Below are 115343 nucleotides of genomic sequence, written 5' to 3' on the forward strand. Positions count from 1 at the left end.
GTTATTAAAGCGATATCATAATTTTTTACCGGACAGCCGAATCTCAAAAAGACAATCAAAACTTTATCTTTTTGATTCAACCACAATTACTTTGTTTCAGGACATATTAAAGGGGGCTGGTAAATCCAGCGCCGATGGTAAACGGAAAGGAGGCATTAAAGTACATACACTGGTGCGTAGTGATCAGGATGTGCCTTGTATGATTAGATTTAGTAGTGCTGCGGGGGCGGACGTGTCTTTTCTTAAAAAGGTGGTATTGCCACCTGGATCAATAATAGTGTTTGATAAAGGGTATCGGGATTATAGCACTTATAACCTTTTAAATGAAAAGAAAATTACCTGGATTACCCGTAACAGTGATACTTCTATCTACAAGATCATAAAGCACTATCCTATAAATGAATATCAGGTAAAAAAAGGTGTTTTGGCTGACCGCCAGGTAGAGTTAGGTCATAATCATAATAAGAAAGCCATAAAGGTCAATGCCAGAATTATTACTTATAAGGATAAAGAAAGTGGGGCTACTTTTGAGTTTTTAACTAATAATTTGTCTCTGGCTGCAGCTACTATCGCTGATTGTTATCATAAAAGATGGCAGATAGAATTGCTCTTTAAGCGGTTGAAACAAAACTATCAACTTAAATACTTCCTGGGCGATAGCCCTAATGCCATTAAAATACAAATTTGGTGTACCCTCATTGCTGACCTCATTCTTAAGGTTATTGCTAACAATTATAAGTGTAAATGGGCATTTACTAATCTGGTAGGCATGGTCCGGTTGCACATGATGACTTACCTGAATCTAAAATCCTTTATAGCATCCCCTGAAAAAACTTTGCTTCAGAGATTTTATCATTACAAGTTAAAATATATACCGCCGTCTCTTTTTGCTACATAGAGGCTTGGAAATGAGAAAACAATGATTTTTTATCATTGGTGTCCCAATAATCTTACGCTTTAACCAAAGCCTGGATTTTTACCGGACACCAATGATTCGTAATTCGTAATTCGCATTCGTAACATTTGCTCTTATCTTTGCCGCATGAAAGCATTTATTTTTGATCTGAACGGAACCATGATTAACGATATGGAGTATCACCTCGATGGGTGGTATAGTATGTTAAACAGGCTGGGGGCGCGTATGAGCAGGGAAGAAGTGAGAGGGCACATGTATGGAAAAAATGAGGAGCTGCTGGTGCGTATATTCGGTAAGGAGCGGTTTACGCCGGAGCAGATGGAAGAGATCGCGCATGAGAAAGAAACTCTTTACCAGGCAGCTTTCCGTCCGCATCTGCAATTGATCGCGGGGTTGCCGGATTTTCTGCGCCGTAGCGCCGATGCAGGTATTCCCATGGCTATTGGTTCTGCGGCCAATCGTTTTAATATCAATTATGTACTTGACAATCTGCAATTACATCACTATTTTAAAGCCGTTATCAGCGCGGAAGATGTGGCGCACAGCAAACCTGACCCTGAAGTATTCCTGAAGTGTGCCGCCGCACTGGGCGTACCACCGGAAAACTGTATCGTGTTTGAGGACGCCCCGAAAGGTGTTGAAGCCGCCTTCAATGCCGGAATGGAATCTGTAGCACTAACTACCATGCATACACGGGATGAATTTACCGCCGGCCACCGCATACGGGCTTTTGTGGCGGACTATACCGATCCTGTGTTGCAGCAGCTGTTTTGATAGTCAGACAGGCATCCCGCTTAATATTTCCTAATATCAACAGACCGGACTAAATTACCGGACGACTAAATTTTTGTTTATCATGAAACGTTATTCGGGGCAGACGAGAATGCTGGTGGCAACAGATTGTATCATTTTCGGCTTCGATGGCCAGGAGTTAAAACTGTTACTGATCAAAAGAGGATTTGAGCCGGAGAAAAACAAATGGAGCCTGATGGGCGGCTTTGTACGGGAGAATGAAGGCTTTGAAACAGCTGCCGCCAGAATACTCCACTCACTCACCGGCCTGAAGGATGTATATATGGAACAACTCTATGCATTCGGAGAACCTCATCGCGATCCTGTGGAACGTACCGTATCCATCGCTTATTTCACCCTGCTGGATATACACCAGTCCGGCCTGCAGCTGAGCAACGACTTCCATGCTGAATGGATTCCGCTGCGTAAACTGCCTGCCCTGATCTTCGATCACCGCCGTATGGTACAGACAGCCCTGGACAGAATCCGCTATAAGGCCGCTATCCATCCGCTACTTTTCGAACTCCTGCCCCCCAAATTTACCATCCCCCAGTTACAGATACTCTATGAGGCTGTATACGATGTCATCTTCGATAAACGTAACTTCAGCCGCAAAGTATTATCCACCGGCTTACTTATCAAACAAAAAGATAAAGACAAACTATCTTCCCGCCGTGGCGCCTTTTATTATAAACTGGATAAACGCCGGTATAATGCCAAGTTTCATGCATTTTTGAATTTTGTGGCAGACCCCGGGAAGCTGTAGATAATTATGAATTACGAATTACGAATGATGAATTGCGAATGAGGAGCGAAGATTTAAGCAGATAAAGAATTTACTTCTTTGCTTAAATCTTCGCTCCTCATTCGCAATTCATCATTCGTAATTCGTAATTAAAGCCCTAATGCTTTCAGGATTTTCCCAAATATCTCATTGTTTTCATACACGCCACGGAACAGCTGCGAACCGGGGCCGTAGGCGAACACCATTACAGGTATACCGGTATGGTCGTTGGTGGCGAAGTGGCCGCGCAGGAAGCCCTGGGAAATGTTACCGTCCATGAGGGCGAGGCCGCCTGTTTCGTGGTCGGCCGTAACGATGACGGTGGTTTGTTTGTTCTGGTCTGCGAAGCGCAGGGCTTCTCCGACGGCTTCGTCAAAATCGAGCATTTCACGCACCAGGTAGTCCAGATCGTTGAAGTGGCCGCCATGGTCTATGCGGGAGCCTTCTACCATGAGGAAGAAGCCTTTGCCGGAAGCACTGAGTTGCTGCAGCGCCTTTTTCAGTGCGGTTTTGAGGTAGCTGCCGCGGCCTTCCCGCATGGAGTTGACGGCTTTGTTGGAGAGAATAACCAGGGTACGGTTTTTCGTTTGTACGTTCCAGTTATCCAGGTTGTCGTACAGCTGAATGCCTTCTCTGGAAAGGGTTTGACGCAGGTCTTCGCCCAGGTCTTTTTCCAGTTCTTCCCTGCCGCCGCCAACCGCCAGCTGCAGCTTACTTTGCAGTAACTGCCGGTGGAGGGTAGCGGTATTATCCCGGTCGGGAGTATGACCGTAGAATGATGCCGGTGTAGCGCCGGTGATTTCTTCGGTGACAATAACACCGCTCCGGATGCCTTTGGGGGCAAGCACTTCAGGGAGTACAGGTACAGGGATATAGGTATTGTCCATACCGATTTCGCGGTTGTTGGTTTTCACGCCGGTGCCCATGGCGGAACCTCCTGCGGCGGAGTCGGTATGGTAATTATCGGTAGAGGATGTTTTGGATAATCCCAGCTGCCGCATGTTGAATATGTTGAGTGCTCCCCTGTTGGCGGTATAGCCGGCATACAGCTGTGCGAGGCCGGTACCGTCGCCGATGAAGAGGATCACGTTTCTGGATTTTACCTGGGTGGCATCGGAGACATAGGTAGGAGTGTAGGTAGTATGTACGGGCATATTGCCGGCTGTAGTGCGGGCAGTGTGCTGTAATACATCATACAGTTCCTCCGGACGGTCAGTGCCTATTACATCTGCGCCGAGGTCCATCAGTTTATAGTAACAGGTTCTGGCGGAAGGCGCTCCCCAGAAACGGAATGGAAATCCCTGCTGATGTACTTTGTTGATGACGCTGGTGACTTTCTCCTGGTCTGCGGGAGTGAAAGTGCCTTTGCCATTCCAGCTGCTGTACCGGTGAAAGTCTGTGCTGACAAGTGCTACACGCTGTTTCAGCTCAGCCGGGTAGATGCTGTCCGGCCGGCCGTCGAAATAAAATAACGGGTCAAATTTTTTCCAGTCGCCGGTAGCGGGAATGTTACCGGAAAGAACAATTTTTACGGCATCAGGATTTGCCTGCGTATCGAAATACTGCCGGTAGGGGAGTAACAGTTCCTGCAGGGCCTGCAGGGTAGGTATGCCGGCAGTTTTAATATCTATCAGCAAATGCAGGGTAGATCCGTTCGTATATGCTTTGCCGTTATTAAGAGAAAACTGCCTGATAACAGGAAGCAGGTATAATTCCTTAAAGGTTCTCTCCGGACGGATATCTTTCTGGTCATGGGCTGCATATAATACGCCATCTTTCAGATGGATGTCAGCCTCTATATACCCGAACTGAAGGGCAGCTGCCTGATAGAAGGGAACGTTGCGTTCATAGTCATTGTGAGAGTGGGCATTGGCGGTCGTATATGTTTTTGTCTGTGCCTGCAGGCCACCTGCAAGCAATACGCCGGATAAGAGAAGGAGATGTTTCAACTCGAACATATTTTAAAATTTACGGATTTTGGAATTTTTTGATTTTGAGATTTATTAAATGCAGCGTATGAACACGCGAAGATCTTTGCTGCATTTAATAAATCCCCAAATCTCAAAATTTCAAAATCCGTCAATTATCAATCAAATCTCAAATAAAAAAATAATAAAATAACCACATGACAGTGTTACCAGCCGCTGTTCTGTTTGTAGGTGCCGCCGCTGGCATCGATTACGCGCTGCGGAACAGGCCATACATGGTGAATGGCAGGATCGAAGTTACGGGCAGGCCATACTACTTTGGTAGGGTCTACGCCGTGTAATGGTCTGGCGTAGGCATTTTTGGCATCGCCCCAGCGTACCAGGTCACGGTGACGGTCAGCCCACTCACCGGCCAGTTCGCATCTTCTTTCATGCTTCAGGTCCGCAAGGGTAGCATTGGTTTTAGGTCCGATGCCGGCACGTTTGCGGACAGCGTTGATTTCGTTGTCTGCATTTTTACCCTGCATGATCCTTGCCTCTGCTTTAATCAGCAATACTTCCGCAAAGCGCATCAGCGGCGGATTCAGCGCAGTGGCAGGATGATCGCCGTTAGGACTCAGGTAAATACCGATGGGGTTGGAGTAACCAAACGGCTCCATGTATTTACGGAACTGATAACCGGAATTACTGTTGGAAGACTGGTAAACGATCGTATCGCCGAAATATTTTACCTTGTCGCCTGGCTTCAGGATAGTGGCTTCTCTGCGTCCATCGCCGGCTTCGTATTCCTCATACAGTTCCCTGGTAGGAGTATAATAGCCCCAGCCATTGTATTTACCCCAGCCGGTGTTCTCCAGCATCACGCCAGGGAGAATGCTTCCCCAGCCGCTTTTACCTGCTGCCGTGCTGTAGGCTGACCAGATATATTCTTTAGACCAGTTGTTGGAGATGGTAAATACATCTGCAAACTGTTTGAGCAACTCATGTTTACCGCTGAGAATAACGGAATCTGCATAGGCCTCTGCGTTGGCATAATCCTTTTTATACAGGTATGTTTTGGCGAGATAGGCAAATGCGGCGGTTTTATGCGCATGACCGTACTGGTCTGTTGTATAGCTGTCAAAATAAGGTAACAGGCGCGCTGCATTTTTCAGGTCTACGATAACGGAGTCGTAGTTCTCTGTTACGTTCTTTGCCCTGGGCACTACCTGACCCTGCGTCGGATTGTATTTGCTGGCAATAGGAATACCGGCACGGTCATCCGCATAGTTATAGGCGAGCTGGAAGTACATCAGACCGCTGAGGAAGTAGGCTTCGCCCAGGTAACGGTTCTTCAGTGCCTGGTCCATCTGGATGGCCGGTGCATTGCGCAGTACGTCGTTGGCTCTTTTGATAACGTTGAAGCGAAGGTCCCACTGGCCTTCTGTATAGCTGCCCCCGATGAAGGAAGGGTTGAAGTTTTTGATGTATTCACCTTCCGCTTTGCTGCGGCCAACTATCATGTCGTCGCTGGCATCAATAAACCAGAAGTAACCGCGGCCGTAGAAGTTTTCATCGTCAAATGGCTGGTAGCAGGCATTGATGCCGGCAATAACATCCTTATCCGTTTTCCAGAAGAATGCCACCGTAGGCGTACCTTCCGGCACTACGTCCAGTTTTTTGTTGCAGGCGCTGGTGAATGCAATACCAGCGGCTATAGAGAGTATTTTGAATATCTTCTTGTTCATAATTGTTGTGATTCAGCGCTTAAAAATTAACGTTCAGACCAACCAGCAGCGTTCTTGCCTGCGGATAACGTCCCAGGTCGATACCATAGGTATCAGTACCCACTTCAGGATCCATACCGGTGTATTTCGTGAAGGTCAGCAGGTTGTTACCGGTAACGTATACACGTAATTTCTGCAGGTGTACACGGCGTGTCAGTACTTCCGGTAAAGTGTAACCCAGCGTTACGTTCTTGATACGCAGGTAAGAGCCGTCTTCCAGGTACCAGTCGGAGTTGGTGCCGAAGTTGGCGTTAGGATCGCCGATAACTACACGGGGGATATTGGTGTTGGTGTTTTCCGGTGTCCAGGCTTTCTTCACATCGGCCAGGAGATTATAACCCTGGCTGGTGATGAGTGGCGCCAGACCAGTGAACTTCATCGCATTGAACAGTTTGTTGCCTTTTACGCCCTGTGCAAAGATGTTGATGTCAAAACCTTTGTAGCTGGCATTGAAGCTGAAGCCGTAAGTAAATTTAGGATAAGACGCTCCGGCATACTGGCGGTCGTTGTTATCGATTTTACCATCGGGTTTGCCGTCAGGACCGCTTACATCCAGGAACTTCAGGTCGCCGGGTTTGGCGTTCGGCTGAATTTTAGAGGTAACACCGTCCTTGTTGGTGTAGGTATAGTTATCAATTTCCTGTTGTGTCTGGAAGATACCGGCTGATTTTACGAGGTAGTAGTAATACAGCGGGTAGCCTTCTTCAATACGTACTGGGGTGAGCGAGCTGCGCACGTTGATGTCGGAGGTAGGATATACCTTGCTGCCAAGACCGAGTTCTATCAGTTTATTGGTAACGCTGGCGATGTTGGCGCTTACACTGTACTGGAAAGCAGCATCGCTTTTGCTGTTGAAGGTAAGGCCCAGTTCAATACCGTGATCGTTTACACGACCCACGTTCTGCCATGTACCCTCCGGTACGCCGTCTGTCATCAGTGCCGGCTTTTTGAGCAGCATTTTTTCTGTTCTCTTAACAAAATAGTCGGCAGTCAGGTTTAACCTGTTCTGGAAGAAACCTGCATCGATACCGGCGTTGAACTGATAAGACTCAGCCCAGGTCAGTTCTGGATTGGCAATTGCTTTTTCTGCATAACCAGGATTGATAGCCGGGTTAAGACCGAAATAGGTCTGTGTTTTCAGCATCAGCGGATTCACACCATCATAGCCAAGGCTACCCAGGTTACCCAGTTTACCGTAGCTGGTACGGAGTTTCAGGAAACTGAGGGTTTTGTCGATAGCCAGATTTCTCATGAACTGCTCATTGGTGAGCACCCAACCTGCGGAAGCAGAGTAATAGTTACGGTAGCGGTTCTGCGGAGATACCAGTGAAGAACCATCACGTCTGCCGATAACGGAAAATAGGTATTTCGCCTTGTAATCGTAGTTCAGACGGGCAAAGAGGGATTGCAGTACTTCGGTATTCTTAAAGCCGAAAGTGCCTTCCGGATCGTACTGGGCGGCATTTTGCGGGTATCTGTATTTCGGACTTTCGTCATTGAAGCCGGTTACTACGGACTGGTCAATGTCGTACTGACGGCGCTGATAGCTGAAACCGCCTACTGCGTTGAAATGATGATCTCTCAGCTGTTTGTCGTAGGACAGGGTTTGTTCTGCCAGTACATCATTGAGGTTATTATGGTATAAGCGCAGACTGTTGAAATCAAAGATTTTTCCGATTTCCAGTACGCGGGAAGTAAATTCTTTCTGTGTTTCAAATACTTTGTTGAAAGACAGGTTGGAGCGGAACAACAGGTTAGCCGGGAGTTTCACTTCTACATACGGGTTGATGAGGAGTGTGCTCTTCGGGGTTTTGTTGTCCAGCCGCTGCAGGTATGCTACCGGGTTGATAACGTCTCCGTAGCCGCCGGCCCAGTCTTTAGGCAGACCGTTAAATCCGCCTTTATCGTTATAGGGCGTTACGCTCGGTGTATAGAAGGACGCAGCAATGATAGCGCCGGTATAGGAGCTGGTGGTGTTGGCGCCGTTACCGTTGGATTGCACATAGGAGATATTTTCTCCGAATTTCAGCCAGGGAGTAATCTGGTGTTCTCCGTTTACGCGGAGGTTATAACGCTCGCTGAAGGTGTTGAGGAGAATACCATCCTGTTTGCGGTATCCCATGCCGATATAGAACTTGGATTTTTCTGTACCGCCGGTGATGTCCAGGTTGTATTCCTGTACTTTGGCAGTGCGGAAAATTTCTTTCATCCAGTCGGTGCGGGTTTCATTTCCATCGGGGTTTTTAGCCGGGTTGTACACATCTTTTCTGGGTTTGCCGCCATTGTCTGCCGCCTGGTTCATCACATTGTTGAACTCTTCAGCATTCAATACTTTCAGTGTTTTCCATGCCTGCTGGAAACCATTTTTAGCGTCCAGGTTAACGGAAATTTTCCCCTCTTTACCTTTTTTGGTGGTAATGAGTACAACGCCTCCGGAAGCCCTGACACCGTAAATGGCGGCAGCGGCATCTTTCAGAACAGAAATCGATTCGATATCTGCCGGATTGATAGGACCGTCATAGATAGAACCGTCTACTACATACAGCGGCGATTCGCCGTTGATACCGCCCATACCGCGGATATATACTTTAGGCGTGGAGGTAGGATCGCCGCCCTGGTTTTGTACCGTAACGCCCGGAGCCTTACCCTGCAATGCTTCTGCTACGTTATTTACAGAGCGGGAGCTGAGTTTGTCCAGTTTTACATCTGTGATGGCGCCGGTAATTTTGGTTTTGCTTTGTGTACCGTAACCTACTACGAGTACCTGGCTCAGCTCTTTGCTGCTGATTTGCAGTACTACGTTCAGTGGTGTGCCGGTATAGGCAATTTCCTGAGTTTTGTAACCGATCATGGATATGGAGAGCACTAATTCTCCGGTATTGGCGGTAGTAAAGGAGAAGTTACCCTTTACGTCGGTAAGGGCGCCTTGCGTGCTGCCTTTCAGTGCTACTACCGCGCCTGGCAAAGGGTCTTTGCCGTCGGTTACGCGGCCGGTGATGCGGCGTTCCTGCTGTACGCTGTTGTTTTTATCAGCAGCAGGATAGATGATGATGGTATTTTGTCTTTCTTCAAATGTAAGCCCGGTGTTGTTGAGCAGATCTGTGAGGATGTTGGATACAGTCTGGTCTTTCCATGCATTTTTTTCTACCTGAACGGAGCCTGTAGCCTGCCGGTCAAAGGAAATTTTTACAGCACCTTTTTGCTGAAGTGTGCTGATAGCGGAAGACAGGCTGCCCTTTTTTACTTCCATACCAGGTACTACATGTTTGAGTGCCTGGCTGAAAGCAGAGTAGCTTTCGGTAAAAGGGAGGGCGGTCAGCATGAGCATGACCAGCGGCTTGATCCTCTTTTTGGGATACCTCAGGTGGTGACGCAAATTTGATTGCATAATTGATATAATTAAAAAAATGAAAAGCGTGAATGGATGGCAGCCGGTAATCGCCGTTCTGCGCAATTAATAAACCTCGTATGTTCCTTTGCCGGTTTCCCTGAAATGTACTTTAGGTGCTACGCTGATGGTAGCGATGATATCCAGTTTGTCCTGTAAAGTCATGTTACTGCTGAAACTCAGGTCCAGCCTGCCCTGCTGCAGGGGGAGCCTGCTGCTGAAAGTTACGCCGTGGTAAGCTTCCAGTTCCCATAATACCTGTTGCAGGGTAGCGCCGCTCAGGAGCTGTTCTCCGCGTATCCAGGCGTTGATGGTGGTGGTATCTGTACTGCTGATAAAAGTTCGTTTATCCGTATAGGTTAGCATGTCCGACGGCCGCAGCGTAGCCAGTACCTGCTGCTGATGGGCCACCTGTACTTTACCGCTGGCAACGGCCACCTTCGCCGGTTGGCCGGGGATGTTGCGTACCAGGAATGAAGTGCCAAGTACGGTGATGCGCAGATCGCCGGAAAGCGCTACAAATGGCTGTTGTGGCTGGTGTTTGATATCCAGGAAAACCTGACCTTTTATACTTACACATCTTTCATGACCGGTGAACTGCGCCGGATATTCGAGGGAGGAAGAGGCGTTGAGTTGTGCCACAGATCCGTCAGGCAGTAGTACGCGCCTGGTTTCTGTGGGGCCTGTGCGGGAAATCAGGCGACTGACAGCGGCCATCTGCGGCGGCTGACGGGAATGTTGTTGCCAGGTAAGCAGGCATATAAAGAAGGGGAGCAGGGTGGCGGCGGCCATCCATAATCCTAAATGCCGGCGTTTCGCTGCCGGCTTTTTGCTGATATGCTGCCAGACGGCGTCCTGTACAGATTGAGCAGCTTCGGACGATAGCCCTGCTTCCGGGGTGGCTGCAGCCGTTTTGTCCAGCCAGGCAAACAGCAGCGTTACTTCTGCCGCAGTGCATTTGCCTGCCTTGTATTTCTCCAGCAATAATTGTAAATCCTGTTGCTTCACAAATGACATTTTAAACAGCGGTTGTAACTGTTTTCAGTATAATGTCACACGTCGTAAAGTGTTTAACTATTGCAGGGGGGTAATTAACAATTCGGTAATATAGGGGATGCAGGATAGCGGGAAAACATCAAAGGAGGAAAGTAAGAAAAGATGATCTGAGCTGCAGTTTGAGCCGTTTGTTGGCGGTATTCAGCTGGTTGCGGATGGTTTGTTCAGATGCGCCCAGCATGGAAGATATCTCTGCAATGCTTTTATGCTCGAGGCGGCTCAGCTGAAATACCTGCTTTACCTTAGGCGGCAGCAGGTCCAGGTGCTGACGCAGTTGCGCATATATTTCCTTGGTGTACAACTGATCGGTGGTGCTGGTGGTATGTTCATGCAGCAATGCCGCAAAGTTATGTTCATGACGGGCGCGTATATCCTCGCTCCGTATGGCGTTCAGTATGCGCAGTTTCAGCAGGAAAACCAGGAAGGCGGCTGTTTCGCGCGGTACCGGCAGGGAGGCGCGCTTCTCCCATAGTTCAATAAAAAAGTTCTGCAACACATCTTTTGCCAACGCTTCATCATCGATAAGGCTGCAGGTATAATGCATCAGCTTATCCCAATGTGCGTGGAAGATATTCCCAAAGGCAGTGGTGTCGCCGCTTTGAAAAGCTTCCCATAATGTACTGTCTGACATAAAATTCACTTTCCACAGTTAATAAAAGAATAAGCGAGGCCAAAGGTAGGAGCAAAGAAAGGAATCAGCCCGTCCTGTTGTTTATGTTTATGTTAATTATCAGTTTCATATACGCAGAAAATCGATTTAGTTTTGGTTGACAGTATACCGGAATGTTCCGTGATGATCATACAATAAAGTGGAATATTATTCAGGGCGTAGGCCAGTTATGCACCAGCTCTTTCAGCAGCTGCTGACCTTCCGGCCAGTCGCCCAACCCGGATGTTGCATTGATATGGCCTTTGGCGCCCACGTTTACAAACCGGCTGCCCCAGTAATGTGCAAACAGGGCGGATCTTTCAATAGTGGCATATTCATCATTGGTGCTGGCTACTACAATACTTTTAAACGGAAGATGTACCTGCGGGATAGGGGAGAAGCCTTTCGCTTCCTGCGGAAAACCCGGCCGCTCACTGTCTGCCGGCGCTACCAGCAACGCACCCTGCACAGGCAAACGGGTCTGCCGTGCCCAGAACGCCAGCGCAATACACGCCAGGCTATGGGCTGCTATTACTACGTGTGGCCCTGCCTGTGATACCGCCTTCTCTATAGTGGCTACCCATGCAGCGCATACCGGCTCGTTCCAGTCCCGCTGCTCTATACGCTTCGCGCCCGGAACAGCTTGTTCCCAGAGGGTCTGCCAATGTAAAGGACCGGAACTACCCAGACCGGGAGCAGTCAATACTTTAATATCCATGACAAAACTTGGTGTTAATGCTGGGTATTAAGATAATAAAATAAAAAAAGAAAGGTCGAAAGAATTCGACCTTTATTGCTAAAATTCCACGTTATGGCACTCAGGTCCATAAAAAGTTAAAATATGTTGAGATTGTATACAATCACATAGCCGGATGGAAAGGTGCATAGAAAGATACCACTGATGTTGCCTGAAATAGATCAAAATTGGGGTTTCAGACATAAAAACTGACATACTCTTTCTGCACGTATACAAAAGTAGGATATGCTAAACCTATTGTCAAGTATTTAGCAAAGATTATTTTAAAAAAAATTAAGATCGCCTGATACTATTGATGCACATGATAATTTATTTGTAACATATTTTATAAGTTATCCGGTTTAATGCCTATTTTTTGGCTAATCACTATCATATGTACCGCATTATCCTGTCCGCCTTACTCTGCTGCGCTACAGCTGCAGCCGTCCGCGCCCAGCAGCCGGGAAAAGGACTCACCGCCACGCTGGACTGCTACTATAACTATGAACATAAAAAGGATAAGGAAGGAAAACTGATCCGCTGGCACTACATCTGGGATGAACAGGATAGCGGCGGCCTCTCTGTCTGGGGCCATATCCTGGACTCCCTCGGCGTTCAGCGAGATACGCTGCACCATGCCCCGGATGCTGCCAGTCTGCAGCACACCGATATCTATATTATTATTGACCCGGATAATGAAAAGGATGCCGCTGCTCCCAATTACATGACAGCTGCCGATGCTGCTGCCATCTACAACTGGGTGAAAGCCGGTGGTATACTGGTCATACTACAGAACGACGGCCCCAACGCAGAATATGAACGCTTTAACCTGCTGACGGAAAAATTCGGGATACATTTTAACGGCGATCTGCGCAATACCGTGCAGGGACGCAACTGGGAACAGGGCGCCCTGCGGATCCCGCCAAAACATGAAATATTCCCGAATGTGCAAAAGGTGTATATCAAGGAAATCTCTACCATGACGCTGAAAGCTCCGGCCCGCGCGGTTTACACTGATGGGAAAGACGTACTTATGGCTGTGGCGAAGATAGGCAGAGGAACCGTTTTCGCCGTAGGCGACCCCTGGTTCTATAATGAATATGTGGATGGTAAAAGACTACCCCCGGAATATCAGAACTACGCCGCGGCCGCTGACCTCAGCGCATGGCTGATCCGGCAGGCTGCCCGTAAAAAATAACTGTCAGCTGCGGAGAAACTGCAGGTTCCTCCGTATTCCCGCATACTTGCTGCGTTTCATGGGAGAGTGACGGAATATTTCCTTGAAAGCCTCTTCTGTCATCTCCTCCCAGTCACGGGTACTGAAATTCAGAATAGCCGGCACCGGCGTGAACGCGGCCTCTTCATGCGCCCGCGCAAAGCGGTTCCACGGACAAACATCCTGGCACGTGTCACACCCGAACATCCAGTTGTCAAACTGACCCTGCATGCGATCCGGTATCAGCAGCTCCTTCAGCTCAATGGTGAAATAGGAAATACAACGGCTGCCGTCTACCACGCCGGGAGCCACCAGCGCACCGGTAGGACATGCATCCAGGCAACGGGTGCAGGTGCCGCAGTAATCACCTACCGGACTGTCATAATCCAGCGGTATATCTGTAATAAGCGTAGCAATAAAGAAAAAGGAACCCGACTGCTTGTGTATCAGGTTGCCGTTCTTGCCTATCCAGCCCAGCCCGCTCCGCTGCGCCCAGCTGCGTTCCAGCACCGGCGCAGAATCTACAAAGCCCCTGCCCTGAACCGGACCTATATGTTCCTGCATACGCAGCAACATCGTCTTCAACCTCGCCCGGATTACCTCATGATAATCTTGGCCATACGCATATTTGGAAACTTTGGGAGCATCTTCCCGCTGTTTTTCTCCCGGAAAATAATTAAACAATAACGTAATCACCGACTTTGCTCCGTCCACCAGTTTACGGGGATCTATCCGCTTGTCAAAATGATTTTCCATATACTGCATATTGCCGTGCATCCCTTTGCTGAGCCATGTTTCCAGCCTTCTGGCATCGTCGTCCAGCTGCACCGCCTTGGCAATGCCGCAATGATCAAATCCCAGTTCACGGGCCAGTTGTTTTATATATGCAGTATGATTCATTACCGCAAAATTACAAACTAACCCATGGATTAACGAATTAATGACCGGAGTCTGCAATTCAGGAATGTTATATACCTTCGCCCCCATTCATCCCATTTTTATGAAATATAGACCTGTACTATTGAAAGTGCTGCTGATGGCACTGGTACCCCTTGTTACATTTGCCCAGGACGGCAGCAAAATCAAATTTGGTAAAATCTCTAAAGAAGACTTTAAAGTACAACTGCCTGAAAAGGATTCCGGCGCCCATGCCCTCGTGATCGCGGAAATAGGGTCCTCTGAATTTGAAACAGACGCTGATGGCTTCCGCCTGGTGTATAAAGTTCATCGCCGCATTAAAATTCTGGATAAAAACGCCTATGACCTGGCAACCATCCGCATCGGACTTTATAAGGAAGGATCCGACGAAGAACGCATCCAGGGCCTGAAAGGAATTTCCTACAACCTGGAAAACGGAGAAGTGGTGGAAACAAAAATGGAAACCAGCAACATTTTTACGGATAAACAGGATAAGAATCATGTTTACAAAAAATTTGCACTCCCGGCGGTAAAGGAAGGCACCATCATTGAATATACCTTTTCCATTTTATCTCCCTACTACAGAAACCTGCGCTCATGGGACTTCCAGGGTACCTACCCCCGCCTGTGGAGCGAATACAAAGTGAGCGTACCCGAATACTTCGATTATGTGCAGATTCCGCAGGGCTACGGAAAATTCTTTATCGAAGAGAAAAAAGTGGGCCGTACCAACATGACCTTCCTCTCCCGCAACGGCGCAGGCCCTTCGCAGATGGGCACGGCTACGCCAACAGTTTATAACTGGAGATGGGTCATGAAAGATGTACCAGCCCTGAAAGAAGAGGATTTTATTACTACACTGGATAATTATGTGAGAAGAATCGAGTTCCAGCTGTCAGCCATCAACTATCCCAACGAACCCAGCAAACCTATCCGTACCACCTGGAATGCTTTAATGACAGCGCTGCAGAAAGATGAAAATTTCAGCGAAGCCATTAATAATAACAACGGCTTCCTGGCAGACGTAACCGATAACCTGGTTAAGAATGCTAAAACAGATACGGAGAAAGCTATGGCCATCTACCGCTGGGTAAGGGATAACTACACCTGTAACGAACATGGCTCCATGTGGGCTTCCCATAGCCTGAAAAGTGTTTTCAATACCAAAAACGGCAATGTCGCAGAAATCAACCTGCTCCTGATCGCCATGCTGAAACGCGCTAAACTGGAGGCTTACCCGGTTATTCTCAGTACCCGCGATAACGGTCTTGTATATCCGTACTACCCGCTGCTGACACGCTTTAACTATACCCTCGCCAGCGTGGTGCTGGACAGCGCCATCACCAGCCTTGATGCCTCCGACCCGCTGCTGGGATTCGGTAAACTGCACCCCGGCTGCTATAACGGCGACGGACGCATGGTTAATGCAGATGCCTACATCATTCCCTATGCGGCAGATTCCCTGCGGGAACAGAAATTCACCAGCGTCAGCCTCGGTAAACTGGAAAAAGGCGAGTGGAAAGGGAGCTTTCAGCAAAGACCTACCTACTTTGAATCGTATGGCATCCGGGAGAAAGTGAAGGAAAAAGGCCCGAAAGAATTCTTCAAAAATTATCAGCAGAAATTTTCTGCCTGGGATATGGAGATGCAGAACGAAAATATCAATGATCTGAAAGAACTGGAATCTCCGGTGATGGTGCAGTTTGAATTCACCCTGAAACCCGGTGAGGAAGATGTACTCTACCTGAACCCCCTCTTCAGTGAAATTACCAAACAGAACATCTTCAAATCCGCAGAACGCAATTTCCCGGTAGAAATGCCGGCGGTATTCGATGAAGTGTATTCTTTCAATATGGAGGTGCCTGATGGTTATGAAGTAGACGAAATACCTAAATCCGGTATCGTTAAGTTCAATGAAGATGAAGGCGTATTCGAATACCTGATCCAGCACAGCGGTAATATGATCCAGATGCGTTGCCGGGTAAGGCTGACCAAAGCCACCTTCGCACCGGAAGATTATACGGATCTGCGCAGCTTCTTCGATATAGTGGTAAATAAACAGGCAGAACAGATTGTATTAAAAAAGAAAAAGTAATTGATGAAATTCCTGCAATTAACCGTCGCCCTGATCCTGACAGCAGCCCGTATCCCTGTATTGGCGGGCGATCCCGTGTATCCTGTGAGCGCCATACCCGACTCTTTGAAAAAAGAAGCGCACCTGGTAAAAAGACTGGACGAACGGACGCTCCAGGTGACCAGCCTGAAGGAAATGCGTATGGTCAGCCACATCTTTATCACCGTACTGGATGAAGAAGGTGCTGCTGCAGCCGGAATGGTGGAACGCTACGATAAACAGACAGAGATTAAATCCATCAGCGGAGCGCTCTATGATGCAGACGGCAAACTGATCAAACGCCTGAAACAATCAGATCTCAGGGATGTCAGCCAGCAGGGCGATGGTAGCCTGATGACGGACAGCCGCTATAAAATCCATCGCTTTTACCATAACGTATATCCGTATACGGTAGAGTATGAGGTAGAGGTGAAACTGAACAACTCCTTTCTGTTTCCCCGCTGGACACCACGCGACGAGAAGCATTGCACTGTACAGGAAGCGCGGCTGACGGTAAACACGCCGGCAGATTTCAAATTCCGTTATCATACCTTCTGCTATCCCGGTCAGCCGGTTGTACGGGAAGACAAAGGACAGAAATCCTATAGCTGGGAAGTACGAAACCTGCCCGTATACAAGGAAGAATACTATTCCCTGGAAGGATATAAACTCACGCCTACCGTATGGCTGGCCCCGGATGCATTCCGGCTGGATGACTATGAAGGTAATATGAACACCTGGAAAGGACTGAGCCTCTTCGCCTATACGCTGAATGCCGGCCGGGATGAGCTGCCCGATAATATTAAACAGAAAGTACATCAGCTGACAGATAACCTGCCCGGCAACGATGCTAAAATTGCCGCGCTGTATAAATACCTGCAGCAGAATTACCGCTACATCAGTATCCAGCTGGGTATCGGCGGGTTACAGACTTTTGATGCCAGAACCACCGCTGCCAAAGGTTATGGCGATTGTAAAGCCCTCTCCAATTTTATGATGGCTATGCTGAAAGAAGCCGGCATCCCTTCCAGCTGCGCCTGGGTGAAATCAGGAGAAGGACAGACCGATGTGCAGGAGGATTTTCCGGTAGACAGATTTGATCACGTGATACTCTGCATCCCCGGTGCGAAGGATACCACCTGGCTGGAATGTACCAGCAATACGCTGCCATCAGGCTACCTGAGCGGATTTACAGCCGGCCGCCAGGTGCTGCTCCTCGACGAAAAGGGGAGCGGGCTGGTACGCACTCCCGTTTATGGTATGGCCAGTAATCAGCAACACCGCACCATCAGCGCCACCCTGGACGAAAACGGCAACATGAAGGCAGATGCGCTGACGGTCCGCACCGGCATGGAACAGGACGACCTTCACGAAGTACTGCATGCCCTGAACAAGGAAAAACAGCTGGAACGCATGCGTTCCGAACTGGATATTGCCAGCTACGACATCGTTTCCTATGATTGCGAAGAAACACTTTCCAGAAATCCTTCCATAGCAGAACACATCGTTCTCAACTGTAAAGGCTATGCCACGGTAACGGGTAAACGTATTTTTGTAACGCCTAATGTACTGAACAGGTCCATACCCAAACTAACCAATGATTCCGCCCGTATTTCCCCGCTGCGCTTCCGGTATGAATTCCTGCACAGCGATACGGTAAAGATCACCATTCCGGATGGATACAAGCTGGAATCCCTGCCTGCCGCCACGGAACTGACAACTAAATTTGGCAGCTATTCCGCTTCCACTACCCTCAGCGGAAATACGGTAACGTACATACGAAGAATGGAGCGTAAAGCCGGCACCTTTCCGGTGGCCGCATACGAGGACCTGGTAAAATTCTACAGCGCCATCAACAAATCAGACCGGGCCCGCCTCGTCATGCTGAAAATGTAATCATTTTATTATTTGATTATTTGAGATTTTGTATCCAATAAAAAAGCCCTCCGGACTATCCGGAGGGCTTTTTTATTGGATACAAAATCTCAAATAATCAAATAATAAAATAACTCCTATTTCTCTCTTACACTGACAGAAATATGTCTGTCTTTTTTGCGTTCCTCGTCAGGAGCGGTGGCCGCAGCTTTGGCGAATTGAGAGCCGTAGCCTTCTGCGCCCAGCAGCTGAGCCATATCGGTGTTCAGTTTTTTCAGTTCAGTAACTACTGCTTCCGCACGCTGACCGGAGAGTTTCACATTCTGGGTGCTGTCGCCGGTACGGTCGGTGTATCCGCCTATCTTGATTTTTGTTTTAGGGAATGCTTTCAGGATAGCGGCGATGTTGCCGATCTGTTTATTGCTTTCATCGGTGAGCTGTGCGCTGCCGGTTTTGAAATTGAGGTTGTCAAAGTCAAACCACACGTCTTTGCCGGCAGATTTGGAGCCGTCTTTCAGGAAGGTGACCAGCTGGTCTTCAATGCCGCCCTTATAAGCGTCCAGAATGGTGCCGTCAGGCAGCGTCACCTTGATGCTTTCGCGTGTTTCCGTAACAGGAGTGGTTTCCGTAACGTTGATGGATGCCGAATCTGCCAGCTGGCTGGTGGTGATACTGTCGGTTACCACAGTGCCGTCATGTTTACCGCCGCCGCAGCCTTTCATCAGGTACCACAGCAGGATGATAGCCACCAGGATCAGGAGTAACGGCCATATCCAGCGGCCGCCGCTGGCCTGTTTAACGGTGTTGATAGTGGTATTGGCAGCATTGGCAGCGCCGCTGCCGATACCGGAAGCGAGGTTGCCCAACTTTTTACTGAGATCTCCCAGGCTGGCCAGACCCAATACCCCGGCGAGATTCAGCCCTCCGGGCACAGCGCCCAGTATTTTATCTTTCTGTGTATTCAGGAAGGAGAGGAAAGAGTTAGGCGTAAGGTTATTCTGTACCGCATACTGGCCGGCTACTCCCAGCGTGGCCGGAGCAGCTGTTTGCAGTAAGGTGTTGGCAGACGATTCTTTAATGCCCGCGAAAGAAGCCAGCATACCGGTAATACTGCTTACTTTGTCTCCGAAAAGACTCCTCAGCAGATCGCCTCCCTTGGCCAGCAGCCCGCCGCCTCCCAGCGCTCCTGCTATGGCAGATGAATTGGCGTCCCCGGCTACGCTCTTGATCATGTTGAATATCCCTCCTGCATCACCATCAGATCCTGCCTTGTTCAGCAAACCGGTAAAAATGGTCGGGATAATGCCGCTCAATGCCTTCTGTATGCCCCCCTCGCTTTCTCCCAACTGTGAGGATGCCTGACTAACAACGCTGCTGTTGAAAATATTTTTTGCACTTTCTAGTAAGTCAAATGACATAATTGTAGGGTTTAATGATGAAGAATGAAGATTTGAAACACACCTGTGGCTTCAGATTTTTTATAACAACAAGGGAGGGCGGGTTGTTTGATTGCCCGGCAAGATTAACAGAAAACATTACATATATATGTTTAACCATCTTTTTAATTCGCTATTTGTTCATATAATTAATTGATTTGTAGATAGATAATTATTTATTTTTCCTTAAAGCTTGGCGCCTCTGCCATTTTTTTGTATCTTTGCCGTGCTTAACGCATTTTCCGGCTGTTAAATGTGCCTTCCGAGCACAGTGCATTGCGCTACTACAGCCAATATTTATTGGTAATTGATCATTTGTCGGGCCGCATCGCGCCCGGTTTTCCTTCCCCGCTTCTGTTTTATGCAGTGGCTCCGCTCATAGGTACTCCTATGTCGCCTGGGAACAGATCAGCTTAAACATATTAAATAATTAATGTCTATGATTAAAACATCATTGCATTGGTTGTTGCTATGCTTACTGCTCCTCTTGCCTGGTATGCTCGTGGTTGCACAGGATAGTACCCTGACCAAAAAAGACAAACCCACCTTCCGCATTGGTGGAGCACTGCGCTTTAACTACAACCTTTCCTCCTGGAAGAAAGAACAGGTGAAGCGCGGCGGTGACTTCGGGTTCGACATGTTCCGCATCAACGCGGACGCCGCCTGGAAAAATTTATCCCTGCATGCGGAATACCGCTTCTATTCAAAAGATTTCGGCGGAGGGATGCTCAAGGAAGGATATGTGCGCTATCGCTTCAATGACAGCACACACGTAGATATAGGCCTGACGCAGGTGCCCTTCGGTAACCTGACCTACAATTCCCACAGTTGGTTCTTTAACCTGCCATATTACACCGGTAAGGAAGATGATTATGATATGGGCATCAAATTCGAACGCCGCAGCAATAAATGGAACTATCAGCTGGCTTTCTTCAAGAATGCAGAAGAACTGAATTTCGGAGATAAATCAGCCACAGATCCCGGCCGCTATTCCTACGACGTGGCCGGCCGTAATAAGGAAGTCAATCAGGGTAATGCCCGCGCGGAATATATGTTCCTCCCGCAGCAAAGTATAGGCGCTTCCGTTATGCTCGGCGGATTATACAATATCCCGTCCGGCAATATGGGCAGCCACTGGGCCGCAGCCCTGCACAGCAACCTGAATGCCGGCAAATGGAATCTTAAACTGGCATCCATGTATTACCGCTATAACCCGGCCGACTCCGCGCAGTTCTCCGGATACGTGGACATGGCCGCCTATGGCGCCTCCTACCAGGTAGCCGCAGAAGCCTTTATGCATACCGCTTCCCTGTCGTTTACCCAGCCGGTGAAATGGGGGCCCGTCAGCGCCCTCACCTTCTACAATGACTATTCCTATATGCGCAAACCAGCTACAGATTTTCACGACACGCAGATGAACGTGCTGGGATGTATGGTTACCGCAGGCCATATCTATACCTATATAGACTGGGCCTCCGGGAAAAACCATCCCTGGCTTGGTCCTGTCTGGAATGAAGCCCTCGCCGCCGGAACGCCCGGAGCAGGCTGGCACAGCAGATTTAACATCAACATCGGATACTATTTCTGATCATCTCTTCACCCTTAAAAACTAACGGATATGCCTAAACTAAAAATAGAAGACCTCACCCTGATTTTCGGCCGCGATCAGCATACCGCACTGCAGCTGCTGAAACAGGGAAAGAGCAAAGCCGACATCCTCGACGCTACCGGCTGTACGGTAGCGGTAAAGAATGCCTCTTTCGAAATAGGAAAAGGCGAATTTTTTGTCATCATGGGCCTCTCTGGCAGCGGTAAGTCAAGCCTGCTGCGCTGCCTGAACCGGCTCATTGAACCCAGCGCAGGAAATGTGATCCTTAACGGCACCAACATCACCGCTATGAACGATCAGCAGCTGCAACAGGTACGCCGCAGGGAAATCTCCATGGTATTCCAGAAATTCGGACTGCTGCCGCACCGCTCCGTACTGGAGAATGTAGCCTTCGGCCTGGAGCTGCAACGTATTCCTGAAAAGGAAAGAACGGAAAAAGCACAGGCAGTCATTGAGCTGGTAGGACTCAAAGGCTACGAGAATATGCTGCCGGCAGAACTTTCCGGCGGTATGCAGCAAAGAGTAGGACTGGCCCGCGCACTCGCCAACGACCCGGAAGTATTGCTGATGGATGAAGCCTTCTCCGCACTCGATCCCCTCATCCGCACCCAGATGCAGGATGAACTGCTCGACCTCCAGGAGAAAATGCATAAAACCATCGTCTTCATTACCCACGATCTCGATGAGGCCATCCGCCTCGGAGATCGTATCGCCATTATGAAAGACGGAGAAGTGATACAGATAGGTACCCCGGAAGAAATTCTCACCGCACCCGCCAATGATTACGTATCCTCTTTCGTGGAAAAAGTAGACCGTAAAGCCATTATCACCGCCTCTTCCATGATGGATACAAAACCTACCGTCGCCGTATTCCGTAAAGACGGCCCGGAAGGAAGCCTGCGTAAAATGCGCGCTACCGGCCTGGATATATTGCCGGCAGTTACGGTAGACAAACACTTCCTCGGCTTTGTATACCTCCGCGAGATACTGGAATGCAAACAACGCGGCGATAAAACCATTGAAGCCGTTATTCACCGCGACGTACCGGTAGCATACGCCGATACTACCGTAGAACAGATGCTTCCGTTCATCGCGGAAACAGATAAACCAGTGGCCGTTGTAAATCCGGAGAATAATAAACTGCTGGGATTGATTTCCCAGACCGCACTGGTCATTGAAACTACCGGCAGACAGCCCGTCGCGGCTAACCTGACCGCCTAAACGAAAATGAACTTATGATTAAAATTGGAAAGTATATAGAACAATTCATTAACTGGCTCACCCACAATTTTCACCCTTTCTTTAAAACTATTAAGAGTGGTGTGGAAACGATGGTGGACGGTGTATTATGGCTCTTTACCTGCATGCCCTTCTATGTGGTGATAGCTGCATTGGCGCTCATCGCCTGGAGAAGAGCCGGCTGGGGCGTAGGCCTTATCACGGCGCTCGGCCTCTCGCTCATCTATGGTATGGGATACTGGATGCCCACCATGGAAACACTTTCACTGATCCTGGTATCTGCATTTATTGCCCTGATGATCGGTATTCCCCTGGGTATATGGGCCGCCAGAAGCACTATGGTAGGCAAAGTTATGCGACCATTGCTGGACTTCATGCAGACCATGCCGGCTTTCGTGTACCTGATTCCGGCCGTATTATTTTTTGGCCTGGGAAAAGTGCCGGGTGTCTTCGCCACCATTATATTTGCAATGCCGCCGGCTGTTCGTTTAACCACCCTGGGTATCAGCCAGGTGCCGGCTGATATGGTGGAAGCTACCCGTTCTTTCGGAGCTACCCGCCGGCAACTACTGTTTAAAGTGGAACTGCCCCTGGCTTTACCCACCATTCTGGCCGGTGTCAACCAAACGATTATGATGTCGTTATCTATGGTAGTGGTATCTGCCATGATCGCCGCAGGCGGACTGGGAGAAATAGTACTGAAGGGAATTACCCAACTGAAGATAGGACTTGGCTTTGAAGGAGGTATTGCAGTAGTGATCCTGGCCGTCATCCTGGACCGTATCACACAATCTTTCGGAAAGAAAAAAACTACACGCTAAAAATAAAACATAAGCACATGAAAAAGATATTGACCCTCGCGATGGTTGCTGCTGTTACCATTTTTACAGCATGTAACCAGGAAACAAAACCGGCTGATAAAAAAATTACCATCGGCTATGTCAACTGGGCTGAAGGCGTAGCCATGACACAACTGGCTAAAGTGATGCTGGAAGAAAAAGGCTATAAAGTCATCCTGAAAAATGCCGATGTAGCGCCGGTATTCGCCGCTGTTGCCGGCGGTGATGCAGACGTATTCATGGACGCCTGGATGCCGGTTACCCATAAAACCTATATGGAAACTTTCGGTGATAAACTCACCGTCCTGAATACCAGCTTCGACGGCGCCCGTATCGGCCTCGTCGTTCCTGACTATGTAACCACTCGTACAATCGAAGAACTGAGCAGTGATAAAGCTAAATTCGGCGGCAACGTGGTAGGCATCGATGCCGGCGCCGGCATCATGACCAAGGCAGAAGACGCTATCCGGGAATACGGCCTGGACTACCAGCTGCAGTCATCCAGCGAAGCAGCCATGATGGCCACCCTTAAAAAGAATATTGATGAAAAACTTCCGGTTGTAGTGACTGGCTGGTCCCCGCACTTTATGTTCTCCCGCTACAAACTGCGCTTCCTCGAAGATCCCAGAAAACTCTTCGGCGAAACAGAAAAAATCCAGATCGTAGCCAACAGCGAATTCTCTGTCCGCGATACCATCGCCGTTAACTTCTTCCGCAACTTCAAACTGAACAGCGACCAGCTCGGCTCCCTCATGGGGGCTATGGCCGAAGCAGACGGAAAAGAAACAGCGGTTATTAAACAATGGATAAAGGAGAATGGGGAAGTGGTGAAGAATTGGTAACCATTATTGGGATAATTACGAATTACGAATTGCGAATTACGAATGAGGAGCGAAGATATGAGCGGATAAAGAATTTACTTCTCCGCTCATATCTTCGCTCCTCATTCGTAATTCGCAATTCGTAATTCGTAATTTACAATTCGTAATTATCATTCAAGCACAATCCCCACCTGGTTCCTCAGCACCTTCACTTTACCTGTTTTATCCGTTGCTGAGGCCTTTATCAGATCGGCAACATTGTTAATGGGTTTGTTGCCAAGCTGCAGGATGATATCACCGGATTGGATACCATGACGCAATCCCGGCGGTGCGGATATTACATATACGCCGTTGTTGCTGGTAAGACCTGCAGCGGAACGTTCTCCGAGTGTTTCGATGTTTTTTATCTGCGCGCCTTCCCAGTTAGTGAGGGTAGCGGCGGCGCCGGTCTGACGTTGCAGGACAGGCAGCGGCGCTTTTTTGGCGATGCGTTGCAGGGCGGGTGATACTACGCCGAAATCATGCATGGAAAAGTTACGGAAACCGGTTGTGAGTGCCGCCGAGGCTGTTTTTACCTGGTAGTTGCCTCTCTCCGGATTTGTGAACATAGGATCACCTGCCAGCGAGTGTTTGTCGGTAGGCGGATGAATGGCGCTCATCTCCGGGAAAAAATTATAATCTATCTCATCTCCCCAGTACTTAATACCGATAGGTTTATAGGTAGCCGTGACAATATTATGCCGGAAGATATCGTGACTGTTGGCGAACCATACATGCGGATGAAAGGAGTTGTTCAGTATGATATTGTTTTCCACCGTGCGGTAAAATCCTTCTCTTAATTTAAGTCCCCCGTTAAGGCATACGTTATTATAGATGTGGTAGTTGCTGCTGCCGTCATCCAGGTCTATATCCCATCCGTGGTCGCAGCGGAAGCGGTTGTTACGGAGCACATTGGTTTTGATGGCATCCAGTCTGATCAGCCAGGGATGGGCAGCTACGAGGCTATCCATATGGCGGCGGTCGGGGTGCCAGTAACGGTCACGACCCCACGAATTGAAGGCGCCGTGGTCGCCGGTTTCCAGAACCGTGTTGAATACGTCGTTATACGCAATGAGGTGGCCGCCCCAGGTACCTTCACTTATGTTGATGCCGGCCCGTGGTACGTCATAAATAGTATTATGGGAAACGGTGATCTCCATGGCCATGGAGATCTGTACGCCGGCGGTCTGCTTTTCTATACTGCCGGTGCGGTAGATGAGGTTGTTATAGGCAATACAGGAATCCGGATAATGGCTGGTTGCAGGCCCGGGAACAGTGTCGATGGCGGCCAGCGGCTGCGATTCATTATACTCAAAAAGCGGGGAGCGTACGGCATCCGGATTACCAACGAAGCTGATGCCACTGCCGCCGGCATGGTGAATATGGCATCCGCTGATGACAGCGCCGCGGTTGTAATTGCTTACAAATACAGCATTGCCGCCATTATAGGAAAAGGTACAACCCTCTATCTTACAATCCCTGGTACCGTCCAGCAGCACGGCGCCACCGCGGTATATGGTCCAGTCGCTGCGCAGCAGCGGTTCGCGGGTATCCATAAACGTAGGGGCGGTATGCGCAAAACGTATATCCCTGACCGTGATATGCTGTACCGGATTATCTGCGCTGCCTTTCAGCTCAATAATGCCCGGCAGATGCGCCGCTACTACCGTGGCTTTTTTCAGCTGAAGAGTAGAAGAAGGCTTATAATACAGGGTTTTGCCGGCACGGTCATAATACCATTCCTTCGCTGCATCCAGTTCTTCCAGTATATTTTCCACAAAACGATGGGTATCGTGCATGCCCATCTGCCGGTTGTTCTGATAACCACCTTCCAGCTGCAGGCTGTAATCCGGATTAACGCCGGTGATACGGTAATGGTAGCCGCCCCATTCGCCGGAATGCAGGGCATGCACATACCCGCCCTGCGGGTGTTTCCAGGTCTTTACGCGGGCCGGACTGATGGCATCCGCAGCACTGCCGTTGTAATGCCGCGCGCTGCTGTCATAGTTCGGATAGCGTGCTCTTATCTGCTGCTCGTCATTGATATATAAAAGATCAAAATCATACGGCAGATCCAGCGCTGCCTTATAGATACCATCTTTCCACGGTTCCCATACCAGCTGCAGCGGCTGCCCTCCGCTGAGTGTAACTGTTTCCGCAGCATCCAGCGGCCGGAAAATAGTATGTCCCTTACCGTTAGTATGCTCCGGTGTCAGCACCAAAGGCTGCTGCAGGTAATAGGTACCTCCCCGGAAATAAACGGTAATGTCTTTATCAGGGTATTTTTTACGGAGAGTTTTCAGCGCCTCCGGCAGCTGCTCAGGTGCATAATGCAGCGGCAGCGCCTTTTGCTTTACGTGCTGCCTGCTTACATAAACGGACAGGGTTTTATCATTCTTCTTCTTTTGTGCATGTCCCGGCCGGGCGGATAATAATAACCCCGTCAGCAGGCTTAGCAGGTATACAGTTCTCATGGCAGCTAAAATACAATCCTCCTGCTAACGGGCTAATGAAAAATTAGCAGTTACTAAGCTAAAATTCTGCTAAAAATGCAGGTGCTTTTGCATTTATATGCCAGAATTTCCGAATGTGCAACATTGGATCAGGGTTTGTTGTTAGAAATGCACGTTTGGAAACACAAAAAGGAGAAAAAAAGTAACTTATGAATTTAAATAATTTCACAATAAAATCGCAGGAGATCCTGCAACAGGCACAACAGCTGGCGTTTAATAACCAGAACCAGGCTATTGAAACGGGACATCTCCTGAAAGCCTTGCTGGACGATAACGATAGCCCGGTGGAATACCTGCTGAAGAAGAATGCGGTAAACACCTCATTGCTCAGCAGCAAACTCAATGATCTATTACAGAAATATCCGAAAATATCAGGCGGCGAAGCCGGACAGGTATTGAGCAGAGATGCCAATAACGTTATGCTCCGCGCCGGCGCTTCCATCAAGGAATTTAAAGACGAGTTTGTAAGCGTGGAGCATCTTCTGCTGGCTATTCTGACCGGCAGCGATGATACCGCCAAATTACTCAAGGATGCCGGGTTGACTGAAAAAGGTCTGAAAGCGGTTATTAAGGAACTCCGCAAAGGGGAAACCGTTAACTCACAGAGCGGCGGCACCCAGTTCAATACCTTACAGAAATATGCCAAAAACCTGAATGAGCTGGCCCGCGAAGGCAAGCTGGATCCGGTGATCGGCCGTGATGAGGAAATCCGCAGAACACTGCATATCCTTTCCCGCCGTTCTAAAAACAACCCCATCCTGGTAGGGGAACCAGGGGTGGGTAAAACAGCTATCGTGGAAGGACTGGCACACCGGATCCTCAATGGCGACGTGCCGGAGAACCTCAAATCCAAAATAATATATGGTCTCGATATGGGGGCACTCATGGCAGGTGCCAAATACCGCGGTGAATTTGAAGAAAGATTGAAAGGTGTGGTAAAAGAAGTAGCGGAAAGCGATGGACAAATCATCCTCTTCATCGATGAAATTCATACCCTCATCGGTGCCGGCGCTATGGAAGGCGCCATGGATGCGGCCAACATCCTGAAACCGGCCCTGGCCCGCGGTGAACTCCGTGCTATCGGCGCTACCACGCTCAATGAATACCAGAAGTATTTCGAGAAAGATAAGGCCCTGGAACGCCGTTTCCAGAAGGTACTGGTGGATGAACCCAGCGTGGAAGATGCTATCTCTATCCTCCGCGGACTGAAGGAAAAATATGAAAGCCATCACCATGTGCTGATAAAAGATGAAGCCATCATTGCGGCGGTAGAATTATCGCACCGCTATATCACCGATCGATTCCTGCCCGACAAGGCCATTGACCTGATCGATGAAAGTGCAGCCAAACTGAGACTGGAAATGAATTCCATGCCGGAGCAGCTGGATGAACTGGAAAGAAGAATCCGTCAGCTGGAAATCGAAAGAGAAGCGATCAAAAGAGAAAATGATGCAGATAAACTGAGAGAACTGGGAGAAGAAATCGCCCGCCTGAGTGAAGAACGTAATACGTTCAAAGCCAAATGGCAGGCAGAGAAGGAAGTAGTAGACAAGATACAGAATGCCAAAGCAGCGATCGAAAACCTGAAACTCGAAGCCGAACAGGCAGAACGTAACGGCGATTTCGGACGGGTAGCGGAAATCCGCTATGGTAAGGTGAAAGAGCAGGAAAAGATCGTAACTGACCTGACGGAAGAACTGAGTAAAATATCTGAAAACAATAAACGTCTTCTTAAAGAGGAAGTTGATGCGGAAGATATCGCAGAGAACGTAGCGAAAGCTACCGGTATCCCGGTATCCCGGATGATGCAGAGCGAAAAGGACAAACTGCTGCACCTGGAAGAAGAACTGCATAAAAGAGTGGTAGGCCAGGAAGAAGCCATCATTGCGGTATCCGATGCTATCCGCCGCAGCCGTGCCGGACTGCAGGATCCCCGCAGACCTATCGGCTCATTCATCTTCCTCGGTACTACCGGTGTCGGTAAAACAGAGCTGGCGAAAGCCCTGGCAGAATATCTCTTCGATGACGATCAGATGATGACCCGTATCGATATGAGCGAATACCAGGAGAAGCATTCCGTGAGCCGCCTGGTGGGCGCGCCTCCGGGATATGTAGGATATGATGAAGGCGGTCAGCTGACCGAAGCCGTACGCCGTAAGCCTTATTCCGTCGTACTCCTGGATGAAATCGAAAAAGCGCACCCCGATACCTTTAACATCCTGTTGCAGGTACTGGACGATGGCCGTCTTACAGACAACAAAGGCCGCGTGGTGAACTTTAAGAACACCATCATCATCATGACCAGCAACATGGGCAGCCATATTATCCAGGAAAACTTCGAAAATATCAATGAGACTAACCGCGAGGAAATAGTAGATAAAACGAAGGAAGAAGTGATGGAATTGTTAAAAACCACCATCCGTCCGGAGTTCCTGAACAGGGTAGATGAAGTCATCATGTTCCAGCCTTTGATGAGAGCAGAAATTAAGGGAATAATTAACATTCAGTTACAGCAACTGAAGGACATGGTAGCGAAAAATGGCATGATATTGGAATTTTCTGATTATGCGCTGGAGTATCTTTCTGTACAGGGTTATGACCCGCAGTTCGGCGCCAGACCACTGAAAAGATTAATCCAGAAGGAGATTATCAATTTACTGAGTAAGAAGATTCTGGCAGGCGATATTGATAAATCCAAACCCGTACTGATCGATGTGTTCGACGGTGTGGTAGTAATAAGAAACAAGTAATTCTAAATACGACGATACATAGTTACAATAAACTCCGCGATTCCTCGCGGGGTTTTTTTATGTCTTTTCGGTAAATTTGATAGAACCAATATGCAGTACGATGCCAGGAGAAAGAGAGCAGAAATTCATGCAATATGCCGTGGAACTTTCCCGCAAAGGTATGGAAAGCGGCGACGGCGGACCATTCGGCGCCATTGTGGTAAAGGGGGATGAAATTATAGGAGAGGGCTGGAATCAGGTACTCACCCATACTGATCCTACGGCGCATGCCGAAGTAGTAGCCATCCGGGAAGCCTGTAGGAAGCTGGCCTCCTTCCAGCTGACAGACTGCGAAATATATACCTCCTGTGAACCCTGCCCCATGTGCCTGGGGGCTATCTACTGGGCCAGGCCGCTGCGGGTGTATTTCGCCAATACCAAAGAAGATGCAGCCGCCATCGATTTCGACGACTCCTTCATCTACCGCGAAATAAATGTACCCCACAACGAAAAAAGAATTCCGCTTATCCCCCTGCACAATCCCAACGCCTGGAAGGTTTTCAGCGAATGGAAAGAAAGCGGAAACAGGAACCTTTATTAACGGACACTTTTATGCAGAGAGATTTTATTATTTGATTATTTGAGATTTGTTTCGTCTTAATGATGCCTGCTGCATTTCAGCGGTATACCATTCAGACGAACGAAATCTCAAATAATCAAATAATCAAATAATCAAATGGCAGTACTATTTGTGGGTGGCAAAGTGGTAGCCCCAGAACAGTGCCAGGAGCAGAAAGATGATACAGATAATGATAACGGTAAGGGGTATATGATTTTCTGATTTTCTACGGGTACGGGTACGTTTGCGCAGTTTCCTCATCAGGTCCCATCTCATCTCTGAAATCCAGCCGGGGATTTTTTCCTTCTCCTTTATTGCAGACAGTCCTTCTACGGCCTCACTGCAAAGTTCACAGTCAGTCAGGTGCATTTCTACCTCATGTCGTTCTTCCGGAGACAATCTGCCCTGTACATAGTCCAGCAGCTGTTGTTGGGTAGGACAACCGGTTGTTACAAAAATATCGTTGAAATGCTCGTTCATATCACTCATTGATGCAAATTAACGCTTGTTTGCGCGTTGTTGTTTTTCCAGTAAAAGTTTGAGATTACGTTTGCCGTTCTGAATATAGCTTTTCACCTGCAGTAAGCTGTAACCTGTTTGGTCAGCTATCTCCTGATAGGATTTTTTCTGTAGATAGAACAGTTGTACACAGGTGCGTTGCTCCGGATTGAGTAGGTTCATGGCCTGCTCCATATTTTCCAGCAGCAGGTCTTTCTGCTGATGCAGTTGCTGGTCTTCCTGTTCAGCTTCCAGGGCGCCGGCATTTTTGTCTGTAATCTCTTCCTTGTATTTCATGTGCTGCTGCCGCAGTTGCATGAGGCAGTAGTTTTTGGCTACCTGGTAAATCCAGGCCCGGAAAAACTGTATCTCATGTCTGTTGATGTCGGATAATACTTTAAGGAAGATTTGCTGCACCGCATCCCGGGCATCCTCTTCATTCTTCAGGTATTTCATACACATACCGAGCAACAGCACGGCATAGCGGTCAAAGAGCACACCTATCCATTCACTGTTATTATCAGCTTTGAACCGTTGTAGTAACTCCTGGTCAGTCAGTTGTTGTATCTCAGAATTATTCACAGGCTAAAAAAATCGAACACAGATAAGATGTGTTTAATGCAAAAATCCATAAAATAAGTTAATTACGAATTACGAATTGCGAATTACGAATGCAGAAGCGAAGATTAAAACGAAGATTTAAGGTGATATTTAATACTTATCCTCTTTCATCTTCGTTTTAATCTTCGCTTCTGCATTCGTAATTCGCAATTCGTAATTCGTAATTGACCATCAAAACCAGCCAACCACAGCCGCAACTTCTCCTACATGCTATCCAGCGCTTGCTGGGCGCTGTTTTTCAGGGAGCCGTCCATACGGATGACTTCCCGGAACATGCGGCGGGCTTTGCCCATCTGGCCTTTGCTGCGGTAGCAGATGGCGAGCTGGTAGCGGGCCATTTCCACGTATTTGCCGGAGCTGACGGATTCGATACGCCGGTATCGGTCGATGGCTTCGCTGAGGTTGCCCTGTTGCTGGTATACCATGGCGGCTTTATAGAGGTATTCGTCGCTGTTGGTAGGTTCCGGGGCCGGTGTTTCTTTTTTGGGCGGATCCGGTTTTTTTTCTTCCTGTTTAGGTTCGGGTTTGGGTTCCGGTGGCTTTTGTTCTGTTTTTTTCTGTTCCGCTTTTTTGTCTTCCGCTTCCTTGGCTTTCCGCAGGGAGTCCTGTTTTTGCAGGGCTGCTGCTTTATGCAGGCTATCCGCGGTGGCTTTTCGTTGCTGGGCTTTCAGGGCTGCTGCTTTAGCCCTGGCGATGGAGTCGGCAGGGGAGAGCGGTGGCCGTGGCACAGCGGGTGTTGCAGTAGTAGCGGTAGCGGGTTTGGTGGTAACAGCCGTATGGTGCGGGGTAGTCTCTGCATCAGACGGGGTTACAATAGGCTGCTGGTCCGCTGGTATATCGGCGGAGTCTTTTTTGTCGGGCAGTGCAGCGGCTGCTATCTTGTTCGGAGCAGGAGGGGGCTGGTTGCGCATGCGGCCGCGCAGCACATACACGCTGCTGACGCCTATGGCAATGAAAGCAAATAACCAGAAGTAGGTCAGCATGCTTTCTTTGGTCTTTTCCTTTTTGGTGTATTGCGCCATTTTCTGCACATGCGAAACCGGTTCTATACTTTCCAGTATATAACGCTGCAGTTTTCCCGTGAGGTCCTGGTATTTTTCCTGACCGGGTTCCTGTTCCAGTGCCTGTAGGGCCTCATAGCACAGGTCGCAGTCAGTCAGGTGCTGTTCCACCAGATGTTTCTCAATGTCGGTCAGTCTGCCATCCAGATAGCGGGGAAGCTGATCTTTATTCAGACAACGGATACCGGAAAAAACCTTTAATAACTTTTCATTGCTTGGTTTGCTACTAAACATATCCCTGATTCATATATAGCTTGGCTAGTTTTCCCTTGGCTGCTTTTAACTGGCTTCTCAGTTTCTCTCTTGTAATACCTTTGGCAGTTGTTATATCAGCGAAAGTTTTATTTTCCAGGTAAAACTGTGTAATCAGATCGCGATCGTCTGCATTCATCCGTTGCAAAGCCTGTTCCAGTCTTACGGCAAGGTCCTGCCGGTCAATAATATTGGTGGCGGCCTTGTCTACCTTGTTTTCGATGTGAAGCAGGTCTCTTCCGTTGCGGGAAGGGTAGAAGGGGGTATCTTTTCCGGATTTGCCCAGGTATCCTTTCTGTACATGCAGGATCCATTCGTTGACTTTATAGATGGTCTGTGTTTTAAGGCTGGCGCTGAGCCGCTGCAGCAGGGTAGGGAATATGATATTGGGGTCCGGCGGAGGGGTTGTATGCAGATAGGGAAGGGTGATGGCTACGAGCAGGTGACTGTATCTGTCCATTAACACACCTTCTGCCTCCCGGTCTTTTTGCTTCCTGGCCCGGGATATTAACTCCTTATCTGATAAATTGGTTAACTGTTGGTGCATAAACTTATTACTATATATTTACGTATAAAAGCGGAAAAAGTTCATTTGGACGCGAGAATATTGAATAATAAAACGGATTTATACAATTTATATGCCATACGCCATTGTTGTTGTGCCAGTTGCGCCTTTGCGGGCAACGGCTGCACACAAAAGTGAAATGATTTCGCAACTGCTGTGGGGAGAATGCCTGGAGATAATAGCAACAACAGCAGACGGATGGGTTCAGATAAAGAACCAGTACGACGACTACACCGGCTGGGCCAGTGCCTCCCACCTGGAGCCCATTGATGAAAAGCTGTTTCATACCTCCGCCACGCATTATCTGCCGGGTTGGGTTAACCGTGTTACTATGAATGGCGTGCCGATGATGGTACCTTACGGCTGTCTGGTGAAAGGATACCACCAATTGTCCGCACAATGGGGAAATATACATGTTTCCCTGGCAGATGCTCCTGCAAATATAACTACCCCCGAAGCGGCCGGAATACAGCTGAAGGATAATGCGTTGCAATTCCTGAATACCGCTTATCTGTGGGGTGGGCGCAGTGTCTTCGGCGCAGATTGTTCCGGTTTTACCCAGCATGTATTCAGGTTATCCGGTATTTCACTGTTGCGGGATGCTTATCAGCAGGCTACACAGGGTGTTACGGTGGATTTTCTGCAGGAAGCGCGGCTGGGGGATCTGGCTTTTTTTGATAATGAAGAAGGACGAATTACGCACGTGGGTATCCTGCTGAACGATCATGAGATCATCCATGCCTCCGGTAAGGTGCGCATTGATCCGATCGATAATCAGGGGATTACCAATGCAGATACGCACCTGAGAACGCATAAGCTGCGTATCATCAGGCGTTATTACTGATATAAAAAAGGGAAAGGATTTTACAGTTGATGAGTGTATAAAATACGCTCAAAAAAATGTAAAATCCTTTCCCCTGTAATGAATTGCCGGCGTGGCTGCTTACTGCTGCTTGAAGATTTTTCTGTAGTCTTCAAAGCTCTGGGTAATGATGGCTTCAGCTTTTGCCTTATTCTGGAATTCTTCTACCACAACGGTTTTCCTTTCCAGTTTTTTATATTCTTCGAAGAAATGTCTCATCTCATCAATAAAGTGAGGAGGCAATTCTGAAATGTCGTTGATATGGTTAACGCTCATATCGTTGGCAGCTACGGCGATGATTTTATCATCTGCTTCTCCGCCGTCTATCATCTGCATTACACCGATTACTTTCGCTTCGATGATACACATGGGAACGCATTCGATTTGTGACAGTACCAGGATATCCAGTGGATCATGGTCGTCGCAGTATGATTGAGGTATGAAACCGTAGTTGGCAGGGTAGTAAACAGAAGAATATAAAACCCTGTCCAGCTTCAGCAATCCGCTTTCTTTGTCCAGCTCATATTTGGCACGGCATCCCTTTGGAATCTCTATAATTGCATTTACAACATTTGGCACTTCAGAGCCGTGGCTCACACTGTGCCAGGGATTTGTCATCATAATTAATCTACTTTTCTTTAAAATTATTGGTTCAATATTGCTTAACGTTGAAAAATGGGCTTCCACCTCACTTTTCATGAAGATATGGTCCGGTTTCCGTCGTTGTGTACGGGAAATCATTCACATACGCCATCCATTATGCGTGGCAAAATTAAGGGAACTCGCGGTTAATAGCTAAAAATTATCCTTTCTTCCTGAAAAACAGGGAAGCAGGAGTGAATTATTTAACAGCGGGGACTGCCATGTTGCTGCCGGTTGTGGTATCGGGAGACAGCACAGCGGTGGAGTCCATGCCTGTACCCGTGTTGGCTGGCGGAATGTAGTTAGGAATAATGCTTTCAAATGTCAGGGAAATTTTCCACTGGCCTCTTTCCTTTACCAGCAGGAGGATTTCTTTCTGGTGGGCCGATGAATTCAGTACTGTTACAGATGCTTTGTCTCCGTTTTCCTCAATGCCAACCACTTCTATTCTGGCATTTTTGATTTTTTCCCGCTCCGCATCGCTGCGGCGGCCATCGAAAATGGAATAGATCTGTATTACCTGCTGGGACTCTTTAGTGGCATAATCCCTTGCCTGGTCGAAGTTCGAATCCTGTATTGCATGCATAAACGCCAGTGCCACTTCCTGAGGGGTAGCCCGTTTTTTACAGCTGCTCAACAGTAATACTCCCATTACTGCCAGTGTCAGAATTCGACGATAATTGGTCATGCGGTCGGTAAATTAATATATCACAACAAAAATAGGGTTAAACATTCAAATCTGCAAAGACACGATCACCGCCATACCGATACACTGGCTTCCGTTCTGAATTATCCCTTCGAAAAAACAGGTGAACTTACTGCAAAGACCGTTAACAAAGCGTTAATATTTGAGATTTTTCTATTTGATTATTTAATTATTTGAATGCAGCCTAACAATACGCGATCATCTTCGCTGCATTTTAAATAATTAAATAACCAAATAAAAAAATCTCAGATACCTGTTATTCCTTGTCTGCGTCGTAGGCCCTGATAATGGCTTTTACGAGCCTGTGCCTTACCACGTCTTCTTCATCCAGCTCTACATAACCGATGCCGTCTATATTCCGGAGGATACGGGTGGCTTTTTCCAGCCCGGACTTCTGGTTTTTAGGCAGGTCAATCTGTGTCAGATCACCGGTAATAATAGCTTTGGCGGATGCGCCGATACGTGTCAGGAACATTTTAAGCTGAAGGTCGGTCGCATTCTGCGCCTCATCGAGGATGATGAATGAATTATCCAGGGTACGGCCGCGCATATACGCCAGGGGGGCAATTTCTATCACCCGGTTGGTCATGTAATAGCTAAGCTTTTCGGCAGGGATCATATCATCCAGTGCATCGTACAACGGCCGCAGATACGGATCAATCTTCTCTTTCAGGTCGCCGGGCAGGAAACCGAGGCTTTCGCCTGCTTCCACCGCCGGACGCGTCAGGATGATCTTTTTTACAGCTTTATTCTTCAATGCCCGTACAGCCAGGGCTACTGCAGTATAGGTTTTACCCGTACCGGCAGGGCCAATGGCAAATACGATGTCATTTTTGTCCGCCAGCGCTACCATCTTTTTCTGATTGGCAGTGCGGGCTCTTACAGTACGGGCATTCGGTCCGAATACCAGTACTTCATTGGGGTTACGATCGCTGAAAACATCAATCTTCGTCCCTTCTTCATCACCCAGAATCTGCTCAAAGTAATTCTCTGTCAGATTACCGTTGCGTTCCAGGTACTTTACGATTTGACTGATTTTTTCCTCCGCTGTAGCCACTTCTTCCGGCGACCCACTCAATTTTAACTGGGTACCCCTGGACAGGATCTTTAACAGTGGGAATTTCTTTTTCAGCAAATCCAGTTTTCCGTTATTAACACCGAAAAACTCAATGGGATTAATACTATCTAAGTTAATAATGGATTCAGTCAATGATTCAATGATTTAAGTTCCAGGAAATGATCGGGTTTTTCAATCCGAATATATGAATTATACGACAACCTGGAGAGCAGTAATGTTAAGCAATCACTAAATTCTATAACCATTTTGTTTGAATGCTTCCACTTTGGCAGCAATCTCCTTGTTGCCCAGCGCCAGGATTCTGGCAGCCAGCACAGCCGCGTTACGCGCGCCTGCCTTACCTACAGCCAGTGTACCTACCGGTAAGCCTGCCGGCATCTGAACGATAGAATACAGTGCGTCAATACCACCCGGTAAACCACCATCCAAAGGAACACCCAGAACAGGTAAAGAGGTATAGGCTGATACTACGCCAGGTAATGCAGCCGCCATACCAGCCGCAGCAATAATTACGCCGAAACCTTTCTCCTGCGCGGTGATGCACAGCTCTCTTACTTTGTCAGGATTACGGTGGGCAGAAGCAACAATCATTTCGTTGTCAATTCCAAAATACTGCAGGTGTTTCTGGGATTCTTCCATTACAGGTTTGTCACTCTCAGAACCCATGATAATCAAAACTTTCATTTATTACGGTTTTTTTATGTGAAAATTTGTTTATTTGTATGTCAGGAAAAAAAGAAAGCTAAATTCACGCTGCGAAGATATTGATCGTTTAACAAAAACAGAAAACTGAAAATCCACAACAGGTGGATAAATGCAGCCGGCCTGCCTCTTTTACAGCCGGTTTGCCGGACACTACCCTGAAGAGATGCTATAAACATAATGAGAGGAATTACTATCTTTTATCACTGCGATAGCTTTTTTTTATTATATATTGCCTATTTTGGGGGTTTGCGACACAACGATCTAGATCCCGCTATAAATTAAATGAATGTAGTTATGCAGGAGGAGCAGCATTACCGGCAACTGCAGCACCTGGAGGCTGCCATTAATGCCTGCGCATTATCCATGAATATCGATGCCGCGGAATGCATTATGTCCCTCAATGGTCAGATGGCGGCGGCTCTGCAGCTGTCCGCCGCTGTTGTCAGCGGGAAAAATATTCACGATACCTTACATCCGGCGGACCCGTCCCAATGGGAACGCATCTGGCAGGACCTCCGAAACGGCATCTCCGTCAAGGAACAGTTATGCTTCCTCACCGACATCACCACCCTCGTTTGGCTGGAAGCCGCTATCAGCCCGGTAACGGATGCCTCCGGCACTATTGAACAATATATACTGTTCGGCCTCGACATCACCGCACGTAAAATTTCTGAACTGCGCGTGATGGAAGATGAACAATACTTCCGGCAGATCCTGGAAAACCTGCCCATCGGACTGCAACAGTTCTCCCCGGAAGGCATCAGCGTGGAAATGAACAGCCGCCAGCGCAAAATATGGGGCGCCGAACATGCCTTCCTCACCCGCCCCGATTATAACTGGCTCAATGATCCCTTCTACCGCCTCAACGGTCTTGCCAAAATGTTTGAGGATGTAAGACTGACGGGCAAAACACTCAAACGCGAAATTCTGCTCAACTACGCGGAAAAACATTACGGCGATATTTCCCGCCTGTTCCCCGTATACTATGAGGCTACCGTATTCCCGGTAACAGACCGGCAAAGCCGTATGTCCAACTTCTTCCTGATCCTCGATGACATCACGGAAAAGAAAGTGGCGGAAATAAGCCTCCAGAAAAGCGAAAGACTACTCGATAATATCATCGAAAACCTGCCGATAGGCTATATACAATTCGATAATTTCGGCTTTATACGCCGGATCAATCAGACACAGCGTTTCTTTTTCAATTCCCCGCATCCGGCTGCCAGAAGGCATTTCAACGTTATGAACGATGAACTTGCCACCATGTTTGAACTGGATCAGCTATTCCTGCAGGCACTTGATCAGAACAGGGCGCTGCGCGTGGAGAAAAAAATTGACTTCAGCCGGGATGAACGCTGGACGACCGTCGGCAGGGAGGTATACCTCGACCTGACCGTCTTCCCCGTAGTAGAACCGGTGGATAAGGAGATGATTGTTGTAGCACTTGTCAATGATATTACCGACAAGAAACTACAGGAACTGGAAAACCGGAAGAACCAGCAGTTCCTGTTGCAGACCGGTGAAATAGGTAAGATCGGCGGCTGGGAACTGGATATTGATACCAGGCAGGTACGCTGGTCTATTGAAACCTATAAGATACACGACTGTGAACCGGAGGGCCATATAGATTTTGAACAGGCAATGTCCTTCTTCACCGGCGAACCCCGGCAGCAGCTGGAAATGATGGTGGAACAATGTATTCTCTCCGGTAAATCCTTTGATGCACAGCTGCCGATAATAACCCGCAGCGGCAGTGCTAAAAAAATCCGTACCATCGGGCAGCCGGGCTATACCAACGGTAAGCTGGTACGTATCTTCGGCGTAGTGCAGGACGTAACGGAACAACTGGAAATCAGGGAAGCGCTGACCCGTAACACAGAGCTGATGCGGCTCTTCTTTGATACCGTGGATATGGGGTATGCTGCTATGGAAAAGGATGGCAAACTCAACTTCCTCAATCAGAAAGCGGAAAAGATGATCGGAGAAAAGGTGGAAATGGGCAGCAATATCTTCGAAGTGTTTCCGCGTTTATCCGGCACCGTATTCTACGCGCGCCTGCAGGAATGTATACAGCAGCACGTCTCGCAATCGTTCGGTATCTATTTTCCCAAGCCGGACAAATGGTATGATTTCCTGCTCACCCCTATGCAGGACGGCGGTATCTCTGTATTCATGCGGGATATCACGGAAAGCCGCAAAATGCAGAAGGATCTGCGTAAAGCCAATGATCAGCTTTCCAATCTTAATAAGAACCTGATTAACCAGAATAAGCAGCTGGAAGAATTTGCACATATCACGTCGCATAACCTCCGCGCTCCTATCGCCAATCTGCGTGCGCTGATGCAGATGCATAACGAAGCTACGTCCATCCAGGAGAAAGACCTGTACCTGGGCATGTTGCATGAGGTTATCAAAAAAATTGATGAAACGCTCAACGACCTGGTGGAAGTAGTGCAGATCCGCAAAGACCTGAACGTGGAAAAGGAAAAGCTGCTTTTCGCTGACCGGCTGCAGAAAGTCAGGGATATTCTGCTGGTAGATATAGAAACGAGCAGCATCCGCATTACCTATGATTTTGAACAGGCGCCCGCAATTGAGTACCCACGGGTATATCTCGACAGTATCCTGCAGAACTTTATTACCAATGCCATCCGTTACAGATCGCCGGAAAAGACCCCTGAGTTGCATTTACATTCATGGCGGCAGAATGGTAACATTATTCTGACAGTGGAAGACAATGGTATCGGAATTGACATGGAACGCTTTGGTAACAAGCTTTTCGGCTTCCGTAAAACATTTCACCGGAATAAAGATGCCAAGGGAATAGGGCTCTTTATTACCAAAACACAGGTAGAAGCAATGGGTGGAAGTATAAAGGCAGAGAGCCGGCTTGGCGAGGGAACCAAATTTATTATTACATTTAGGCCCGAATAATCCATTTTCCCCTTTATGATCAATATGATTTTTATTGTTGACGACGATCCTATTCATCAGCAGATCGCAAGGATTATGATAGAGCGGCAGGGGATAAGCGCCAATATCCGGGTGTTTTCAGATGCCCAGGATGTACTGGATCATATCCGCCAGCATGCGGATAACGCTGAAGCCCTGCCTGACCTGATTTTGCTGGACCTCAACATGCCCATTATGGATGGATGGGAGTTCCTGGATGCATACAGCGATTTTCATACAGAACTGCCCAAACAGATCCGGATTTTTGTACTGACATCTTCTATTGACGAGAAAGACAAAGAAAGGGTGAGAAATTACAGTGTTGTGAATGGTTATCTCACCAAGCCGCTATCCAGGGAAATTATCGCCCACCTCTCTTAATTGCAGCGATTGTTTTTTCAGGTTCGGGAGAAGAGAAAACCGCACTACCGGCTACCAGCACGTTAGCGCCTGCCTGGATGAGGTTTGCTGCATTATCAGGACTGATACCTCCGTCAACTTCTATTAACGCATGGGCATTCGTGTCCTTTATTAACTGGCTCAGCTGTCTTATTTTATGATAGGACTGCCCGATGAAGGTTTGTCCGCCAAAACCGGGATTCACGCTCATAATCAGCACTACGTCAATATCCCGGATCACATTTTCCAGCACCACCACGGGCGTATGCGGATTGAGGGCCACACCGGCTTTCATGCCCAGTCCTTTTATCTGCTGTATATTTCTGTGCAGGTGAATGCAGGCTTCGGCGTGTACCGTCAAAATATCTGCGCCTGCCTGTTGGAAGTCTGCCGCATACTTTTCCGGTTCTTCAATCATCAGGTGTACATCGCATGGTTTGCGTGCGGCCTTTTTTATCTGGGCTATCACCGGTAAGCCGAAACTGATGTTAGGTACGAAACGGCCATCCATCACGTCGAGATGAAACCAGTCAGCTTCGCTGCGGTTCACCATGTCAATATCTTTCCCCAGGTCGAGGAAATTAGCTGCCAGCAATGATGGCGCCACTAAAACAGGAGATCTTTCCACGGGCAGTATTTTTAACTAAGGTAATTTTTTTTGGAAGAAGATGAAATACAGGATGCCTAATGATGCAACCTTTCCATCGCCTCCCTTGCTTCTTTAAAGTCTTTTCTGAAAGAAGCGGCTTTTGCATAATCTTCCAGCGCAGCTGCTTTCATGCCCAGCTGTTCTTCGCAGCGCGCCCGCTGATAATAGGCCCAGGCGTCTGTAGGCGCAGACTTCACCGCGAGTTTGTAATAAACGAGCGCATTATTCCAGTCTTTCCGGTCGCTGTAAATCTTGCCCAGCGCCATACAGGCGGGAGAGTAGCCGGGGTCGAGTACGATGCATCTGCGGTATGTGGCTATTGCCTGATCGGTATGTCCGAGTACTTCGTGCAGTTGCGCGGCATCGTACAGCGGTGCGGCATTCAGTGTGTCGAGCTGCCAGGCCAGTGTGTAATATTCAATAGCAGCCGGCGCTTTGCGGGCACGCAGCAGATCGCCCAGTTCCATGACGGCTTCAAATTCAGGATGGTCGCCTGCGGCCTTTACCGCTGCTGTAAGATGAGTGATGGCGGCGGCAGTATCGTTTTTATCTTCTGCCATGCGGGCCTTGAGATAGAAGGCTTTGTCGCGGGCATCTTTCGTTTGTGCGAGTACGTTAGCGAGGCTGTCTGCCTCTCCGTATTGCCTATTTTCTATCAGGGCTGTTGCCAGCCGGTATTGCAGATACGTATAGCCGGGAGCGTTAGCCAGCGCTTTGGAGAAACTGGCAGCGGCGGCGGGATATTTATTCTCTACCAGTGCGGCTTCGCCGGCGCCGGCCCAGTATTCCGGATTGGCAGGATCCAGTTGTGCGGCCTTTTCGAAATCCGCCTGCGCCAGTGCCGGATTGGTATTAAAAAGCAGCAGGGCGCGGCGGTAGTACAGGGCATGCTGATCCGGGAATTGCCGGATAGAATCTGTCACCGGCCGGATAATATCGCTGTAAAGCGCGGAATCCTTGGCCGGTGACTGGTTCGGTTGCGCGCCATTACAGGCAGCTAAGCCTATGGCAGCAAACAGGACAGGAAAATAATTCTTCATACATCGCCAAAACTAAGAAATCCTTAGCGCATTAACCAGTTTTTGAATGCGGTATAATCAGCAGGCAGTATGGTGGAAACCTTTTCCTTGTTATATAAAGATAGTATCCTGGCAGGTGCGTGGATATCTTCCCGGATAGCTGGCGGTGCAGTGTCCTCAAACTTTACCGGGTGGGCCGTTTCCAGGAAAATGCCTGTCAGGTCCGGCGCTGTTTCCAGGTACTGCTGCAGCCCCAGGTAGCCCACAGCTCCGTGCGGATCCAGCATGTAGTGATATTCTTTCCATACCTGCTCCATGGTACGGGCAGTGTCCTGGTCGTTGAAACTGATGGCGGTGAATTTTTCCTGCAGGGCAGGCAGGCTGTTGCCGAATAACTGTAACACCCGTACGAAGTTGCTGGGATCTGCCACGTCCATGGCATTGGATAGTGTTGCTACCGCTTTGCCGGGAGTATACTGGCCGGTGGTCATAAACCGGGGTACGGTATCGTTGACATTGGTGGCAGCCACAAAGTGGGATACGGGAAGTCCCATAGCGGCGGCCATCATGCCGGCGCAGATGTTGCCGAAATTGCCGCTGGGTACGGCGAATACCAGTTTGTGATGCGCTGCTTTCATTTGTTTGAATGCCAGGAAATAATAGAACATCTGCGGCAGCCAGCGCGCCACGTTAATGGAATTGGCAGAAGTGAGCTGGCGGCGGCGTTGCAGCTCTTCATCCAGGAAGGCAGTCTTCACCAGCTGCTGACAATCGTCGAACGTACCCTGGATTTCCAGCGCACGTATATTATTACCAAGTGTGGTCAGTTGTTTTTCCTGCAGCGTGCTTACTTTCCCGGAAGGGTAGAGGATCACCACATCTACGCCGGGAACGTTGTAGAAGCCGCTGGCCACGGCGCCGCCGGTGTCGCCGGAAGTGGCTACCAGTACGGTTACCGGCTTGTCGGCATTTCTGCGGAAGTAGCCCAGGCAGCCGGCCATAAACCGTGCGCCTACATCTTTAAATGCGAGGGTAGGACCATGAAATAATTCCAGTGCGTAGGTACGTCCGGATACCTTCTGTACAGGAAACGGGAAGTGCAGGGTATCTTTTACAATCTGCTTCAGGGCTTCTGCAGGAATCTCATCGCCTGCAAAAGCGCGTATTACTTCATATCCGATTTCATGATCCGTATAGTCGTGCAGGTTAGCAATGAAGTTGTCGGGGAGAACAGGAATCTGTTCCGGAAAATATAATCCTTTATCCGGAGCCAGCCCCTGTACAACGGCTGTTTCGAAAGATACGCTGTGTGCCGGATTCTGTAGGCTGAAATATTGCATGGTTCTCTGATTAATGTGTTAGTCAATTATTTTTACACCGGCAGTGTTGATACGGGAAACATAAATTTTATAGTCTACTCCCAGCGGTGCATATATGTTGTTCATCATTTCCGCTACATTGCGCGCGTTGGCTTCTCCTTTACTGAGCATAAATACAGAAGGGCCGGAGCCGGAGATGCCGCCGCCGAGTGCGCCGGCTTCCCTGCATTTCAGCTTCAGCTCATGAAAGGCAGGAATGAGGATGGACCTTACCGGTTCTACGATCACGTCTTCCAGCGAACGGCTGATGAGGTCATAGTCTTCCTGGTATAAAGCGGCAACCAATGCACCTACATTACCCCACTGACGGATGGCATCTGTCATCAGTACTTTTTGTTTCAGTATTTCTCTGGCATCGGATGTTTTTACTTCTATCTGCGGATGGATTACGGTAACCCATAGTTCTTCCGGTGTATGAATAGTCGTGATATCCAGCGGGCGGTAACTTCTCACGAGTGTAAAACCTCCCAGGATAGCCGGCGCCACATTGTCTGCATGCGCGGAGCCGCAGGCAAGCCTTTCGCCTTCCATGGCAAAGCGCACCAGTTGTTTTTTGGTAAAGGGCTCGCCGAGCAGGTGGTTCACGCCTACTACCGCGCCTGCGCTGCTGGCGGCGCTGGAGCCAATGCCGCTGCCGGGATGAATATGTTTGAAGATCTCTATTTCGATGCCGGTATCCGGCTGATTGTGCTTCTGCAGCAACGCCTGAATAGCCACGCCGGCTACGTTCTTAGCCGGGTCCAGCGGCAGGTCTGCGCCATGAATGGCAGTGATACGGATACCGGGCTCACTGCTGCGGCGCAGTATCATTTCGTCGCCGGGGGCATCCATCGCCAGTCCTATTACATCGAAGCCGCAGGCTACGTTGGCCACTGTGCCGGGAGCAAAAACTTTTATACATTCCATAAAGGTGGGTTCAATAGTTTAATGTAGATATTACTTTGTATGCAAACAATGCTGTGATACATTATTAATAATGAGATAACCCGGTGTTACAACCTGGCTGACCGGATAATATCCGCGAAAATACCGGAAGCGGTAACATCAGCGCCGGCGCCGGCTCCTTTCACAATCAGGGGTTGCTCCTGGTACCGGTTGGTGGTATACAGCACAATGTTGTCTTTCCCTTCCAGCTTGTAAAACGGATGATCGGGCGCAACGCTCTGCAGGCCTACGGATGCTTTGCCGTCTTCATAGCTGGCTACAAACTTCAGGCGCTTACCGGCTGCTGCAGCATTTTCATACAGCTGCCTGAAATGTGCGGCATGTACGTCCAGCTCCTGATAGAAATCGGCTACAGACGGTGCGTACAGGCACTCTTCCGGCAGGAAGGAATGATTGGTGATATCATCTATTTCCATGGCAACACCTGTTTCCCGTGCCAGGATGAGGATTTTACGCATCACATCCCTGCCGCTGAGATCAATGCGCGGATCAGGTTCGGTGTAACCTTCGTCCTGTGCGGCCTGCACTACATCGCGGAAGCTGGCGCCGTTGACAAAATGGTTGAATACAAAGTTGAGGCTGCCGGATAAGACAGCTTCTATCCGTTGTACCTTATCACCGCTGCGCACCAGGTCATTGAGAGTGTTGATTACCGGAAGACCTGCGCCCACATTGGTTTCAAAGAGGAAGGATGCATTGTATTTACGTGCCAGGTCCTTCAGCTTTTTATAATATTCATAGTCGGAAGAGCAGGCAATTTTATTGCAGGTAACAACGGAAATACCGTGTTGCAGGAATTCGTGATAGGTGGCGGCGACTTCACTGCTGGCAGTATTATCAACAAAAACGCTGTTACGCAGGTTCATGGATTTCACCTGTTCTGTGAAGCTGGCAATATCCAGCTGATCGCCCTGTGCGAGCTGATTTTTCCAGTCGTTCAGTCCGATGCCGTAGTTGCTGAACAGGGCATTTCTGCTGTTAGCCAGACCAGCCACCCGGATCTGCAGTCCCAGTTCTTCCTGCAGGTAGTGTTGCTGTTGCTGCAGTTGTTCCAGCAGTTTGCTGCCAACGTTGCCTACGCCGGCGATGAAGAGGTTGACCTGTTTCAGCGGCGCTTCAAAGAAGGCTTCGTGGATAAGGTTCAGCGCTTTTTTAATGTCTGATTTATTAATAACCGCTGAGATGTTTTTCTCGGTAGATCCCTGTGCGATGGCTCTCACGTTCACGCCGTTCCGGCCGAGGGTGCCGAACAGCTTGCCGCTGGTACCGTGGTGGTTCTTCATTTTGTCGCCTACTACGGCTACAATGCACAGATCTTTTTCTACGAGCAGCGGTTCGATGCGTTTTTCCAGTATCTCCTGCGCAAACTCGCTGTCCACCGCTGTTTTGGCCTTGAGCATATCTGTTTCGTGAATGCCTACGGTGATAGAGTGTTCAGAAGAACTCTGGGTAATGAAGATAACGTTGATGCGTTCCCGCAGGAGCGATTCAAATAATCTTTTGGAGAAACCGGGTATGCCCACCATGCCGCTGCCTTCCAGGGTAAGCAGGGCTATATGCTGAATGCCGGAGATGCCCGTAACCGGGAAAGTCCGTTCAGCGCTGTCTTTGATGAGTGTACCGTAATCTTCCGGTGCAAAGGTATTTTTGATCCAGATAGGAATACGTTTATCCATTACCGGCTGGATGGTAGGAGGGTAGATGACTTTAGCCCCGAAGTGCGACAGCTCCATGGCTTCTTCATAGGAGATATGCGCGATGGGGATGGCCTGCGATACGAGACGGGGGTCGGCAGTCATCATACCGCTGACGTCTGTCCAGATGTCCAGCACTTCTGCATGAACAGCGGCGGCAACAATGGCGGCAGTATAATCGGAGCCGCCCCGGCCGAGGGTGGTGGTTTCGCCATCCGGGGTAGCGGCAACAAAGCCCGGCAGTACTACGTAGTCGGCAGGTTGCTGGGCAAAGTATTCCTGTATATGGTGATTGGTAAGCTGGAAATTAACGGTAGCATGACCGAAGCTGTTGTCGGTCACAATAAGTTGGCGGCTGTCTTTGCAGGTGGCAGAAAAACCTTGTTGTTTGAGTTTTTCAGCGACAATAACACAGGAGATCAGTTCTCCGTAGCTCATGATTTTGTCGAGGGAACGGGGGCTGAGTTCTCCGACCTGGAAGATGCCGTCACATAGGTTTTCAAGGGCGTTGAGTTTCTTTTTAAGCTGGCTGATCATACCGCTTTGCGCAGTGATGGGGAATAATTCACGGATGGTGTCGAGGTGCCTGTTTTCAATCTCCTGCAGCACGCTTTTGTATTGTTCCTGTCCTTCTCCTGCGAGTTGTCCGCAACGTATAAGCTTGTCCGTAGTACCTCCGAGGGCAGATACAATGATGGCAAATTTCCCGCCGGGCTTATGATTTTTTAGGATGTTACAAACCTGTTCAATGGCTTTGGCGCTTCCTACTGAGGTGCCGCCAAATTTTAATACTTGCATAATGGATAAAGTTTATACGAAGAGATATTCCGGGTCCTTTCCGGTTGGGTACCACCTGGGTGGTCGTTGGATGATATGTGAAAACTAACCCCGCAGTGGGGTTGTAATAGTGGATGTAATAATAGTGCTCAGGCACACCCTTTGGGAGAAGGGAGCGAAGAGAATCTGATATGTGGTTATCGGTCGCACTATTGTTTTATGACGATTATGTAACAAAAGTCTATATTTTCATTGGTAAATAAAAGGAGTGTGTCTATATTTTGAAATATTTTAAAAAAGGCGTTGTTTGTTAATTTTTGGCTAATGAAATAGGGTTATTTTGATTTTGTGACAGCATGTCTTCTATTTTTGTGCATTTTAGTGAAAGTTGCAATATGTATAACTTCACTGAAATGATACTTCGTCAGACATTTTTGTGACAAACAAAGCAAAAATATAAAGAATAAGCGAATAAATAATTTTACTTGGATGCAATTAAAATATCCTTAACTTTAGACGTCTAAAACATAATTGCCACTTGTCCGTTTCACTGAAATATACAAGCAATAGTCAACTGAACTACTACTTCCTCATGGCTACTCTGGCCATGGATTCGGCTATGGCATAACTTCTCCGAAACAGCCGCTGCCGGCCGTTCTTCCTGTTAATAAGGCGTAACTTTGTAATGACGGAATGTTCCGTTCTCATTACTGCACATGCGTACAATTTTTACCGGTTGTAATACCTTAACACAAACAGCATCTGCTGCGTTATAGTATTTAAGCAATCGTTCGTTTATCAGGGCTAATCATACACCAATAATTTCAATCATACACCAGCACAATTCCTGTAATAATATACACACCAAAGCAAATACCCAGTTATGCCACATTATTATAAACTAGGACAGATACCGCACAAGCGTCACACCCAGTTCCGGAAACCGGACGGCGCGCTGTATTCGGAGCAGTTGTTTTCAACAGAAGGGTTTTCTTCCAACTCCAGTTTATTGTATCACTGTCATCCGCCTACGGAGATTGTAAAAGTAGATGAGCCTTATTCCGTTGCGCCTAAAGTGGCAGAAGAGAAAATGCTGAAACACCGCAGCTTTCAGGGGTTTGATATCAAGGCAGCAGACGATTTTCTGGAAAGCCGCAAGGCCGTACTGGTGAACAGTGACCTGCATATTGTACTGGCAGCGCCGCGTAAAAGCATGACGGATTACTTCTATAAAAATGCAGACGGTGATGAAATGATCTTTGTACATGAAGGCAGCGGCGTACTGAAAACACAGTACGGACAACTGGAATTCGGCTACGGAGATTATCTCGTGATTCCCCGCGGAACGATCTATCAGATCACTTTTGCAACGGAGAACAACCGCCTGTTCATTGTAGAATCGTTTAGCCCGCTGCGTTACCCGAAACGTTATCTGAGTAAATACGGGCAGCTGCTGGAACATGCGCCTTTCTGTGAAAGGGATATCAGACAGCCGCAGCACCTGGAAACATTTGATGAGGAAGGTGATTTCCTGATCCGCATCAAAAAGAAAGGTGTGATCTACCCGATTCATTACAAACATCATCCGTTTGATGTGATCGGATGGGATGGCTGCGAATACCCGTTTGCGTTTTCCATTCATGATTTCGAGCCGATCACCGGCCGGGTACATCAGCCGCCTCCGGTACACCAGACATTCGAGGGCAACAACTTCGTGGTGTGCTCCTTCTGTCCGCGTCTGTTCGATTATCATCCCCAGGCCGTTCCTGCACCATACAACCATAGCAACATCGACAGCGATGAGGTATTGTATTATGTAGACGGCGATTTTATGAGCCGTAAGCATGTGACACGCGGTATGATTACGCTGCATCCGGCAGGTATTCCGCATGGCCCGCATCCGGGCGCGGTGGAAAAAAGCCTGGGCGCAAAGGAAACAAAAGAACTGGCAGTGATGGTAGATACCTTCCATCCCCTGCAGATCACAGAAGCAGCCCTGGGTATAGAAGACGACAGTTATGTGATGAGCTGGGCCGAATAAGTTACAACAACAAACACCAAAACAATAACGAAACAACAAAGTCTAAAAAACAGAATTATGGAAACCGCAGTAGTAAATAATTCCAATGCAACAGGTCAGCAGGATTTCCTGCCGCTGAACGGTACTGATTACGTAGAATTTTATGTAGGTAACGCCAAACAGGCGGCACACTTTTATAAAACAGCTTTCGGCTTTCAGTCAGTTGCCTATTCAGGTCCGGAAACCGGTGTGAGAGACAGGGTTTCCTATGTGCTGGTACAAAACAAAATCCGTTTTGTACTGACCACCTCCCTGTTGCCGGATAGTGAAATCACCCGTCATGTGAGCAAGCACGGCGACGGTGTGAAAGTGCTGGCGCTGTGGGTAGACGATGCGCGTTCTGCATTTGAAGAAACCGTGAAACGCGGTGCAGAACCCTATCTGGAGCCGGTAGTGGAAAAAGATGAATTCGGTGAAGTAGTGCGCAGCGGTATTAAAACCTATGGTGAAACAGTACACCTGTTCATCGAACGTAAAAATTACAATGGTCCTTTCCTGCCTGGTTTCAAAGCATGGAAAACCGTATACAACCCGGCTGATACAGGTCTGCAGTACGTTGACCACTGCGTGGGCAATGTAGGCTGGAACGAAATGAATACCTGGGTAGAATTCTACGAGCGTACCATGGGCTTCAGAAACCTGCTGTCCTTTGATGACAAGGATATTTCTACCGAATATTCTGCCCTGATGAGTAAGGTGATGAGTAACGGTAACGGCCGTGTGAAATTTCCGATCAATGAACCGGCAGAAGGTAAAAAGAAGTCACAGATTGAAGAATACCTGGATTTCTACGGTGGCCCTGGCGTACAGCACGTTGCTATCGCTACCAACGACATCGTGAAAACAGTAACTGAGCTGCAGGCCCGCGGGGTGGAATTCCTGACCGTGCCTGATTCCTATTATGAAACACTGCTGGAAAGAGTAGGGAAGATTGACGAGGAAGTGGAGCCGCTGCGTAAACTGGGTATCCTGGTAGACCGCGATGATGAAGGCTACCTGTTACAGATCTTCACCAAGCCTATCCAGGACAGGCCGACGGTATTTTTTGAGATTATTCAGCGCAAAGGGGCGCAGTCTTTCGGGAAGGGCAACTTTAAAGCGTTGTTCGAATCTATTGAAAGAGAACAGGCCCTGCGCGGCAACTTATAAAGAATGTACAGCGCCTCCGCATGCGGAGGCGCCTGTTGTTTGTTACTTGCTCCTATAGAAAGCCCGGTGACACGATCACCCAAAAAGGCTACAACATTTCAAAACTGCTGTCCGCCCCGTTCGCCGGGGCGGATTTTTTTTCTCCATTTTGTTATATTTAATATTTAAAATATATTTATATATCTAATATTAAGTATTTGTTACTGCTAAATCCATTTTTCATTTCTGTCCGTACATGTATGTCGTTGAGTCTGTTATTGTGAACATGTATCTAACCATAATAGCCAGTCTTTAGTAGTATATCATAAAATTAAAATTTGTAACCTATGCTCAACAAGTATCTCGCCCAGGGGGCGACCTTTGTTATGTTAATGGCCACTGCAGCCTTAACATCCTCCTTCCGTGCCCATACCGGTAAAGACAATCCCGGCGGCACCTATCTGCACAAAATATCTTCTCCGGCAGGGCAGACGACCGTGGAATACAATGCGGACAAGACCATCCGGAAAATTGTACAGCAGCGTAAAACAGAAAATGCTGCCTACAACGATGTACAGTTACCTGTATACGAAAACGGCCGCCTGGTGAAAACACTTTTTGCCGATGACGCGCAGGCCGCCACCGGTGACCTGAATGCCGCATTTACCTATGAAGGAGACAGAATCAGCAGCATCAGCTACTACCGCAACAATGCTGTGTATGCCTGCGACTCACTGGTTTACAATGATGCCGGAAAGCTGGCTGTCCGCCGCCAGTTCACGCAGAATGCAGCCGGCCTGCTGGTCAGCAGCGGCTATCAGCAATACACCTGGGACCAGGAAGGTAATGTTACCCAAATGGATAACTACGGCAAACAGCCCGGCTACAGCAGGTTTGTGGTAACTTCTTCCATCAGCTATACCTACGATAAAAGGCAGAATCCGCAGCAACTGCTGCCCGAACTTGCATATATCCTGGACCCTAATCCGGCGAATATGTCGGCTCACAACGTACTCACAGAATCCCTGAGCAGTCCGCATTCTTCGCGTGTAATCACCAGCACCTATACCTATGCCTACAATGCGGATAAGTTCCCGGTGCGCGCCACCTTTACCTCCGGACTGGATGCCGGCACCGTAAAACTTGAGTGGGTGAAGCTCTAAAACCGGCAGAAACACGTAACTTTACAGATAATAAAATATCAATAGTTCCGTTTTCTATGAGTACACAAACGCTGTTCGGCGTATTATTTTTATTGGGTGGGATTTTTCAGTTATTTACGGCTGCACTCATCTATCAGGGCCACAAGCATTATATTTTGAGGATAGCGAATAAGAAGGTAAGTATTATTATTTATTTTATTTTCGCGTTATTGTTGTTTTATCTTGCTTATATAAATCTGGTGTAAAAAGTTAAAATTTTTGTGATTAAGATATGAAGCGACTAGTAGTAGCAGCCTTGATGTTGTTGACAGCCGGCACAGTATCTGCCCAGCAGTCTTTCCTCGATAACCAGAAAATGTTTCCCAAAGTAGGGGAGGCATACCGGGAAAAAGAAGAAATGCTGAAAAAGGAGTTTGAGAAGAAAGGGCTGACATATCCCGCTAAATATATTTTCGTACGTTCATTCAAACTGGACAGCGAGATGGAGATCTGGGTGAAAAATTCCCCGGCAGATACCTTCCGTCTGTTCAAGTCCTACAGGGTTTGTACCCTGTCAGGAAAAATGGGTCCGAAACGCAGGGAAGGCGACCGCCAGGTACCGGAAGGGTTTTATTATATCAATGATTTTAACCCGAACAGTAACTATCACCTGTCGCTGGGCATTAACTACCCTAACTTCTCAGACCGTATCCTGAGCGATCCGAAAAGGCCGGGCGGCGAAATTTATATTCACGGCAACTGCATCACCGTAGGATGTATCCCGTTAACGGATGCCTTCATCGATGAAGTGTACATACTGGCAGTAAACGCTAAAAACGCCGGCCAGGACTTCATCCCGGTGCATGTGTTCCCGGTAAAGTTCGGTAACATCCGCTCTATGGACTACCTCGGTAATTTCTCCCTGACAGACAACACCTCCCAGCAGTTCTGGGTGGAACTTAAAACCGCCTACGACTATTTCGAGAAGCATCACCGCCTCCCGGTAGTGCTGGTGGATGACAAGGGGAAATATATCATGTAAAAAAAACGGCTGCCCCGCAGCTTCTCACAAAATATTCAATGGCCTTTAGCCGTTAGCTTTCAGTCACCACTGACAGCCGACCCGCTAAAGGCTATTTCTTTTTTAAAATACAGCCAGAAATCCTGTTCGCCTGAATCTCTGCTGCATTTTAAATAACCAAATCTCAAATAACCAAATCTCAAATAACCAAATCTCAGATATTTAGCGGCTTTATTTGTTTTTTAGAATTTTTTTTTGAAACTTGTCCGAAGGTCAAATCAATTTACTAGTTATGCACAGAAGAGACGCAATCAGGAATGTGGCGATTTTGTTGGGTACTGCCATTTCCGCTTCCACGTTATCAGCCTTAGAAAGCTGCACAGGTTCCGCTCCGAAAAATTATGAATTAAACAAACCGGCCACCAAAGCACTCCTGGCCGAAATTGCGGAAACTATTATTCCCACCACTTCCACTCCCGGCGCAAAAGCCGCGAAGGTGGACGAGTTCATCGTTACCATGATGAACGACTGTTACAAGAAAGAAGATCAGCAGAACTTCCTGGAGGGGCTGAAAAAAATTGATGCCGCCAGCGAAAAGAAGTTCAAGAAAGACTTCATGCAGCTCACGCCTGAACAACGTACAGAACTGCTGACGGAGATAGATAAGGAACGTGTGGAATACAACCAGCGTAAAGATAAAAAGGAAGGCGATCCTACGCATTATTTCCAGTACCTGAAAGAGCTGACGCTGCTTGGCTACTTTACTTCCAAGGAAGGAGCCACACAGGCGCTTCGCTACGTGCCGGTACCGGGTAAATATGAAGGCTGCATTCCTTACAAAAAAGGAGATAAAGCCTGGGCGATATAAGGTCCGTTACTTCCGTTTGTTAGCCTCAGCGTATAGCTGAGCGCTATTCTTTTATCTTAAACGTAATATCTCATGAACCTGAACATAAAAGCACAGGCGCAAAATACTTACGATGCTATCGTTATTGGCTCCGGTGTAAGTGGCGGCTGGGCTGCCAAAGAACTCACCGAAAAGGGGCTGAAAGTATTAATGCTGGATCGCGGTAAACAACTGGAACACGTAAAAGATTACGATACCGCTACCAAAGATCCCTGGGAATTTAAACACCGCGGCCGTATCACCGTAGATCAGCGGGAAACCCATCCTAAACTGAGCCGCGACTACCCTTACAGCGAGCACAACGAAAAATTCTGGATCAACGATTCCGAAAGTCCATATAACGAAGTAAAAAGATTCGACTGGTATCGCCCGGATATCGTAGGCGGTAAATCCATTATGTGGGGCCGTCAGTCATACCGTCTCAGCGATATTGATTTTGAAGCCAACCTGAAAGATGGTATTGCCGTTGACTGGCCTATCCGTTACAGAGATATTGCACCCTGGTATGATTACGTGGAGAAGTTCGCCGGTATCAGCGGTACCCGCGAAGGTCTGCCTCAGCTGCCCGATGGTCAGTTTATGCCCGCTATGGCAATGAACTGTGTAGAGAAGGACGTAAAGAAAAGGGTAGAAGAGAAATTCAAGGGCCGTATCATCACCATGGGCCGTGTTGCTAACATCACACAACCACTGCCTGGCCGCGGCAGCTGCCAGTTCCGTAACCTGTGCAGCCGCGGTTGCCCGTTCGGCGCCTACTTCAGCACGCAGTCGTCTACCCTGCCCGCAGCAATGGCTACCGGCAACCTCACCCTGCGTCCGGATTCCATCGTTAACGCTGTTATCTACGACGAAAAGCAGGGTAAAGCTACCGGCGTAAGAGTGATCGATAAACACTCCAAAGAGGTAATTGAATACTACGCGAAAATCATCTTCATCAACGGTTCCACATTGGGTTCCACCTTTGTGATGCTCAACTCCAAATCTTCCCGCTTTCCGAACGGACTGGGCAACGACAGCGGCGTACTGGGCAAATACCTGATGGATCACCATTTTCGTACAGGCGCCTCCGGTACCGCCGAAGGCTTCGATGAAAATTATTATTTCGGCCGCCGTGCAAACGGTATCTATATTCCCCGTTACCGTAATATCGGCAGCGACAAACGCGACTACCTCCGTGGCTTCGGTTACCAGGGCGGCGCAGGTCGCGGCGGCTGGGGCCGCGGTATCGCAGAAATGGGCGTGGGTAAAGACTTCAAGGAAATGCTCACCGAACCGGGTAAATGGAGCATGGGGCTGGGCGGCTTTGGCGAATGCCTGCCTTACGAAGACAACCAGGTAACCCTGGACAACTCCGTAAAAGACGCATGGGGCCAGCCGGTACTGAAGTTCGATGCCGAATTCAAAGAGAATGAAAAGAAAATGCGCATAGACATGATGAACGATGCAGCAGAAATGCTGGAAGCTGCCGGTCTGAAAAATGTCAAAACATACGACAACGGCTCCTGGCCTGGTATGGCTATCCATGAAATGGGTACCGCACGTATGGGCCGCGATCCGAAAACATCTGTGCTCAACGGATTCAACCAGATGCACGCCGTGAAGAACGTATTCGTCACCGATGGTTCTGCCATGACATCTGCCGCCTGCGTAAATCCGTCACTCACCTACATGGCACTCACAGCCCGCGCTGCAGACTACGCGGTGAAAGAACTGAAAAAAGGCAACTTGTAATTCATTTAGTTATTTGGTTATTTGAGATTTAATCAGAGCGGAGATCTTAGCGGTCTCCGCTCTGATTAAATCTCAAATAACCAAATAACCAAATAATCAAATCCTAAAAGTTTTTATGAATCTTAATATAAAAGCGGATCAACAGAATACCTATGACGCTATTGTGGTGGGGTCAGGTATCAGCGGAGGATGGGCGGCGAAAGAGTTGTGTGAGAAAGGACTGAAAACGCTGGTGCTGGAAAGAGGCCGTAATGTGGAACATGTGAAGGACTACAAAACGGCTATGATGGCTCCCTGGGAGTTTAAACACCATCTCAGTACCTCCAACGAAATGCGGGAGAACCATCCTATTCAGAGCCGCTGCTATGCTTTTGATGAGGCTACGCAGCAATTCTGGGTGAATGATAAAGAGAACCCCTACAATGAAATCAAGCCTTTCAACTGGCTGCGCGGATATCATGTAGGCGGCCGCTCCCTCATGTGGGGCCGGCAGGTGTATCGCTGGAGCGATCTGGACTTTGAAGCCAACCTGAAAGATGGCCACGGCGTAGACTGGCCTATCCGTTATAAAGACATAGCTCCCTGGTACGAATATGTGGAAAGATATATCGGCGTAAGCGGCCAGGCAGAAGGACTGCCGCAACTGCCCGACGGCGTATTCCTGCCACCCATGGAAATGAACTGCCTGGAGAAACATGTGGCGGCACGTATCAAGGAAAAATTCAACGACCGCCTCATGACTATCGGAAGGGTAGCACACCTTACCAAAGGGTTGAAAGACCGCGGTCCGTGTCAGTACAGGAATCTCTGTGCACGCGGTTGTCCGTTTACCGGATACTTCAGCAGCAACGGCGTAACGCTCCCTGCAGCCGCAGCTACCGGCAACCTCACCCTGCGCCCGGATTCCATTGTGCTGGAAGTATTATATGATAAGGATAAGAAGAAAGCTACGGGCGTAAGAGTAATGGACTCCCATACCTTACAGACCGTAGAATACTACGCTAATATCGTTTTCCTGAATGCCTCCACCCTGGGCACCTCCTGGATTATGCTCAACTCCGTATCAGACCGTTTCCCGAATGGTTTCGGCAACGACAGCGGACAACTGGGACATAACCTGATGGATCACCACTTCGGTGTGGGCGCCGGCGGCGAATTCGAAGGCTTCGAAGATCAGTACTATAATAGTGGCCGCCGCCCCAATGGTATCTATATTCCACGCTTCCGTAACGTAAACGAACACACGAAACAGAAAGATTATGTACGTGGATTCGGTTATCAGGGAGGCGCCGGAAGAGAGCGTGGTACCAGCTTTGAAGGTATCGGCGTACAGCTCAAGGAAGCGCAGACTGAACCCGGAAAATGGGGAATGGGCATCGGCTCCTGGGGCGAACACCTGCCGTACTTCGAAAACAAAGTAACACTGAACAAAGACAAAAAAGATAAGTACGGACTGGCCACACTGGACATCGACTGTGAATTCAAAGAGAATGAACTGGCTATGCGTAAAGACATGAAAGAAAGCGCCATCGCCATGCTCGAAGCAGCCGGACTGAAAAACGTTTACGGCTACGACAGCGCTCCGCCTCCCGGTCACTGTATCCATGAAATGGGTACCGCACGCATGGGCCGCGATCCGAAAACTTCCGTGCTCAATGGTTTTAACCAGGTGCATGAAGCAAAGAACGTATTCATCACTGATGGCTCCTGCATGGCTTCCTCCTCGTGCGTAAACCCGTCTATTACGTATATGGCTATCACCGCAAGAGCATGCGACCATGCAGTGAATGAACTGAAAAAAGGAAACTTGTAATAAATAATTACGAATTACAAATTACAAATTGCGAATGAAGAGCGGAGACCGGTTTATTTTTTTATTTAGTTATTTGAGATTTATATAAAAGCGAAGAACAGAGGGATTTTTAACGTATAATCGCTCTGTTCTTCGCTTTTATATAAATCTCAAATAACTAAATAAAAAAATAAACCGGTCTCCGCTCTTCATTCGCAATTTGTAATTCGTCCTCTTCAAATTTTTGTATGAAAAAAATTCTTCTTCTCGCTGTTATATCTGTTGCTTTTCAGGTGCAGGCGCAGCAACGGCAGCGTCATTCTTTTGCGTTGGGAAAATCTGATTTTCTGCTGGATGGAAAGCCTTACCAGATGATTAGCGGGGAAATGCATCCGGCGAGAATTCCACATGAATACTGGCGTCATCGTATTCAGATGGCGAAGGCGATGGGATGTAATACAATAGCGGCTTATGTTTTCTGGAACTATCATGAGCCGGTAAAGGGGCAGTTTGATTTTTCTTCCGGTAATCACAATATAAAAGAGTTTATCAGGATAGTACAGGAAGAAGGGATGTGGGTAGTATTGCGTCCGGGTCCTTATGTATGTGCAGAGTGGGAGTTTGGCGGATTGCCGCCTTATCTGCTGCAGATTCCGGATATTAAAGTGAGATGTATGGACCCCCGGTACATGCAGGCAGTTAACACTTATGTGGAGCGGCTGGCAGCAGAGGTGAAGCCATTGCTCGTAACCAGCGGCGGACCTGTGGTGATGATGCAGATAGAGAATGAATATGGCAGTTATGGTAATGATAGGAACTACCTGGAAACGCTGAAAAATTTATGGATAAATAACGGAATAGACATTCCGTTTTATACAGCGGATGGTCCTACTGCTTATATGCTGGAAGCGGGCAGTGTGCCGGGCGCCGCCATAGGACTGGATTCTGGAGGCTCTGAAGCTGATTTTGCCGCTGCAAAAAAACAAAATCCGGAGGTGCCGGCATTCAGCAGTGAATCTTATCCCGGTTGGCTGACACACTGGGGAGAAGCCTGGCAGCGCCCCGGCGCAGACGGTATTGTCAGGGAGGTGAAGTTCCTGATGGATACCAGACGATCTTTTAATTTATATGTCATTCACGGCGGTACCAATTTCGGCTATACGGCTGGTGCCAATTCCGGTGGTAAAGGTTATGAGCCGGACGTTACCAGTTACGACTATGATGCGCCCATCAATGAACAGGGAGGAGCAACGCCCAAGTACCACGCTTTACGGCAGCTGCTGGCATCCTATCTGCCCAAAGACAGGAAGCTGCCTCCTGTTCCGGCGCCCGTTCCTGCTATCAGTTTTCCTGCCGTCACACTTACACCGTTTACTTCAGTATGGGAGCACCTGCCGCAGCCGGTGCATTCCGTACAGCCGCAACCGTTTGAAGCCTATGGGCAGGACTACGGCTTCATGTTGTATAAGACTATCCTGACCGGACATAAAAGCGGCAGGCTGGCTATCCGCGATCTGCATGACTACGCTACCATATTCCTGAATGGTAAATATATAGGCAAAATAGACAGAAGGCTGGGAGAGCAATCCATTGACCTGCCGAAGAGCGATGTGCCCAACCCTGTGCTGGAAATCCTCGTAGAAGGTATGGGGCGCATTAATTTCGCAGAGTTTATAATAGACCGTAAAGGTATCACAGACCGTGTAGTCCTCAACGGTATGACGCTGATGAACTGGGATGTATACGGTTTACCGATGACGGAGCCGGATATCAGCCGCATATCGGCTACTGCAGCTACTGCAGCTACTGAGCGCCCGGGACGTTTTTTTAAAGGTTCCTTTACCCTCGGCAACACCGGTGATACCTATATTGATATGTCTGCCTTCAAAAAAGGCATCGTCTGGGTAAACGGCCATAACCTGGGCCGTTACTGGGAAATAGGCCCGCAGAAGCGTCTTTACTGCCCGGCACCCTGGCTGAAAGCAGGCAGCAATGAAATAATTGTATTCGACCTCCACCAGGTAGATGGGGCGGGAGTAATGGGTACGACCAGTCTGGAGTAATTACGAATTACGAATTGCGAATTACGAATGAGGAGCGAAGACCTAAGCGGATAAAGAATTTGGTATAACCGTTCTGTTCTTCGCTCCTCATTCGTAATTCGCAATTCGCAATTCGTAATTATACATAGTGTATATATTACGCAAAGTGCATATTTTTTATCATTTTATTTCCTTAACTTAGGTAAGTTGGTTTTTCATATTTATTAACTTTCTAAAACAGGCTTGCCATGGGAAAAGTACGTAATATCCTGCAGGCCAAGGGTCATGCAGTTTACTCTATCCGTCCGGATAATACCGTTTTTGAAGCCCTGCAGATGCTCGTTGACCGAAATGTAGGAGCCCTCACCGTAGTAGACGAAAATGACAAATTCCTTGGGATCTTTTCAGAAAGAGATTATGCCCGCAGAGTCATTTTAAAAGGACGCGCTTCCAAAGAAACACTGATCAGTGAAATCATGACGGAACGTCCTATCACCGTTACTGAAGAAGATTCAATAGAAGACTGTATGGTAAAGATGACGGATAAACGTATTCGTCACCTGCCCGTTACGGATGAGCAGAACAGGCTGGTAGGCCTGATCTCTATCGGAGACGTGGTGAAATTTATTATAGATGATCAGCGCTATATTATTACCAGTCTGGAGTGTTACATTAGCGGAACACATACCTGATAATCGCAAAATCATTTTTGTTTTTTACGGGGATTGTTTGTAAATTCAGTTATCATATAGCCTATGCCGTTATGAGGTGCTATATTCTATCGTTATGAATTTTCCCTGCCCCAAACGGTTTGAATGAAGACTCGGTTCACTTTTGATTTAAAGACACAGTTCATTTAGAAAGCAGACTCAAAAGATTGGTAATAACGGAACTTTTAAAGTAAATCGTCCTGGAGGGACGAACACCTTGCAAAGCGCTGTTGAAAATACCATCCCTGTTTGGCCGTTCGTTGTATACGGCGGTATTGTACTGATACTGGTAAGTCTCATACTGGGATTATCGTATGTACTCGGGCAACGTCATAAAGACCGCGCCACCGGAGAAGCATATGAATCCGGAATTGTTTCCACCGGCTCTGCACGACTTCGTTTTCCTTCTCAGTTTTATCTTATCGCCATGCTGTTCGTTATCTTCGATATTGAAACAGTATTGATTATTTCCTGGGCCATCGCCTACCAGGAAGTAGGATGGGCGGGCTTCGCCGGCGTATCTGTCTTTATTGTGATCCTATTGGCTGTACTTATTTATGAATGGCGCAACGGCGCCCTGGACTTCGGGCCTGACGGCAGGAAAATACTGCGCGCATACAAAAAACGGCGAAAAAACAGCGCAGCTAACTTACACGACTACACGGACATTCAACAGCAACAAGCGGTATTGTAACACCAGAATGGTTGATTTTATTTTTTCAACTTCAACGTTCTACGCATGAAATGGTGGTTAACAAAAGCCAATGACGTTTCGGGTAAAGTATCCGGCAATACTTCTATGGAAGAAGTTATTCAGCAGAGCGTGATGCTTACCAGCGTGGAACGCCTGCTGGGATGGGGGCGGCAGAATTCCATGTGGCCCTTTCACTTTGGTCTTTCCTGTTGTTTTGTGGAGATGGCTACTGCCATGACACCCAAATACGATGTGGCCCGCTTCGGTGCTGAAGTAATCCGCGGCACTCCCCGTGAAGCAGATGTAATGATTATTGCCGGTACCGTATTCATTAAAATGGCCCCCGTTATCAAACGATTGTATGAACAGATGATGGAGCCCCGGTGGGTGATCTCTATGGGCTCCTGTGCCAATTCCGGCGGTATGTACGATATATACAGCGTAGTGCAGGGCGTGGATAAATTTTTACCGGTAGATGTATATGTACCGGGCTGTCCTCCGCGCCCCGACGCTTTTATGCAGGGACTCATTCTCCTGCGCGACAGCGTTGGTAAGGAAAAACGTCCCCTCAGCTGGGTCATCGGCGATCAGGGCGTGATACGGCCGGAGAAAACATCGCAGCGCGAACTTAACCACGATCGCCGGCAACAGATGACACAGTTTAAAACACCTGACGAAATATAAAAATGACGTACTAACAGTAACGGATATATGAAAAAATGACCTGATTCAGTAAAACAATATTTACTCCACAGTCTAAACTTAATACGCTATGCCAGAGAGCATTGCAGCGGAATTAAGCTCCCGTTTCGGTGAAGACACCGTTAAAGCCCAGGTTACGCGGGATGAGACGCCCACCTTCCGGACGCCACAGGAGAAGATTGTGGCTATACTCCAATACCTGAAAAACGAAATCAAAATGCCCTATCGCATGCTCTATGACCTCACGGCCATCGATGAGCGTGCGTATAAAAGGGAGCAGAACGGCCATAAACCCTATGATTTCACCCTGGTATACACCCTCTTCTCCTTTGACAGAAATGAATTCCTCCGCCTGAAAGTTGGCCTCTACGGCGATTTCCCGTCCTCCGATACCATCACTCACCTCTGGCCGGCCGCCAACTGGTATGAACGTGAAGTATTTGATATGTTTGGTATCCGCTTCAACGGGCATCCCCTGCTGAAAAGAATCCTGATGCCCCCCACCTGGGAAGGTCATCCGCTCCGTAAGGAACATCCGGCACGCGCTACTGAAATGGGCCCTTTTAAGCTCTTTGATGAGAAAGTTGACAGGGAGCAGAGCGCCCTGCTGTTTAGCCCGGAAGAATGGGGCTTAAAACGCCACAGCGACGATGCCGATTATATGTTCCTCAATATCGGACCGCAACACCCGGGCACACACGGCGTTTTACGCATCATCCTGCAACTGGAAGGAGAAAACATTGTGGACGCTGTGCCCGACATCGGTTTCCACCATCGTGGCGCAGAGAAAATGGCGGAAAGGCAGTCGTGGCACACCTACATTCCCTATACGGACCGTATCGACTATCTCGGCGGCGTAAACAATAATCTCGCCTACCTGCTCGCCGTGGAGAAGCTTGGCGGCATTGACGTGCCGCTGCGAGCCCAGGTGATCCGTGTCATGCTATGTGAACTTTTCCGCATCGCCAGCCACGTGGTATGGTACGGCACATTTGCACAGGACCTCGGCCAGCTATCCCCCGTATTCTACATGTTCACCGACAGGGAACGCATCTTCGAAATCATTGAGGCCATCTGCGGCGGCCGCATGCATCCCAACTGGTTCCGTATCGGCGGCGTTGCACAGGACCTGCCCAAAGGCTGGGATACCCTGGTGAAAAACTTCGTGCAGTACTTCCCGGCAAAACTCCGCGAGTACGACAAAATGGTCATGCAGAATTATCTCTTTAAAGCCCGTACCAAAGGTATCGGCATCTATACCCTGGAAGAAGCCATTGAGTGGGGCGTAACAGGCCCCGGGCTGCGTGCCTGCGGCCTGGAATGGGATATGCGCAAGAAAAGGCCATATGGAGGCTATGAAAACTTTGCTTTCGAGGTCCCGGTCGCTGACAACGGAGATTGTTACGACCGCGCGGTAGTACGGGTGGAAGAAATGCGGCAAAGTCTGCGCATCATCCAGCAGTGCCTGGAATATATGCCGGAAGGAGATTTTAAGTCGCACCACCCGCTTGCTACCCCGCCTGTGAAACAAAATACCATGCAGGATATCGAAACACTCATACACCATTTCCTGAACGTAAGCTGGGGCCCCGTTATCCCCGCCGGCGAAGCCATGAGCTGCACAGAAGCCACCAAAGGCTGGAACAGCTACTACCTCGTCAGCGATGGCAACACCGCCGCTTACCGCACACGCATCCGTACCCCGTCATTCCCCCACATGCAGATGATACCGCTGATCAGCCGCGGATACACCGTGGCAGATCTGCTCTCCATACTGGGTGGCATGGACTACGTACTGGCAGATATTGACCGATAATCATTACATATGTTATCAGCTATCGAAATAGAAAAAATTACGCATGAACTGCAGCACGTCCCGGTTAAAAAGGCCGCCTGCATTGAAGCATTGAAAATAGTTCAGCAGCAGCGCCGGTGGGTATCTGACGAAAGTGTGGCAGACATTGCGCAGATACTGGAGATGAGCGCTGCAGAAGTGGACAGCGTGGCCACCTTCTACAACCTCATCTTCCGGCGCCCTGTTGGCAGACATGTCATCCTCCTGTGCGACAGCATCAGCTGTTACGTCATGGGCTATACGAAAATACTGGACAGGCTGACCTCCCTGCTTAACATCCGCTACGGACAAACCACACCAGACGAACGTTTCACCCTGCTGCCCAACGCCTGCCTCGGTACCTGCGACCATGCACCCGCCCTGATGATCGACGAAGACCTCTACCGCGACATCACGGAACAGGACGTGGAGTCCATTCTGGACAGGTACCCCTGAATTATTTGATTATTTGAGATTTTACAGGAGCGAAGACAAAAGCGCAGACAGCAGCGAGACGAGATGTAAGCGTAAGTTCTCAGATAATAAAATGAAAAAATCTTGAATGAATTTTTTTTATAGCAGAGATAATTATAAAAATCCGGCACCGGTAAAATCTCAAATAACAAAATAATAAAATAAAAAAATATAAGATGAAGGAGCGCCCGCTTACACAATACATTCCTGATTCCGGAACATTGCATCTCCGGGAATATGAGGCCGTGGGTGGGTATGCGGCCCTGCGTAAGGTGTTACGGGAAATGACGCCGGCAGAAGTGACAGCACTGGTAAAAGACGCTAACTTAAAAGGACGCGGAGGCGCAGGCTTCAGTACAGGAATGAAATGGAGTTTTGTGCCGATGGATGTGCCTGGACCCAGATACCTCGTAGCGAATGCTGATGAAATGGAACCTGGAACATTCAAGGACCGCTGGCTGCTGGAAGGGAATCCGCATCAGCTGCTGGAAGGAATGATTATTTCAGCCTATGCCATTCAGGCTACAGAGGCTTTCGTGTTCCTGCGATGGGCATATAAATATGCGGCGCATGAAATGCGCAGGGCTATTGCAGATGCCTACATGGCTGGTTATCTCGGTAAAAATATTTTAGGAAAGGATTTTAATCTGGAGATGCAGCTGCACACTGGTGTAGGAAGATATATGTGCGGAGAAGAAACAGCCCTCCTGAATTCACTGGAAGGCAAACGCGCGACCCCCCGCGCCAAACCGCCGTTCCCACAGGTGAGCGGTCTCTTTGGCAGACCCACCATCGTGAATAATGTGGAAACCCTCAGCTGGATGCCGCATATCGTTAATAACGGTCCGGAGTGGTTCAAATCCCTGAGCTATACCGGTGACGGGGGTACGAAAATCTATGGTGTCAGTGGTAAAGTAAATAAACCCGGCGCCTGGGAACTGCCCATGGGCGTTACCATGCGCGAGCTGCTGGAAGAACATGCCGGTGGTATGAAAAACGGCTACCGCTTTCGCGGCGCACTGCCAGGCGGCGCATCTACCGATTTTTTAACAGATGCCCACCTGGATGTAAAAATGGATTTCGCCGGCGTAGCTGCTGCCGGCAGCAGGCTGGGAACAGGCACGATGGTCGTGCTGGACGATCACACCTGCCCCGTAGGTTTCGTACATAACCTGGAACATTTTTTTGCACAGGAGTCCTGCGGCTTCTGCACTCCCTGCAGGGAAGGTCTTCCCTGGACAGAAAAGATTTTATTGTCGCTGGAAAAAGGTACCGGCACCATGGCGGATATAGAACAGCTGGATATGCATACCCGCCTGCTGGGACCCGGTAATACCTTCTGCGCGCTGGCGCCGGGAGCTATGGAACCCTTGCAGAGTGCACTGAAATATTTCAGAGACGATTTTGAACAACATGTCAAAGAAAAAAAATGCCCTTATGCCCATCATTCACATTGATAATAAACCATACGAAGTAAAGGACGGCAAAAACCTGCTGGAAGCGGTGCTGTCCCTGGGCTTTAACCTGCCCTACTTCTGCTGGCATCCGGCCCTGGGGTCGGTGGGGGCCTGCCGCCAGTGCGCTGTAAAAGCCTTCCGGGATGAGCAGGATACGAAAGGCAGGCTGGTCATGGCCTGTATGGAACCGGTACGGGATAATATGCGTATATCCATTGCCGATAGTGATGCCGCCGGATTCAGGAAACATGTTATCGGATGGCTCATGACCAATCACCCGCATGACTGCGCCGTTTGCGATGAAGGCGGATCCTGCCACCTGCAGGACATGACGGTGATGACGGGGCATAACTACCGGGATTATCATTTTACCAAACGCACCTATAACAATCAATACCTCGGGCCGTTTCTCAACCATGAAATGAACCGCTGTATCCAATGCTACCGCTGTGTGCGATTTTATAAGGATTTTGCAGGAGGGAAGGACCTGGATGTTTTCGCTGCCCATAACCATGTGTACTTCGGCCGGCAGCAGGATGGCACGCTGGAAAGTGAGTTCAGCGGCAACCTCGCAGAGATCTGCCCTACCGGCGTTTTCACCGATAAAACCCTGAAACAGCACTATACCCGCAAATGGGATCTCACCACCGCGCCCTCCATCTGTCAGGGCTGCGGACTGGGATGTAATATCATCGCCGGTGAACGCTATGGCTCGCTGAGACAGATTACCAACCGCTACAACGGTGATGTAAACGGCTACTTCCTGTGCGACCGCGGCCGGTACGGGTATGAATTTGTGAATAGTAAAGAACGTATTACGGAACCGCTGGTACGGCATTATCCGGGTGATGCCGCCAACGGGCAACCGGTGTTGCATCACGTACGCAACCGCATGAAGGCCGGAAAAGTAATCGGCATCGGTTCCCCACGCGCTTCGCTGGAATCCAACTACGCCCTGAAAGAGCTGGTAGGAGCGGAGCATTTCTATCTCGGTATCTCAGAGAATGATCATGAACTGGTATCTCTCATGCTGAAGATATTACAGCAGGGACCCGTTAGGGCAGCTACCATGCAGGAGGCCGCTGCGGCTGATGCCGTGCTGATTCTGGGGGAAGACCTGACCAATACCGCACCCATGCTGGCTTTGTCTGTACGGCAGGCAGTACGCCGCATCCCGGTGCAGGAAGTTGTCAGCAGTATTCATATGCCCGCCTGGCAGGATGCTGCCGTGCGGGAGGCTGTACAGGAAAGCAAAGGTCCGTTGTTTATTCTCAATGTGCTGGAAACAAAACTGGATGAACTGGCTGCCGGCGCCTATCATACTGCACCGGACAACATAGCGCGTATAGGCTTCGCCGTTAGTCATCTGCTGAGTGGCCAGGTGCCGGAAGTAACAGGAATGTCGGACGAAGGAAAAGCGGCTGCGCAAAAAATTGCAGCAGCGCTGAAAGCGGCGAAGAACCCGCTGATTATCGCCGGTTACAGCAGCTGCAATGAAGCCGTGATAAAGGCTGCCGCCAACGTCGCCTGGGCGCTGAAGGAACAGGGCATCGATGCTATGCTGTCTTTCACCGTACCAGAATGCAACAGCATGGGCCTTGAAATGCTGGGAGGCCACCGGCTGGATTCTGCGATCGACGAAGTCATGAATGGCAACGCTGCTACGGTCATCATCCTCGAAAATGATCTGTACAGAAGAATGGATCAGCATACGGCCAATCATTTTTTTGATCGCTGTAAAGATGTTATCCTGCTGGATCATCTGTTTAATGCTACCGCGGAAAGAGCTAATATATTACTTCCGGCTGCCACATTCGCGGAAGCGGATGGTACGCTGGTCAGCAACGAAGGCCGCGCACAACGCTTCCTGCAGGTATTTACAGCCGCCGGCAGTATGCAGGAGAGCTGGCGCTGGCTGCTGCAGATAGCCACGCTGAATGGCCACCCTGTGTTGCAACATCTCGCTCATCTGGATGATATAGTAGTTGCTATACAGCAACGTTACCCGGTATTTACTGGCATTGAGTCGCTGACGCCGCCGGCGGATTTCAGGATGGCCGGACAAAAGATCCCCCGCGAAACCCACCGCTACAGCGGCCGTACAGCTATGCAGGCCAACCTGCATGTAAGCGAGCCTAAGCCTCCGGAGGATGAAGATACCGCCCTGTCTTTCACCATGGAGGGCTACCGCGGAGAACCGCCATCTTCTGTCATCCCCTTCTTCTGGGCGCCGGGGTGGAACTCTGTGCAGTCTGTCAACAAATACCAGGTGGAAACGGGCGGCCCGCTGCATGGCGGTAACCCGGGTAAACGACTGATTGAACCTAAAGTAAACGCACAAACGAAATTCTATATGGAGGCGCCGCAACCCTTCCTGCCGCTCAGCGGCCACCTGCTGCTGGTGCCCGTGTATCATATCTTCGGATCAGAAGAACTGAGCGTGCATACCCCCGGTATTGCGGAACGTATGCCCGCGCCATATATTATGCTGCACAGCGAAGATGCCAGACGATTCCAGGTGACGGAAGGGCATCTGCTGTACTTTACGGACAAAGGACATCAGTACGCGCTGCCGGTGATTATCAATGATAAACTGCAGAAAGGCGCGGCAGGTATTCCTGTCGGACTACCACACATGCAGGTTGCAGAAGCGCCGCAGCTGGTTAAAATATAAGTATCATGACAAACCCATGGTGGATTATAGGAGGAGTACTCTTTGTACTGCTGAATGCCGCAGCTGGACTGATCTGGCTGGAACGCAGGATGCTGGCCCTGTGGCAGGACCGGTACGGTCCTAACAGGGCAGGCCCGTTCGGCATCCTCATCGTTCTCGCGGATACGCTGAAACTCTTCTTCAAGGAAGACTGGATACCTCCGTTTGCCGATAAGGTAGTATTTGTATTCGCTCCGGCTGTAGTGGCGGCGAGCGTGCTGATGAGCTTTGTGATAGTGCCTTTTGCACCAGGCATCGTTGTCAGCGATATGAACATCGGTATCCTGTTCTTTCTGGCTATGTCTTCCCTGGGCGTATACAGCATTGTGCTGGGCGGCTGGGCTTCCAACAATAAGTATGCGTTGCTGGGCGCAATGCGCGGCGCTTCGCAGATGATAAGCTATGAAGTATTTATGGGGCTGGCGCTGATGGGCGTAGTGGTCATGAGTGGTTCTTTCAACCTGAGCGTTATTGTGGAAGCGCAGAAAAATGTATGGTTTATATTTCCGCAACTCATCGGATTTGTGATATTCCTGATTGCCGGTATTGCAGAAACACACCGTCTGCCGTTTGATATACCGGAAGCGGAAAGCGAGCTGGTGGCGGGCTTTCACTCGGAATATTCGGGGATGAAATTCGGTATGTTCTTCATCGGCGAATATCTGGGCATCACCCTGATATCAGCTATGGTGGTGGTACTTTATTTCGGCGGATGGCTAGGGCCATCCTTCCTGCCACCGGTGATCTGGTTCGTCATCAAAACATTCGCCTTCATTATGCTGTTCATCCTGCTGCGTGCTTCCATGCCACGCCCGCGCTATGATCAGCTGATGGAGTACGGCTGGAAGGTACTCTTCCCTTTATCGCTGCTGAACCTGATGGTAACAGCTGCTATTAAACTATGGCTCAGCACTCACTAAGTAGTCAAATAAATAATAAATAACTAAATCTCAATTATATGTTTAGTCTGTTGCGCAGTATGTGGCTTATTTTCCTGCACATGTTCCACAAGCGGGATACGTACCAGTATCCGGAGCAGAAAGCACCGCTGCCGGCCCGCTGGCGTGGCCGTATTGCCCTTACCCGTGATCCTGACGGAGAAGAACGTTGTGTAGGTTGTTATCTCTGCGCTGCTGCCTGTCCGGTAGACTGTATCTCGCTGCAGGCTACGGAAGACGAGCACGGACGCAGGTATCCTGAATTCTTCCGGATCAACTTCTCCCGCTGTATCTTCTGCGGATTCTGTGAAGAAGCCTGTCCTACCTACGCGATTCAGTTATTGCCGGACTTCGAAATGGCGGAGTACAACCGCCAGAACCTGGTGTATGAAAAGCATGACCTGCTCATCAACAGCCAGGGAAAATATCCGGGATACAATTATTACAAAATAGCTGGTCTGGCCATCCATAACAAAGACAAAGGCGATGCGCAGCACGAAGAGCCACCGGTAGATATTAAAAGTCTGTTACCATAAAATAAAGATCATGGATGCCACATTTTTCATTGCCGCCGGAATAGCCGTTCTCGCTACATTGCGTGTAATCACCAGTTACAATATCATGCATGCCTTGCTGTACCTGGTAGTATCGCTGCTGGCGGTGGCGGTCGTGATTTATGTTTATGGTGCGCCATTTATGGCCGTGCTGGAGATTATTATCTATGCCGGCGCTATTATGGTACTGATTATATTTTTTGTAATGATGCTCAACCTCGGGCTGGAAACATCAGAGCATGAGAAGGCATGGCTGCGCCCGCGGATCTGGATTATTCCGGGCATTCTGTGTTTAATACTGCTGGGAGAAATGTTATTCCTGATTATACAGAACAGGCAACCGGCCGGAAATATTCAGGTGGTGGAGCCGAAAGCCGTGGGTATGGCGCTTTTCGGGCCGTACATCATCGCGGTGGAACTCACCGGCATATTGCTGATGGCAGGTATCGTAGGCGCTTATCACCTGGGCCGTCAGCAGAAAAAGATATCGCATCGTTTTCTTGAAAATTTTGAGTTATGAACATGCATCCGACAACCGCAGGCTTATTGCTGGCCGGCATCTTATTCGTGCTGGGGTTAATCAGTGTGCTCATCCGGCGCAATATCATCTTCATGTTGCTGTCCGTTGAAATCATGCTGAACGCCGCCGGGCTGGCATTTGTGGTGGCTTCCTCTCACTGGGGTACTGCCGACGGGCAGGTGATGTTCATGTTCATCCTGGCGATGGCTGCGGCGGAAGTCTCGGTGGGCCTGGCGCTCATTCTGCAATTATATCACCAGCTGAGAACACTGGACAGTGATGAAGCGAATCGTATGCATGGATAATATACAGCAAACCTGATCACTCATTAATACATCTGAAATGAATTCCGCGCTGATACCGGCCATTCCATTTTTAAGTGCATGTATACTCATGCTGGGCTGGAAACGTATAAATCGTACAGCCGTTTCCGTTATCGCCTGCGGAAGCCTGGCGTTGTCGGCACTGATAGCTGTGGTTGCTGCAGTTCAGGTGGCGCAGCATAATGGCGCGCCGCAGATGCTGCAGGTATGGAACTGGATGCAGGTAGCCGGATTCCGGGCGGGGATAGACTTCCGGCTGGATGCATTATCGGTTGTATTTGTACTGGTGATTACCATCGTAGGCTTTTTAATACACGTATACGCTACCGCGTATATGCATGATGATGAGGACTACAGCCGCTTCTTTGCCTGTATGAACCTGTTTGTAGGCGCCATGCTGGTGCTGGTGATGGCGGATAACCTGGTATTACTGTACCTGGGCTGGGAGGGAGTAGGCTTATGCAGTTACCTGCTCATCGGCTTCTGGTATAAAGACCCTGCCAACGGCTATGCTGCCCGCAAAGCCTTTATTGTAACGCGTGTAGGCGATACTGCGATGGCTTTTGCCCTGTTCCTGTTGTATCAGCATACCGGCACCCTCCATATTCAGGGAGTATTGCAGGCAGGCGCACAGCTGTGGGCCAAAGGAGATCCTGCCGTTACAATGATTGCCCTGCTGCTGCTGGGCGGAGCGGTGGGCAAATCCGCACAGCTGCCGTTACAAACGTGGCTGCCGGATGCCATGGCTGGCCCTACACCGGTAAGCGCGCTGATACATGCTGCTACCATGGTAACAGCAGGAGTGTATCTGATTGCACGTACGCATACCTTATTTGAACTGGCGCCTGCGGCGCAGACAGCCACCGCTGTTATCGGTGGTATGACGCTGGTGATAGCCGGCGTCAGCGCGCTGGTACAGACGGATATAAAACGGGTACTGGCCTATTCTACCGTCAGTCAGATCGGATACATGTTCCTGGCGCTGGGCTGCGGGGCATGGTCTGCCGCTATCTTCCATTTCGTCACACATGCTTTCTTCAAGGCATTGTTGTTCATGAGTGCAGGCGCTGTTATTGTTGCCTTGCATCATGAACAGGATATGTTTAAGATGGGCGGATTGAAGAAATTGTTACCCGGTGTTTTCTGGGTATTCCTGATAGGTTCTGCCTCGCTGGCAGCGCTGCCGTTTGTAACGGCAGGCTTCTACAGCAAGGACCAGATCATATGGCTGGCCTGGTCTGCTGCCGGCGGTGGTACCGGCTATTGGATTACGGCCTTGCTGGGAGCATTGCTCACCGGCATGTATACTTTCCGGATGTTCTTTCTGGTTTTTTACGGAGAAGCCCGCACACATGTTCATCACCGGCCCGGCGCACGTATGATGGTACCGCTGTATATACTCGCGGTGCTGTCTACGGTGGCTGGCTTTGTGGAGCTGCCGCATACGCTGGGACATGTTACGCTTTTCAGTCACTGGCTGCTGCCGGTATTGCCTGCCGTGCAGGTGGTAACGGAATCTGCTGCGCTGGAATGGACTTCCCAGGCGGTATCTGCGCTGTTGTCATTTGCAGGTATCGGTATGGCGTATATGTGGGTGATGAAGCATCCGCAGGGGATGCGCGAGTTCCTGGAAATGCCCGCCATTGTATGGCTGCGCGGCTGCTGGCAACGGGGCTGGGATTTCGATGAAATCTACGATGCATTGCTGGTACGGCCCTTCGTTTTCCTCAGTCAGATAAACAGTAAGGACCTGGTAGATAAGATATATACAGGACTGGCCCGCGCCATGGAATGGTGCCACAACATGATGGCGCGCACGCAAAGCGGTATTCTGCGGTGGTATATTATGGGAGTGGTACTGGGTGCAGTAGCTATCCTGTCTGTCTTAATCTGGCGGCTATACGAAATCTGATAACGTAAACGCATAAATGTTTTTTTCATGATACTGCTGATACTTTTATTCATATTGCTGGGCGGTGCATTGCTTTCCTGGATAGCAGCATCCAGGAGTGTGTTGTTATCCCGGTGGGTGGCACTCGGCGCGCTGCTGGCGGATCTGGTCATTATCCTGCAGATCTGGATCGCCCATCCGGCGGCAGGCACACAGTGGATCTACAGCTACCGGGCCAGCTGGATTCCGCATTTTGGTATCAGCCTGCATTTTTCCATGGACGGACTCAGCCTGCTGATGCTGGTGCTGACCTTTTTTCTGGGAGCGCTGGCCGTGCTGATCTCCTGGAAGGAAATTAACACGCGGGTGGGCTTTTATCATTTCAATCTGCTCTTTGTGCTGGCCGGTATTACCGGTGTTTTCCTGACGATGGATTTATTCCTGTTCTATTTTTTCTGGGAGATGATGCTGATACCGATGTACTTCCTGATTGGTATCTGGGGGCATGAGAACAGGGAGTATGCAGCCAACAAGTTTTTCATTTTCACGCAGGCCGGCGGACTGCTGATGTTATTGTCTATCCTGGCATTGTACTTTATTCATGCGGCTAACGCCAACGTATATACGTTTGATTATTTCGACCTGCTGCATACGCCCATGCAGCAAAGTACAGCGCGGTGGCTGATGCTGGGCTTCCTGGTGGCTTTCCTGGTGAAGCTGCCGGCAGTACCTTTTCATACCTGGCTGCCGGATGCGCATACAGAAGCGCCAACAGCCGGCAGCGTAATATTAGCCGGGCTGCTGCTGAAAACCGGCGCCTATGGTATACTGCGTTTTGTGATCCCCCTGTTTCCGGAAGCATCCCAGTATTACGCAAACCTGTGTATGTTGCTGGGTGTTATCGGTATCCTGTACGGTGGTATGCTGGCTTATGCGCAGACGGATCTGAAAAGACTGATTGCCTACACGAGCGTGAGTCATATGGGATTTGTGCTGCTGGGAGCCTTCTCTTTCAACGAGCTGGCTTATCAGGGTGTAGTAGTTCAGATGATAGCGCATGGTATCAGTACCGGCGCCCTGTTCATCATAGCAGGTACTTTATACGAACGTATTCATACGCGTAATATCCTGCAGATGGGCGGTTTATGGGCGGGTGTGCCTATGATGGGCAGTGCCGCCATGATATTTGTGATGGCCTCGCTGGGCCTGCCCGGACTGGGCAATTTCGTGGCGGAATTCCTGATCCTCATCGGCAGCTGGCAGGCCAGCAGGTGGCTGACTGTTTTTGCTACCATCGGGCTGGTGGTAGCTACGGCATATTCCCTGCGCATTATGCAGAAAGTCTTTTTCGGCAGCTATACCCGCGAAGAGCAGCTGCCAGACCTGAATAAACGTGAACTGCTGGTAGTGGTGTCGCTGGTGATAGTCATCCTGCTGCTGGGATTGTATCCGCAGCCGGTGTTGAACACTTCTCAAAAAACAGAACAAAAAACTGCATATGTCGTTCGATGATTTTTTAAGCCTGGGCCCGTTGATTACGCTGTCTGCCGCAGCAGTCATTTCCATGTTGCTGGTAGCCATACGGCGTAATCACCGTATTACTTATGCCTTCTCCCTGCTGGCCTACCTGATGGCGATGACGGCCATCATACCAGCCATGCTTTTCATTCCGCATACCATTCCGCCGTTGCTGGTGATAGATGAATTCTCCCTGTTCAATACGGGGCTGATACTGGTATCCGGATTTATCATCCTGTTACTGTCGTATAACTATTTTGAAGAACGGGAGGAGAGAAAGGAAGAATACTATCTGTTGCTGCTGCTGGCTACCACCGGTGCGATGGTGCTGGTCATCAGCAGACATTTTATGTCCCTGTTTCTGGGGCTGGAAATACTCAGCATCAGTCTGTACGGACTGATTGCGTACCTGCGTGCCCGTGAGCGTTCTGATGAAGCAGGCATCAAATACCTGATACTGGCGGCTTTATCTTCTGCCTTTCTGCTTTTTGGTATGGCGCTGGTATATGCTTTTACAGGACATATGGATTTCAATGGTATCGGCGATGCATTGCGGCAGACGGGGCATCTGCCGGTAACGGTTATGGCCGGATTTGCCATGATGCTGATCGGGGTAGGGTTTAAACTGGGTATAGTACCCTTTCATATGTGGGCGCCGGATGTATATGAAGGTGCACCGTTACCGGTGGCTGCTTTCATTGCTACCATTTCAAAAGGAGGTATGCTGGTTGTGCTGATAAGGTTCTATCAGGATATTCACGGTAACGAATATACGATGTTGTGGTGGGTGCTGGCTATCATTGCTGTTGCGTCCATGTTTGCCGGTAACTGGCTGGCATTGCGGCAGGAGAATATCAAACGTATCCTGGCTTATTCTTCCATCGCACATATGGGATATATACTGGTCGCTTTTCTGTCGGGTGTGCAGACGGGCCTGGAGGCGATCTCCTTTTACCTGGTAGCATATTTTATCACCAGTATCGGAGCTTTCGGGGTATTGATCGTCATGTCGAGCAGTGTGCAGGATGCGGAAACTGTGGAAGATTACAGAGGGATGTTCTGGCGTTATCCCTGGGTGGCAGTGGTTTTTACGGCTATGTTGTTATCGCTGGCCGGTATTCCGCTGACGGCCGGTTTTATCGGGAAGTTCTACATCGTGATGGCGGGTGTAAATGCGCATATGTGGTTCCTGTTGTTCATGCTGGTAATTAACAGCGTGATTGGTTTGTATTACTATATCCGCATCATTGCCATGATGTTTAAACTGCCGGATACAGGCGCGGGGTCTGTTATCAAACCCGCGCTACCCGTGGCCGGCAATATAACTTTGATGTTGCTGACAGCGCTGCTGCTGGGACTGGGAATTTACCCCACCGCTATGATGCAGCTCATACAGCAGATGATGAAAATGATTGTTTAACCCGCCCTTTTCTGTTCATCGCTGGTGCCTGTTTTTCTTTCCCTCGCACCTTTGATGCTGCTGTTACCAAAGCGGTAGCTGAAGTAGATGTTGGCCGTTTTAAACTGCCAGGTATTGAAGATGTGCATATCCAGGTTGTTGTTGGCAGCCACTCCGCGGTATGCTTCATTGCGCAGCAGGTTATTGTAGCTGAATTTAATGGTAGCAGCCTTATTCCAGAAGGTTTTCTGTATACCCAGGTTCAGGTTATATTCATTATAGCCTCTGAAGATAGCATACACAAAGGGAGAGTTGTAATAGCCCATTATTTCCAGCTTGATATCATGCGGGAGGGTAATGGTGTTGGTGGAGTTGAAGCTGTAGGTGAAGCTGCTGGTTTTGTTAAACTTACCGGTATTATCGGTGAACCGGTATTCATTCTGCATGCAGTTGATATTGTTATCGCTGCTCCACCATTTGGTCACCTGGAAGGGAAGCGTCAGTACCAGGCTGTAAACCTCGCTGCGCTGATAGTTTTTCAGGGTGCTCATGGATACTTTGGTGCTGTCGTTCTGTGACAGGAATTCATTGATGAAATCCTTGGTTTTATTGACGCCCAGTGTGGCAATAAACTTATCCAGGAAGGTATAGGACAACTCTACGTTATCAGTGTACTGCGGTTTCAGGTAAGGATCTCCCTGGAAGAAGGTATACTTGTCCAGGTAGAAGGCAAACGGATTCAGCTGTCCGTATTCCGGCCGCTCAATACGGCGGGAGTAGGCCAGGGCTATTTTGTTTTTATCATTCAGTTTCTGTTCAATATTCAGGTTGGGAAAGAAGTCGAGATAACTGCGTTTTACATTGCTTTTCAGTGTAACAGATTCTCCGTTGGAATGGGTGTTTTCCAGTCTCAGTCCCACCTGGATACCGGTATTATGCAGCTGCTTTCTGTACGATGCATAGGCGGCGTAAATATCTTCGGTATAATTAAACTGGTTGCTTTGTGCAGGAGCAAAAACAAACTGTCCGTTTTTCAGGGAGTCATAAATCAGGCTGTTGCCGGTGGTCACGCTGCTTACTTTGAAACCCGCTTCCAGCTTGCCCTGGTTACCGAGTGGCCAGGCCAGGTCTGCTTTCAGGCTTTTAATTGTGATGCGGGTACCACCGGTGTTCCGGATACCATTAGGATTTCTGTATTTGCCGCTGCGGATGTCATACAGACTGTCATGCAATTGCAGGTGCCGGTTGCTGTTGAACCTGGCGTAGTCTGCGTCTACGCTGAATTCCCGGCCGCTGGTATCCAGTACGGCTTTATAGTTCAGGTTAATGGTGAAGTTGTCGAATTTATTATCATTGGTAGAGATGGAGTTGACCAGGGAATCCGGGGACATGCCGGGTTTACCGAGTCTTGTTTCACTGAAAATCTGGTTGTTGAAACTGTTGCCATAGCCGTTGGCCAGTACGCCGATGGTATGCTTATCATTCAGGAAATAGTCGAAGCCAACCTTGTAGGCGTTACGTTTGAAGTTGTTACGCTGCCAGAGGTCCTGTGCCAGGAAGGTGGTTACGTCCTTATCGGTGATGGTTCTGCGGTATTCGCGGGTCACCAGCACTTTGCGGTCAGCCCTGCCCAGATCCCCGAAGAGGTTGAATTTAGTGGTTCTCCAGTTAATATTGCCGTTCACGTTATAGTACCCGTATTTAGCCTGGGAAAGGGTACCGCTTACAGTACCGTTAACGCCGGTCAGTTTTCCCTTTTTGGTTTTTATGTTGATGATACCGCCGTTACCGGAGGCATCATATTTGGCGGAAGGGCTGGTGATGATTTCTATCTGCGAAATACTTTCAGCAGGGGTGTTTTTCAGCATATTGGTCAGCTCTTCTCCGCTGAGGTAGGTAAGTTTACCATCGATCATGACGGTTACGGTGGTACCTTTCAGCTTGATATTTTCGCTGTTGTCCAGCTGCACGCCGGGTGCACGTTTTAATATATCCAGGGCGGTATTACCGGCGGCGGCAATGCTGTTTTCTACGTTGAGTACGGTTTTTCCGGCGCCTTTCTCAATGAATGGCTTGATGGCGGTAACATCCACGGCTTTCAGTGTTTTGGAATTGGTGGCCATGGTAACCGCGGGCAGGGTAATCTGGCGGTGCGCCGCATCAATGGTGAAAGGAGCGGCATACCAGGTGGTGAATCCTATCTGGGAAGCCTGTACAAAGTACCGGCCGTCTGGTATCCTTTCGAAGAGGCAGTCGCCTGCTTCGGAGGTCAGTTCTCCTTTTACCAGGGATGAATCAGCTGCTTTGCGCAGCAGTACATTGGCAAAGGGGAGCGGTTTACCGTTGTTGTCGGTAATTTTCAGCGAAATAGATCCTGTGGAGGCGGCTTTCTGGGCCAGGGCGGGAATCGCCAGGGTGCATAGCATTCCTAATACGACAATGAAATGTTTCATACTATCGTTCTCTCAAAAGCGTGATTAAATAGGTGTAATATATATGGAGGATGGGTTTCCTACTTCCTCTGGTAGATGTCAATAATGCTAAGTACAGCATCTTTCAGATGTTCCGTCTGCAGCTGGTCTTTATCTGTTATAACAAGGGTATTGGGCGTTGTAACACTTGTTGGTATCTGTGGGCAATTACCCAGTGTAATAACGAATAAAGGCAGCAGATCAGGCGAGTTGGTCTGTGTCGGTACTGTATCCTTCAGAATACCGCGGCATGCATACAGCAGTACGACGGAAGAGCAAAGCAGTAACACGGGAACAACTTTTTTCATGATGTGCTTTTTTCTTAAAGACGAAGGTCTGAAAAAAAAGTTGCACCAGACAGCAAAAATATTTTTTATTGATAAGCGGTTGGCGACAAAGGTCCGAGCGGTAAAGGGCTATGACAGAGGGTTACAGAAAAAAGAACAGCTAAAAGCATAAAACTTTTAGCTGTTAAAAACGTTCATTTCCGGACACTATTTTTTCAGCAGCCGCTGCACCGTTACACGGGAACGCTGTTCCAGCAGTACGGTATGGTGGTTGGTCAGCTCCTGCAGTAATCCGTCATGGTAATAGCGCACTGTCAGCAGCTCCAGTCCTTCGTTATAAGCGATCTTGAAGTCGGTGTGCAGTGTTTTTATCAGTAATTCAATTTTTTCCGGATTATTATCAATACAGCTGGAGAAACTGATGGCGCCGTTCTGCATCAGGTTAATCTTCACTTTCAGGCGGTGGAACACCTCATAAATATCACTGATCTTTTCTTCTGTAATGAAGGAATAATCTTTTGAAGTAATCGTGATCAGCACCTGGTTTCTCTTCAGTACGATAATGGGCGGCAACTGCTTTACATCTGCAGTTTCCTTGATAACGGTGCCGGGAAGGTCCTTATCCAGAAAGCATTTTACCAGCAGTGGAATCTGCTTGTTCTGTAAGGGCTTAATTGTTTTCGGGTGTATTACCTGCGCACCGTAGTAGGCCATTTCAATCACTTCCCCGAAACTGATTTCCGGAATATTTACGGTATTGGGGAATAATTTGGGATCGGCATTTTTCAGACCTTCTACATCTTTCCAGATGGTCTGGCTTTCGGCATCCAGCATATTGGCAAATACGGCTGCGGAATAGTCGCTGCCCTCGCGGCCCAGGGTCACACTCTCGTTCTGGTCCGTGCTGCCGATAAAGCCCTGTGCAATCACGATATTGGTATTGCTGAACAGCGGCACTACCTTTTCGGTCACCTGTTTCTGGGTATAGGCCCAGTCAATGTTGGCATCGCGGAAGTTATCATCTGTACGGAAAATATCCCTTACATCCAGCCAGGTATTGGGAACGCCGGCGGTATTAAAGTAGGCGCTGACAATGGCGGTGCTGAGCAATTCGCCCAGGCCCACCAGTTGGTCATAGTAGTAGTCGTAGGTACGGAGTGGCTTTTCGCCCAGCGTCCATTCGGCTTCAGTGAAAAATTGCTGCAGCTGGGTGAAGAGGGGATGCTGCCGGTTGCCCAGCAACGCCTCCGCCACGCTGAGGTGGTGTTGTTCCACATTATACAGCAGCTGTGCTGCTATCTCCCGCTTCCTTAAGTAAAAATTCTGTGCTACCTTTTCCAGCTCATTGGTGGTTTTACCCATCGCGGAGATAACGATCAGCAATTTTTCGTCAGGGAATGATTGTATTATCTGCGCCACCTGCCGGATGCGTTCAACACTTTCTAAACTTGCGCCACCAAACTTGAAAACCTTCATATGATAGTTTCTACTTTTAAAATTTTATTTGGCAAAGTAAGACAAGTTTAGAATTGTTTTAAAATCTGTTTACAGAGAAATGACATTTATCTTAAAATAGCTCCAATTCCTGTAATTTCGTCCGGAAAACTGAACAACGTTATGAATCTAAAGCAAAAGGTAATGACCCTGGATGAATTCACTATCCAGGAATTACGGAATTACCCCGGCGCTACCGGACAATTATCAGGATTATTACGTGATATTGGCCTGGCTGCGAAAAGGGTAAATGTGGAGGTCAACAAAGCCGGTATAGCCGACATCCTGGGTGAAGCAGGTAAAACCAATGTGCAGGGTGAATCTGTGAAGAAACTGGACGAATTTGCCAATGAGCAGTTTATTAATTCCCTGCAGACCAGCATCTACTGCTGTGGTGTAGCCTCCGAAGAGAATGAGAGCTTTATTCCCTTTACTGACGAATTTTCAAAGAAATCGAAATATGTGGTATTGATGGACCCCCTCGATGGTTCCAGCAATATCGACGTGAACGTGTCTATCGGTACTATCTTCTCCGTATACCGCCGCCTGTCGCCGGAAGGTACGGAGTGCGAACTGGAGGACTTTCTCCAGCCGGGAACACAGCAGATTGCCGCCGGATATATCATCTATGGCTCTTCTACCATGATGGTATATGCTACGCGCCGCAGTGTGCAGGGCTTCACCCTGGACCCCTCCATCGGAGAGTTCTGCCTGTCTCACCCCAACCTGAAATGCCCGCCGGACAGCGATATTTTCTCTGTGAATGTGGGTTATTACCACCTGTATGAGCAACGTATCCGCGAATCTATCGATCATTTCATGGCCCGCGATGAAAATGACCGCATCTACCGCCACCGTTTCGTTGGCTGCATGGTGGCGGAAATACACCGTACACTGATACAGGGCGGTATTTTTATGTATCCTGCCTTCGGCAAATATGCGTCCGGACGCCTGCGCCTGTGCTATGAATGCAATCCGATGTCGTTCATCATGGAAAAGGCCGGCGGCGCATCCATGGCCAACGGAAAGCAACGTCTGCTGGAACTGAAACCCGTACAGCTGCATCAGCGCATTCCTATCTTCATCGGTTCAAAAAACATGATGGATACCTGGCAGCAGATAGTAAACAAATGATATTAATATTAAGAAAATAAGCAATGGCCTTCTCCCCGGAGAAGGCCATTTTCTTTATAACAGGTTAAACATCTTCCCGTTATTTTTATCTAAAAAGATAATAATAGCACGCGTTTTACAGTTTTGGTACAAGACTTGTTTATAGACTTTACATATATTTTTAAATATTAACCATCATTATTTATGTCATTCCTGAAAAGCCGCAGTATCCTTGCTATACTGCTTGTTATGTTTGCCGCCATCCAGGTCAGCGCATGTTCCCGTGCAGCCACCAGGGCAGACAGCACCACAACAGTTGCCGGTAACCTGGATGAACAGATCCTGTATTACACCAACAAATTCCGGGCTTCCAAAGGCCTGAAACCTTTACAGCTGGAAGAATCTGTCAGTCAGCAGGCACGCCGCCACAGCCGTGACATGGCTAACGGCAGCACCGGATTCGGACATGAAGGCTTTGAAGCAAGGGTAGCCAACGTATCCAAAAAACTGGGCCGCGTAGGCGCCGCCGCTGAAAACGTAGCCTACGGCACCCTCGACGCAGAAGCCGTTGTCGACGGCTGGATCAAAAGCCCCGGCCACCGCAAAAATATGCTGGGAGACTATAACCTCATCGGCATCGGCACCGCCGGCAAAGGAAGAATCACTTTCTTTACGCAGGTCTTCATCAAGCAATAAGATTGATTATTTGATTATTTGAGATTTGGTTATTTGAAATGCAGCGGAGATATAAGCGATATTAATAAATGTTGATCTCCGCTGCATTTTAAATAACCAAATCTCAAATAACCAAATAATCAAATGATTAGTCTTAATTTGGCGGCATGGAAAAGAGAAAGATCATTGAGGTGAACAATCTGGTGAAACAGTATGGAGCGTTCACGGCTGTTAAGGGGATCAGCTTTGAGGTGTATGAGCATGAAATTTTCGGATTGCTGGGTCCTAACGGCGCCGGAAAATCAACCACCCTGGAAATCATTGAAACATTACGTGAGAAAACCAGCGGCCAGGTTACCGTTGGCGGTTTCGACCTCGATAGAAGCCCGAATGATATCAAGAAAATCATTGGCGTACAGCTGCAGAGCTCCGGCTATTACCCCGGACTGAACCTGACGGAACTGATTGAAATGTTTGGTGGATTATATAACCAGGACGTAAAGCCCCTGGAACTGCTCCGCCTTTTTAACCTGGAAGATAAGGCCAGATCAAAATATAAGGATCTATCCGGTGGCCAGAAACAACGGTTTTCCATTGCTACCACCCTGATTAACAAGCCCAGCATCATTTTCCTGGATGAACCTACTACCGGTCTGGACCCGCAGGCAAGGCGCAATCTGTGGGACCTGATACAGCAGGTGCGCGCACAGGGTACCACCGTAGTGATTACCACGCACTATATGGATGAAGCAGAATTCCTGTGCGACCGCTGCGCGATTGTTGACAGCGGCCGTATTATCGCCATAGATTCACCGGATGCACTGATAGATAATCTCGTGTCCAAAGGATTTGAAAGGAAGAAGGAAGTGAAGAAAGCTAATCTGGAAGATGTATTTATTCACCTGACAGGTAAAGACCTGCGCGAAGCCTGAGCCAACAAGATGATGGAAGCATTACAATATCCTATCGGGCGCTTTGAAGCTGCCCCGTTTTATACGCCGGCTATGTTGCAGGAATATATCTACGATATCCGCGACCTCCCCACATTAGTGGAACTGGCTATTCAGCAGCTGGATGAATACCAGCTGCAAACGCCCTACAGGCCCGGCGGCTGGACGGTAGCTCAGGTGGTGCATCACCTGGCAGACAGCCATATTAATGCTATTACACGCCTGAAACTGGCCCTCACAGAGGATAAGCCGGTTATCAAACCTTACGATGAAGCGGCATGGGCGCTGCTGGAAGACGTGAACAATACGCCCGTCAATGTTTCCATCACCCTGCTGCATGCCCTGCACACCCGCTGGGCCAATCTGCTGGAAAAACTGACACCGGAACAATGGGAACGGGTATTTATCCACCCGGAACACGGTACTCACTTTAACCTGAAAACACAGACCGCCACATACTCCTGGCATGGAAAACATCACCTGGCACATATACAGGGACTGAAAGAACGAATGAACTGGTAAACCACCGCTTATAATACATATGGACTGGAAACTGTTATCATCGGAATATATCTACAGGGATCAATGGCTTAATGCCCGTAAAGACAAATGCCTTACCCCGCAGGGGAAAATCGTAGACCCTTATTATGTGCTGGAATACAACACATGGGTAAACGCCGTAGCGCTGACTGAGGATGGTCAGGTGGTGATGATCCGGCAGTACCGCCAGGGAATAGGTAAAACCCTGCTGGAAATTCCGGGTGGCACCATGGATCCGGAAGACGTATCTCCGGAAGTGGCCATGCGCCGTGAACTGCTGGAAGAAACGGGATATGATTTCCCGGAACTGATTTATCTCGGTGAAGTAGCGGCCAACACTGCATCCAGCAACAACTACACAAAGATGTTTCTGGCTGTCGGCGGCCGCAAAGTACAGGAGCAGCAGCTGGACCACAACGAAGAAATTGAAGTGGTACTGATGCCACTGGCAACACTGCAACAGCTGATACTCGACAATAAAATAGTACACAGCCTGCACGTTACCTGCATCATGTATGCCTTACTGCACCTGCAGAAGATGGGCATGAAATAAATTACAACGCTTCTGCAACAATGAAAAAGCTGCCGCATACGAGGATCATATCGTCCGGCCGGGCATGTTGCCGCGCCGCCTGGAAAGCCGCCTGCACAGAAGCATAGGCATGGCCCTGTAATCCGTTGGCAGTACCCAGTTCCGCCAGCAACACTTCATCCATGGCACGTGGCAGCTGCGCCTTACAGAAATAATAGGTGGCGTCTTTAGGAAACAGCGGTAATACATTTTCCACTTCCTTGTCTTTTACAAAACCGGTCACAATATGCAGATGCTGATAGTTTACATGCCGCAGCTGCTGCATCACTTCGCGGATACCGGCCTCATTGTGACCCACATCCATCACCGTCAGCGGATGCTGGCTGATGACTTCCCACCGGCCCCGCAGACCGGTCAGTTTTCTTACATGAGACAACGCCTGGGTAATATGTTCCCGGCTGATCTGCCAGCCTTGCTGCTGCAGTATTTTCAGGGCAGATAATACTCCCATCACATTTTTTTCCTGGTATTGCCCGCTGAGATCCAGCTTCAGCGCATGCATCTGCTGCTGCCGTGTATCCAGCAACGTTATATCCATGTGCATACCGGCAATGCTGCTGCTGCTGACCATCCATTCCTGGTCTGCAAAATGTATGTCGGATTGTTTCGCTGCTGCGGTGCTGATAAACACCTCATCGGTTTCCGGCTGCGATTCGCTGATAACAACCGGTACACCGGGTTTGATAATACCGGCTTTTTCTCCGGCGATCAACTGCAGGGTATCGCCCAGCATATTTTTATGGTCATAGCTGATGTTGGTGATCAGCGATAATTCAGGTGTAATGACGTTGGTACTGTCGAGCCGGCCGCCCAGTCCTACTTCCACGACAGCTATATCCACCTTTTCGGCGGCAAAGTAGCTGAATGCCATGGCAACGGTCAGCTCAAAGAAGGAAGGCTGGATGCTTTCAATATGTGTGCGTAATTTATCCGTGAAGGCGACAACAAAATCTTCCGGCACTACTTCTCCGTTGATACGGATTCTTTCCCTGAAATCCAGCAGGTGAGGAGAGGTATACAATCCCGTTTTATATCCGGCCTGTTGCAGGGCCGCCGCCAGCATGTGGCTGGAAGAGCCTTTCCCGTTGGTGCCGCCTACGTGTATTGTCTTAAAACGCTGATGCGGATTATCCAGCAGTGCTAATAAGGCAATGGTATTATGCAGGTCCGTTTTAAAAGCGTCGGCGCCTACCCTTGTAAACATGGGTAATTGCTGATAGAGGTAATCCAGCGTCTCCTGATATGCATTCATAAAGGTCAGTTATTCGTTTACCGGGCAACCCAGCTGACGGTTACGTGCTTTACCACGGCCAATCATGCCTGAGTTCAGCCGCAAAGCTACGAAAGCATCCGCATGATCGACGTGCTTACGGAAAAGGTTGGTAAAAATACTGTAAGACCCTATAACAAGCGGCCCTACCCGGAAACCTGCGCCTATATCGGCCTGACCGTTATAGTTTACCACCACGGGCAGATATGCGCCGAAACGTTCTGTTTCATAGCGGGGCGTGAGGAGAAACTGGGTCAGCGCGTATGTTTTGGTGATGTTGCTTCGTCCGCCGTTCAGGGCAATGACCGCGTTGGCGCTTATAAAGAAGCGGCTGTCAATGTTGTAATCGCCCATCAGGTTCAGTGTTGCGGGCAACGTCATGGTAAACATGCTGTCGCTCCCGATGGGGGTAAAATACCTGCTGAGGCGCTGCGCGTACTGGTTGATGTTCTCTTTATTCTTATAACCGATCTCACGCGGGTTAACATCTTCCTTTCTCAGGTCCAGGTCGGTACTGTATTTTCCTTTGGAGTATTTAATACGGCCTATATCGTTCAATGAAACGCCTATACGAAAAGTATAATCGTCTGCATCGCTGCTTTCAGCTTTGCCCCAGCCGCCGTTATCGGCGCGGTATTCATAGATTACACCGATGTCAAATCCTACGCCGATATTTTTAAAGAGGGGAACGTTGCGGGTATAGGGTTTCTCCCAGGTATCCACATCGCCGTTGTAGGCATAATGCAGGGTACCGCTGGTAATGTCTGCATTACGGCTGGTATTGACTACAAAGCTGGCATTGTTTACATCCGCATAGCCGGCAGCTATGCCGCTTAACAGTTTCACAGTGATGCCGCCTTTCCAGCGGCTGGTATATCCTTCTTTAATGACGCGCGCATAGCTCAGCCCGAATTCATTCCAGATATGCATGGTGCCATCCAGCTGTTGAATGGTAAGGCCTTTGCCGCGGTATTGCGGATTCGGGAAGTTAACGCCGAAGAAATTGGCCAGCGGTGTGGGTAGTCTGCCGCCATTGGCAGATCCGCGTACGCGCCAGACGAAGGAAACAGCTTGTTTCTCATCAATGGCATACAGTACGGAAGGCATTACTATATCTGCCGAACCCCATCCGTTATGGTTACGGCGGGAGGTGGTATCGAGGAAATAATCACGGTTACGCTTAAACGAATCCGGCATGCTGAACAATACGGATTTAGGTACGCTGAGATAGGTATTACCGGCTTTCACATCTGCTCCGAAGATGTTGACATCCCATTTGTAGCGGTAACCTGCCGCAGAAGCGGGGTTGGCTATTACGCCATAGATGCCTGCATATGTACTGTTGCTGATTCCGGGAAAAGATTGTGCCATTGCGGTGTGCACCAGCAATACTGCCATAAAGGCCACAAGTAGGATACGGTTAAAAATGACAATCATTGTTGGCAAAAAGGGTTTGTTTATTTTATTATTTTATTATTTTTTTATTTGAGATTTTGTATCCAATCCTGATTTTCCTTGTACCTGCAGGTGCAAAAGAAAATCAGGATTGGATACAAAATCTCAAATAAAAAAATAATAAAATAATAAAATGATTATTCTGCTTTGAAATAGAATCGCACGGTTCCAAACTGCACTTCCGGAGCATCCGGGTTCGCATTGTATTTGAGTTGACCGTTTTGTGCTGCCTTTCTGGCAATATCGATCAGTTGCGGATTACTGAGGGTAGAACCTTTCATGCTGAATGTGGCTGATATCACGTTACCCTGTTGGTCTACTTTTATATTGATGGCTATGTAACCTGATTCGGTTCCGTCGTAGGTGACCTGTGGTCTGCTGATAAGATTTCTGCCGTTGAGGCGGAAATCTGAACGGCCTCCGCCAAGTCCGCCGCCCGTATAGCCTTTGGCGTTAGGATCACCATTGATCTGCCCGCGGTCGCCGGGGCGGCCGGTATTTCCTTCACCGGTACTGTTGTTGGACCCGTTTGCACCATTGCCGCTGTTAGCGCCTGTATGGGTGCCGCCAGCGTATACTGCTTTTGGTTTGGGAGCAGGCGGTACCGGCGCCGGCGGAGTTTCCACCGGTTTTTTGGCTGGCTTAACAGGTTTGGGTTCCGGTTTCTTCGGTAATTCTTTTGGCTTGTCTACAGGTTTCTCCGGTTTTTTTATTTCCGGTGCTTCTTCATCATCCTGTGTGGCAATATCCTGTGGTTCACTGTTATCTTTCTCTGCAGCGGAGGCATCGGTTTCTGCGGGCGCAGGCGTGGCGGCTGCATCACTGGGCGGGTTGGGGTTGAGTGGTTGCACATCTCCCATACCATCATCAGAAGTACCCAGGTTCACTTCCATACCAAGATCCTGATCCGGTAAGGGCGGCGGCGCTGAAAAGCCGGCAAATACCAGCGCCACTAACAGTAGCGCATGTACGCCGATGGTAACTCCTAATGCCTTAATATTTTTTTTGCTGTTGTTTTCCTCCATGATTGCTCGTTAAGCGCCAGTATGAACCAAAGTTAATCTTTTGCCCGAAAAAAATTATATATCTGCAAATCTGAATTTATGATCTTTGCAAAAACTATGCTGTTAATCCACATTATTATATTTTATTTTTTCGGTTGTATTTATGAATCTTTATAAACAGACCTTACGTCTTTATCAAAACGCCTATTCCGGACTTTCTCCTGCAACATGGTGGCTGTCGCTGGTGCTCCTGATCAACCGGAGCGGAACGATGGTTATTCCGTTTATGACTGTATATCTTACGGTGCATCTTCATTTCACGATCGCCCAGGCAGGTCTGGTCATGGCCTGTTTCGGCACCGGCGCTATTGTGGGCGCACTGCTCGGCGGCTGGTTGTCCGACCGGATAGGTTTTTACCAGGTACAGTTCTGGAGCCTGTTCTCTAACGGTTTATTATTCATTTTATTGGGTCAGATGCGCACGTTTCCGCAAATATGTGCCTGTGTTTTTATCATGAGTTCTGTGGGAGATGCCTTTCGGCCTGCTAACAGTATTGCTATTGCTGCTTACAGTTCGGTTGAAAACCGTACCCGTTCCTATTCCCTGAACAGGCTGGCGGTTAACCTGGGCTGGTCTGTAGGGCCTGCCCTGGGAGGTTTGCTGGCGAGTATCAGTTATCAGTTGTTGTTCTGGGTAGATGGATTTACCTGTATGGGCGCGGCACTGCTCATGCGTATTTTCCTGCCACCGGTGCCGGCGCCGGCAAAACCGGAAAAGGCTGCGGTGACAGTAAAAGGCGATAAGGTCTGGCACGATCATCTGTATCTCTGGTTCCTGGTTTTTGGTATGCTCAATGCGATCTGCCTGTTTCAGTTCTCCAGTATTGTACCGTTATATTTTAAAGAAGTGATGCACCTGGAAGAATGGGCTATCGGGCTGAACATGTCTATCAACGGGCTGTTGATTGCCGCTGTGGAAATGGTGATGGTATACCGTCTTGATGGCAGGCTGCCTAACCTGGTGTTTGTAGCGAGGGGCGCTATTATGGTATGCGCGTCCTATCTGCTCCTGTTTTTATTGCCGCCGGTATGGGCGGTTGCCGGTATTTTCATGCTGGTCATTACTTTCGGGGAGATGTTCTGTCTGCCGTTTATGAACAGCTTCTGGATCAGCAGGAGCAGGGAACATAACCGCGGTCAGTATGCAGCGCTGTACACTATTTCCTATTCCGTAGCCAATATTGTTTCTCCTACTTCCGGCGCCTTTGTTGTAGATCATCTGGGTTTTAAGCCCTGGTGGCTGATTACTGCCGGCGGCTGCGTGCTGTCTGCAGCAGGGTTCATGTGGCTGCAGCACAAAAGGGAAAAGCAGGAACGGCCGCTCGCTGCAGCATAATTGTTCAAGACTTATCAATTATTGTCCTGGATTGGCTAATTTTGCCGGAAAAGGAGTAAAATTGGTAAATGAAAGTAATTCAATTTACTGTTCCGGTTGCTGAAGAAGGGTCAGTAGTGATCCAGGAAGATATACTGCCTTACTTCTACAACTACCTGCACCGCCACAAAGAGGCACAGGTAACCCTCATCATCAAAGGGGAGGGAACCCTTATTGCCGGCAGCTATACGCAGCCCTTTAAAGCCGGGGATGTTTACGTGATCGGCGCCAACCAGCCGCATATGTTCAAGGGCGATGCCCGCTATTTTGAGAACCTTCGGGAGAAAAACATACACGCCATCCATATTTTCTTTGACCATGAAAATACGCTGAAAGGCTTGCTGTCATTACCGGAAATGGAGCCGGTACGCAAATTCCTGGAGCTGGGAAAGTCAAGCCTGCAGCTGCCTGCGGCGCATGAGGAAAAAATAGGCGCTGAAATCCTGCGGCTGCGTCAGCAGACGGGCGCAGAGAGATTATTCTCCTTTATGTCTGTGCTGACCTACTTTTCCCGGATAAAAGACTGGAAATCCTTGTCCACCGGCTTTTCCAGGCATGCTTACAGTGAATCGGAGGGGCTGCGCATGAATGATATATACCAGTACACGCTGGAGCATTATGCGGAAAACATCACCCTGAAAAGGATTGCTGATGTAGCGCATCTGACTACCTACGCTTTTTGCAAATACTTTAAGAAGCACACCCGGAAAACGTATCTCGGGTTTTTGAATGAGATCAGGATTAATGCGGCCTGTAAGAAAATAATTAACGGAGATGCGGATAGCATTGCCTCTGTGGCGTATGCTACAGGGTATAATAACCCTATTACTTTTAACCGCGTGTTCAGAAAGGTAACAGGAATGTCGCCATCAGCCTATGCGCGTCAATATCGTTTCGGACAAGAGAACGCGCACAGGAATGGCCAGATCAGTGAATGGGAGGAAGCGGCGCTTTAGTGCGCAAAATCCGTCATGTAATCACCGGTAATACGCTCCATCGGAGGATTGAAATAACCAAACTTCACATCAGGGAACTCTTCATGAATCAGCTCCTGCAGCTGTTTGATACCCATGCACTCACCCGTATCCGTAATGCCCAGTTTACCCAGGTACCAGTCAGGATCGATATTGAAATTACGCCACTGTATCATATTCAGGCCGGTTTCACGGATCAGTTTGCGCAGCGCTTCGTACTCATCCACGCTGTCTGTCATACCCGGAAACACAAAGTAGTTGATGGAAGTCCAGCCATTGAATTCACGCACTACTTTCAGGCTTTCCACGATATCTTCAAATGAGTAGTTATTAGGACGGTAATACGGCGTATAGAACTTTTCCTGTGCGGAGTTGAGGCTTACGCGGATACTGTTCAGTCCTGCTTCGCACAGGGCGCGTACGGCATCAGGCTTACTGCCGTTGGTATTGATGTTGATGCTGCCTTTGGGCGTATGTTTACGTATTTCAATAATGGATTCGCGGATGGTTTCCCACATCAGCAGTGGTTCTCCCTCGCATCCCTGTCCGAAGCTGACAATCGGGTAGGGGGCTGTTTCCAGGTGAGGAACCGTATATTCCACAATCTCTGCTGCAGTAGGTTTAAAACGCAGGCGGTCCTGTGTGGAAACGATGGTTTCTTCTTCCGGCTGGAAAGAGATGCATCCTACGCAGTTGGCGTTACAGGCCGGAGAGGAAGGGATCGGGCATTCCCATCTTCCCATAAAATAGTTACGGGCAGCGGGGCATTCGTATGTCAGCGCGCAGTTTTCTGCCAGGTGTTGTACCAGCCTGTTATGAGGATATGCGTCCATGAGGGTTTTTACGCCCTGCTTTACTTTTTTGGCATCGAAGCCGCCGCATTCCTGGCGTATATCTGCCTCGATACGGGTGGCAGGCACATAGAACTTGCCATCCAGCCATCCTACGGCCGTGTAGCAGAACAGCGGCAGCGTGGGGGCGTCAGGCATAGTTTCATAGGCGGCCAGGTAAAAACCGGTATGTGCAGGCGGAATAAAAGCGGCTACAGCCCATCCCTTTTCACACAGCTGCATGTCGCCGGTGGTGGCATTGATACCAATACCGCGGCGCCCGGGCAATTCATACAAATTACCTCCCTCCGGTAATTCAATCCAGTCTTCCGGATCAACAGGCCACGCATCCCAGCCACTACGGCCGGTTACATGCATGGTAGTATCTTCAAAGATATTTCCTTTACCGTCGGAATATAATATGTAAGGTGTTTGTTTTAACATGAAAGTTATTTTATCATTTGATTATTTGAGATTTGGTTATTTAAAATGCAGCGGAGATAGGCGATATCAGCAAATGTCAATCTCCGCTGCATTTTAAATAACCAAATCCCAAATAACCAAATCTCAAATTATTTATGGTTTGACTCTGCTCTGAAAGAATGCATTCAATGCTTCCCGTTCTTCTTTTCCTGGTTCTGTCAATACTTCGAGCTGAAGGATCTTATTATTTTTAAAATCAATGGTAAGCAGATCGTTACGCAAAATTACGTTATTCAGTTCGTTCCAGCCAATGAGCTTTTTAGAGAAGGTGGAGGGCACCGTGATGCCGGTGGTATCCATCTTCAGGAAAACGGGCTGGAAAATTCTGTATTCTGCCCAGCCGATGTAGGCCAGTCCCAGTCCTACCAGGAACAGGAGCAAACCCGTTACCGGTTGCAGGTGTGACAGGAAATACAGGCTGCCGCTGAGGCAGATGAAGGCTTCCAGCAGCCTGACAATGCTGTTTACTTCGCTGAACTTTTTCAGTTTGCGCATCATAAACGGGAATGCGAGGCAGGCAAAACCGGTAAGCAGGAAAAAGCCTGTCAGCACCCAGTTGGGTTGCGGGTTTTTGTAAATGCCGATGGCATTGAACAGGAACAGGATACCGGTAAGGCCGTGCATGATGGGCAACAGGCGCAATCTGCTGGCGGTACCGGGATGTAATATGCGTAAACTATGCATGTAATCAGGAATTAGCGCTGACAAGCAGGTTACAGAGCTTGAACAGTACGCGCGCGCCTACGTTGGCATCCCAGTCGTCGTGGGAAGCGCTGACTTCATTCAGGTCGAAGCCTATCAGCTGGCGGCCGCTGGCCAATACTCTTTTGAAGAGGAAGTAAATCTGTTCTGCTTCAAAACCGCCGGCTACAGGCGTACCTGTATGCGGGCACAGTTTAGGATCCAGGCCATCGATATCGAAGCTGATATATACCTGTTGCGGTAAGGTAGCCACAATGCTGTCGCATATTTCTTTCCAGGTTTCCCCTTCAAATTGTCTTTCCTTGATTTTCTGGTCAAAGAAGGTGACCACACGACCTTCGCTGTTGTTGATGTAATCTACTTCTTCTTCACAGTAGTCGCGGATACCTACCTGAACCAGTTTTTTCAGTTGTGGTACTTCTGCCAGTGCATTGTACATGATGGAGGCGTGGGAGTAGTGGAATCCTTCATAGCCGTCGCGCAGGTCGCAGTGTGCGTCGATCTGCAGGATACCGAAGTCGCCCTTATGCTCGCCGATAGCCTTGAAGAAACCCAGCGGGGTGCTGTGGTCTCCGCCTACCAGGCCTACCAGCTTACCTTTTTCGAGCAATGCCCTGGTTTGATTGTATACCCATTCATTCATGGCCCTGGTACCGTTGTTAACGTCTACCAGCGTTTTCTTGAGAAACTCATTTTCTGAAATGTCTCCGCCTTCAGTCAGGAATTTGAGGTATAATTCTGCTTCCTTGCGCAGGTAGTCGCTGCGCAGCAACAGGTGCTTATCCGGTTCGCGCATAAAGAAACCCTGTTTCCAGCCGTCTTTTACGTCTGCGTCGAAGAGGTCTACCTGGAAGGACGCCCTGAATATCCGTTCTGGTCCGCGGGCAGTACCATTACTATAGGAAACGGTCACTTCCCAGGGAACAGGCAATAATACCAGCCTGGCTTCTTCTTCAGAAAAAGGCAAACCAAATACATTGTTGGATAACAGCCCCACTGAGTTAGGGTCAAATTGAGATAAATCAGCCATGATAAAATCTTACTTTTCTAAATTCGGCGCAAAGATAGGATTATGTTTACTTCCGGCCCTCCTTCTTCTAAAAAGAATTGCCTTTTATATAAAAATTGTCCGTCGATGGTCATTTTGTGTTAATTTTGCGGATTAATCGGAAAGAGATAAATGCAGGTAAACGGAACGGAATGCTGAATGGTTGCTGGTAGAGGATTTGGAGCCTGTGTCATAACAATAGGGAAGATAATTTTCATATGAAAAAAACAAATATAATTCTGCTGGTGGTTATTGCTGTCGCGATCGGTGTTATCGTGACAATGGTAGGCGATTTCAGTACCTATGAAACGTTCGCCACAGCCCGTGAGAAAGAAGGTAAGGAGTTCCATGTGATTGGTAAGCTGGACACCCTGCAGGCCATGCATTACGATCCTGTAAAGGATGCCAATTTATTCAGCTTCTACGTACTCGATAAAACAGGTGAAACCCGCAAAGTCGTTTTCTACGGCGCCAAACCTACAGACTTTGAAAAAGCGGAATCCGTTGTACTCACCGGTAAAATGGAAGGAAATGAGTTCCATTGCAGCAAAATCCTCATGAAATGCCCGTCTAAGTACAAAGACGACCAGGTGGTTGTCAGCAATAAACAAATGTAAAATATTTCTGATTTTCGATTTTCTGATGTCGGAGTATAAATGCTGCAGGTAAAATATTCTTGCTTTTCCGCTGCATTAAATCTGTTCATACGAAAACCGGAAATTGCTTAATCTATATATCGTTTCTCATGAAGTTTGAAGGAGAACACTTGTTGCCGGGCCAGCTGGGCCACTTCTTTGCCATTCTGGCCTTTGTAGCATCTATCGTTGCAACTGTAGCATATTATAACGCTGTTAAAGTAAAGGAAGCCGCTTTACAGGATTCATGGAAACGACTGGCCAGATGGGCCTTTGTGATTCAATCCGCCGCAGTCATCGCTGTTTTCAGCTGCCTTTGCTACATACTCAATAACCATTACTTTGAATACAAATACGCGTGGAGAAATACTTCCCGCGACCTTCCGGTACAATACCTGTTATCCAGTCTCTGGTCCGACCAGGAAGGCAGCTTCCTGCTCTGGAGTATCTGGAACAGTGTTCTCGGTATCATCCTGATACGTACTTCCAAAAAACTGGAAGCGCCTGTCATGACCGTATTCTCCCTGGCTCAGGTAATTATGGCCAGCATGCTGCTGGGCATTTTCATACTCGGATACAAGGTAGGCAGCAATCCGTTCATGTTGCTCAGAGAAGCGGCTGAAAATCAGGCTGCACCTATCTTCCGCCAACCAGACTACCTGCAGCATATTCACGACGGAAACGGACTGAATGTTACCCTGCAGAACTACTGGATGGTGATCCACCCGCCGATACTGTTCCTGGGCTTTGCCTCCATGATTATACCATTTGCCTTTGCCTTCGCCGCTTTATGGACCCGCGATTATACCTCCTGGGTAAAACCAGTGCTGCCTTGGGCGCTCTTTGCTGTGATGCTGCTGGGTATCGGTATTATGATGGGCGCTGCCTGGGCATACGAATCCCTGAACTTCGGTGGCTACTGGGGCTGGGATCCGGTAGAAAATGCGTCCCTGGTGCCGTGGCTTACCATGGTTGCCGGTCTGCATACCCTGCTGGCCTATAAGCACTCCGGCCATGCGCTGAAGTCTACCGTATTCTTCTTCTTTATATCGTATATCCTGATCCTGTACTCTTCCTTCCTGACAAAGAGCGGTATCCTGGGCGACACGTCCGTACACTCCTTTACAGATATGGGAATGAGCGGACAGCTGTTAATATCCATGCTGGTATTCACCGTACCATCTATCACCCTGCTGATCTTACGCAGAAAGGAAATACCTTCCATCAACAAAGAAGAAAGTACCTACTCCCGCGAATTCTGGTTGTTTGTCGGTTCTCTGATTCTGCTGATTGCCGGTATCCAGATCACTTTCACCACGTCCATTCCGGTATGGAATAAACTGCTGGGACTGAGCGGACTGAAATCCCTGTTCAAGCTGGACGACCTGGCGCCGCCTTCTGACGTCATCTTCCACTTCAACAAGATACAGATATGGATTGCCATCGTGCTGGGTGTTTTAACCGCCGTAGTGCAGTTCCTGAAATACAAGGACACGCCGAAAGGCATGCTCACCCGGAAGATATGGTTGCCAACCGCATTGGCGCTCCTGTTCACCGGACTCATTGCCTGGAAAGGCACCATCACCTACCTCAATTATGGTGCAGGCTTCCTCACCGCCATCTACCTGATGTTGTTTGCCAGCATTTACGCGATCGTGGGTAATGTTACCTATATCTTCACCGGTTTGAAAGGAAAGATGAAGAATGCCGGCGCTTCTGTGGCACACATCGGATTTGGCATGGTGCTGTTAGGCGTACTGATTTCTTCTTCCAAAATGGAAGTTATTTCCATCGATAAAATGAAGATGCTGAATGATGGCTTCTTCAGAAAAGAAAGCAAGCAGAATCCCCGCGAAAATATCATGCTGCCGAAAGATGTGCAGGTGCAGATGGGAGATTACCATGTTACTTATGTAGGCGACTCCATCGCTCCCGGCGATCCTAAAACCTACTATGTGATGCGGTATGAGCAGAAAGACAAGGCTACCGGCGCCGTAAAGGAAAGATTTACCCTCTACCCGGATGCTTTTGTGAATAAGAAGGAAAACTCCCTGTCTTCCAACCCTTCCTCCCGGCACTACCTCACCAGGGATATCTTTACTTACGTTTCTGCCGCGCCCAACAAGGCAGAAGAAGCGAAAGCAGATACCACCCAGTATGTGTCGCACGAAATCAAACAGGGCGATTCCGTATTCTTCTCCAAAGGCTTCATTGTGCTGAAAGGACTGAATGCCAAACCACAAAGCAAAAACTATATGGCACAACCCGGCGACCTCGCCGTTGGTGCAGAGCTGGAAGTATATACGCAGACAGACGATCACTTTAAGCTGCAGCCGATCTATTTTATCCGCGACAGCAGTTACCAGTACAGCGTAGAAGATACCCTCGCTCCGCTGAACCTGAACGTACGCTTCTCTAAGATCATGCCGGCAGAAAATAAAATTGAGCTGAAAGTAAAAGAGGCCGCCGGCTTCAGCGATTACGTAGTCATGAAAGCCCTGGTATTCCCCTATATCAATGTCCTGTGGCTGGGTGTTATTGTAACCGTCATAGGAACAGGGATGAGTATTGTGCAGAGAACAAGAAAGAAGTAATTACGAGTTACGAATGCTGAATGGCGGGTTATTTTTTTATTTAGTTATTTGAGATTTTGTGCCTGATCGTGATGCCCTTTGGGCTTACAAGTTCCAGAGAAAATCACGATCAGGCACAAAATCTCAAATAACTAAATAAAAAAATAACCCGCCATTCAGCATTTACAATTCGTAATTAATATCTGCGTAATTTGCACCCTATAAACCACCACCTATGATCCGGAAATGGTTTCGTATATGCCTCATTGTTATTGCGGTGCTTGTACTCATTTTCCTTTTAGGGCCTAAGCCCCAGGCGCCTGTTTATGCTGGTAATATGCCGGTGGTACCTCCGGCGGGTCCTGCGCTGGTGGAGTATGTGCAGCACAGGGAATCGCTGCACCGGCTGAAGCGGGATAACGAAGCCAGGATTATCTGGAATGATACTGCGTATCGCAAAACACCGTATGCCGTAGTGTATCTGCATGGTTTTTCCGCCAGCCAGGAGGAGGGGGACCCTACCCATCTGAACTTTGCCCGTAAATTTGGTTGTAATCTGTACCTGTCGCGCCTCGACGGGCATGGGGTTGATACGTCAGATCCGCTGGCGGATATGACGGCGGAAGGCTTGTGGAATGATGCCAGGGAAGCACTGGCCATAGGAAAATCGTTGGGAGATAAGGTGATACTGATGGGCACTTCTACCGGCGGTACGCTGGCGCTCAAGCTGGCGGCTGATTTCCCGGATGATGTTTTTGCTGTAATAAATATGTCACCCAATATTGCTATCAATGATAAACTGGCATTTCTGGCCAATGATCACTGGGGGTTGCAGCTGGCGAGGTTTGTCAACAAGGGTGATTTCAGAAGAGGGAATGACACCAGTGCTGTAATGGCGCAGTACTGGAATAACAGTTATCGGCTGGAAGCGATTGTACAGCTGCAGGAACTGCTGGAAACAACGATGACGCCGGCTACCTTTAAACGAATACATCAGCCGGTATTAAATTTATATTATTATAAAGATGAAGCCCACCAGGACCCAACCGTGAAAGTATCCGCCATCCTGAAAATGGAGAAGGAGCTGGGTACGCCGGACAGCCTGAAACGGGCAGTAGCCATTCCCGGCGCAGGTGCGCATGTTATGGGAAGTGCGCTGACAGCACATGATCTGCCTGCAGTAGCCAGGGCTATTGATAATTTTGCCATAGATAAGTTGAAAATGAAGCCCGTACACTGACCCCCCGGAGGATACTTTTTTAGGTAGATATTTAATCTGAAATGTTTTTTAACTTGTGGTAACATTTTTCCGTAAGTACCGTTAATCTAAGTATGCGTCGCCATTACCCGTTTATATTAGCCGTTTTCCTGCTGCTGGGCATCTCCGTGTGTTCCCATGAAGCTGTAGCGCAGGAGGCGCACGGTGCGGATGTAATACCGCTGCATGCGATAGTGGTAGGCAATGATACCATCCCGGTCATTACCCTGGCGATTGTTGACGTGGTGGAGAAAATGCCCAGGGCGCTGCGGAAAGAACGTGAACGCTGGAGCAGGCTCCGTAACGCGGTATATGTTACCTATCCTTATGCCAGAACAGCCGCCCGCCTTCTGAAAGATGTGAACAGCCAGCTGGCAACCATGTCCAAAAGAGAACGTAAGGCCTTCCTCGCCTCCAAAGAAAAGGAAATGAAAGCCCAGTTTGGCGACAAGCTGGAGAACCTGTCCATATACCAGGGAAAGGTGCTGATGAAACTGATAAACCGCGAAACAGGCCAGAACTGCTACGAAATTATCAAGGAACTCAAAGGCGGGTTTAATGCCCGCGTATGGCAGACGGTCGCCTTCTTCTTCGGCGGAAACCTGAAAAGCGAATATGACAAGCAGGAAGACAAGGATATAGAAGTGATTGTACAGGAACTGGAACTGTACCAGCGGTACCGCGCCTTTAATTAATTCAGCTATCTTCGTATCCACCAAAGGATGTCACACGATGAAAGCACGGATATTTTCAGCAGCATTATTATTGTTATCTGCAACCGCTATGGCACAGACGCCGGAGAATGAAGACCCGGTATATGTGGTAGACAGCGTACTTTCTACTGCTGCAATTATGGAAAATATTCCTCCCGATCAGATCGGTGTTATCACCATCGCGAAAGGGCGCAGGGCTATACTTAAATATGGCAGCCAGGCAGCCAACGGCGTCATCTATCTCGAAACCAAACCTTTTGCCCGCAAACGTATCACCCAACTGCTCCGCGAAGCCTCGCCGGCATACGACAGCCTGCTCCGCAAATATCCCAACGACAGCAGTTTTCAGTATATCGTCAACAGTAAACTGGTAATCCCTACCAACGAAACCAGCCTGATGGTACTGGACAAAAAGAGCCTGGTATCCCTGCAGGTAGTTACTGCCCGTGAGCTGGAAGAGAAATACCTGATCAAAGGCCGCAGCGCCGGTGTTATCATCACCAGCAGAGAGGATTGATGAGGTAAGGAATAATTTCCCATCTTTGCACCTCAATTTATAATCAGATGAAACTGGATATACTGGCAATAGCTGTACACCCCGACGATGTAGAACTGGGTTGTGCCGGCACATTGATGATACATGCCCTGCAAGGTATGAAGACCGGCGTAGTAGACCTCACCAGGGGAGAGCTGGGCACCCGTGGTACGCCTGAGTTACGGGAACAGGAAGCGCAGGACGCCGCTAAAATTATGGGACTGGAAGTAAGGGAAAACCTGGGCCTGGCCGATGGATTCTTTAGAAATGATACCATGGAACAGATGGCTATCATCCGCGCCATCAGGAAATACCAGCCGGATATAGTGCTTGCCAATGCTATGGATGACCGCCATCCCGATCATGGCCGTGCCGGTAAACTGATTGCAGACAGCTGCTTCCTCGCCGGACTGCGTAAGATAACCACCGAAGAAGACGGTATCCAGCAGCAGGCATGGCGCCCGAAACAGGTGTTCCATTTCCTGCAGGACCGCTACCACGAGCCGGACTTTGTCATAGATATTACCCCTGTTATGGAAAAGAAACTGGAAGCTATCAAGAGCTTCAGTTCCCAGTTCCTGGCAGCCAAAGACCATGAGCCGCAAACCTATATCTCCGGCGCCAACTTCTTCGACAGTGTCATCTACCGCGCCAAAATGCTCGGTAAAATGGTAGGCGTGGAATACGCAGAAGGCTATACGTCTGCGAAGATGATCGGCATCAGGAGTATGACGGATCTGATTAATGAAACCACCTGATAGGTAATTACGAATTACGAATTGCGAATTACGAATGAAAGCGGAGAGCAAAGCGCAGATCATATTTGATCGTTGCTTTGCTCTCCGCTTTCATTCGTAATTCGCAATTCGTAATTTGTAATTATTTATCTCAGTAATTCACCATTACTATGAAAACAATCATCACCTTGTTTTTGACTGCCCTGTTTTTATCGCTCCAGGCGCAACAGCCGGATAGACGTTTGTATAATGTGTTGAAGCCCTTGCTGGACGCGCATCACGGAGATGCCGGGGTATATGTGCAACATCTGAAGACGGGGCGAACGGTGGCTATCAATGCAGATACGGTGTTTCCGACGGCAAGTATGATTAAAATTCCTATACTGGCCGGGGTGTTTAAGCGTATCGGGGAAGGGGGGCTGCAGTACAGGCAGCTGCTGACTTACAGGGATTCGTTGCTGTATGAGGGAGAGGATTTACTGGGCTCTTTCCGTGACAGTCAGCAGATTACATTGGATAAGGTGGTGATGCTGATGCTGACGATGAGTGACAATACGGCCAGTTTATGGCTGCAGTCGCTGGCAGGCGGCGGGGCGGTCATCAATGAGTGGCTGGCGCAGCAGGGATTTGAGCATACACGTGTCAATTCCCGGACGAAAGGGAGGGAAGAGAACCGCAGGATATATGGCTGGGGGCAGACAACACCCCGCGAGATGGCGACGCTGATGAAACGTATTTATAAGGGAGAGGTAGTCAGTAAAGCCGGTAGCGAGCGGATGTACCGTAATCTTACCCGGAATTACTGGGATACGGAGGGAGTGCTCATGATACCGCCCGGCATCCGTACAGCAAGTAAGAACGGGGCGGTAGATGAGTCAAGGTCTGAAGTGCTGATGGTGAATGCACCTCACGGCGATTATGTTTATTGCATTATTACGAAGAATAATAAAGATCAGGGATGGAACCGGGATAACGAAGCCTGGCAGTTACTCAGAAAGGTAGGGGCTGCAATATGGCATCATTATGAACCGGACAGCAAATGGGTTCCTGACCCCGGGATGGGGCAATATTAAACGGCACAATGGGACCGGCTAAACATTAGATGAACAGATCTCTTGTTGCATCGAATTCATCCTGTTTAATGATGCTGTTTTTGATAAACGGAATCAAAGCTAGTCCAATCGTGATAATCACCAGTAATACGTATTTCTTTTTCATTTCCATGCTATTAATAATTTCTTCTCACTTATAACTAAATAACGTGCCAAAAAGATACGGAAATACCATGAAAATGTTAACTCAGTAATAATTTTTTTGATTATAAATCGGGATTCCCTGCTGTAGCCTTTACAGTGGGGGAGGAAAGCACATATATAGAGAATGCCAATGTCTTATTTTAAAAATCTATTTGACTAATAATGAATGTAAAGTGATCTTTGCGCCGGCAATTGACCAATAGTTTTGTCTGTAAATCAAAAATTGATATAGAATTATGAAAAATGTTATTTTATCTGTAGGATCAGAATTTCCGGAATTCAAGAAAACGTCAGTAGTTTCTATCGAAAAGGGTAAAGAGTTCTATGAACTGTCTTCAGAAGAACTGAAAAGCTCCGGCAAATGGATGGTAATGTTCTGGTGGCCTAAAGATTTCACCTTTGTATGCCCTACCGAGATTGCAGAATTCAACAAACATGCACAGGATTTTGCTGACCGCGATGCTGTACTGATCGGTGCTTCTACCGACAGCGAATTTGTACACGCTGCGTGGAGAAGAGATCACGAAGATCTGCGTAACCTGCAGTTCCCTATGCTGGCCGATACTTCCAAATCCCTCGCTACTGAGCTGGGTATCCTGGAAGCAAATGAAAAAGTTGCTTACCGTGCTACCTACATCGTAGATCCTCAGGGTATTGTTCGTTGGGTTTCCCTGTACGACCTGTCCGTAGGCCGCAGCGTAAAAGAAGTACTGCGTGTGCTGGATGCACTGCAGACAGATGAGCTGTGCCCTTGCAACTGGACAAAAGGCGAAGCGACCCTTACCGCCTAATTATTTAATTATCTGATTATTTGAGATTTGGTTATTTGAAATGCAGCGGAGACATGAGCGATATAAGCGATATAAGCAAATGTTGATCTCCGATGCATTTTAAATAATCAAATCTCAAATAACCACATCTCAAATGAATTTATATGTTTGCAACTACTAATCAGGATACAGCGGTGCAATTGCTGGAGTCTGTAGGACTGGGAGGAACAGCGTTGTCTGTTCGTTTGCAGGCCCTGGCGACTACAGATGCGCGGTACCTGAAGGATATTAAGATAAATGTGAGCAATGCGCTGAATGCAGCTACATTATCCAGGAAAGAGGCTTACCTGATCGGGGTGGCTGTGGCAGTGAATGAAAAGCATGCGGCATTGCAGGTTTCCCTGGAGAAGCTGGCAGTGCAGGAAGGCGCCAATGAAAAGGAGATTGCCGAAGTAATCAGCTGTACGTCCCTGATGAATGCCAACAATGTTTATTACCGTTTCAGGCATTTTGTCAACAAAGAGTTTTATACGACTACCCCTGCAGGTATCCGGATGAGCATTATGGCTAACCCGGTTACCGGAAAAGAATTTTTCGAGCTGCTGAGCCTGGTGGTTTCGGCGCTGAATGGTTGTGAAATGTGTGTTACCTCTCACGAGGAAACTTTGCTGAAGCATGGTACAGATCAGCAGAAAGTACTGGATGCAGTAAGATTAGGCGCCGTATTACGCAGTCTGATTGTATTATTATAAAAAATTATTTCCGGCGGGGACGGATGTAAATTAGTTCCATAATTAATTGATTATCATTAATTTGCATTGTGTTTATTTATTAAGTGGGAGCCTGGTAGCTGCCTGGTTTCAGCTGGATGTGAATAAATTCATTTAATAATATTTGCAAAATCCACAAAAAAGTGTGACTTTTGCATTCCTAAATTTTTAAATCATGGCAAGAGTATGTCAGGTGACAGGAAAGAAGCCGATTACAGGTCACCATGTTTCCTTCTCCAACATCAAAACAAAGAGAAGGTTTCTGCCTAACCTGCAGAAAAAGCGTTTTTTCCTGGCGGAAGAAGACAAATGGATATCATTGAAGGTATCTGCTGACGGTTTAAGAACCATCAACAAGAGAGGTTTGTATGCAGTAGTCAAAGAATTGCGTGCAGCTGGTACGGAAATCTAATTCTAAAGACTCACTTAATTTGTAATACACAATGGCAAAAAAAGGTAATAGAGTGCAGGTAATACTGGAATGTACAGAGCATAAGAACTCTGGTCAGCCAGGAACTTCCCGCTACATCTCTAACAAAAATAAGAAAAATACTCCTGAGCGTCTGGAGTTGAAAAAGTACAATCCTATTTTAAGGAAAGTTACTGTTCACAAAGAAATTAAATAAGTAATTGTTGATGGTTAATGGCTGTTTTGCATAGCCATATAGCCATTAGACCATAAAAACAATATAATACAATGGCAAAAGCAGCTTCAAAGAACTCGAAAGTAAAAGATGCTAAAGCAGCAGCTGAATCAAAAGTGTGGACTAAGGTAATCAGAGCGGTTCGTTCTCCGAAAACCGGTGCATATACTTTCAAAGAAGCAATTGTGCACAAGGATAAAGTGCAGGAGCATATTAATCAAAAGTAATTCGGCTTTACTAAATAATACTGAAAAGCTGTCCCGTCAAACGGACAGCTTTTTGTGTTGATATAAGCCGCTGTCAGGGTTAATTCCGTTAGTTTACCGGTTTGATGAAATTGTTAACACAAAAGACGTATTTTAGCAACCTGTTTGAATAATGCTGCTGATCAGCAGCCGGATAACCAATTAAAAGGGATATGATATCCCGGCCCAATTAAACTAAACTATGAGCTTTTTCAAAAATCTATTTTCCAGGGAAAAGAAGGAAAGTCTGGATCAGGGTTTGCAAAAAACCAAAGAAAGCTTCCTGAGTAAAATAGGTCGCGCTATTGCCGGTAAATCTACCGTAGATACTGAGGTGCTGGATAATCTGGAGGACGCATTGGTTTCTGCAGATGTAGGCGTAGATACTACCGTAAAAATCATTGACCGCATCGAACAACGGGTTGCTAAAGATAAGTATTTGGGAACCAGTGAGTTAAGCAGGATATTGCAGGAAGAAATTGCAACTATCCTCGTGGATGCACCAGATAGCGGTTTCCGTGATTTTGATGTACCGGCAGGGAAAAAGCCTTATGTAATTATGGTGGTAGGCGTGAATGGTGTAGGTAAAACCACTACTATCGGTAAGCTGGCATATAACTTTAAAAAAGCCGGTAAGTCAGTATTGCTGGGAGCGGCGGATACTTTCCGCGCTGCTGCCGTAGATCAGCTGACCATCTGGAGCGAGCGCGCAGGCGTGCCCATTGTGAAACAGCAGATGGGTTCGGATCCGGGAGCCGTGGCTTTTGATACGGTACAAAGCGGCGCTGCCCGTGATGTGGATGTAATTATCATCGATACCGCTGGCCGCCTGCACAATAAAGCCCATCTCATGGAAGAACTGGGTAAGATTAAACGCGTCATGAAAAAAGTCATTCCGGATGCGCCCCATGAAGTGCTCCTGGTACTGGACGGCTCTACCGGCCAGAATGCAGTGGAACAGGCCCGGCAGTTTACCGCAGCTACAGAAGTAACTGCGCTGGCTATTACCAAACTGGATGGAACCGCCAAGGGCGGTGTGGTGCTGGCCATCGCCAACCAGTTTAAAATTCCCGTTAAGTATATCGGTATCGGCGAAAAAATGGAAGATTTGCAGGTATTCAATAAAGAAGCATTCGTGGATTCTTTGTTTAGTCTAAACGATTGATTTTTATTATTTTGTAAATAGAGTCGATAGATTTGAATTAAGCCCACCTTTAATTTTACTTTAAGTAAAGAACGTTATCCGGGCTTTTCATCAGGCCCGGATATTTTTTTGGTCACATTTTTGGTCTCTTTCCGAACACTGCAATAGTTAGTTTATTATAAGTCTGCATTTGTTACATTTGAGTATACATTTTTGTAATCCTATTAACAATTCGTAGTTATGATCATAAAAAACATAGACCGAGTTGATGACATCACACCAGCAGAATTTAGGAAGAAATATTACGAACCAAGAAAACCAGTAATCATTACAGCAGCAGGATTGAGTAAAAACTGGCCTGCCTATCATCAATGGACCTGGGATTATTTCAAATCGATTGTTGGCGAAAAGGAAGTAGGTGTTTATAATAATGAGCGCGCCGGGGCTAAAACACTGGTGAACGGAGCAGATGACTACATTACCTTTGGCGAATACATTGATATGATCCGGAAGGGCCCGGTTAAGCTCCGCATTTTTCTCTTCAACATTTTTCAGCACGCACCCCAGCTGGCACAGGATATTGTCTGGCCGGACAAGTATTGCAAAGGCTTCCTTAAAAAATATCCCATGCTTTTCGTGGGCGGCGCTGGTTCAGTAGCGCATATGCACTACGATATTGATATGTCGCACATCTTCCATACCCAGTTTATCGGAAGAAAGCGGGTATTACTGCTGGACAACAAACAGTCGCCGCTGATTTACCGGATGCCTTTTACCGTTGAAAGCTCTGCCAGCTTCGTAAACTGGCATGAGCAGCTGGATACGGAACATTTCCCCGCACTGGAACATGCACAGGGGCTGACTACCATCCTGGAACACGGCGATACCCTGTTTATGCCCGCCGGCTACTGGCATCATATGGAGTATATGGACAGCGGCTTTGCGATGAGTCTGCGCGCCCTGGATGAAACCCTGACCGGCAAGCTGAACGGGCTGTATCATCTGGTCGGACTGAGAGGTATGAACAACCTCCTGATTAAACTGGCGCCGGAGTGGTGGTACCACAAAAAACGCACCCTGGCACGTAAAAGGGCTGAGAAAGCATTGCAACATATCTGATATGTAAAATATTGATGATCCGGATGTTTTAGCGACCTGTTTCGCAGCCGCCGCTGCATATCCGGATCATCATTAAATAATAATGATTTATATTACAAGGAGTTATCTTAAATTTTATAATTCCCATTTCTTTTCATACCTTTGCACCTTCCTTATTTAACCCCCACTAAGGCTCAAAGTCACGTACAGTAAGTCTGCTGTTTTATTCAATTAGTGTCTGTGTGTCTTCGTGGCGGTAAGCGGTTCAGGAAACAAACCGCATGTTTTAAAACATTCGCGCTTGAAGACGAAAACTTTAAAGAAAGACAAGGTTAATATTATTACGCTTGGATGCTCCAAGAACATGGTTGACTCAGAAGTACTGAGCGGACAACTGATGGCCAATGAAATCGATGTGGTACATGAAAGCACCAAACGCGACCATAATATTGTGGTAGTGAACACCTGCGGATTTATTGACAAGGCCAAGGAAGAATCGATCAACACCATCCTGGAACAGGTAGAACTGAAACAAAAAGGCAAGCTGGACAAAGTATATGTCACCGGCTGTCTGAGTGAACGTTACCGGGAGGATCTTAACACGGAAATAGGCGGAGTGGATGCCTGGTTTGGTACCATGGAATTGCCACTGCTGCTGAAAAAATTTGATGCCGACTACAAATCAGAGCTGATAGGAGAACGCCTCCTGAGTACCCCTTCTCATTATGCTTACCTGAAAATAGCCGAAGGTTGTAACCGTACCTGTTCCTTCTGCGCCATCCCGCTGATGCGGGGCAGCCATGTATCCAGACCTATTGAGGAGCTGGTGAAGGAAGCAGAGAAACTGGTGCGCTCCGGTGTGAAGGAAATCATGCTGATTGCACAGGAGCTGACTTACTATGGTCTGGACCTGTACAAACAGCGCCGCCTCGGTGATCTGATGAGAGCCCTGGCCGGTGTGGAAGGTCTGGAATGGATCCGGCTGCACTATGCATACCCAACCAAGTTTCCGATGGAAATTCTGGATGTGATGAATGAATTCCCGAACATCTGTAACTATATCGATATGCCTTTGCAGCATGCTTCCAACGCTATGCTGAAAGCGATGAAACGTCAGATTACCCGTGAAGAGATTGAAGAATTAGTACATAACATCCGTGCAAAAGTACCGGGCATCTGCCTGCGTACTACCCTGATTGCCGGCTTCCCCGGTGAAACGGAAGACGATGTGGAAGAACTGAAAGGTTTCCTGGAAAGAATGCGTTTTGACCGTGTGGGTGTTTTCACTTACAGTCATGAAGAAGGCACCAGCGCCTACGCACTGGAAGATAATATCCCCGCTGAAGAGAAGGAGAGAAGAGCGCAGGAAATCATGGAAGTACAACAGGAAATCTCCCTGGAAAAAAACCAGGAGAAAGTAGGAAAAGTATATAAAGTAATAGTAGATAAGAAAGAAGCCGGACGCTATCTTGCCCGCACGGAATTTGATTCTGTAGAGGTAGATAATGAAGTGATCATCGATACCACCAAACGCCTGAAACCCGGCGAATTTGTGGAAGTACGCATCACCAAAGCATTCGATTACGATCTTGAAGGTGAATTAATTTAAGAAAATATTTCAAACAGCTAAAAGCTAACTAACCAGCTTACAGCTTATACCCAGCTCCCGACGGAGCATGATTAATGCAAATCAATGACTACATTTGAATCACTGGGCTTACAAGAGCCTATCTTAAAGGGAATTACGGACCTGGGCTTCGTTTCCCCAACACCAATCCAGGAACAGGCAATTCCCGTGCTGTTAAGCGGAGACCGCGACTTCGTAGGTTTGGCCCAGACGGGCACCGGTAAAACTGCTGCTTTTGGTTTACCATTGCTGCAGCAGCTGGATCTCAAAATAAATAAACCCCAGGGGCTGATTTTATGTCCAACCCGTGAACTGTGTCTGCAGATCACCAACGACCTGAAAAATTTCAGCAAATACCTCGGCGATGTGAACATTGTTGCCGTTTACGGCGGTTCCAGCATCGTGCAGCAGCTGCGCGACCTGAAAAGAGGCGTACACATCGTAGTGGCTACTCCGGGCCGTCTGCTCGATATCATCGACCGTGGCGCCATCAACTTTGAAAATGTCCGTTACGCTGTACTGGATGAAGCGGATGAAATGCTGAACATGGGCTTCCAGGAAGACATCAACAGCATCCTCTCCAATACGCCTGAAAATAAAACCACCTGGCTGTTTTCCGCTACGATGCCGCAGGAAGTGCGCCGTATCGCGAAAAAATACATGGAAGATCCGTTTGAACTGACGGTAGGTACCAAAAACAGCGGTAACGTAAATATTGAACATGAATACTACGTGGTACGCCCGCGTGATAAATATGCTGCGCTGAAACGTATCGTAGACTTCAATCCTGATATCTTCGGTATCATCTTCACCCGCACCAAAATAGAATCACAGGAAATTGCCGAATCCCTGATCAAGGACGGTTACAATGCAGATGCCCTGCACGGTGACCTTACCCAGCAACAGCGTGATAAGGTAATGAAACGCTTCCGCGAAAGAGCACTGCAGGTGCTGGTAGCTACAGACGTAGCTGCCCGTGGTATCGACGTAGATAACGTTACCCACGTTATCAACTACGATCTGCCTGATGACGTGGAAAACTACACACACCGCTCCGGCCGCACCGGCAGGGCTGGTAAATCCGGTGTATCCATCGCTGTTATCAGCTCCCGCGACATCGGTAAAATCCGTCAGATCGAGAGGGTAATCGGTAAGAAATTCGTAAAAGCAGAAGTTCCCGATGGCTTTGCAGTATGCGAAAAACAACTGTTCGGCCTCGTACATAAAGTACATAATGTTACCGTTAACGAAGAACAGATCGAACCATATCTGGAACGCATATACGAAGAGTTTGCATCCATGACCAAGGAAGATCTGATCAAACGCTTCGCGTCCCTGGAATTCAACCAGTTCCTGGAATACTACCAGGATGCTCCGGATCTGAATGCCAAAGACGAAAGACGCTTCGGTGAAGAAGGTGGTAAAGACCGCAGAAACAACGGCAAATTCACCCGCCTGTTCATTAATCTCGGTTCTGTAGACGATTTCAACCGTGGCGATATGCTGCGCTACCTGTGCGACAATACCGGTATCCGTGGTAACAAAATCGGCCGTATCGATCTGAAAGGCGTATACTCCTTCTTCGAAGTGGAAAACGACGAAGTGGAAAAAGTAACGCAGAGCTTCAAAAAAGTAGAGTACAACGGACGCAGCGTACGTATCGAAATGTCTCAGGACGGTGATAAACGTGGCGGCGGCGGCCGTAGCTTCGGCGGCGGACGCAGAGATGACGGCGCTCCCCGTAAACGCTGGAATTCAGAAGGCGGTGGTCGTCCGGGCGGTTTCCGCTCAGGCGAGAAACGCGAATCTGCCGGCGGTAGCAGACCTCCGTTCAAACGTAAATACTAAACTCCTTTAATGGATTATAAATAAGAAAGGCGTCCCGCAAAGGACGCCTTTCTTATTTTATAAAAATCTATCTGATAAGTATCCTATCATTTCCCGAAAATTAAACTATCTTGTTAATTCAGACCCAATTTTCACGTTACTATGACCGGAGCTTATTATCGCACTTCAGAGACAGTAGTACCTTTTTCCCTCTTTACTTCCGGTGACATTGCCCTGTTTCAGGCAGGCTCACATTACCGGCTATACGAAAAGTTCGGCGCACATCCACTAGATTATGAAGGAACCAAAGGAACCTATTTTTCCGTGTGGGCTCCCAACGCTGCATTTGTAGCAGTAATGGGTGATTTCAACAACTGGGACCATTACAGTCATACCCTGTTCCCCCGCTGGGATAACTCCGGCATATGGGAAGGCTTTGTCCCTGAAGTCACCGACGGAAGCCTCTACAAATATTTCATCCGTGCCAACAGCGGCGAAGAGCTGGAGAAGGGCGATCCCTATGGCACCTCCTGGGAAGTAAGACCCAAAACAGCTACTATCGTACACCGCCTGGACCATACCTGGAACGATAAAAAATGGATGCAGGAGCGCAGATCACGCAACAGCCTGGGCAGTCCGTTTTCCGTATATGAAGTACATCTCGGCTCCTGGCGCAAACCCGACCCTGCCGCTGCAGAGATATTTTATTCTTACCCCGAAATTACCCGCATGCTGGTGCCCTATGTGAAAGAGATGGGCTTCACCCATGTGGAGCTGATGCCGGTAATGGAACACCCTTTTGACGGCTCCTGGGGGTATCAGCAGACCGGTTATTATGCCGTTACCTCCCGCTATGGTACACCCGAACAATTTATGGAAATGGTGGAAGCCTTTCATCAGGCCGGCATCGGCGTGATCCTCGACTGGGTGCCTTCTCATTTTCCTTATGATGCACATGGCCTCTTCCGGTTCGATGGCGCGCATACCTATGAATATGCGGATATGCGCAAGGGATATCATCCCGACTGGAACAGCTATATTTTTAATTATGCCCGTAATGAAGTGCGTTCCTTCCTGTTGAGTAACGCCATTTACTGGCTGGATAAATTTCATATAGACGGATTACGGGTAGATGCCGTTGCCTCTATGATACACCTCGATTATTCCCGTGAAAGAGGCGCTTGGGAACCTAATGAGCTGGGAGGTAATGAAAACCTGGAAGCCATCAGTTTCCTGAAAAAGGTCAATGAAACGGTATATGCGCTCTATCCTGATGTGCAGACCATCGCAGAAGATTCTACCAATCATTACGGAGTGTCCCGTCCGACATTCATGGGCGGACTGGGTTTCGGCATGAAGTGGATGATGGGATGGATGAATGATACATTGGACTATTTCAAAAAAGATCCCATTCACCGGAAATGGTATCAGAATGACCTCACCTTCAGCCTGGTATATGCCTTCAGCGAAAATTACATGCTGCCGCTGAGTCACGATGAAGTGGTGCATGGAAAGTCGCCGCTGCTGTATAAAATGCCCGGCGATGAATGGCAGAAATGTGCCAACCTCCGCTTGCTGTTCGGATATATGTTTACGCATCCCGGAACTAAATTACTGTTTATGGGAGGGGAGTTTGGGCAGACTTCCGAATGGAATTACCGCAGCGAGCTGGAATGGCACCTGCTGAAATATGCGCCGCATAAAGGTATTCAGGATTTTGTGAAAGACCTGAACCGTTTGTATACCTCTTCACCAGCCTTGTATGAATTACAGTTTGAGGCAGAAGGGTTTGAGTGGATAACCGTAAATGATTATGATAACTGTGTGCTGGCATATGCCCGGAAAGGCAAGTCTGCAAAGGACTGGATGCTGATAGTACTGAACATGACGCCGGTACCGAGAGAGCAGTATCTGGTAGGAGTGCCGTTCGGGGGAGTGTGGGAAGAAGTACTGAACAGTGATGCACCGCAGTATTATGGCAGTGGTGTTATCAATACCGGACCGCAGAAAGCGGTAAAACAGTTTTACAATGGCCGGGAGTATGTATTGTCATTGCGGGTGCCGCCGCTGGGAATGAGCATCCTGAAATTAACGGCCCAGGTGTAAATAAATGCATTAGCATATATCAGAAGGGAGAAGCGGATGCTTCTCCCTTTTTCTTTTCCCTCGTTTAAACTATTTACTGTCTCTGCCGTCTATTCCGTACAGCAATAAGAGGAGAGGGAAATGCGTTTTATTTATTGTGTCACATTCCGCCCGGATTCAGTTCCGGCGTGCCTTTAGCCATATTAATCAGCCAATTTTTATTAGTCTTTAAAAACCATTCATTTATGAAAAACTCGCTCCGAAAAACCGGGCTTTTACTGGTCATGTTACCCGTATTGGCCGCGCTCATGCTGTATTCCTGCAAGAAGGACCAATCTGCATCAGATCAGCCGATTCCGGCAAACCAGCAAAAAGTAAGTATATATTTATCAGATGATCCCGGTCTGTTTGACAAGGTACTGCTGGATATCCGTAAGGTAGAGATACTGGTGGATACCTGCGGGGGGATAGATAATGATCCATGGGATGACCGTGACCGCTGCTGGTGGGATGAAGACCGGCGTGATGACCGCCATGGCCGTGATACCTGCCAGGTATGGGATTCGCTGGCTATACGCCCGGGTGTTTATGACCTGCTCACGCTGAGAAATGGCGCAGATACTTTGCTGGCGGGTGGTTTGATTCATAAGGGAGAGATGAAACGCATCCGTATCACGGTAGGCAATAATAATTCCCTGGTGAAAAACAGCGTTACCTATCCGCTCGCATCTGTATCGGGGCAATCAAAGATTATAGTAAGGGTCCGGCATAATGAATGGGACGAGGTATCGGGCGATAACCTGCAGCTGTGGCTGGATTTCGATGTGCAGCGTTCTGTCATCAGAACCTGGAACGGTAAGTTTATTCTGCGGCCGTATATTAATGTGTTCACTATCCTGAAGATGGGTAGCCTGTCGGGGCGTATTACACCTGCAGATGCCTATCCTGTGGTATCAGTTTACAACAGCAGCAGGGATACGTTGTATGCGTTGCCCTGGAGAAACGGGGATTTCAAAGTGAGGGGGCTGAAAGTGGGTACCTGGAGTGTGTTTGTGAATACCTCCAATGGTTATAAAGACACGACAATTGCGAATGTGAAGATAGAGCGGGGCAGGGATACGCGTCTGGGAGAAATCAGATTACACAAATAGCGGTATGATAACGATCCGGGCCGGCGTTCTTTCAGGGACGCCGGTTTTTTTTAGTCTGTCAAATATATGGGTAAAATATTTAACTTGTGATAAAGTGACTATTATGCAAAAATTGTTTTTATGTATACTGCTGCAACTGGGATGTGTAGCGGTGATGGCACAGGGGAAAACCAATCAGCGTGATGCGCAGGGGCGTAAGCAGGGGAATTGGGTAGAAGTGGTGGAAGAGCTGAGAGGAGAGCCGGGTTTTACCTGGGAGGGCGCGTATAAGAATGGCAGGAAGGAGGGGATGTGGAAGAAGACATCGCTGGGAGGTAATATTATGGCAGAGGAAAATTTCCGGAATAATGTACTGGACGGTTATTGTAAGTATTTCTACCCCAACGGGAAACGCAGCGAGGAAGGCAGTTTCCTGGCTACGGAGATAGAGGGGCAGCGGGATACGGTGATGGTGGTAGATCCGGTTACGCAGGCGGAAAAACCGGTAGTGATAACACGGTTGGGTAATTCAGTGCGTAATGGTGTCTGGAAATTATATGATGAAGAAACCGGGAAGATGGTTAAATCGTATTATAAGAGAGGGGAGTTGGTGACGCCGGAAGAGCTGGGTGACAGTACAGAGGTGAGTAAGCCTGCACCGGCGCCTGCACCTTTGCAGTTGCCACATGAAGATGCCGGCAAACGTAAAAGGAAAGGATAATTGACAGCATAGGTCCGGCTTAAAAATGAACAGAAATGAACAGAAAAAATTGTCCGTTTTAGCTTTTTAAGTTGTATTTTCATTACAGTAGATGCGCCGGTGTGCGCGTCTGCTGTACGCGAAATGTTGTTTATTACAGAATCCTGTTAATTTGTTTGTATGAAAAGCCTGATTATCAACCACGGAGAAAATCATCATGAGCTGAATGGTCTGGAATCCACACCTGACCGGACAGAATTGATGTTCCGTGCGATTTTTATTTTACTTGTTTTTTGCGCATTGATATCTATTTTTTTCCTGTCTATCTTTTTTTAGCAGCGGTCATTTTGAAGGATTTTTGAGGATGCAGAAAGATATAAATGAGACCGGTTTCTACAGATAAAAAAATCCTGTAAAAGTTTTTAATAGTTGATTGCTAAATTGATTTTGTTTGATGGAACCCTTTACAGTATTGTGTTTACTAACCCATTTTTCACCATTCAATATTTCAATTTCTTAATTAGATGTTAACGTGTTGACTCGATTTGTTCATTTTGTTCATTTTGAGTTTTAACCCTTTCAATATTTTGCACTAAGCAATTAAGCTATTAATTTTACAGTCTCTAAAGTTGGCATAGGTTAGGAACCCGGCCCCAGATCTCTATCTGAAAGCCTTTTTTCTTTTTCAGCTACCGCGCAACTTTACAGCTTCATCTTATTTTTCTGTATGTATTTTATGGTCTTTATGCAGCAACTGCTCACTGGCAGGAGGTAATACTTGTATACTGTTACGTAGGGTTTTTCGTTGCCGGAAAAATCCGTTACGATGCGGGTGTTGGTGCTTGTATGACTGTCTGGTAAAGGGATTGATTGCATAGGGAAAGAACTGATTGCACAGCAAAGGGATTGACTGTATAGTAAAAATAATGGGAGGGAGATGGTTCACAAAAAATAAATGAAGGAAGAATATATAAGATAACGTATATGGTTATACGTTTTTGTATGAGGTTGAAATAAAACGGATATAATATGCATAAAACCGGAACAGGATGCTCCTGAAAAGAATACGCCTATATGGATAAATGATGAAAAAGTATTAATATTAGTAACGCTTGCAACATCATTCCAGACTGGTTTTTGCATGTTATACTTTTTAACCGGAACAACCAAAAAAATAGCAGCACATGAAAAGAGTAACAGGAATAGGAGGCATCTTTTTCAAATGCAAAGATCCCGGAAAACTCAGGGATTGGTACAAAACTCATCTTGGGTTTGACACAAGCCACTATGGGGCAAAGTTTGAATGGCAGCAGGATGCAGCTGCCGCCAAACAGGGATATACGCTCTGGAGTCCCTTTCCGGATAACACCCAATATTTTGAGCCGTCAGCAGCTGACTTTATGATCAATTACCGGGTCGAAAACCTCGAAGCACTGGTAGCCGTATTACAAAAGGAAGGGGTGACGGTTTTAGATAAAATAGAAGCATCTGAATATGGAAAATTCGTTCACATTCTTGACATAGAAGGTAATAAAATTGAATTATGGGAACCTAATGAATAATGCCCATCTATGTGATAACAACCTCGGAATGATGGAAGCGAGAACCTGTCGCTCTTCCAATAAATACGTACTTACCGGTTATCGTTGATTTAAAATAAGGTTTGCTGATTTGTCTGTAAATAAAAAGAACAGCAAAGGAATGCCTGCCACTCTTTCAATAATGCGTACTTACCGGTTGGAGGTCATCTATTATTTAAAATCAGAGTTGACTAATTTATCTGCAAATAAAAGAGTAGCAAATGAATGCCTGCCGTTCTTTCAATAAATACGTACTTCCCGGTTAGCGGTCATCGATTATTTAAAATCAGGTTAGCTGATTTGTATGCATATGGAAAGAACCGCAAGCGAATGTCTTGTTTTTTCAATAAATATGTACCTACCGGTTGCGGATAATCCTTTAATCAACACCAGAGGTAGCTAATCTCCGGGCAAATAAAAGAGCAGCAAACCAATGTCTGCTGCTCTTACCATATAATAATCCCTTACGGGTTAAGGTCTGCGGATAATAATCTCCTCAAAACCACGATCTGCTAAAAATGAAATAGTATTATCTGCCGCGAAGTTCTCCCTGTCTAATGGAATGCTTACGCCATCCACAATAGCGGCGACCGGCCGGAACGGCAGTCCGTGCAGTACAATCCGGTGATGTGTATACGCGGTTTCATAGTTAACGTAATACTTCTTCTTCAGGTGAAACTGTTGTGCATCAGATACCTGTTTGAAGGTGATGATGTTATACTGTCCGTTCCTGTAACCATAATGATCTCCCGCATCTTCATAAAGCATGCTCCTCACCGTCGTTTCTCCGTAGTAAACATGCAGCAGCATTTCGGTAACCGGCTTTTCATGCGTGTACTGCATTTCAGGATAGCGGGGTAATACAGCGCCGGCTTTCACAAAAATCGGCATCTCTTCCAGCGGCGTAGCCACTGTGAGTGCCTGCTTACCGGTATGCAGACTATCATTCCAGAAATAATACCAGTTGCCTTCAGGCAGGTACACCTGCATTTCTTTCATGCCTTTTTCACCGACGTGGCTCACCAGCAGGCTGTCGCCGAACATGAACTCATGTGTACAGTTGTGTGTGGCCGGATCCTGCTGGGCAGTAAATGCCAGCGGGCGCAGCATAGGCATACCGTTGGTGGCGTATTGCCAGAAAGTGGTATACAGATACGGTAACAGCTGGTAGCGCAGGGAGATAAACCTGGTCACTACCTTTTCGTATTCCGGTCCGAAGCTCCATGGCTCCTGGTTGAAGCCGGTTTCATTGCTGGCAGAATGGGTACGCATCAGCGGATGAAAAGTCGCCAGCTGTATCCAGCGGGTATAAAGTTCTCCGTCCGGTTCCCCGATGAAACCACCAATATCGCTGCCGGTGAAGGATATACCGGAAACGGCTAAACGCTGACATTGTACGGATGCCAGCCATAAATGCTCCCAGCTGGAAACATTATCGCCGGTCCAGACGGAAGACCAGCGCTGCGCGCCTGCGTAACAGGAACGGGTGATGAGGAAAGGCCGGTTGGGCAGCAGGTATTTTTTCATACCGGCGGCGGTAGACTTACTCATCAGGTGGCCGTAAATATTATGGGCTTTACGGTGGCTCACTTCTTCCCCGTCATAATCGTGGCGCACATCTTCCGGGAAGGAGCCCATTTCGAACACAGCCGGTTCGTTCATATCATTCCATACGCCTCTGACGCCGGTTTCTGCCAGCCCTTTGAACAGGCTGCTCCACCACTCGCGGACAACAGGGTTGGTATAATCAGGGAACACGCACTTGCCGGGCCATACATCGCCTTCCATCAGTGCGCCATCCGCGCGTTTACAGAAATAATTATTACGGAGTCCTTCCTGGTAGATGCTGTAATCCGGATCTACCTTTATACCCGGGTCAATAATCACTACTACCTTAAATCCTTCTGCAGCGAGGTCCCTTATGAGCCCGGCCGGATCGGGAAAGTATTCCTTGTTCCAGGTAAAGCAGCGGAAGCCATCCATATAATCAATATCGAGGTAGATAACATCACAGGGGATGCGGCGTTTCCTGAAGGTTGCGGCTATTTCCTTCACCCGGGTATCAGGGAAGTAGCTCCAGCGACATTGATGATAGCCCAAAGCCCACAAGGGCGGCAGTTCCGGCGTACCTGTAATTTTTGTATAGGAGGCGGCTACCTCCAGCAGTTCCGGACCATAGATAAAGTAATAGTTCATTTCTCCGCCGCGTGCCCAGAAGCTGCAGGCATCTTCCCGTTCTTTTCCGAAGTCGAAGATGGTGCGGAAGGTGTTATCGAAGAAGATACCATAACCGATACCGTCATGCAGTCCGTAATAGAACGGGATGTTGCGGTACAGC

At 48.3% G+C, this 115343-nt stretch carries 96 protein-coding genes (1 of these 96 running past the window's edge); 64 read left to right on the forward strand and 32 right to left on the reverse strand.

The window, feature by feature from the left end; translation table 11 throughout:
- The 3 genes from GWG06_RS08780 to GWG06_RS08790 all read left to right on the forward strand — a co-directional run.
- A partial coding sequence (locus GWG06_RS08780; RefSeq protein ID WP_160712637.1) for an IS4 family transposase occupies window positions 1-898 on the forward strand: 898 nt, incomplete at its 5' end.
- Between the two features lie 144 nt (window positions 899-1042).
- Window positions 1043-1690, forward strand: coding sequence for an HAD family hydrolase (locus tag GWG06_RS08785; protein ID WP_160712639.1), 648 nt, complete (start codon window positions 1043-1045; stop codon window positions 1688-1690).
- 82 nt (window positions 1691-1772) lie between these two features.
- Window positions 1773-2474 (forward strand): NUDIX hydrolase, encoded by a 702-nt coding sequence (locus tag GWG06_RS08790; RefSeq protein ID WP_160712641.1) that lies wholly within the window; start codon window positions 1773-1775, stop codon window positions 2472-2474.
- A 128-nt stretch (window positions 2475-2602) separates the two neighbouring features.
- Here GWG06_RS08790 and GWG06_RS08795 read toward each other — a convergent pair whose 3' ends face one another.
- The 6 genes from GWG06_RS08795 to GWG06_RS08820 all read right to left on the reverse strand — a co-directional run bounded on the left by GWG06_RS08795 (window position 2603) and on the right by GWG06_RS08820 (window position 11997).
- A complete protein-coding gene (locus tag GWG06_RS08795; RefSeq protein ID WP_160712643.1) occupies window positions 2603-4441 on the reverse strand; it encodes an alkaline phosphatase in 1839 nt (612 codons plus the stop codon).
- A gap of 185 nt (window positions 4442-4626) precedes the next feature.
- On the reverse strand, window positions 4627-6147 hold the full coding sequence (locus GWG06_RS08800) for a RagB/SusD family nutrient uptake outer membrane protein (RefSeq protein ID WP_160712645.1): 1521 nt from the start codon (window positions 6145-6147) through the stop codon (window positions 4627-4629).
- 19 nt (window positions 6148-6166) lie between these two features.
- Window positions 6167-9574, reverse strand: a complete 3408-nt coding sequence (locus tag GWG06_RS08805) for a SusC/RagA family TonB-linked outer membrane protein (RefSeq protein WP_160712647.1) — start codon at window positions 9572-9574, stop codon at window positions 6167-6169.
- A gap of 66 nt (window positions 9575-9640) precedes the next feature.
- On the reverse strand, window positions 9641-10582 hold the full coding sequence (locus GWG06_RS08810) for a FecR family protein (protein WP_160712649.1): 942 nt from the start codon (window positions 10580-10582) through the stop codon (window positions 9641-9643).
- Between the two features lie 127 nt (window positions 10583-10709).
- Window positions 10710-11261 (reverse strand): RNA polymerase sigma factor, encoded by a 552-nt coding sequence (locus GWG06_RS08815; RefSeq protein ID WP_127043242.1) that lies wholly within the window; start codon window positions 11259-11261, stop codon window positions 10710-10712.
- A 190-nt stretch (window positions 11262-11451) separates the two neighbouring features.
- Entirely contained in the window at window positions 11452-11997 is a 546-nt protein-coding gene (locus tag GWG06_RS08820; protein WP_127043243.1) for an RBBP9/YdeN family alpha/beta hydrolase, read from the reverse strand.
- Between the two features lie 412 nt (window positions 11998-12409).
- On the opposite strand from GWG06_RS08820, the gene GWG06_RS08825 reads away from it, so the two are divergent.
- A complete protein-coding gene (locus tag GWG06_RS08825; RefSeq protein WP_160712651.1) occupies window positions 12410-13213 on the forward strand; it encodes a DUF4350 domain-containing protein in 804 nt (267 codons plus the stop codon).
- Window positions 13214-13216: 3 nt separating this feature from the next.
- Here GWG06_RS08825 and queG read toward each other — a convergent pair whose 3' ends face one another.
- On the reverse strand, window positions 13217-14131 hold the full coding sequence (queG, locus tag GWG06_RS08830; protein ID WP_160712653.1) for a tRNA epoxyqueuosine(34) reductase QueG: 915 nt from the start codon (window positions 14129-14131) through the stop codon (window positions 13217-13219).
- A gap of 100 nt (window positions 14132-14231) precedes the next feature.
- Here queG and GWG06_RS08835 point away from each other — a divergent pair, with 100 nt between their 5' ends.
- Entirely contained in the window at window positions 14232-16244 is a 2013-nt protein-coding gene (locus GWG06_RS08835) for a transglutaminase domain-containing protein (RefSeq protein WP_160712655.1), read from the forward strand.
- 3 nt (window positions 16245-16247) lie between these two features.
- Window positions 16248-18158 carry a DUF3857 domain-containing protein gene (locus tag GWG06_RS08840; protein ID WP_160712657.1) on the forward strand — a complete coding sequence of 637 codons (1911 nt, stop codon included), beginning with the start codon at window positions 16248-16250 and terminating at the stop codon, window positions 18156-18158.
- A 116-nt stretch (window positions 18159-18274) separates the two neighbouring features.
- Here the strand turns inward: GWG06_RS08840 and GWG06_RS08845 are convergent, their stop codons facing one another.
- Window positions 18275-19555, reverse strand: a complete 1281-nt coding sequence (locus GWG06_RS08845) for an OmpA family protein (RefSeq protein WP_160712659.1) — start codon at window positions 19553-19555, stop codon at window positions 18275-18277.
- A gap of 457 nt (window positions 19556-20012) precedes the next feature.
- On the opposite strand from GWG06_RS08845, the gene GWG06_RS08850 reads away from it, so the two are divergent.
- From GWG06_RS08850 to GWG06_RS08865, 4 genes are read left to right on the forward strand one after another with little or no spacing between them, the layout of a single operon-like run.
- Window positions 20013-21161 (forward strand): hypothetical protein, encoded by a 1149-nt coding sequence (locus GWG06_RS08850; RefSeq protein ID WP_160712661.1) that lies wholly within the window; start codon window positions 20013-20015, stop codon window positions 21159-21161.
- Between the two features lie 30 nt (window positions 21162-21191).
- Entirely contained in the window at window positions 21192-22403 is a 1212-nt protein-coding gene (locus tag GWG06_RS08855) for a quaternary amine ABC transporter ATP-binding protein (protein ID WP_160712663.1), read from the forward strand.
- A gap of 14 nt (window positions 22404-22417) precedes the next feature.
- Window positions 22418-23242, forward strand: a complete 825-nt coding sequence (locus GWG06_RS08860; protein ID WP_160712665.1) for an ABC transporter permease — start codon at window positions 22418-22420, stop codon at window positions 23240-23242.
- Window positions 23243-23259: 17 nt separating this feature from the next.
- Window positions 23260-24102, forward strand: coding sequence for a glycine betaine ABC transporter substrate-binding protein (locus GWG06_RS08865; protein ID WP_160712667.1), 843 nt, complete (start codon window positions 23260-23262; stop codon window positions 24100-24102).
- 149 nt (window positions 24103-24251) lie between these two features.
- On the opposite strand, the gene GWG06_RS08870 is transcribed toward GWG06_RS08865, so the two are convergent.
- Window positions 24252-26594: a PDZ domain-containing protein gene (locus GWG06_RS08870; protein ID WP_160712669.1), complete on the reverse strand. Its 2343-nt coding sequence runs from the start codon at window positions 26592-26594 to the stop codon at window positions 24252-24254.
- A gap of 188 nt (window positions 26595-26782) precedes the next feature.
- Here GWG06_RS08870 and clpB point away from each other — a divergent pair, with 188 nt between their 5' ends.
- Complete coding sequence (clpB, locus tag GWG06_RS08875; protein ID WP_160712671.1) at window positions 26783-29383, forward strand: ATP-dependent chaperone ClpB; 2601 nt, start codon at window positions 26783-26785, stop codon at window positions 29381-29383.
- A 100-nt stretch (window positions 29384-29483) separates the two neighbouring features.
- Window positions 29484-29963, forward strand: coding sequence for a nucleoside deaminase (locus tag GWG06_RS08880; RefSeq protein ID WP_160712673.1), 480 nt, complete (start codon window positions 29484-29486; stop codon window positions 29961-29963).
- Between the two features lie 144 nt (window positions 29964-30107).
- Here GWG06_RS08880 and GWG06_RS08885 read toward each other — a convergent pair whose 3' ends face one another.
- The 4 genes from GWG06_RS08885 to GWG06_RS08900 all read right to left on the reverse strand — a co-directional run bounded on the left by GWG06_RS08885 (window position 30108) and on the right by GWG06_RS08900 (window position 32960).
- Window positions 30108-30470, reverse strand: a complete 363-nt coding sequence (locus GWG06_RS08885) for an anti-sigma factor family protein (protein ID WP_127037597.1) — start codon at window positions 30468-30470, stop codon at window positions 30108-30110.
- Between the two features lie 9 nt (window positions 30471-30479).
- A complete protein-coding gene (locus GWG06_RS08890; protein WP_160712675.1) occupies window positions 30480-31061 on the reverse strand; it encodes an RNA polymerase sigma factor in 582 nt (193 codons plus the stop codon).
- A 242-nt stretch (window positions 31062-31303) separates the two neighbouring features.
- Entirely contained in the window at window positions 31304-32395 is a 1092-nt protein-coding gene (locus tag GWG06_RS08895) for a zf-HC2 domain-containing protein (RefSeq protein WP_160712677.1), read from the reverse strand.
- Window positions 32388-32960, reverse strand: coding sequence for an RNA polymerase sigma factor (locus GWG06_RS08900; RefSeq protein ID WP_127037591.1), 573 nt, complete (start codon window positions 32958-32960; stop codon window positions 32388-32390). The genes GWG06_RS08895 and GWG06_RS08900 overlap by 8 nt, the downstream gene beginning before the upstream one ends.
- Before the next feature lie 91 nt (window positions 32961-33051).
- Between GWG06_RS08900 and GWG06_RS08905 the strand changes: the two genes are divergently transcribed.
- Window positions 33052-33822, forward strand: coding sequence for a C40 family peptidase (locus GWG06_RS08905; protein ID WP_127037589.1), 771 nt, complete (start codon window positions 33052-33054; stop codon window positions 33820-33822).
- A 99-nt stretch (window positions 33823-33921) separates the two neighbouring features.
- Here the strand turns inward: GWG06_RS08905 and GWG06_RS08910 are convergent, their stop codons facing one another.
- The 4 genes from GWG06_RS08910 to purE form a co-directional block, all read right to left on the reverse strand.
- Entirely contained in the window at window positions 33922-34461 is a 540-nt protein-coding gene (locus GWG06_RS08910) for an inorganic diphosphatase (protein WP_202182980.1), read from the reverse strand.
- A 220-nt stretch (window positions 34462-34681) separates the two neighbouring features.
- A complete protein-coding gene (locus tag GWG06_RS08915; protein WP_127037587.1) occupies window positions 34682-35170 on the reverse strand; it encodes a nuclear transport factor 2 family protein in 489 nt (162 codons plus the stop codon).
- Window positions 35171-35444: 274 nt separating this feature from the next.
- Window positions 35445-36398 carry a PhoH family protein gene (locus tag GWG06_RS08920; RefSeq protein WP_127037585.1) on the reverse strand — a complete coding sequence of 318 codons (954 nt, stop codon included), beginning with the start codon at window positions 36396-36398 and terminating at the stop codon, window positions 35445-35447.
- A gap of 96 nt (window positions 36399-36494) precedes the next feature.
- Complete coding sequence (gene purE / locus GWG06_RS08925) at window positions 36495-36950, reverse strand: 5-(carboxyamino)imidazole ribonucleotide mutase (RefSeq protein WP_127037583.1); 456 nt, start codon at window positions 36948-36950, stop codon at window positions 36495-36497.
- Window positions 36951-37253: 303 nt separating this feature from the next.
- Here purE and GWG06_RS08930 point away from each other — a divergent pair, with 303 nt between their 5' ends.
- On the forward strand, window positions 37254-39905 hold the full coding sequence (locus tag GWG06_RS08930; protein WP_160712679.1) for a PAS domain-containing sensor histidine kinase: 2652 nt from the start codon (window positions 37254-37256) through the stop codon (window positions 39903-39905).
- Between the two features lie 15 nt (window positions 39906-39920).
- Entirely contained in the window at window positions 39921-40304 is a 384-nt protein-coding gene (locus GWG06_RS08935) for a response regulator (RefSeq protein ID WP_127037579.1), read from the forward strand.
- On the opposite strand, the gene rpe is transcribed toward GWG06_RS08935, so the two are convergent.
- From rpe to thrA, 5 genes are all read right to left on the reverse strand, one after another.
- Complete coding sequence (gene rpe / locus GWG06_RS08940) at window positions 40285-40950, reverse strand: ribulose-phosphate 3-epimerase (protein ID WP_127037577.1); 666 nt, start codon at window positions 40948-40950, stop codon at window positions 40285-40287. The genes GWG06_RS08935 and rpe overlap by 20 nt on opposite strands.
- 56 nt (window positions 40951-41006) lie before the next feature.
- A complete protein-coding gene (locus tag GWG06_RS08945) occupies window positions 41007-42011 on the reverse strand; it encodes a tetratricopeptide repeat protein (protein WP_160712681.1) in 1005 nt (334 codons plus the stop codon).
- A gap of 23 nt (window positions 42012-42034) precedes the next feature.
- A complete protein-coding gene (thrC, locus tag GWG06_RS08950) occupies window positions 42035-43330 on the reverse strand; it encodes a threonine synthase (protein ID WP_160712683.1) in 1296 nt (431 codons plus the stop codon).
- Window positions 43331-43348: 18 nt separating this feature from the next.
- The gene (locus tag GWG06_RS08955; protein ID WP_127037571.1) at window positions 43349-44275 is read right to left on the reverse strand and encodes a homoserine kinase; all 927 of its coding nucleotides are present in this window, start codon (window positions 44273-44275) and stop codon (window positions 43349-43351) included.
- Window positions 44276-44361: 86 nt separating this feature from the next.
- Complete coding sequence (gene thrA / locus GWG06_RS08960; protein WP_160712685.1) at window positions 44362-46806, reverse strand: bifunctional aspartate kinase/homoserine dehydrogenase I; 2445 nt, start codon at window positions 46804-46806, stop codon at window positions 44362-44364.
- Between the two features lie 862 nt (window positions 46807-47668).
- Here thrA and GWG06_RS08965 point away from each other — a divergent pair.
- From GWG06_RS08965 to GWG06_RS09070, 22 genes are all read left to right on the forward strand, one after another.
- Complete coding sequence (locus GWG06_RS08965; protein ID WP_160712687.1) at window positions 47669-48826, forward strand: homogentisate 1,2-dioxygenase; 1158 nt, start codon at window positions 47669-47671, stop codon at window positions 48824-48826.
- Window positions 48827-48883: 57 nt separating this feature from the next.
- Window positions 48884-50014, forward strand: coding sequence for a 4-hydroxyphenylpyruvate dioxygenase (gene hppD / locus GWG06_RS08970; protein ID WP_127037565.1), 1131 nt, complete (start codon window positions 48884-48886; stop codon window positions 50012-50014).
- A 326-nt stretch (window positions 50015-50340) separates the two neighbouring features.
- Window positions 50341-51156 carry a hypothetical protein gene (locus GWG06_RS08975; RefSeq protein WP_160712689.1) on the forward strand — a complete coding sequence of 272 codons (816 nt, stop codon included), beginning with the start codon at window positions 50341-50343 and terminating at the stop codon, window positions 51154-51156.
- Window positions 51157-51427: 271 nt separating this feature from the next.
- Window positions 51428-52177 carry a L,D-transpeptidase family protein gene (locus tag GWG06_RS08980; RefSeq protein ID WP_127037561.1) on the forward strand — a complete coding sequence of 250 codons (750 nt, stop codon included), beginning with the start codon at window positions 51428-51430 and terminating at the stop codon, window positions 52175-52177.
- Between the two features lie 271 nt (window positions 52178-52448).
- Window positions 52449-53024 (forward strand): gluconate 2-dehydrogenase subunit 3 family protein, encoded by a 576-nt coding sequence (locus GWG06_RS08985; RefSeq protein ID WP_127037559.1) that lies wholly within the window; start codon window positions 52449-52451, stop codon window positions 53022-53024.
- 72 nt (window positions 53025-53096) lie between these two features.
- The gene (locus tag GWG06_RS08990) at window positions 53097-54794 is read left to right on the forward strand and encodes a GMC oxidoreductase (protein ID WP_127037557.1); all 1698 of its coding nucleotides are present in this window, start codon (window positions 53097-53099) and stop codon (window positions 54792-54794) included.
- Window positions 54795-54909: 115 nt separating this feature from the next.
- Window positions 54910-56607 (forward strand): GMC oxidoreductase, encoded by a 1698-nt coding sequence (locus GWG06_RS08995; RefSeq protein WP_160712691.1) that lies wholly within the window; start codon window positions 54910-54912, stop codon window positions 56605-56607.
- A gap of 227 nt (window positions 56608-56834) precedes the next feature.
- Window positions 56835-58649, forward strand: a complete 1815-nt coding sequence (locus tag GWG06_RS09000) for a glycoside hydrolase family 35 protein (RefSeq protein WP_160712693.1) — start codon at window positions 56835-56837, stop codon at window positions 58647-58649.
- 227 nt (window positions 58650-58876) lie between these two features.
- Window positions 58877-59320, forward strand: a complete 444-nt coding sequence (locus tag GWG06_RS09005) for a CBS domain-containing protein (protein WP_127039199.1) — start codon at window positions 58877-58879, stop codon at window positions 59318-59320.
- A gap of 235 nt (window positions 59321-59555) precedes the next feature.
- The gene (locus tag GWG06_RS09010) at window positions 59556-60032 is read left to right on the forward strand and encodes an NADH-quinone oxidoreductase subunit A (RefSeq protein ID WP_160712695.1); all 477 of its coding nucleotides are present in this window, start codon (window positions 59556-59558) and stop codon (window positions 60030-60032) included.
- 45 nt (window positions 60033-60077) lie between these two features.
- Window positions 60078-60716: an NADH-quinone oxidoreductase subunit B gene (locus tag GWG06_RS09015; RefSeq protein WP_127039193.1), complete on the forward strand. Its 639-nt coding sequence runs from the start codon at window positions 60078-60080 to the stop codon at window positions 60714-60716.
- 88 nt (window positions 60717-60804) lie between these two features.
- Entirely contained in the window at window positions 60805-62550 is a 1746-nt protein-coding gene (gene nuoC, locus GWG06_RS09020; protein ID WP_160712697.1) for an NADH-quinone oxidoreductase subunit C/D, read from the forward strand.
- Window positions 62551-62559: 9 nt separating this feature from the next.
- Window positions 62560-63024, forward strand: coding sequence for an NADH-quinone oxidoreductase subunit NuoE (nuoE, locus tag GWG06_RS09025; protein WP_127039187.1), 465 nt, complete (start codon window positions 62560-62562; stop codon window positions 63022-63024).
- A gap of 194 nt (window positions 63025-63218) precedes the next feature.
- A complete protein-coding gene (gene nuoF / locus GWG06_RS09030; protein ID WP_160712699.1) occupies window positions 63219-64499 on the forward strand; it encodes an NADH-quinone oxidoreductase subunit NuoF in 1281 nt (426 codons plus the stop codon).
- Complete coding sequence (gene nuoG / locus GWG06_RS09035) at window positions 64480-67173, forward strand: NADH-quinone oxidoreductase subunit NuoG (protein WP_160712701.1); 2694 nt, start codon at window positions 64480-64482, stop codon at window positions 67171-67173. Before nuoF ends, nuoG begins: the two co-directional genes overlap by 20 nt.
- Before the next feature lie 5 nt (window positions 67174-67178).
- Window positions 67179-68132, forward strand: a complete 954-nt coding sequence (nuoH, locus tag GWG06_RS09040; protein WP_160712703.1) for an NADH-quinone oxidoreductase subunit NuoH — start codon at window positions 67179-67181, stop codon at window positions 68130-68132.
- Window positions 68133-68170: 38 nt separating this feature from the next.
- On the forward strand, window positions 68171-68686 hold the full coding sequence (gene nuoI, locus GWG06_RS09045) for an NADH-quinone oxidoreductase subunit NuoI (RefSeq protein ID WP_127039175.1): 516 nt from the start codon (window positions 68171-68173) through the stop codon (window positions 68684-68686).
- Between the two features lie 10 nt (window positions 68687-68696).
- Window positions 68697-69224: an NADH-quinone oxidoreductase subunit J gene (gene nuoJ / locus GWG06_RS09050; protein ID WP_160712705.1), complete on the forward strand. Its 528-nt coding sequence runs from the start codon at window positions 68697-68699 to the stop codon at window positions 69222-69224.
- Window positions 69221-69529, forward strand: a complete 309-nt coding sequence (nuoK, locus tag GWG06_RS09055) for an NADH-quinone oxidoreductase subunit NuoK (protein ID WP_127039169.1) — start codon at window positions 69221-69223, stop codon at window positions 69527-69529. Before nuoJ ends, nuoK begins: the two co-directional genes overlap by 4 nt.
- A gap of 37 nt (window positions 69530-69566) precedes the next feature.
- Window positions 69567-71459, forward strand: a complete 1893-nt coding sequence (gene nuoL, locus GWG06_RS09060; RefSeq protein WP_160712707.1) for an NADH-quinone oxidoreductase subunit L — start codon at window positions 69567-69569, stop codon at window positions 71457-71459.
- A gap of 27 nt (window positions 71460-71486) precedes the next feature.
- On the forward strand, window positions 71487-72950 hold the full coding sequence (nuoM, locus tag GWG06_RS09065; RefSeq protein WP_160712709.1) for an NADH-quinone oxidoreductase subunit M: 1464 nt from the start codon (window positions 71487-71489) through the stop codon (window positions 72948-72950).
- Entirely contained in the window at window positions 72937-74376 is a 1440-nt protein-coding gene (locus GWG06_RS09070) for an NADH-quinone oxidoreductase subunit N (RefSeq protein ID WP_160712711.1), read from the forward strand. The genes nuoM and GWG06_RS09070 overlap by 14 nt, the downstream gene beginning before the upstream one ends.
- Here the strand turns inward: GWG06_RS09070 and GWG06_RS09075 are convergent.
- From GWG06_RS09075 to GWG06_RS09085, 3 genes are all read right to left on the reverse strand, one after another.
- Window positions 74373-76808 carry an outer membrane beta-barrel family protein gene (locus GWG06_RS09075; protein WP_160712713.1) on the reverse strand — a complete coding sequence of 812 codons (2436 nt, stop codon included), beginning with the start codon at window positions 76806-76808 and terminating at the stop codon, window positions 74373-74375. The two genes, GWG06_RS09070 and GWG06_RS09075, sit on opposite strands and share 4 nt — an antisense overlap.
- A 59-nt stretch (window positions 76809-76867) precedes the next feature.
- Window positions 76868-77134, reverse strand: coding sequence for a hypothetical protein (locus tag GWG06_RS09080; protein ID WP_160712715.1), 267 nt, complete (start codon window positions 77132-77134; stop codon window positions 76868-76870).
- Between the two features lie 186 nt (window positions 77135-77320).
- Complete coding sequence (locus GWG06_RS09085) at window positions 77321-78589, reverse strand: aspartate kinase (RefSeq protein ID WP_160712717.1); 1269 nt, start codon at window positions 78587-78589, stop codon at window positions 77321-77323.
- Between the two features lie 141 nt (window positions 78590-78730).
- Between GWG06_RS09085 and fbp the strand changes: the two genes are divergently transcribed.
- From fbp to GWG06_RS09110, 5 genes are all read left to right on the forward strand, one after another.
- Window positions 78731-79741, forward strand: coding sequence for a class 1 fructose-bisphosphatase (gene fbp / locus GWG06_RS09090; protein WP_127039149.1), 1011 nt, complete (start codon window positions 78731-78733; stop codon window positions 79739-79741).
- A gap of 183 nt (window positions 79742-79924) precedes the next feature.
- Window positions 79925-80416 carry a CAP domain-containing protein gene (locus tag GWG06_RS09095; RefSeq protein WP_202182981.1) on the forward strand — a complete coding sequence of 164 codons (492 nt, stop codon included), beginning with the start codon at window positions 79925-79927 and terminating at the stop codon, window positions 80414-80416.
- Window positions 80417-80562: 146 nt separating this feature from the next.
- Complete coding sequence (locus tag GWG06_RS09100; protein WP_127039146.1) at window positions 80563-81327, forward strand: ABC transporter ATP-binding protein; 765 nt, start codon at window positions 80563-80565, stop codon at window positions 81325-81327.
- Between the two features lie 9 nt (window positions 81328-81336).
- Window positions 81337-81867 carry a YfiT family bacillithiol transferase gene (locus GWG06_RS09105; RefSeq protein WP_235938249.1) on the forward strand — a complete coding sequence of 177 codons (531 nt, stop codon included), beginning with the start codon at window positions 81337-81339 and terminating at the stop codon, window positions 81865-81867.
- A gap of 19 nt (window positions 81868-81886) precedes the next feature.
- Complete coding sequence (locus tag GWG06_RS09110; protein ID WP_235938251.1) at window positions 81887-82438, forward strand: NUDIX hydrolase; 552 nt, start codon at window positions 81887-81889, stop codon at window positions 82436-82438.
- A gap of 1 nt (window position 82439) precedes the next feature.
- On the opposite strand, the gene GWG06_RS09115 is transcribed toward GWG06_RS09110, so the two are convergent.
- The 3 genes from GWG06_RS09115 to GWG06_RS09125 form a co-directional block, all read right to left on the reverse strand.
- On the reverse strand, window positions 82440-83729 hold the full coding sequence (locus GWG06_RS09115) for a bifunctional folylpolyglutamate synthase/dihydrofolate synthase (RefSeq protein ID WP_127039140.1): 1290 nt from the start codon (window positions 83727-83729) through the stop codon (window positions 82440-82442).
- Between the two features lie 9 nt (window positions 83730-83738).
- Window positions 83739-85184: a DUF5723 family protein gene (locus GWG06_RS09120; protein ID WP_235938274.1), complete on the reverse strand. Its 1446-nt coding sequence runs from the start codon at window positions 85182-85184 to the stop codon at window positions 83739-83741.
- Window positions 85185-85339: 155 nt separating this feature from the next.
- Window positions 85340-86227, reverse strand: a complete 888-nt coding sequence (locus GWG06_RS09125) for a hypothetical protein (protein WP_160712721.1) — start codon at window positions 86225-86227, stop codon at window positions 85340-85342.
- 142 nt (window positions 86228-86369) lie between these two features.
- Between GWG06_RS09125 and GWG06_RS09130 the strand changes: the two genes are divergently transcribed.
- The gene (locus GWG06_RS09130; protein ID WP_127043934.1) at window positions 86370-87602 is read left to right on the forward strand and encodes an MDR family MFS transporter; all 1233 of its coding nucleotides are present in this window, start codon (window positions 86370-86372) and stop codon (window positions 87600-87602) included.
- 68 nt (window positions 87603-87670) lie between these two features.
- The gene (locus GWG06_RS09135) at window positions 87671-88597 is read left to right on the forward strand and encodes an AraC family transcriptional regulator (protein WP_127043935.1); all 927 of its coding nucleotides are present in this window, start codon (window positions 87671-87673) and stop codon (window positions 88595-88597) included.
- On the opposite strand, the gene GWG06_RS09140 is transcribed toward GWG06_RS09135, so the two are convergent.
- The 3 genes from GWG06_RS09140 to GWG06_RS09150 form a co-directional block, all read right to left on the reverse strand.
- Window positions 88594-89889: a radical SAM family protein gene (locus tag GWG06_RS09140; RefSeq protein WP_160712723.1), complete on the reverse strand. Its 1296-nt coding sequence runs from the start codon at window positions 89887-89889 to the stop codon at window positions 88594-88596. The genes GWG06_RS09135 and GWG06_RS09140 overlap by 4 nt on opposite strands.
- 132 nt (window positions 89890-90021) lie before the next feature.
- Window positions 90022-90612 carry a hypothetical protein gene (locus tag GWG06_RS09145; RefSeq protein WP_160712725.1) on the reverse strand — a complete coding sequence of 197 codons (591 nt, stop codon included), beginning with the start codon at window positions 90610-90612 and terminating at the stop codon, window positions 90022-90024.
- A 4-nt stretch (window positions 90613-90616) separates the two neighbouring features.
- Entirely contained in the window at window positions 90617-91660 is a 1044-nt protein-coding gene (locus GWG06_RS09150) for an agmatinase family protein (protein WP_160712727.1), read from the reverse strand.
- A 236-nt stretch (window positions 91661-91896) separates the two neighbouring features.
- Here GWG06_RS09150 and GWG06_RS09155 point away from each other — a divergent pair, with 236 nt between their 5' ends.
- The 20 genes from GWG06_RS09155 (at window position 91897) to GWG06_RS09250 (ending at window position 112987) form a co-directional block, all read left to right on the forward strand.
- Window positions 91897-92295, forward strand: coding sequence for a cytochrome c maturation protein CcmE domain-containing protein (locus tag GWG06_RS09155; protein ID WP_127043939.1), 399 nt, complete (start codon window positions 91897-91899; stop codon window positions 92293-92295).
- A gap of 128 nt (window positions 92296-92423) precedes the next feature.
- Window positions 92424-94907, forward strand: coding sequence for a cytochrome c biogenesis protein CcsA (gene ccsA, locus GWG06_RS09160; protein ID WP_160712729.1), 2484 nt, complete (start codon window positions 92424-92426; stop codon window positions 94905-94907).
- A gap of 214 nt (window positions 94908-95121) precedes the next feature.
- The gene (locus GWG06_RS09165) at window positions 95122-96126 is read left to right on the forward strand and encodes an alpha/beta hydrolase (protein WP_160712731.1); all 1005 of its coding nucleotides are present in this window, start codon (window positions 95122-95124) and stop codon (window positions 96124-96126) included.
- 92 nt (window positions 96127-96218) lie between these two features.
- Window positions 96219-96839: a DUF4294 domain-containing protein gene (locus GWG06_RS09170; protein WP_160712733.1), complete on the forward strand. Its 621-nt coding sequence runs from the start codon at window positions 96219-96221 to the stop codon at window positions 96837-96839.
- A gap of 37 nt (window positions 96840-96876) precedes the next feature.
- Window positions 96877-97374 carry a hypothetical protein gene (locus GWG06_RS09175; protein ID WP_127044539.1) on the forward strand — a complete coding sequence of 166 codons (498 nt, stop codon included), beginning with the start codon at window positions 96877-96879 and terminating at the stop codon, window positions 97372-97374.
- Between the two features lie 47 nt (window positions 97375-97421).
- The gene (gene bshB1, locus GWG06_RS09180; RefSeq protein WP_160712735.1) at window positions 97422-98150 is read left to right on the forward strand and encodes a bacillithiol biosynthesis deacetylase BshB1; all 729 of its coding nucleotides are present in this window, start codon (window positions 97422-97424) and stop codon (window positions 98148-98150) included.
- Window positions 98151-98299: 149 nt separating this feature from the next.
- Entirely contained in the window at window positions 98300-99202 is a 903-nt protein-coding gene (locus tag GWG06_RS09185) for a serine hydrolase (protein ID WP_160712737.1), read from the forward strand.
- Window positions 99203-99621: 419 nt separating this feature from the next.
- A complete protein-coding gene (locus GWG06_RS09190; RefSeq protein ID WP_160712739.1) occupies window positions 99622-100176 on the forward strand; it encodes a peroxiredoxin in 555 nt (184 codons plus the stop codon).
- A 143-nt stretch (window positions 100177-100319) separates the two neighbouring features.
- Window positions 100320-100907 carry a carboxymuconolactone decarboxylase family protein gene (locus GWG06_RS09195; RefSeq protein ID WP_160712741.1) on the forward strand — a complete coding sequence of 196 codons (588 nt, stop codon included), beginning with the start codon at window positions 100320-100322 and terminating at the stop codon, window positions 100905-100907.
- A gap of 193 nt (window positions 100908-101100) precedes the next feature.
- A complete protein-coding gene (gene rpmB / locus GWG06_RS09200) occupies window positions 101101-101337 on the forward strand; it encodes a 50S ribosomal protein L28 (RefSeq protein WP_078670880.1) in 237 nt (78 codons plus the stop codon).
- 31 nt (window positions 101338-101368) lie between these two features.
- Window positions 101369-101551 (forward strand): 50S ribosomal protein L33, encoded by a 183-nt coding sequence (gene rpmG, locus GWG06_RS09205; protein WP_074238941.1) that lies wholly within the window; start codon window positions 101369-101371, stop codon window positions 101549-101551.
- 71 nt (window positions 101552-101622) lie between these two features.
- Window positions 101623-101796: a DUF4295 family protein gene (locus GWG06_RS09210; RefSeq protein ID WP_078670879.1), complete on the forward strand. Its 174-nt coding sequence runs from the start codon at window positions 101623-101625 to the stop codon at window positions 101794-101796.
- Window positions 101797-102016: 220 nt separating this feature from the next.
- Entirely contained in the window at window positions 102017-102979 is a 963-nt protein-coding gene (ftsY, locus tag GWG06_RS09215) for a signal recognition particle-docking protein FtsY (RefSeq protein WP_160712743.1), read from the forward strand.
- A 219-nt stretch (window positions 102980-103198) separates the two neighbouring features.
- Window positions 103199-104077, forward strand: a complete 879-nt coding sequence (locus GWG06_RS09220) for a cupin-like domain-containing protein (RefSeq protein ID WP_160712745.1) — start codon at window positions 103199-103201, stop codon at window positions 104075-104077.
- A gap of 280 nt (window positions 104078-104357) precedes the next feature.
- Window positions 104358-105665 carry a 30S ribosomal protein S12 methylthiotransferase RimO gene (gene rimO, locus GWG06_RS09225; protein WP_127043517.1) on the forward strand — a complete coding sequence of 436 codons (1308 nt, stop codon included), beginning with the start codon at window positions 104358-104360 and terminating at the stop codon, window positions 105663-105665.
- 84 nt (window positions 105666-105749) lie between these two features.
- The gene (locus GWG06_RS09230; protein WP_127043516.1) at window positions 105750-107531 is read left to right on the forward strand and encodes a DEAD/DEAH box helicase; all 1782 of its coding nucleotides are present in this window, start codon (window positions 105750-105752) and stop codon (window positions 107529-107531) included.
- 141 nt (window positions 107532-107672) lie between these two features.
- The gene (glgB, locus tag GWG06_RS09235; RefSeq protein WP_160712747.1) at window positions 107673-109616 is read left to right on the forward strand and encodes a 1,4-alpha-glucan branching protein GlgB; all 1944 of its coding nucleotides are present in this window, start codon (window positions 107673-107675) and stop codon (window positions 109614-109616) included.
- A gap of 224 nt (window positions 109617-109840) precedes the next feature.
- A complete protein-coding gene (locus tag GWG06_RS09240; RefSeq protein WP_160712749.1) occupies window positions 109841-110746 on the forward strand; it encodes a DUF4382 domain-containing protein in 906 nt (301 codons plus the stop codon).
- A gap of 103 nt (window positions 110747-110849) precedes the next feature.
- Window positions 110850-111446, forward strand: a complete 597-nt coding sequence (locus tag GWG06_RS09245) for a toxin-antitoxin system YwqK family antitoxin (RefSeq protein ID WP_127043513.1) — start codon at window positions 110850-110852, stop codon at window positions 111444-111446.
- Window positions 111447-112609: 1163 nt separating this feature from the next.
- Window positions 112610-112987, forward strand: coding sequence for a VOC family protein (locus GWG06_RS09250; RefSeq protein WP_160712751.1), 378 nt, complete (start codon window positions 112610-112612; stop codon window positions 112985-112987).
- A 489-nt stretch (window positions 112988-113476) separates the two neighbouring features.
- Here the strand turns inward: GWG06_RS09250 and GWG06_RS09255 are convergent, their stop codons facing one another.
- Window positions 113477-115343 carry the 3' portion of a glycoside hydrolase family 31 protein gene (locus GWG06_RS09255; RefSeq protein ID WP_160712753.1) on the reverse strand. It continues 536 nt past the right edge of the window, so 1867 of the gene's 2403 nt are visible here — the last part of the coding sequence; its start codon lies off the right edge, out of view; the stop codon is at window positions 113477-113479.

This window comes from Chitinophaga solisilvae, assembly GCF_009928525.1.
GTDB classification, from domain to species: domain Bacteria; phylum Bacteroidota; class Bacteroidia; order Chitinophagales; family Chitinophagaceae; genus Chitinophaga; species Chitinophaga solisilvae.

Excerpts from the sequence above, each read along its gene's own strand:
- queG (WP_160712653.1), bottom strand. The coding sequence starts at position 14,131 with ATGAATCATACTGCATATATAAAACAACTGGCCCGTGAACTGGGATTT.
- GWG06_RS08805 (WP_160712647.1), bottom strand. The coding sequence starts at position 9,574 with ATGCAATCAAATTTGCGTCACCACCTGAGGTATCCCAAAAAGAGGATC.
- GWG06_RS08825 (WP_160712651.1), top strand. The coding sequence starts at position 12,410 with ATGTACCGCATTATCCTGTCCGCCTTACTCTGCTGCGCTACAGCTGCA.
- GWG06_RS09150 (WP_160712727.1), bottom strand. The coding sequence starts at position 91,660 with ATGGCTGATTTATCTCAATTTGACCCTAACTCAGTGGGGCTGTTATCC.
- nuoJ (WP_160712705.1), top strand. The coding sequence starts at position 68,697 with ATGGATGCCACATTTTTCATTGCCGCCGGAATAGCCGTTCTCGCTACA.
- GWG06_RS09155 (WP_127043939.1), top strand. The coding sequence starts at position 91,897 with ATGAAAAAAACAAATATAATTCTGCTGGTGGTTATTGCTGTCGCGATC.
- GWG06_RS08965 (WP_160712687.1), top strand. The coding sequence starts at position 47,669 with ATGCCACATTATTATAAACTAGGACAGATACCGCACAAGCGTCACACC.
- clpB (WP_160712671.1), top strand. The coding sequence starts at position 26,783 with ATGAATTTAAATAATTTCACAATAAAATCGCAGGAGATCCTGCAACAG.
- GWG06_RS08900 (WP_127037591.1), bottom strand. The coding sequence starts at position 32,960 with ATGCACCAACAGTTAACCAATTTATCAGATAAGGAGTTAATATCCCGG.
- GWG06_RS09075 (WP_160712713.1), bottom strand. The coding sequence starts at position 76,808 with ATGAAACATTTCATTGTCGTATTAGGAATGCTATGCACCCTGGCGATT.
- GWG06_RS09170 (WP_160712733.1), top strand. The coding sequence starts at position 96,219 with ATGCGTCGCCATTACCCGTTTATATTAGCCGTTTTCCTGCTGCTGGGC.
- GWG06_RS09195 (WP_160712741.1), top strand. The coding sequence starts at position 100,320 with ATGTTTGCAACTACTAATCAGGATACAGCGGTGCAATTGCTGGAGTCT.
- GWG06_RS09085 (WP_160712717.1), bottom strand. The coding sequence starts at position 78,589 with ATGAAGGTTTTCAAGTTTGGTGGCGCAAGTTTAGAAAGTGTTGAACGC.
- GWG06_RS09165 (WP_160712731.1), top strand. The coding sequence starts at position 95,122 with ATGATCCGGAAATGGTTTCGTATATGCCTCATTGTTATTGCGGTGCTT.
- GWG06_RS08865 (WP_160712667.1), top strand. The coding sequence starts at position 23,260 with ATGAAAAAGATATTGACCCTCGCGATGGTTGCTGCTGTTACCATTTTT.
- GWG06_RS08885 (WP_127037597.1), bottom strand. The coding sequence starts at position 30,470 with ATGAGTGATATGAACGAGCATTTCAACGATATTTTTGTAACAACCGGT.
- GWG06_RS09185 (WP_160712737.1), top strand. The coding sequence starts at position 98,300 with ATGAAAACAATCATCACCTTGTTTTTGACTGCCCTGTTTTTATCGCTC.
- purE (WP_127037583.1), bottom strand. The coding sequence starts at position 36,950 with ATGAAAGTTTTGATTATCATGGGTTCTGAGAGTGACAAACCTGTAATG.
- GWG06_RS08815 (WP_127043242.1), bottom strand. The coding sequence starts at position 11,261 with ATGTCAGACAGTACATTATGGGAAGCTTTTCAAAGCGGCGACACCACT.
- nuoF (WP_160712699.1), top strand. The coding sequence starts at position 63,219 with ATGAAGGAGCGCCCGCTTACACAATACATTCCTGATTCCGGAACATTG.
- nuoC (WP_160712697.1), top strand. The coding sequence starts at position 60,805 with ATGCCAGAGAGCATTGCAGCGGAATTAAGCTCCCGTTTCGGTGAAGAC.
- GWG06_RS09005 (WP_127039199.1), top strand. The coding sequence starts at position 58,877 with ATGGGAAAAGTACGTAATATCCTGCAGGCCAAGGGTCATGCAGTTTAC.
- GWG06_RS08855 (WP_160712663.1), top strand. The coding sequence starts at position 21,192 with ATGCCTAAACTAAAAATAGAAGACCTCACCCTGATTTTCGGCCGCGAT.
- GWG06_RS09080 (WP_160712715.1), bottom strand. The coding sequence starts at position 77,134 with ATGAAAAAAGTTGTTCCCGTGTTACTGCTTTGCTCTTCCGTCGTACTG.
- GWG06_RS09120 (WP_235938274.1), bottom strand. The coding sequence starts at position 85,184 with ATGATTGTCATTTTTAACCGTATCCTACTTGTGGCCTTTATGGCAGTA.
- GWG06_RS09190 (WP_160712739.1), top strand. The coding sequence starts at position 99,622 with ATGAAAAATGTTATTTTATCTGTAGGATCAGAATTTCCGGAATTCAAG.
- fbp (WP_127039149.1), top strand. The coding sequence starts at position 78,731 with ATGAATCTAAAGCAAAAGGTAATGACCCTGGATGAATTCACTATCCAG.
- nuoM (WP_160712709.1), top strand. The coding sequence starts at position 71,487 with ATGATACTGCTGATACTTTTATTCATATTGCTGGGCGGTGCATTGCTT.
- GWG06_RS08785 (WP_160712639.1), top strand. The coding sequence starts at position 1,043 with ATGAAAGCATTTATTTTTGATCTGAACGGAACCATGATTAACGATATG.
- GWG06_RS09110 (WP_235938251.1), top strand. The coding sequence starts at position 81,887 with ATGGACTGGAAACTGTTATCATCGGAATATATCTACAGGGATCAATGG.
- GWG06_RS09105 (WP_235938249.1), top strand. The coding sequence starts at position 81,337 with ATGATGGAAGCATTACAATATCCTATCGGGCGCTTTGAAGCTGCCCCG.
- thrC (WP_160712683.1), bottom strand. The coding sequence starts at position 43,330 with ATGCAATATTTCAGCCTACAGAATCCGGCACACAGCGTATCTTTCGAA.
- GWG06_RS09015 (WP_127039193.1), top strand. The coding sequence starts at position 60,078 with ATGAAATGGTGGTTAACAAAAGCCAATGACGTTTCGGGTAAAGTATCC.
- GWG06_RS09095 (WP_202182981.1), top strand. The coding sequence starts at position 79,925 with ATGTCATTCCTGAAAAGCCGCAGTATCCTTGCTATACTGCTTGTTATG.
- GWG06_RS09230 (WP_127043516.1), top strand. The coding sequence starts at position 105,750 with ATGACTACATTTGAATCACTGGGCTTACAAGAGCCTATCTTAAAGGGA.
- ftsY (WP_160712743.1), top strand. The coding sequence starts at position 102,017 with ATGAGCTTTTTCAAAAATCTATTTTCCAGGGAAAAGAAGGAAAGTCTG.
- GWG06_RS09140 (WP_160712723.1), bottom strand. The coding sequence starts at position 89,889 with ATGTTAAAACAAACACCTTACATATTATATTCCGACGGTAAAGGAAAT.
- GWG06_RS08895 (WP_160712677.1), bottom strand. The coding sequence starts at position 32,395 with ATGTTTAGTAGCAAACCAAGCAATGAAAAGTTATTAAAGGTTTTTTCC.
- GWG06_RS09100 (WP_127039146.1), top strand. The coding sequence starts at position 80,563 with ATGGAAAAGAGAAAGATCATTGAGGTGAACAATCTGGTGAAACAGTAT.
- nuoE (WP_127039187.1), top strand. The coding sequence starts at position 62,560 with ATGTTATCAGCTATCGAAATAGAAAAAATTACGCATGAACTGCAGCAC.
- GWG06_RS08990 (WP_127037557.1), top strand. The coding sequence starts at position 53,097 with ATGAACCTGAACATAAAAGCACAGGCGCAAAATACTTACGATGCTATC.
- GWG06_RS08945 (WP_160712681.1), bottom strand. The coding sequence starts at position 42,011 with ATGAAGAATTATTTTCCTGTCCTGTTTGCTGCCATAGGCTTAGCTGCC.
- GWG06_RS08860 (WP_160712665.1), top strand. The coding sequence starts at position 22,418 with ATGATTAAAATTGGAAAGTATATAGAACAATTCATTAACTGGCTCACC.
- GWG06_RS09070 (WP_160712711.1), top strand. The coding sequence starts at position 72,937 with ATGTCGTTCGATGATTTTTTAAGCCTGGGCCCGTTGATTACGCTGTCT.
- GWG06_RS09125 (WP_160712721.1), bottom strand. The coding sequence starts at position 86,227 with ATGGAGGAAAACAACAGCAAAAAAAATATTAAGGCATTAGGAGTTACC.
- rpmB (WP_078670880.1), top strand. The coding sequence starts at position 101,101 with ATGGCAAGAGTATGTCAGGTGACAGGAAAGAAGCCGATTACAGGTCAC.
- GWG06_RS09145 (WP_160712725.1), bottom strand. The coding sequence starts at position 90,612 with ATGCATAGTTTACGCATATTACATCCCGGTACCGCCAGCAGATTGCGC.
- GWG06_RS08835 (WP_160712655.1), top strand. The coding sequence starts at position 14,232 with ATGAAATATAGACCTGTACTATTGAAAGTGCTGCTGATGGCACTGGTA.
- GWG06_RS08905 (WP_127037589.1), top strand. The coding sequence starts at position 33,052 with ATGCCATACGCCATTGTTGTTGTGCCAGTTGCGCCTTTGCGGGCAACG.
- nuoK (WP_127039169.1), top strand. The coding sequence starts at position 69,221 with ATGAACATGCATCCGACAACCGCAGGCTTATTGCTGGCCGGCATCTTA.
- bshB1 (WP_160712735.1), top strand. The coding sequence starts at position 97,422 with ATGAAACTGGATATACTGGCAATAGCTGTACACCCCGACGATGTAGAA.
- GWG06_RS09240 (WP_160712749.1), top strand. The coding sequence starts at position 109,841 with ATGAAAAACTCGCTCCGAAAAACCGGGCTTTTACTGGTCATGTTACCC.
- nuoG (WP_160712701.1), top strand. The coding sequence starts at position 64,480 with ATGCCCATCATTCACATTGATAATAAACCATACGAAGTAAAGGACGGC.
- GWG06_RS08840 (WP_160712657.1), top strand. The coding sequence starts at position 16,248 with ATGAAATTCCTGCAATTAACCGTCGCCCTGATCCTGACAGCAGCCCGT.
- GWG06_RS08935 (WP_127037579.1), top strand. The coding sequence starts at position 39,921 with ATGATCAATATGATTTTTATTGTTGACGACGATCCTATTCATCAGCAG.
- glgB (WP_160712747.1), top strand. The coding sequence starts at position 107,673 with ATGACCGGAGCTTATTATCGCACTTCAGAGACAGTAGTACCTTTTTCC.
- rpmG (WP_074238941.1), top strand. The coding sequence starts at position 101,369 with ATGGCAAAAAAAGGTAATAGAGTGCAGGTAATACTGGAATGTACAGAG.
- GWG06_RS09115 (WP_127039140.1), bottom strand. The coding sequence starts at position 83,729 with ATGAATGCATATCAGGAGACGCTGGATTACCTCTATCAGCAATTACCC.
- GWG06_RS08985 (WP_127037559.1), top strand. The coding sequence starts at position 52,449 with ATGCACAGAAGAGACGCAATCAGGAATGTGGCGATTTTGTTGGGTACT.
- GWG06_RS09000 (WP_160712693.1), top strand. The coding sequence starts at position 56,835 with ATGAAAAAAATTCTTCTTCTCGCTGTTATATCTGTTGCTTTTCAGGTG.
- GWG06_RS08975 (WP_160712689.1), top strand. The coding sequence starts at position 50,341 with ATGCTCAACAAGTATCTCGCCCAGGGGGCGACCTTTGTTATGTTAATG.
- GWG06_RS08995 (WP_160712691.1), top strand. The coding sequence starts at position 54,910 with ATGAATCTTAATATAAAAGCGGATCAACAGAATACCTATGACGCTATT.
- GWG06_RS09175 (WP_127044539.1), top strand. The coding sequence starts at position 96,877 with ATGAAAGCACGGATATTTTCAGCAGCATTATTATTGTTATCTGCAACC.
- GWG06_RS08845 (WP_160712659.1), bottom strand. The coding sequence starts at position 19,555 with ATGTCATTTGACTTACTAGAAAGTGCAAAAAATATTTTCAACAGCAGC.
- nuoI (WP_127039175.1), top strand. The coding sequence starts at position 68,171 with ATGTTTAGTCTGTTGCGCAGTATGTGGCTTATTTTCCTGCACATGTTC.
- GWG06_RS08915 (WP_127037587.1), bottom strand. The coding sequence starts at position 35,170 with ATGACCAATTATCGTCGAATTCTGACACTGGCAGTAATGGGAGTATTA.
- GWG06_RS08790 (WP_160712641.1), top strand. The coding sequence starts at position 1,773 with ATGAAACGTTATTCGGGGCAGACGAGAATGCTGGTGGCAACAGATTGT.
- GWG06_RS08800 (WP_160712645.1), bottom strand. The coding sequence starts at position 6,147 with ATGAACAAGAAGATATTCAAAATACTCTCTATAGCCGCTGGTATTGCA.
- thrA (WP_160712685.1), bottom strand. The coding sequence starts at position 46,806 with ATGCAAGTATTAAAATTTGGCGGCACCTCAGTAGGAAGCGCCAAAGCC.
- GWG06_RS08870 (WP_160712669.1), bottom strand. The coding sequence starts at position 26,594 with ATGAGAACTGTATACCTGCTAAGCCTGCTGACGGGGTTATTATTATCC.
- nuoL (WP_160712707.1), top strand. The coding sequence starts at position 69,567 with ATGAATTCCGCGCTGATACCGGCCATTCCATTTTTAAGTGCATGTATA.
- GWG06_RS09130 (WP_127043934.1), top strand. The coding sequence starts at position 86,370 with ATGAATCTTTATAAACAGACCTTACGTCTTTATCAAAACGCCTATTCC.
- GWG06_RS08820 (WP_127043243.1), bottom strand. The coding sequence starts at position 11,997 with ATGGATATTAAAGTATTGACTGCTCCCGGTCTGGGTAGTTCCGGTCCT.
- GWG06_RS08850 (WP_160712661.1), top strand. The coding sequence starts at position 20,013 with ATGATTAAAACATCATTGCATTGGTTGTTGCTATGCTTACTGCTCCTC.
- GWG06_RS09135 (WP_127043935.1), top strand. The coding sequence starts at position 87,671 with ATGAAAGTAATTCAATTTACTGTTCCGGTTGCTGAAGAAGGGTCAGTA.
- GWG06_RS09245 (WP_127043513.1), top strand. The coding sequence starts at position 110,850 with ATGCAAAAATTGTTTTTATGTATACTGCTGCAACTGGGATGTGTAGCG.
- GWG06_RS09250 (WP_160712751.1), top strand. The coding sequence starts at position 112,610 with ATGAAAAGAGTAACAGGAATAGGAGGCATCTTTTTCAAATGCAAAGAT.
- hppD (WP_127037565.1), top strand. The coding sequence starts at position 48,884 with ATGGAAACCGCAGTAGTAAATAATTCCAATGCAACAGGTCAGCAGGAT.
- GWG06_RS09220 (WP_160712745.1), top strand. The coding sequence starts at position 103,199 with ATGATCATAAAAAACATAGACCGAGTTGATGACATCACACCAGCAGAA.
- GWG06_RS08955 (WP_127037571.1), bottom strand. The coding sequence starts at position 44,275 with ATGGAATGTATAAAAGTTTTTGCTCCCGGCACAGTGGCCAACGTAGCC.
- GWG06_RS08880 (WP_160712673.1), top strand. The coding sequence starts at position 29,484 with ATGCCAGGAGAAAGAGAGCAGAAATTCATGCAATATGCCGTGGAACTT.
- GWG06_RS09210 (WP_078670879.1), top strand. The coding sequence starts at position 101,623 with ATGGCAAAAGCAGCTTCAAAGAACTCGAAAGTAAAAGATGCTAAAGCA.
- ccsA (WP_160712729.1), top strand. The coding sequence starts at position 92,424 with ATGAAGTTTGAAGGAGAACACTTGTTGCCGGGCCAGCTGGGCCACTTC.
- GWG06_RS08980 (WP_127037561.1), top strand. The coding sequence starts at position 51,428 with ATGAAGCGACTAGTAGTAGCAGCCTTGATGTTGTTGACAGCCGGCACA.
- GWG06_RS08930 (WP_160712679.1), top strand. The coding sequence starts at position 37,254 with ATGAATGTAGTTATGCAGGAGGAGCAGCATTACCGGCAACTGCAGCAC.
- nuoH (WP_160712703.1), top strand. The coding sequence starts at position 67,179 with ATGACAAACCCATGGTGGATTATAGGAGGAGTACTCTTTGTACTGCTG.
- GWG06_RS08910 (WP_202182980.1), bottom strand. The coding sequence starts at position 34,461 with ATGATGACAAATCCCTGGCACAGTGTGAGCCACGGCTCTGAAGTGCCA.